This is a genomic window from Pararhizobium polonicum, assembly GCF_001687365.1.
GTDB lineage: Bacteria > Pseudomonadota > Alphaproteobacteria > Rhizobiales > Rhizobiaceae > Pararhizobium > Pararhizobium polonicum.
Genome location: NZ_LGLV01000012.1, coordinates 110560 through 222912, shown reverse-complemented (window position 1 = coordinate 222912; position 112353 = coordinate 110560). Strand labels below are relative to the sequence as shown.

Here is a 112353-nt window from a genome sequence, read left to right as displayed (position 1 = left end):
GCCTTGATCAGGAGGCGCTGGCCGACCTTGTGACGCGCGATTCGATGATCGGCACGGGGCTGGTGAACCCGGCTGGAGATGGGCGATGAACGGCGCGCAGGACCTCGGTGGCCAGCATGGCATGGGGCCGGTTGCGCCGGAAAAGGACGAGCCGTATTTCCATGCGGAATGGGAAAAGCGGGCACTCGGCCTGACGCTCTCCTGCGGTGCCTTTGCCGCCTGGACGATCGACGAGAGCCGGCACGCCCGCGAAAGCTTGCCCCCGGCAACCTATCTCTCGGCCAGCTATTACGAAATCTGGACCCGCGCGCTGGAGGCCCTGCTGAAGCGGCATGGTTTCGTTTCCGCCGCCGAACTGGCCGCCGGTCAGATGCTGGAAAAGGGCCGCGAGCCGGCGCGCATCCTGACGGCGGACATGGTGCCGGCCGTGCTGGCCAAGGGCGGACCGTGTGATCGCCCGGTATCCGCCCGGCCGCTCTTTGCCGTTGGCGAGCGGGTGCGCACGAAAAATTTCAATCCGGAGACGCATACGCGGCTGCCGCGCTATGCCCGCGCCAAGACGGGAATTGTCGAAGCGGTGCAGGGCGCGTTCGTCTTTCCCGACGACAACGCGCATGGGAAGGGCGAGAACCCGCAATGGGTCTACACCGTTGTTTTCGACGCGGGCGAAATCTGGGGCGAGGGCGCCGATCCCACGCTCACCGTTTCGATCGATGCCTGGGAGAGCTATCTTGAACGCACATGAACCGTCGCTCACCGGATCTCCGGGCCTGCCGAAATCGAACGAGGGCGATCCGGTCTTTGCTGAGCCATGGCAGGCGGAAGCCTTTGCCATGACGGTGCGCCTGCATGAGAAGGGCGTGTTTTCCTGGAGCGAATGGGCCGAGGCGCTGTCGCTGGAACTCTACAAGCCCGGCCGCCGGGCTGATGCCAGCGACTATTTCGACTGCTGGGTGGCGGCCCTGTCGCGCCTCGTCACCGAGCTGTCGATTACCTCGCAGGATAACCTCGACCGGCTGACGCACAGCTGGCAGCGGGCCGCGGAAGCGACGCCACACGGCAAGCCCATCCTTCTGGAAAATGACCCGGAACGCTGATTTTGCGTTTAATATCCTATCGACCCAACGATTTGTATGGGATTTCCGGCTCTTCGTCACCTTGACGGCTGGTGCCGGTCGTGGTCAGTTGTGAAATGGCCGGTTGCCGCTTTAGCGTGCATTCTGGCCCTTCGCAGACCCTTTGAAATCACAACAGCAACAGGGGCAGATGATGAGCATGAAACGAATTCAGCAGTTCCTTTTCGCAATGCCTTTCGTCCTTGCAGGCACAACGCCGGTCTTGGCCGATGAAAGCGGCGTCAACCAGAGTATCGATCAATTGCTGGGGGATCACACGAAATACCGGGCTGTGATCGTCGCCCTGCAAAAGGCTGTCGCGGCGCATGATGCCAGCGGTGTTGCGGCACTCGTGGACTATCCGATCGGGGTCGCGGTCAACGGCAAGGAAACCAACATCAAGTCCGCCAAGGTCTTTGCGAAACATTATGACGGCATCATCACCCCCCGTATCGCCAAGGCGATTACCGAACAGAAGTACGGGGACCTGTTTGTCAACTACAAGGGTGTCATGTTTGGCGATGGACAGGTGTGGATCAACGGCGTCTGCCACGACAACGAATGCAAGAACTTCGATGTGAAGATCGAGACCATTCAGGACGTCGGGAAGTAAACGCGCCAAAAGATCCTTTGCAATTGCGGCCTTGTCGCCTGAAAAGAATCTAGGTCAGCTCTCGAACTGCCGGTAACACTCCTCGGCGATCTCCTGCAGTTTTGCGCGGCTGACTTCGCCGGTGACCGCATATCCGATCGCCCCGTCGATCCAGTAGAAGGTTTCCAGGTTTCCGGCGGATTCGAAGCGGAAGCTGGTTTCACCGCTGTCCGGGTTTTTGCCGAGAAGGACGGTCAGCCGTTGTCCGGCCGCATCCTGATACATCAGCATCGCGCCGGCCTTGCCGTTGACGGGCAGAAGCCTGCCGCCGACGAGGGAATATCCCAGGGTTTTCAGATCAGGCGCGGCGAGCTTGTAATCGAGGCGCTTGCCGAGCCATGTGACCAGATGGTCCTGCTGATCGGCGCCGACCTCGACCGGATGACGCTTTTCGCTGGCATAGACGAGGAATGCCGTCTTGGATTGACCCGGCAGGCTTTCGAACGCGGCGATGTTTTCGCCGGGAACGGGCTGGCTCAGCAGCCGTTCGCCGTAGATGCCGGCTACCGCACCCGACAGGAAAAGCGTGAGCGAGGCGGCGATGAGGGCGGTCCTGCGCCAGAGCGGCGAGGGCGTCCCTTTGGGATGCGCGGTGCGCAGCAGCGCACCGTCATCAGCATTTGGCCGGGCATAGTTCGAGAATGCGGCTTTCAGTTCGGCCGCCTGCGTCTGCCATTGCCGGACCTCGGCGGCGTCTTCGGGATGGTCCTTCAGCCAGAGCTCGACCTCCTGCCTGCGCTTGCCGTCGAGAAAACCATCGACGAAAGCGTGCAGATCGGCTTCGGTGACCGTATTGGGATCGTCTGTCATTTCGGTCTCCGGAGCGTAACGATGTTGTTCTGCGCAAGCTGTGCTGCCATCTGCCGGCGGGCGCGCGACAGGCGGGACATGACGGTGCCGATCGGGATGGCCAGCATGTCGGCGACATCCTGATAGCCGTACCCTTCGACGACGATGAGCATCAGCACCGCGCGATGGTCGGGGCTCAGCGCATTCAGCGCCTGCTGCAGCCTTGTTTTTTCCAGCGGGTCACCCGATACGTCCTCCGCCGTCAGGCCCAGCGTATCGTCCAGTTCGACGGAGGGATGCTGGCTGAAGCGGCGGTAGCGGTCACGGTAGAGATTGGTCATGATGGTGAAGGCCCAGGCGCGCAGATTGATGCCGCGCCACTGGTTGCGGCGGACAAGCACCTTCTCGACGCAATCCTGCAACAGGTCTTCGCCGTCGCTGTCGGATTTGGCAAGGCTGCGCGAATAGCGCCGCAGCGACGGCACCAGCGACAGGATCTGATTTTCGAACGTATCCGCGGAAGGGGGCTTTGCCCCCTTCACACGGGAATCCTGATCAGGGGCGTGCGGCATCCCAGACCTTTCCGACTCCATCACCGGTGGCATCGCCCTTTTTGGTATCCTTGACCCAGAAGTAGAGCGGCATGCCCTTCAGAGCCCATTGCTTCTTGCCATCCTTGCGATCGACCAGCGTATAGTCGCCTTCGGCCTTGGCGGATGCCGTGCCGAGATAGGGCGGCCATTTCTTGGCGCAATCATCATAGCAGGTGGACAGGCCCATTTTATCCTTCTTGAAGGTATAGAGCGTCATGCCGTTTTCGGCGGCAATCACCTTGCCCTTGCCGGCTTCGACTGTCTGGACCGGGGAAGCCGCAAAAGCGGAGGCCGCGGCCACGATGGAAAAGGCTGTCACGAGCGGCAGAAATCTCATTGGATGTGTCCTCTCTGAAATCGTTGCAGACGAACCGCCTTTTCAGCCGGCTCGAACATAAGACACTTCAGAGCGCTATCTTATTCCCAGGAGTCCGAAGAAACTTATCGGCGGGGTGTCGCCCGGGATGCGACGAAGCGGGCGAGCGACGGGCCGACGGCCATGACCAACAACAGCCGCGCCGTCTGCAGCGCCATGACGAAGGGCACGTCGACATTGCTGGAGGCGGCGATGATGGCGATCGAATCCATGCCGCCGGGGCTGGTGGCGAGATAGGCCGTCAGCGGATCGATGCCGACCGTCCTGACGAGGATATAGGCGAGCAGGCCGGAAAAGCCCATCAGCACGAGGATCGAGACGACGGTCGGGATCAGCGCCCGGCGGGCATGCGCGAGGATCGGGCGGGTGAAGCCGAGGCCGATGTTCCAGCCGAGCATGGCATAGCTGATCGCCAGCAGCCATTCGGGAATCTCGATCACCAGAACTCCGGTGACGCTCAACAGCGAGCCGAGCAGAAAGGGCAGGAGAAACACACCGGCCGGGATGCGCAGCCATCGGCCGAGACAGCCGCCGGCGATGGCAATGCCGAGCGTTTCGAGGAAGGGAACGAGGTGGACCGGCCCGAACCAGACGATCTCCGGTCCCGGTCCATCGATGCCCGCCCAGTAGCGGGCGACGAGCGAGGCGGCGGCTGCGACGAAGACGACGCGCAGATATTGCATGAAGGCGACCAGGCGAACGTCGGCGCCATAAGCATCAGCCATGACCAGCATGGAAGTGGCCGCCCCCGCCGACGATCCCCAGATGGCTGTGGTGCCGGGCATGATGTTGAGGCGGCTCATGACATAGCCGCTGAGCGTGCTCATGGCGATGACCGACAGGACCATGGACAGAAACAGCGGCCAGTTGCCGAAAAACGTCACCAGGATGCCGGGGCTGATGGTCTCGGCAATCATCGTGCCGATCAGCGCCTGGCCGCAGAGAAGTGCCGGACGGGGCAGGCGAATAGTGCCGCCGTTGATGCCGACCACAGCGCCTGCTGCCATCGGTCCCATCAGAAGGGCAGCCGGAATACCGGTCAGTTCGAGAACGCCGGCAAGGATAACGGAGAGGACGAGGAGGAGGCCCCATTGCCATGCGGCATGCCAGCGGCCGACACCCGAGGCTGCGGGTGCGGGCGGGTCTGCAGAAGGATCGGGCGTCACGGTGATACTCTCGGATGTCAGGAGGGGCAGCGCCTGCGCGAGCGCGCATGGGAACAGTTATCATGGTTGCTGCCCCCTGCGATACGCGTGCTGTGTGGCAGTTTCTTGCGGCCGGCAGGCCGTTCGCGTAAAATTTGCAGGCTGGCAAGCGCGCAGCCGATGCCGGGAAACCCGCCGCGAGACGCGACAGGCCCGCGCGAATCGGGCAATAGAACAAACATGGAATTCGCACCACAACAGGATGAGGCCCTGAAGGCCGTTTCGCGCTGGTTGAAGGAAGGGCGTTCGCCGCTGTTCCGCCTGTTCGGCTATGCCGGAACCGGAAAGACGACGCTCGCCCGCCACTTCGCCGAGAATGTCGATGGCGAAGTGCTGTTTGCCGCCTTTACCGGCAAGGCGGCGCAGGTGCTGCGCTCCAAGGGGGCGACCAATGCCCGCACCATCCATTCGCTGATCTACCGGCCGCGCGGCGAGGAGGAGGTGTCCGACGAGGAAACCGGCAAGACCTCGATCGCGCCGATGTTTTCGATCAATCGCCAGAGCCCTGTTGCCAAGGCGGCGCTGATCATCATCGACGAATGCTCGATGGTCGATGAAGCGCTTGGCAGGGACTTGATGAGCTTCGGCACGCCGATCCTGGTGTTGGGTGATCCCGGCCAGCTTCCGCCTGTTTCGGGCGGCGGTTACTTCACCAATGAGGAGCCGGACTACCTGCTGACGGATATTCACCGGCAGGCGCGTGACAATCCGATCATCCAGCTGGCCATGCATGTGCGTGAAGGCAAGGAGATCATGCACGGCGACTATGGCTCGACGGCGCGGGTGATCTCGAAGAACGAGGTGACGCAGAGCCTTGTGCTCGATGCCGATCAGGTGCTGGTCGGCACCAACAAGACGCGGCGGCGTTACAATATGCGCCTGCGCGAACTCAAGGGGTTTACCACCGAATATCCGCAATCGGGCGACAAGCTCGTCTGCCTGCGCAATGATCCGGCCAAGGGGCTGCTCAACGGTTCGCTCTGGCAGGTGATGACGTCGTCGAAGGAAACGGTGAAACCCGGCATCAATCTGATGATCCGCCCGGAAGACGACGACATGGACCGGGGTGCCTCCAAGATCAAGCTGCTGAAAACCGCCTTCGAGGATGTCGAGGGGGAAATCCCGTGGTCGACGCGCAAGCGCTACGACGAATTCGACTATGGCTACGCGCTGACGGTGCACAAGGCACAGGGCTCGCAGTGGAACGATGTGGTGCTGTTCGACGAGAGCTGGGCGTTTCGCGATACCCGCGAACGCTGGCTCTATACCGCGATTACCCGCGCGGCAGAAACGCTGACCATCGTTCGATAATTCACTCCGCCGAAACGAAGCCCATCAGAACTGCCTTGGCAACCGCCTGGAAGCGGTTATGGCCGTTGAACTTGCGGATGATGTCGGATTCGAGCGTCAGCACCGCGGTCAGGTCCATATCCATCATCGTGGCGATGCGGTTTGCCGGGTAGCCTTCGGCCATGAAGGCGAGGCACTTCGCCTCGATCGGCGACAGGTGAATGGGCGGCAGGGCGGCGCGCTGCGGATTGCCGCCGTCGGCCGCCGATTCCAGCAGTTCGCTGATCCGCTGCATCTGGCGGCGCAGGATCGATTGCTGGGCTGCCAGTTCGCGCTTGCGGCCTTGCAGCGCATCCTCGAAGATCCGTGCCGCCTGTTCCTGGCTGGCCGAGGCGCTCAGCGCAGCCATCAGATCCTGAATGGCGGCGATCGGCATGTCGATCTCGCGGCAGGCATTGATGACGGACATCCGGCGGATATTCTCCAGTCCGTAGACCCGCATCGGCCCCATTCTTTCAGCCGAAAGCAGGCCCTTTTCCTCGTAGAAATGCAGGGTCCGGTGGGTGACGCCAAAGGCATCCGCCATATCGGCTATGGCGACATGATGGTCCGGAATGGTTCCCGGCAGGGGAAGATGCGGCAGAAAGCCGGGCGGCGTTTGGCTGCCCGGTGCGGAAAGGCGTGTGTTCGAGTGTTCTGGCATCTTTGAATACCCCTCGCAGGCCGGCGAGAACAATATCCTGGAGACGGCATCAGCCGGTGACGTATCCGGCGCTTGTCTCCCTGGGGCAGCTCTTCAATGTCATGCACGCCATCCAAACGGGACGGATACTCGCAACCCTTGTGCCTGCCTGATGAGCGACCAGGCTTTTCTCCCACTTGCATCCTCAGAATACACGCGGGGCGTGACGATGAACAGCTAGTAACATTAGGGGGAAATCTAGGGGTTTTGAGCGGATTTGCGCGTTACGAGCGGCAAAACAACCAGTCCGCGGCGATTTCCCACAGTTCGCGTTCTGCCGGTCAAAGCCGTGAGCCGGCTACCGGATGAGCGTCGAGGGCAGGGCGGCGGCGCTGATGACGAATTTCAGCTTGCGCCGGTGATCGGCCGACAGCCTCTCCTGGCAGGATTTGGCATCCTGAAAGGTTTCCCGCGTCTGTAGCAGCCGGTAGTTATCGGTCAGCACCATGCATTTCATCAGCGGGCTGTCGATCTCGGCGGTGCCGGCGTAGCGGAAGATATAGCCGTCCGAAGACAGGATCTTGCCCGCGAGTGCGAGGCTTTCGTAAAGGATGTCGCCTTCGTCGGCCAGCTGCGCGCCGTCGATGAAGCCGTCATAGACTGTTTCAGCCGAAGCGTCGTTGGTGACAAGAACCTGAAGACCTGCCGGTGCTGTCTGCTGCGAGACGGAAATCGTGAACGCCAGCGGATCAGCTGTGGCCGATGACGATTGTTGCCGCTGCACGGCCGGGGGCACGGCGGCGATCGTCCGGTAATGCGAGGCGGCGTTGCGAAGCGCATCGGCAAAGCGCCCGGCATTTCCGTTGCGCGGCCATTGCGCGCGGACCGTTATCCTCGGCAGGTCGTTGGCAAACTTGCGCTCCAGCACCGCACCGTGCAGACGCGATTGCGCCGGGATATTGACGCTCATGGCCGGTGACGACAGGGGAATGAAAATCAAGAGCGGCAGGGCCGATAGCACGGCCAGCGGTGACGACAGGGGGGCAGGCAGCCAGGAGAAGCGCCTGTTCGCAACCCGCCGCGGCTGTGCGGGGGGGCGGGCCGCTTCTACCGGTGGTGCGGACGGCGAAAGACGGTTACGCCGGTATTCGGGCACATAGGTGCCCTTGGGGATGTCGATGCGCCACTCGTCCCGCACGCCTTCGGAGGTGTAATAGGCCGCCAGCAGCTTGCGCAGCTTGCCGGCATGGACGCGCACCAGTGGATCGCTATCGGCATTGAACGCCTGCGGCCGGTCGAACACGTCGATGCCGATCGTGTAGCCCTTCAGCTGATGGCCGACACCCTCGATCTCCCGATCGACGACATATTTCAAAAAGGCGCGCAGGCGCTCGGAGCGCGAGAACAGGGCGCTCGACAGGACGCGATCCAGAGACTGGCGGATCGTCTGGTCGTCGGGTCTCTGATGCGGATCCATCGTCACGATCTCCCCGCAAAATCCGTCGATATCGGCGCCGCGGTATCGGGGGCGATGGTCGATTCGGTCGTGTCGAGGCAAAGATAAAGGTTCATCGGTTCCGGCTTGGATCGTTCCGTGGAGTTCTCGCACACCGCCGCTCACCGGTCGGGAGCGTATGGCCTGTACTTGAGTCTCTATTAAATAGGACTTTCGCCGGTTTGTCAGGTGCTGCATTCATTAAACTTGCGTTTTGTCTGAAATAGAGCGGAGAACGCGGATTGAGGGATTCTTGTCACGGGGACGCTTTCGCCGCCGCGGCTTTATTGCGGGCCGGTGGAGGAACCGCTAGAAAGGACGCCGTGACGATGGCGGTATCCCTTGGAAAGTGCTGAAATGCCTGCGAAACTCTCCGTGAACCTGAATGCGATCGCGATGCTGCGAAACCGGCGCGATCTCCCCTGGCCGTCCGTTACCGGACTTGGACAGATTGCGCTGGAGGCGGGTGCCAGCGGCCTGACCGTGCATCCGCGCCCTGACCAGCGGCATATCCGTTTTTCCGATCTGGCGCCGATCCGCTCCCTGATCGACGATCTCTATCCGCAGACCGAATTCAACATGGAAGGGTTTCCCAACGACGAGTTCCTGGACCTTGTCGAACGTCATCAGCCCGAGCAGGTCACGCTGGTTCCCGACGATCCGGCACAGGCGACCTCGGATCACGGATGGGACTTTCGCCTGAACCACAATCTGCTCGGCAATGTCGTCGGGCGGCTGAAGAAGAACGGGTTCCGGGTGTCGCTGTTTGCCGACGGCGATCCGGACGTCGAAGCCCTGACGATCGCCAAGGAGACCGGCGCCGACCGGATCGAGCTTTATACCGGGCCTTATGGCGGCTGCTACGACGATCCCGAACGCGGCGAGATCCTGCTGGAGGCTTTGGGCCAGACCGCCGATATCGCCCGGACGCTCGGGCTTGAGGTCAATGCCGGCCATGACCTGACGGTTGCCAATCTGCCGGCGCTGGCCGCCCGGATTCCGCATCTGGCCGAGGTTTCGATTGGCCATGGGCTGACGGCGGATGCGCTGGAATACGGCATGGCCGAAACCGTGCGCCGCTTCTGCCGCGCCTGCGGCCAGGATATCTGAGACCGATCGAATGCTTGTAAATCGAATGCTTGTAAAATGGGCTCCGTCTGCACGGAGCCCATTCCTGTTTTAGCCGAGCAATACGGATTTGCTGGCTTCGAGGAAATCTTCAAGCGCCGTCAGCTTTGCGCCGGAAAGCTTTGCCGCATCGCCGGTGACCAGATCGATGTGACCTTCGCGCGTGTTGGTGTCGAAGGAGACGATGACGGGGATGAGGAAGTCCGGAAGGCCTGCTGCCTTGAGGCCGCCCGCAAGCTGTTCGTCGGTCACGTGCACGACCTCAAGCGGCTTGCCGGTGATGGTCGATACGATGGCTGCGATCTGGTCCACGGTGTGCTTTGTTTCACCGGTCAGCGTGTAGGTCACGCTTTCGGTCGAGCCGGACGCGAGCGCCGCTGCGGTTGCCTTGGCGATGTCGGCCCGGGCGATATGGGCGAGCTGTCCCGTGCCGGAGGCGCTGTACCACTTGCCATCGGCGACGGCGTGCGGCAGCCCGAGGAACAGATTTTCCATGTACCAGCCGTTGCGCAGGATGGTGTAGGCGATGCCGGTTGCCTTGATGGCATTCTCTGTGCCGAGATGATCGGGCGCGAAGGGGATGACCGAGGTTTCCGGGTTCGGCATCGACGTGTAGAGGATGTGCTTGGCGCCGGTCTTCTTGGCAGCGGCGACGGCGGTGAGGTGCTGGCGCAGGCGCTTGCCCGGCTCGTCCAGCGCATCGGTGGAGATAATCAGGATGCGGTCGGCGCCGACAAATGCGGCTTCGAGCGATGCGGCATCATCGAAATTGGCAGCGCGGGTCTGCACGCCCTTGGCGGCATAATCGGCAAGCTTTGCGGTGTCGCGACTGGTGGCGATGATGTTGGCCGGCGAGACCTTGCCGGACGCCAGCAGTTCATCAAGCACGAGGCGACCAAGATTGCCGGTGGCACCGGTGATCAGGAGGGGTTCGGACATGCTGGTTCCTTTGTTTTACACATGGTGTCCGGTCGATTGCCGAAACATCCAGTTTGAGATATGGTTCCTAAATGAGACCTTCTCTTATTTCGTCATCTGTTGGCGGATGTAAAGGAGGCAGTTTTTCCTGTGGTGGTTACGTGAAGGATACCAGCCCATGAACAAAATGGCAGGCAAGACAGAGGGCGAGCAGGTGATCGTCATCGCGGGCTTGGTGTTCAAGGGGCAGGATTGCCCGGTGCGCGATGTCGTCGACAATATCGGCGGCAAGTGGAACACGTTGATGATCCTGGCGCTGGCCGATGGACCCATGCGGTTTTCGGCGCTGCGCCGCCTCATTCCCGATATTTCCCAGCGCATGCTGACCCAGACGTTACGCGATCTGCAGCGCGACGGCTATATCGCCCGCGCGGTTTTCCCGACCCAGCCGCCGAGCGTCGAATACAGCCTGACGCCGCTTGGCCAGTCCTTCCTGGTGCTGGTCAAAGGGCTGGTCGACTGGTCGGTGGTCCATCATGAGGCGATCCGCGCGGCCCGTGCCACATATGACGCGGCGGCGTGACGATGTGACCGCGCCTGCCCGGGTGGACGGTTCGCGGCGCAGGCTGTTACAGATGTCTGAAGGGACGATACCGGACAGGCATTCATGAAGCAGCTCGATATTGGCGTGGCGGGGGCTGGACCGGCGGGGCTGGCGGCGGCGCTTTTCCTGTCGCGTGCCGGTCACCGGGTCGAAATCCTCGAGCGCTTCGAGACGCCGGCGCCGGTCGGTTCCGGCCTGCTGATGCAGCCGACGGGGCTGACCGTTCTGGCGGCACTTGGCCTGTTCGACACGATCCATGCGCTTGGCAGCCGCATCGACCGGCTGCACGGCGCCGATGCCGTCAGCGGACGGACGGTTCTCGACGTGCGCTACGATGCGGCGCCCGGCGGACGTTACGGGTTGGCGGTCCAGCGGGCAGCGCTTTTCAACACATTGCACGATGCGGCGGTTGCCGGCGGCATCACCATCCGGACGGGCGTCAATCTCGCTTCCGTGGAGCAGCGCGGAGCGCGTGCGGTGCTGCGGAATACGGAGGGGCAGGAGGCCGGAGGCTACGATCTGGTCATCGACGCGAGCGGTGCGCGCTCGATGCTGGCGGCCGGTTCCGCTTCGGCGCCCGCCATTCGCGATCTCACCTATGGCGCCTTCTGGGCGACTCTTGATGGCGCGGGCGCGATTTATGATCGCAATGCGCTGTCGCAGCGTTACGACAAGGCGAAGGTGATGATCGGGCTTTTGCCGGCGGGCCGCGCGGCCGTGGGCGAGGCGGAGCGGGTGGCGTTCTTCTGGAGCCTGAAGGTTGCCGATGTCGAGGCGGTCAAGGCGGCCGGACTTGAGCGCTGGAAGACGGTCATTCGCGGCTACTGGCCGGATTGCCAACCGTTTCTCGACCAGATCGGCGATTGGGAGCAACTGACGCTGGCGCGCTATGCCCACCGGACCACGCTGCCGCCCTATGCCGGCCGGCTGGCGTTCATCGGCGACAGTGCTCATTCGACCAGCCCGCAACTGGGGCAGGGCGCCAATATGGCGCTGCTTGACGCGGCGGCGCTCTGTCATGCGCTGGCCAATAGCCCGGACATCCCGTCCGCACTCGCGGCTTATGGGCGGGTCCGTCGCAGTCATGTGCGGCTGTTCCAGCTCCTATCGCTTGCCTTCACGCCGTTCTACCAGTCGGATTCTAGCGCGATTGCCTGGGTGCGCGACAGGCTGGTCTCGACCATTGCCAAGGTGCCGCCGATGCCGGGGTTGCTGGCCGCGATCGTCGCCGGCACGCTGATCGATCCGTTCGCATCCGCCGGGCTCAAGGAACATGACTGGCTTGGCGAGCGTCAGGACGGCAGGGGCTTGCCGGATGGCATTGCGGTCAAATCCAGAGCCCAGATCTGACCGGTCAGATCCTTGCCGAAAGAGTGGTGGGCCTCTTCCTTCTCCAGCTTGAAGCCGGCGGCGATATAGATGCGGCGCGCGGAAACGAGGATGTCGTTGGTCCAGAGCTCGAGCCGCCGGTAGCCGGCGCTTCTGGCAAAAGCGATGCATTCGTCGACGAGCCGCGTGCCGAGGCCCTGACCACGCGCGGCGGCCTCCACGTGGAGCAGACGGAGCTTGGCGGTCTCTTTGCCGCCCTTGACGAGAAAGATACTGCCGAGAAATGCGCCGTCGCGTTCCGCGATCCAGCAGCGTTCACGGACGGGATCGAAGTTGCGGATGAAGGCGGCGCAGATTTCGGCGACCAGAGCTTCGTATTCGCCGTTCCAGCCATAGGTTTCCGTATAGGCTTTCGCCTGACCGGCGATGACCGTGCCCATGTCGCCGATGCGGTGCGTGCGGATGGTGATGGGGGCTCTGGTATCTTTTTCGCCGGAAAGCAGCGCCTTGACCGATGCCATGGCGGCGGCGAGTTCGCGGCGCTCCTTTTCCGCGATGGGTTCAAGCAGGGCGACGATGCGCTGGCGTGAGCGCTGCGCCAGGTCGGTGGCAATGCCCCGGCCGCGCAGCGTCAGCTGCAGCAGGCGGCCACGGCCGTCCGCCGGGTCCCGCGTCGTTTCGAGAAGCCCGGCATCGGTGAAGGATTTGAGCATGCGGCTGAGATAGGCCGGATCGAGCGAGAGCTCCTCGGTCAGCCGGGACGCCGACGTGGTGCCCTGTGCCGCGAGCTCATAGATGACGCGCGCCTCGGTGAGCGTATAGGGCGTATCGAGAAAGGCGCGGTCGAGCACGCCGATCCGGTTGGTATAGAACCGGTTGAAGGCGCGGATCGATTCGATCTCGTCGTTACCGATTTCGGCAAAGGCTGAGTGTAACATGGCATTCTCCGTTTGAACGCCATCATCACAATTTATTTGACTCAGTCAAGTATCTCCACCCAAGGATCACGCTGCCTTCTGGTCGCGCTGCGACAGACCTTCGAGGGCGAAATCGACCGCGGCCTGGGCATGGATCGCGGTGGAATCGAAGCCGGGCAGGGGCAGGTTGCGGGGATCGAGGATCAGGCAGATCTCGGTGCAGCCGAGAATGATGGCATCGGCACCCTGGTTTTTGGCGCGTTCGATGACCGCCATCAGGGCCTGGCGCGACGTGTCGAGAATGACGCCGGCGCACAGTTCGTTGAAGATGACGTCGTGGACGAGCGTGCGGTCCTCGGCATTCGGAACCATGACATCGATATCGTGGGCAGCCATGCGGCCAGTATAGAAACTGTGCTCCATTGTGTAGCGGGTGGCCAGCAGCAGCGGGCGCTTGATGCCGGCCGCTTTCATGGAGGTGGCGGTCTGGTCGATGATGTTGATCAGCGGAACGGCAATCGACGCCTGAACCTCGTCGGCGATCAGGTGCATCGTGTTGGTGCAGATCAGCACGCAGGCAGCGCCCGCAGCCTCCAGCCCCTGTGCGACATCGGAAAGGCGCTTGGCGGCGTCATCCCAGCGGCCGGCCTTCTGCAGATCGACGATGGTCTGGAAATCGACCGAATGCAGCATGACTTCGGCGGAGTGCAGGCCGCCGAGATGCGCGCGCACGGCCTCGTTGATCATCCGGTAGTAGACTGCCGAGCTTTCAAAGCTCATTCCGCCGATGAGGCCGATCTTGCGCATGGTGCCGTTCCTGTTCCGCTTTGTTTTTTGATATCAGGATTGTCGCCGGGAGTGAGCGGAAAGTGTTCGCTTTGTTGGGTGACATTGCCGGTATTTGCGCGTATTTTTTGCATGATATGAAATTTTTGCGCAAATATTGATTGCTTGCGCTGTTGCCGCGGGGAGAGCGAAGCGTGCTGGACGAAAGAGACCGGAAGATTCTGTCGCTGCTGCAGGAGGATGCCAGCCTGTCCGTCGGCGATCTCGCCGAAAAAGTCAGCCTGTCGATCTCCGCCTGCTCGCGGCGGATCCAGCGGCTGGAGGAGACCGGCTATGTCGCGCGGCGCATCGCGGTTCTCGATCGCGATAAAATGGGCGTCCCGACCACCGTGTTCGCGCTGATCAAGACCGCCCATCATGCCGACGACTGGATCGAGACCTTCCGCAAGGCAATCGCCGATATTCCCGAGATCGTCGAAGCGCACCGGCTGACCGGCAATTACGACTACATCCTCAAAGTTGTGCTGCCGCGCGTCGAGCATTACGATGTGATCTACAAGCAGATCGTCCGCAAGGTCGAACTGTTCGATGTCTCTGCCTCGATCTCGATGGAGATCCTGAAGAGCGGCATGGCGGTGCCGGTGGATTATGCACGGTGAGCAAGAACGGCACCGTGCACGGTAGCCATGCCGAAAGCGCAATTGTGCATCGGCCTTGAAGGGTAGAGTTTGTCCCGAAACAGGAGAAACGATCATGCCGCTTGAAAACTCTCACCATGTCGTCGTCGTCGGTGGCGGATTCGGTGGCCTGCAGCTGGTCAAGGACCTCAAGGGTGCCCCTGTCAAAATCACCCTGATCGACCGGCGCAACCATCATCTTTTCCAGCCGCTGCTCTACCAGGTGGCGACGACCTTGCTCGCCACCTCGGAAATCGCCTGGCCGATCCGGCGGTTGTTTCGCGACCGGCCGGAGGTCACCACCCTCCTGGCCGAGGTGGGCGGCGTCGATCCGCGCGGCAAAACCGTGACGCTGAAGAGTGGCGAGAGCATCGGCTACGACACCCTGGTGCTGGCGACGGGGGCGACGCATGCCTATTTCGGGCGGGACGAGTGGGAACCCGTCGCGCCGGGGCTGAAGACGCTGGAGGATGCCACCACCATTCGCCGGCGCATGCTGTTGGCCTTCGAGCGAGCCGAGATGGAGACCGATGCAGAGGCGCGGGCCGCCCTGTTGACCTTTACCATCGTCGGTGCCGGGCCGACCGGTGTCGAGCTTGCCGGCGTCATCGCCGAACTGGCGCACGTCACCCTGCCGCAGGAATTCCGCAACATCGATACGCGCAAGACACGGGTTGTCCTGGTCGAGGCGGGCCCACGGGTGCTGCCGAGCTTTGCCGAGGAACTCTCCGCCTATGCGCAGAACGCGCTCGAAAAGCTCGGCGTCGAGGTTCACATCGGTGAGCGGGTGACGGACTGCACGGCCGAAGGCGTGATGATCGGCGATCGCTTCATCGGCAGCCGGACGATCGTCTGGGCGGCGGGCGTTCAGGCATCTCCCGCGGCGGAATGGCTGGGCGTGCCAGCCGACAGGGCCGGGCGCGTCGTCGTCGAAAAAGACCTGAGCGCGCCGGGGCTACCGGATGTCTTCGTCGCCGGCGATACGGCGTCGCTTTTCCGCGAAGACGGCACGCCGGTTCCCGGCATCGCGCCTGCCGCCAAGCAGCAGGGCGCCTATGTGGCCAAGGTCATCCGCGCCCGGCTGACGCAGAAAGCCGCGCCGGCGCCCTTCCGCTATCGTCATCAGGGCAGCCTGGCGACCATCGGCCGGCGTTCGGCGATCATCGATTTCGGCCGGATCAAGCTCACCGGCGCTCTGGCCTGGTGGATATGGGGCCTCGCCCATATCTACTTCCTGATCGGCACGCGGAGCCGGTTTGTCGTGGCCTGGAGCTGGCTGTGGATCTATCTCAGCGGCCAGCATACGGCACGGCTGATCACCCAGAAGGAAACGCTGCGAACCGAACCGCTGGATGACGGGACGGATAGTTAGCCCTTCCGGCATCGCTTCGGGCGGTCATGGAATGATCCGCTGCGCGCGCATCTCACGGAAGACCGACAGGAACATCTCGTCGGTCTGCACATAGTCGTGGAATCCGAGCCGGCGCGCCTTGCTGCCGTCGGCGAAGAAATCGTAGTTCCAGCTGAACACCGCGTCGCCAAAACCCCAGGAGGAGACAGCCTCGTAAGCGTGATCGGCGAGAGCGTATTTCTCCTTCATCGCCTGCCAGAGCGCTGCCTTGTCCGCCATCACGACATTGAGCGACATCGGCAGCGGGGCGGCCGTTTCCATGTCGAAGAAGCGGGCGATCTTCGGCCACATGTCGTTCCAGCGGAACAGGTCGCCATTGGTGATGTTGAAGGCCTGATTGGCGCATTGCGGATCGGTGGCGGCCCAGACTGTCGCCCTTGCCAGCAGGCCGGCGTCGGTCATTTCGAGCAGCGTGTCATAGGCGCCGGGCTTGCCGGGAAAGCGCAAGGGCAGGCCGAGTTCCTTCGACATCGCGGCGTAGAGGCCGATGACCATGGCAAGGTTCATCGGATTGCCGGTGGCAACGCCGATCACGACCGAGGGACGCAGCGCCGACCATGTCCATGACTTGCCTTTCTGCTTCTGCAGGAACGCCTGCTGGTCCATGTTGAATTCGGGCGGCATGTGGTTGTCTTCGTCTTCGCGGGCCGGCGTCTTGAAGGGGCCGAGATGGGCGCCATAGACCTTGTAACCCTGCATCAGGCTGACATGGGCAAGATTGGGTGCCACCTCCTCGACGGCGGTGACGACATTGACCAGCATGGCGAGGTTGGGTTCGACCAGCTCCGCCCAGGTCGGGCGATCCTGATAGGCGGCATAGAAAATGTGAGTCACGTCAGAGAGATCGGTGAGTTTGTTCGAGCAATCTTCCGGGTCGAGCAGATCGACGGAGATATGCCGGATCCTGTCCGTCGATAGGCCGCCGCGCCGGGAGAGGCCGATGATCGACCAGTCTTCCAATGTTTCCAGATGGCGGACGAGATTGCCGCCGATGACGCCCTGGGCGCCGACGATGAGGGCGGTTTTGTGCGGATTGCGCATGACAGTCTCCTGATGTGTCGATGCATCAGATATGGACGCGCGACGATTTGAGAACTAGACAGCGGTAAGGCACAGGATTTGTGAAGTGAGGGCACAATGGCGAGGCTGGATGTCAATCGCTCCGGCGAGATGGAGGTGTTCGTGCGTGTCGTGGATCTCGGCGGATTCTCGGCCGCCGCCCGCGATTTTGCCATGACGCCCTCGGCGGTGAGCAAGCTGGTGACGCGGCTGGAGAGCCGGCTGAATGCGCGGCTGGTCAACCGCTCGACCCGCAAGTTGCAACTCACCCCGGAAGGCTGCCGTTATTACGAACATGGCGTGCGGGTGCTGGCAAACCTCGACGAGGCGGAAAGTGCCGCGGCCTTCGCCGACAGCCCGTGCGGGCGCATCCGTGTCAGCTGCAACGTGCCGTTCGGCCGGCACATCCTGTTGCCGGCACTGCCGGAATTTATGGCGCGGTTTGCCGATGTGTCGCTCGACCTGTCACTGACCGATCATGTCGTCGATCTGCTGGAAGACCGCACAGATGTGGCGGTGCGGGCCGGACCGCTCAAAGACTCTGCGTTGATGGCGCGCAAGCTTGGCACTGTGAAAATGCATATCGCCGCGGCACCCGGCTATCTGGAACGCAAGGGCGTGCCGCACCATCCCGGTGATCTGGCCAGCCACAACCTGCTCGGCCCCAATTATGTCCGCGCCGGCGGCGGCTGGCCTTTCGCCAAGGACGGGGTTGGCCAGACGATCAAGCCGACCGGCAGCATCCAGGCGAGCGACGGGGAGGCTCTGCGGGAGCTGGCGCTGGCGGGCGCGGGGCTGGCGCGGCTGGCAGATTTTCAGGTTCGGAACGATTTTGCGCGCGGCTCACTGGTGCCGGTGCTCGAACCGTTTACGGCGTCGGACAGCGAGGAGGTTCACGCGATTTTCCTCGGGCAGGGCGGTCCCATGCCGGCGCGGGTGCGGGTCTTTCTCGATTTTCTCGCCGAACGCTGCCGCTTGAGTTGAGGCTCTTATTGCGGCGCTGACAGCTTGCCGTCGTTTTCGCATTTGGCGAGCGCCAGCTGCCGGAACGACAGGATTTTGGTGATGCTTTCCTCGTTTTTGTCGGTCTCGACGGAGAGGCAGGCGCAGGCATAGCCGTAATTGCCGTTGGTCTTGACGTAGTCGCGTTCGGAGATGTCGGGGATCAGCTCCATGCCGGCCGGCTCGGTTCCAGCCCCTTGCGTCATGATCGTCCAGGTACCATCGGCATCGTCAAGCCACCAGTTGCCCGGTGTCGGATTTTGCAGCCAGCCGCAGCGGGTTTCGGCGGCAAGGAGCGGTGAGGCGGCGAGCATGCCAATCAGGAACGTTGCGACGGAAAGCTTCATGGATACGTCCTTTGCCGGGCGGGTGCCGGAGGTTCAGGGTTTCAGGCGCTTGCAATCGAACATGTCGCCGCTTTCCATTGAAAGCCATTGCATCGACGTTGGCGTGACGCTCGACAGGCCGATCTGATAATTGTCGTCGAAAGACAGGATATAGTTGCCGTCCTCCTTTTCAACCTTGCGGATCGGTATCGGTCCTTCTCCGGAATCATAGGTATCCCCGGTAAAGCTGAAGGTGGCGATGCCACAATCCCAGCTTCCGGCGTAGGGAGCGTCGTCGGCGGCAAAGCCTGACGTCGCGGTTGCAAGAGTGATGACGGCTGTCGCCGCTATGACGTCAAGGCGCATGGTTTCCTCCCCCTAGTCTTAATTGTTGATGCTGATCACCGCCCAGTGGGATGAGCTGCAATCGCCATTGTCGCAGACATTGCTCATCCAGACCGCTCCATCCGCCAGCATCACGCCGTCGCTGTTGACGAAGAGCTGGCCGTATGTCTGGCCTGCAACGGCATCCCTTGTATCCTGTGTCACCAGCGTGTCGAAATTCTCGATGAAATCGTCGGCGTTCTGAATTTCGTAGCTTTCACCATTAGCCGCGACCCGCAGGGGATATTCGGCAAGCCCCGCGATCGTTGCCGCATCGTCATTGCCCATCGCCTCCACCAGGCTGAGCAGCGGCTCGTTGAGGTCGCCGGCATTGCCATGCAGGGATTCGATCCGGTTGTAGACGTCCTCGTCGGATTGGGCGGATGCCGAAACCGGCAGAAGGGCGAGCGTGGCGAAAAGCAGGGCGACTTGAGACAGTCGAAGCATGAAAACTCCAGGGCATTGAGGATGGTGCCGCACGTTAGCGGAGCATCCTTTTAAGCGAAACAGGGGCGGGGTGTATGGATGCATCCATTTTGGGGTGCGTTTGGTTCTCCGGATGACGTTTGGCGGTGCGGCAATATTCGCATTGGCTCCGCCTGCCTGCGGAAACGCCGCAGTTCAAAATCCTCTCAAATCGGGCTTGACCGTCTCGTGGCTTTGCGGCATAAGCGGCGAACCGTACCGTACGGTACTGTGAATGGAGATGGTTTTTTGCAGCTTGCCGCCCACCCGCACCAGCCGGACTATTCGCCGCGCCAGAACGATGTTCTGGACAGCGCGTTGCGTCTGCTGGTCGATGGCGGCGAGAAGGCGCTGACGACGGCGGGGGTGGCACGGGCTGCCAATTGCTCGAAGGAAAGCCTGTACAAGTGGTTCGGCGATCGCGACGGTCTTTTGTCGGCGATGATTGCGTTTCAGCAGAGCAAGGTAAGAACCTTTGAACGCTCCGGAGAGCGGCTCACCGCAGATCTGTTGCACGTTCATCTTGAACGTTTTGCTTTGGACCTGCTGGATGTTCTCTCCGGCGAGGTTTCGCTGGCGCTCAACAGGCTTGCAATCGGTCAATCCGGACCCGGCGGGTCCAAGCTTGGCAAGCTTCTTGTCGAACATGGCCGTCGCCAAATCGACCGGCGTGCCATTGCGCTTATTGATGCGGGGAAGGCGGCAGGTCTTCTTCGCTTTGAACATGCCGATAGCGCGTATTACGCGCTGTATGGCTTGATCGTCTCCGATCTCCACGTCCGAATGTTGCTCGGCGAGCCCCGCCTTGAGGATAACGGACCTCAAGCCCGAAAGGCGATCGATGCCTTTCTCGCGCTGCACGGTTCGGAAGGTGTTTCCGAATGAGCGGGGAGTGGGAATCCGTTGACGGAGCTGAAGAAGAGTGGGATGCGGACTTTGCGGACGAGCTGTTGGGAAGTTATGTCCTAATCGGCATCACCTATCGCCAGCCTGACGGAACAGTGACCGAATCCATACAGCTTCACGGTTATATCCGCTCCATCGATCCCTTTGAGGGGATATCCGTGGGATGCGAAGGAAGCAGGGCTGGAGAGGACTTCAATCTGCCTCCAATTCTTGACGCCTTCGAGCGTGCGGAAGAGGGGGTGTACACAAGCGATACCGGCGACACAGTGCGTGACCCGGACTTTGTTGCTTACTTAACGGTGAACGCTCCGAAAAGCTGACGGAGCTGCCACACATTCATTCTTTATTGACCAAGACAAGCAAAGGGAAGGAAATTACAATGCGCGTCTATTACGATCGTGATGCCGATCTCAACCTCATCAAGTCCAAGAACGTCGTCATCGTTGGTTACGGCTCGCAGGGCCGCGCCCATGCGCTGAACCTGAAGGACAGCGGCGCCACCAACGTCGTCATCGCTCTGAAGGCCGGCTCCGCCACCATCAAGAAGGCCGAAGCCGATGGCTTCAAGGTCATGACTGTTGCCGAAGCTGCCAAGTGGGGCGACCTGTTGATGATGGCGACGCCTGACGAGCTGCAGGCCGACATCTACAAGGCCGAGATTGCCGGCAACATCCGTGACGGTGCGGCCATCGCATTCGCCCACGGCCTCAACGTTCATTTCGGCCTCATCGAGCCGAAGGACACGCTCGACGTCGTCATGATCGCCCCGAAGGGCCCCGGCCACACGGTTCGCGGCGAATACCAGAAGGGTGGCGGCGTTCCCTGCCTCGTTGCCGTTGAAAAGAATGCTTCCGGCAACGCGCTTGACCTCGCTCTCTCCTACGCCTGCGGCGTCGGCGGCGGCCGTTCGGGTATCATCGAAACCAACTTCAAGGAAGAATGCGAAACCGACCTCTTCGGCGAACAGGTCGTTCTGTGCGGCGGTCTCGTCGAGCTGATCCGCGCCGGCTTCGAAACGCTGGTCGAAGGCGGCTATGCGCCGGAAATGGCCTATTTCGAGTGCCTGCACGAAGTCAAGCTGATCGTCGATCTGATCTATGAAGGCGGCATCGCCAACATGAACTACTCGATCTCGAACACGGCCGAGTGGGGCGAATACGTCTCGGGTCCGCGTATCATCACGGCGGAAACCAAGGCTGAAATGAAGCGCGTTCTGACCGACATCCAGACCGGCAAGTTCACCTCTGACTGGATGCAGGAATACCGTTCCGGTGCTGCCCGCTTCAAGGGTATCCGCCGCCTGAACGACAACCACCAGATCGAAGAAGTCGGCGCCAAGCTGCGTGGCATGATGCCCTGGATCGGCAAGAACAAGCTGGTCGATAAGGCCAAGAACTAAGCTTTGCTGCACGGCAACATTAGAGTGTTGCGATTGCGTGATACTGAAAAGCCGGAGAGAGATCTCCGGCTTTTTCGTGTTCTGTTGTCTATTCATCGATAATATTTGGAATATTTCGGCTTTTGTAGTATTCTATTCGCCAGGAGGATACTGCTATGACAACGTTCTTCTATCACTTCGCCCTGTTTGATGCTTTCATCGTCGGCGCCATCGTGCTGCTGGTGGGCTTGAGCATGTTCGGACACCACGAGGCATGATGCTCCGGACCTGACATGGTTTCGGACGCAGACATCAGAAGGTGATGACGAAGCGACCGGCGGCCGTGCCTTGGTCCAATGCGTTCAGCGCGTGCGACACGCCATCGAGCGTGATCGGTACGATGTCGTTTTCCAGCGCTCTTTTCGCATGCATTTCGACCACCTCGCGCATTTCCGCGCGCGTTCCCACGCTTGTTCCGGTGATGATGACGCCTGTGGTGGTCAGCCATTCCTGGCTGACGGGGACGGGGTCCGGCACCAGCGCCGCTGCGACGATGCGGCCGCGGGGCCGGATGGCGGCGATCATCGATGCCCAGGTGGCCGGCGTCGGGGCAAAGTTGATGCAGACATGGCTCCTGTAGATGTCCGCGCTCACAGTTTCGGCCAGCTTGCCGTCTGCCACCAGCGTTTCGGCGGCACCGTAGCGGCGGGCGAGTTCGAGCTTGGCCGGATCGCGATCGATGGCGATGACGCGCACACCCAGCCGGGCGGCAATCTGGACGGCATAAAGGCCAAGACCGCCGCAGCCGAATATGGCGCAGGTTTCGCCCGCCCGTAGGCCGGAGCGCTTGATGGCGCCGTAGGCGGTCACGCCGGCGCACATGATCGGTGCGAGTGCGACAGGATCGAGACCATCCGGCAGCGGGACGGCAAAGGCGGCGTCGGCCACCACATATTCGGCGAAGGCGCCCGGAACATTCAGTCCATGCGCCCGCTGGGTCTGGCAGAAGGATTCCATGCCGTCCTTGCATTCGTCGCAATGGCAGCAGGTATCGTGGATCCAGGGAACGCCGGCGCCCGCGCCGATATCCCAGCCACTCACATCCGGCCCGACGGCGACGACGGTGCCGACGCCCTCGTGACCGAGGATGAATGGAGTGGGCGCCGAGGGCGCGCGGACATGGCCCTTCCAGATATGGACATCCGAATGGCAGACACCGCAGGCGCTAAGCTTGACGAGGATCTGGCCGGGGCCGGGTTTTGGGGTGGGAACCCGGCGTTGTTGCAGCGGGGCGTCATCGGTCTCGAGGACCGCCGCGTTCATGAAGTCCTGAATGAGGCTCATGGCTTCAGCCCCAGTGCTGCCTGCACCACTGGGAGGGCGGGAGCTCCGTCGAAGGTGGTGACGCCGGCAAGCCAGCTTTCCAGCTTTTCCGGATGGTCCTTCATCATTTGCCGGGCGGCATCTTCGGCCGATGCCCCCTTGTTGGAAATCATGTCCATGCCGATGTTTTCATATGCCAGGTCGAAAACCAGATTGCCGAACAGTTTTGCCGCATTCGGGCATTCGGCGGCATAGCCGCCACGGGCGATGGTGCGCACGGTTGCGCCGCCGAAATTCGGGCCATATTCCTTGTCGCCGCCGGAGAGATAGGTGAGGTCGTACATCAGGTTCATCGGGTGCGGTTCCCAGCCGAGGAACACGACCCAGTCCTTGGCCTTGGTGGCCTTGGCGACCTGCATCAGCATCGCCGCTTCGCTGGATTCCACCACGTCCCAGCCGGCGAGCTGGTGGTTGCCGGCTGCGATCATGTCCAGCAAAGGCTGGTTGGAGCCCGGCTCGATGCCATAGATCTTTTTATCGAACCTGTCGGCATGGGCAGCGAGGTCGTCATAGGATTTGACGCCGGCATCGGCGACGTATTTCGGCACGGCGAGGGTGAACTTGGCGCCTTCGAGATTGGTTGCCAGCGGCTCGACCGACTTGTCATCGAAATAGGCCTTGAACTGTTCGTCCTGGACCGGGCGCCAGTTGCCGAGGAAGATATCGAGCTGTTTGCCCCTGAGCATTTCATAGGTGACATTGAGGCCGAGCAGGGTCTGCGCCGGCTGGTAGCCGAGCGCTGTCAGCATCACGGCGGCGGTGGTGTTGGTGAGCGAAATATCCGTCCAGCCGAGATCCGACATGCGCACCGCACGGCAGGATTCCGCGTCCGTGGCATGGGCCGCGAGAGGCAGCAGGGTGACGCCGAGCGCGGCGAGGGCAAGCTTGCATGCGTTCATCTTCATTCCCCTTTTTTGATATTGAGGAAACGATAGGTCATCGCTATTTTTTGTCAAAATAAATATTTGTTAGAGCGTACAAAAATTTCTTCCGCTATTGAATGGATATGAGCGCGCAACCGAAAAAGCAGAAAAAACGCATCGAGGAGATCCGCCGGATCGAACTGATCGAGGCGGCGTACCGGATTTTCATCCGGGATGGGCTGAAGGGCCTGACGACCACGCGGATATGCCACGAGGCCGGCATGTCGCAGGGGATCCTCACCTATTATTTCAAGGACAAGGAAGAGGTTCTGTTCGAAATGGTTCGCCATGCGAACCGCATCCTGATGGATGAGGTGGTGATGCGGCTGCGGGCTGCGCGCACCCGCTGGGACAGGATTCTTGCGGTTGTCGACGGCAATTTTCCGGAATCGCGGTTCGAGCGCAACACCGCCAATGCCTGGATCTCCTTTTATGCCGAGGCCGCGCATAACGAGCGCTATGCGCGGCTGCAACGGCTGTTCTACCGGCGGCTCCGTTCCAATCTTGCGGCAGAGCTGGCGCCGGTTCTGGAGCGGGAGGAGATTGCGCCCTTCGTTCTGGGCTTTGCCGCGATGCTCGACGGGATCTGGCTGCGCCGGGGGCATTCCGATGCCGATATCTCGCTGCTGCAGGCCAAGCAGTTGCTTGTGCAATATACGCGGAATAGCTTGGGGGAGACGGCCGTCAAACGGCTGCAAATGCTGCCCTCCGGAGAATGACGCAGAAAATGCATCTGCCGGGCAAAATATAGGTCAGCATTGTTGACTTAATCAACGGAGCGTGATGTGCTCCGGAAAAAGCATAATCTGAGGAAACGTCCATGCTGGATTGGGAAAATATCTTCGCGACACGCTCGTCACGGATGCGTGCTTCCGAAATTCGTGAATTGCTGAAACTGCTCGACCGGCCGGACATCATTTCCTTTGCCGGCGGCATTCCGGACCCGGCGCTGTTTCCCGATGCGGAATTCAAGGCCGCCTATGCGGACATCTTCGGCGGCCCGACGGTGAGTGCCGCCCTGCAATATTCCGTCAGCGAGGGCTACCTGCCGCTGCGCCAATGGCTTGCCGGCCGCATGGCGGCTCTCGGTATCCCGTGCGAGGCGGAAAACATCCTGATCACCTCTGGCTCGCAGCAGGCGCTCGATTATCTCGGCAAGCTGTTCCTGTCGCCGAACGACACGGCGCTGGTGACCTGGCCGACCTATCTGGGCGCGCTGCAGGCGTTCAATGCCTATGAGCCGTCCTACGACCAGCTGTCGCCGTCCGGCAACCGCACGCCGCAGGCTTACCGCGATGCCGCAGCCGAAGCGGGCGGCCGGGTGAAGTTCGCCTATATGTCGGCCGAGTTCGCCAACCCGACCGGCGAAACGCTGGACCTTGCCGCGCGCGAGAAGGTGCTGGATCTTGCCGAGGAACTCGATATCGCCCTCATCGAGGATGCCGCCTATCAGTCGCTGCGTTACGACGGCGAAACCGTGCCGCCGATCCTGGCGCTCGAGATCGCCCGCAAGGGCTCGATCAACGAGACCCGGACGATCTATTGCGGCAGCTTCTCCAAGACGCTGGCGCCCGGCCTTCGCGTCGGTTTCGTGGTTGCGGCCATGCCGATCATCCGCAAACTGGTGCTGATGAAGCAGGCGGCCGATCTGCATTCCTCGACCATCAACCAGATGGCCATCTGCCATGTCGCCGAGCGCGGTTTCGACGCACAGGTCGCCAAGATCAAGGCCGTTTACAGCAAGCGGCGCGATGCCATGCTGGCAGCGCTTTCGAAATACATGCCGGATGGCGTCAGCTGGACGACGCCGGAGGGCGGCATGTTCGTCTGGCTGACCCTGCCGGCCGGCATGGACGGAGCGGACCTTCTGGCCAAGTCGCTGGTATCGGCAAAGGTCGCCTTCGTGCCGGGCAAGGCGTTCTTCGCCGACGGGTCCGGCGCCAATACCTGCCGTGTCAGCTTCTCCTGCGCCGACGAGGCGATGATCGATGAGGGCATTTCCCGCCTCGGCAGACTGATCCGCGAGCAGGCAGCGATGGCTGCCTGACGCCGTTATAGAGCTGGATCGTACTCGGGATGTTGCGCGAGCCCATAGCGGGTGGCCCGCTTCGGGCGGGCTGCTTCCCCTATGTGCCGCGTTCGATGCCCCACAGGCTGTCACGCACCGCATGATCGGAAAGAATGGCATCATTCAGCCGGTCGAGCCCCACTCGACCGGCCAGTGTTGCGTGACCTGACAGAAGCGAAACACCAAGGCCCGCCTTTCCGTCGGGGAGCTTGTAACCGAGCGCCTCCAGCAGCGTCGGATAGGCATCGACCATGGTCGCTGCGGTCGCGTTAAGCTGGGGGGAGAGCCCGTCCTTGAGGATGATGAATGTGTTTCTGCGCTCCCTGCTCTTCAATTGCCGGTAGATCTCGTTGCGCATGGCGAGATGATCGCTCTGAACGACGATAATGGTGTTCTTGAGGAAACCCGCCTTGGCCAATTTGTCGATGAAGGCCTCCGTGAGCTTGTTGGTGCAATAGAAAGCTTGCAGTGTCCTGTTGGGAAGCGCCATGACGTCGGCATCGTCAAGGCAACTGCGTGAGATGTAGCCTGCAGGGCTATGTCCGCCGATGGTGGTCATCGTCAGGCCGAAGGGCTTTTTTCCAGCGGAAAGGGCCGTGATTTCCTTGAAGGCGGCATCGAACAGATCCTCGTCGTCGATTCCCCACGGATTGACCCGCGATCCGAATGCGTTGACTTGCGCCGGATAGTTCGCCCCGATCTGTCCGTATCCTATACCCTTTTGGTAGTTGTGCGCCGCCACGAAGCCATCGGTTCCCGCAAACTCCAGCATCGCGCCCTTCATGAACGTCAGGGCGTACCCATCGCGCGCCAGGATATCGCTGAGGCATACTGCCTTCGGAAGCAGGGCATCGACGTCATCAAAATCGTTGCGGTCGATCGCACCCAATCCGAACAATGGCGTACCGCAATTGCTGGCGACATGACCGGCGAGTGTCCAGTTGGTCATTTCCGATTCAGCGATTCCGGTTGCCGAGAAACCGCGGGCTTCCAGACGTTTCAAAGGGGCAGCTACTTTTCCAAAAAGGCTTTCGTCCCAAAGGGTTCGCTCGGTGCTTTCGAGATAGATATGGATTAAGTTCGGTTGCTGGCCTTGCGGCTTCTCAGCCAATGACGGATCGGCGAAATGATGTGCGAGGTTCAGCTGATCGGAGGCATAGGCGCGCATTACGTGGTTGCCAATACCGAGGGTAAAGGGATTGAGCACGAGAAACGGAATCGTCAAAAGGCCGCCAAGCATCTGCATACGCCGGTGACCGCGCGCGGCCTGCCGCCAGCAGACAAACACCAGGAGGAACGGAAGAATCTCTCGCGCCATCTGAAAAGCCACCGAACCGACGATGCCGTTTGATTCCATTTCATATTGAAAATGAAACAGAATGGGCGCGAGGGAAAAATGGCCGAAAATCCGGATGAAAACGTACCAGATCATCAGCAGCGATAGCGGGATTAGCGGAAGCCACCATCCTTTGGTCGGCTGGCCGTTTGCGAATGTGCGGCCAAACCCCAGAGCGAGCAGGCTTAGGAACAGGGGGGGAAATCCGTAGAGGATCCATTTTGGGTCTTCGTCTGCGACCTTCACGGCGATGTTCAAGGCGGTGATCGCAAAAATCCCAGCCCAGATCATCCAATAGGGGCGCGTTGGCTCTGATCGATCCGATTCCCACAGTCTGAGCATACTTCAACTCTCCGCAATCTGGCGTCGTACCAAGGTTGCGGGAATGTATAGGCTGAGTGCTAACGATAGGTTGAAATTGCCGATGCAGACGGATTCGTATCCGGAAGAGTGGTTAAAAATGTATCGCATCCTCGTGGCGATTTCTTGATCGTAGCTGGACGGGGCAGGTAATATCCAGTCCCGATGAAAGGGCTGCGGCCTCTCGTGCCCTTTTCGTCTTGATCCGCCACGACTATGCTTACTCTCCGAGGCAAGCCATGGCAGCCTCGTAGATGAGATCGGGGAGCACGTCGAAGGCATATCCCATGTGGACGCGCTCCCATTTCTGATGATAGTCGCGCCCCCATGGACCGATATTGACCACCGGATAGGACAAGAGCCCGTCCGGTGCGGCGTCGACGAAGGCCGAGCAGGGCGTGTTGGCCGATAAAAGCTGTGTTTGACCAGTGGCCGGGCGATGTCCGAAGAAGCTCATATCCGAGATGCCGGCGAAGAACTGTTTCGCCTTGATGCTTGTCCCGTGCTGCTGCACGCATTTTTCAGCGGCTGACATCATGGCTTTTTCGAATGATCTGCCCTGATCTCCGGCGCTGTCCAGATGCACGCGTGGATAATGCAGCGTCGAGAATCCGACGATGACCAGAGGGCCTTCAAGGCCTGCCTCGGCCAGCGTAGCCGCAACGATCTGGCGGGTGGTCGACAGCGGGTCTTCGCCGGCAGACAGGGACCGGTCGAGCGCCTTCAGCCGATCGGCAGCCGCTTGCCCGCCATGAGAAATGGCCAGATCGTGCAGTTCGGCATAGGAGAGCACCTGTCCTTCGTGCGTCTGAGCATGGCCGGAGCGTTGCCGCGCAAAGAAGGCTTCGGCATTCCGTGTCTGCGCATCGAGTGCCGTTCGCATTGCGGTCGCGGCGATCGCGCGAAACTCGGTGAGAACATCTTCCGGCGTGCGGCGGTGTGTCAGCCAGTTGAACGACAGCCAGACATGGGCCGGTGTCGTCACCTCGTAGCCGTGGCGGACATCCTTGGCCTCGAGGCAGACCGGTGCCGGCGAGAGCTCGCCGTGGGCTTCGTCGCAGAGCGCACTGTTCGTCTCCATGGCGCGCATGATCTCGGCGCCGATCAGATGGGCGCTGACGCCGTTAAAGGCATAGCCCGCATGGGTGGGCCGGCCGGCGACGAAGGCGAAGGGCGAGAACTTGCCGACAGAGCCGAGATAGACGGCACGGCCTTCCTCGCCGTCGCCATCATCGCCGCTGGCATCGAGATTGATGCCGCCGATAATGTCGAGGTCGAACTTTTCGGCGATGGCGGGCAGGGCGTCGCGTAGGGCACGCATGCCGCGCGAGCGGTTTTCCTCATCCGGCGTGGCGACGAACAGGAGGTTGCCGGGCGGCTCGTCGAGTTCTGCAAAACGCTCCAGCGCCACGATACCGGCGGCAAGGCCGCTCTTCATGTCGAGCAGGCCCCGGCCTGCCAGAAAATCGCCGCTGACGAGATCGGCCAGCGCCTTGTCCTCTGACGGATTGCGGATTTTCGCTGACAGCTCCGTTATCAGTGCCTCTGTCAGCGTCTCCGGCTCGCAGGCAAGGGAGACCAGTGAACCGTAGTTGGCGATCGAGACGGTATCGAAATGTCCGGCCAGCACCAGGCATCGCCGGCCCTTGCCGCGCACCAGTGCCAGCACGTTTTGCCGTGCCGGATCGCCGTGGGTGTCCCGCGCCAGCAGGTTTTCGGGGTGCCGGCGGAAATATGGCGTGGCGGCGAGCCATTCCATCAGGCGCCCGGAAAAGGCGGCTTCGCCGTCGCTCTCCGTGACGCTCGGCCAGCGGGTCATTTCGACGGAAAGCGCGCCTGCGCGCGACAGGTTCTTGCGAATGATTGAGCGGTCGGCAGACGGCATGGACGCGATCCTGTGGAGATTCGAGGGGCCCTTTATCGTCAGGCCGGTAAACTCTATCGGGGTGGCCGGTAAAGCGAAATGGCAATATTCTTGTATTTATTCGTTAAGATGACTAGATTGCTGACTAGTCATCTATGGGGTGAAACGATGCGCGAATGGCCGGTTCAAGATGCGAAAGCGCATTTCAGCGAATTTCTGGAGACATGCCTGACAGAAGGGCCGCAGGTTGTGTCGCGGCGTGGCGAGGCCAAAGCGGTGCTCGTTCGGCTGCAGGACTGGAATGATCTCAACAAGCGGGCAAAACCGGGTGTGAAAGACGTCCTTCTGGCCGCCGAGCCACGATTCGAACTGGACATTCCGACGCGCGGCGATTGGGCGTGGCGTCCGGTTTCGGTTGAGGACTAGCTGTGTATCTTCTCGATACCAATGTCGTATCCGAACTTCGAAAGCCAAAACCGCACGGCGGCGTCGTGGCCTGGGTTCGCGCCACGGACGAACGGATGCTTGCGGTATCCGCGATCACCGTCGGCGAAATTCAGCGGGGCATTGAAGCCGCCCGCGAACAGGACAGCCAGCGGGCGGACGTGATCGAAGCATGGCTCGGCCAGATGATGCAGAGCATGAGCGTGTTGCCGATGGACGGGCAATGCATGATCGTATGGGCAAAGCTCATGCATCGGCAATCGCCGCATCTGATTGCCGATGCGATGATCGCGGCCACGGCCATCGTTCACGGCCTGACGGTCGTCACCCGCAATGTCAGGGATTTCGAGCACTTTCCCGTGCGGTTGCTCAATCCTTTCGAGGCGTCATAGGCGTCCGTTTTATGTATGCGGCCCTAGCAGCGACAGATCCGCTTCTCCCAGCCGGTCCTTGGCGGTGCGGACCTGATGCCAGTAGGGATAGAGGATCGGCGGAGCGCTGACGTCGTCGAGGCGCTGGCGTTCCTCGGTGGTCAGGACCAGTTCGGCGCTGGCAAGGTTGTCCTTGAACTGCGCCTTGGTGCGGCCACCGATGATGACGGAGGTGACGGCCTTGCGGCCGATCAGCCAGGCGAGCGCCACCTGCGCGCCAGAGACATTGCGGCTTTCGGCGATATCGACGAGGGTGTCGACGATATCCCACAGGCGGTCCTCGTCGCGGATCGGCGGTTCGTCCCAGCCGGCCAGCTGGCGCGAGCCTTCGGCCGTCTTGTCGCGGCGGTGCTTGCCAGAGAGAAGGCCGCCGGCCAGCGGGCTCCAGACCAGCACGCCAAGCCCCTGGTCGATCGACACGGGCAGCAGCTCATATTCGGCGTCGCGCGATTCGAGCGAGTAGTGAATCTGCTGGCTGACGAAGCGCTGGCGATGCTCGCTCGTGCTGACGCCGAGCGCCTTCATGATGTGCCAACCGGAGAAGTTGGAGCAGCCGATATAGCGCACCTTGCCCTGACGCACGAGCATGTCCAGCGCTTCCATCGTTTCTTCCAGCGGTGTGAGGCCATCCCATTCGTGCAGCTGGTAGAGATCGATGACGTCGGTCTTCAGCCGCTTCAGGCTTGCCTCGCAGGCGCGGATCAGGTGATGGCGCGAGGAGCCGGCATCGTTCGGGCCGTCGCCCATCGGAAAGCGGGCCTTGGTGGCGAGCAGCACGTCGTTCCTGCGCTTGCCGCCGATGATCTCACCGATAATTTCCTCGGAGACGCCGTTGGAATAGACATCCGCCGTGTCGATCAGGTTGACGCCGGCATCGAGAGACATATCGACAAGTTTCTTGGCCTCTGCCACGCCGAGATCGCCGACGGTCTTTGCCCAGCCCTTGCCGCCAAAGGTCATGGTGCCCACGGTCAGTGTCGAAACCTTGAGGCCGGAGCGGCCGAGAAGACGATATTCCATGATGATTTTCCGATGAGGTTGGAATTGCGGAGCTTGGGTTAAGCTAGTCCCATGCGGCAAAAAAGAAAGAGGGAGGGACGGAAACCCCGCCCTCATTTTTCCGTCCCAGATCAGTCCTTGGCAAGCACGATGATGCGGTCCGCTGCGCTGTAGAGCAGTTTTTCAGACTTCGGTGGATTGACGGTGACGCCGCCGAGCCGGCGCGGATCCGGATCGTCGGCCCTTTGGCGGCGGTAGCCGATGGCGACCTCGCCGCGGCGCAGGGCGGCAAGACAGATCGTGTAGAAGGTCACCGGTTCGCCGATGGCGACATAGTCGCTGACAGGCCGCATGTAGATTTCCGAGCCGTCCTCGTCGAGAAGTTCGTCGAAGATCGCCGCCATGCGTTCGTTTTCGGAGGCCTGCGCCAGCATCAGGCTGACCAGCTTGTTGCTGACGACGAAATCGTCGGCGCGGGTGACTTCCGCCAGCTCCCGGTTGCGCACATCGGTCATCTCGCTGACGACGCTGATGTGGCGGCCCGCCTGTTCGGCGATCTTGCGCAGTTGCAGCAGCGTCACCAGCGTGCGGGTGTCGGCCGGCTGCGGCGCCATGTGGTCGCTGTAGCCGAGAACGAGCACGTGGTCGTAGCCGGGGATGTCGAGCGCATCGAGTTCGGCACGGTTGCTGGTGTCGATGATGCGGTAGTCGACGGCCATATTGCCGTTGGCCACCTTGAGCGCATTGATTTCGTCCTCGAGCTGCGGCGTGTTGGCGGCGATCGTCAGCAGCGAACCGGGGGCGACATAGCGCGACAGTTCGAAGGTGATGATCGGGCCGCGGCGGTTCCAGCCGAGAAGCAGCGTCCGTTCCGGCCCCTGTTCGCGCACGCCGACGGGAAGGATGGCATCCTTCTCGATATGGATTTCGTGGCTTCCGGATTGGATGGCGGTATCGTCCTCGGCAATGATGACGGCGCGCTCGCCCGGCTTGAAGATGCGGCTTGGCGCCGGGTTGAGGTGCACCTTGCCCTCTTGGTCGCAAAGCCCGATCAGCGATGAGGTCTCATAGGCCATGACGGCAGCGGCAAAGCTCTTGCCGGTGATGTCGGGCTGCTCCAGCGTATAGATCTCGCAGCCGTCGAAATCGAGAAGTTCGGAATAGACGGCGCTGAGGCCCGACTGGCGGCTGGAATGCACGACGATGCGGGAAATCAGGTCGTCGGCGAGAATGAGCTGCAGCTCGCTGCCACCGACGATACGGGCGACATCGGCGTTCCGGCTGTCGCGGATTTCGGCGGCGATCTGATAGGGCTTGGCGCGGCGGTTGGGGGCATTCACCAGCGCCAGCACGCTTTTGATCACCTGGGAGTCCGGATCGTCGCCTTCCGGCGACAGCACGATAACGGAGCGCGACGTCTGCGGATTGACGATATTGAGATCGTAGAGGTCGGTCGGGTCGCCGCTGCGGCAGACGATCCTTGTGTTCTTGAGGTCGGCCACCTTGGTGGCGATCTCGTCTTCCATCTCCACCTTGTCCTTGTTGGCCATGATGACGATGCGCGGCTTCCTGCGGCTGGTATTGGCGATGACCAGCTCGGAAATGACGTCGAAGATCGAGGGAGACCAGTTGAGGATGATCGTATGGTCGTTTTCCAGTACCTGGGAACGGCCCTTGCGCAGCTCGCCGAGTTTGTTTTCAAGGCCGGAGCTGAGCACGCCGATCAGGGCCGAGAAGACGAAGATGCCGGCGATGGTGACGAACAGCGACACGCCGCGAAAGCTCCAGCCGACGTCTCCGCCCATGGTGCCGGCGTCCATGGTCCGCATCAGCGATTCCCAGGCCCCTTCGATGAAGCTGACCGGCTGACCGCCGTCCGGGGCAATTTGTGTGAGCGCGAGAAAGGCGCCGGCAACGATGATGACGATCAGTGAAATGACCGCCAGCCAGCCGATCAGCGCGATCGAGCCTGCGGCCATGCTCTTGTCGAACGCATAGCGCAGCCGTGCGCCCCATGCCGTACCCTTGCTCATCGATCTTCCCCCGGGGGGCCGCGTATTGCGCCCCGCTTTTCGAATCGCAGATATTCCTAATATAATCAACAAGTTTAGGTGCATGGACGCCAATCCACCCAGATATGTTCCATCCGGAAGCCGGCTATCGATCCGGTGGGCGTTGCGGGCGGTCTGCCGTTGCCGCCCTGCCATGCGGGTGTGCTGTTTGGCCCGTGTCACATGCCTGTCAAATGCCGCCACTATCCATCGGTCCAGCCGTTCAAGAAGGATCACCTCCGATGAAAATATTGCTTGGCGCGTTTGCCGCGCTTGTTGCCGCCAGCCTGATCGCCGTTCCGGCGCAGGCCGAAAATCTGGTGCTCTACACCAGCCAGCCGAACGAGGACGCGCAGGCGACCGTCGATGCCTTCAAGGCCGCCAATCCGGGTATTGACGTCGAATGGGTGCGCGACGGCACCACCAAGATCATGGCCAAGCTGATGGCGGAGATCGAGGCCGGCAACCCGGTGGCCGACGTGCTTCTGATCGCCGATACGGTGACGCTGCAGCGCATGAAGGAAGCCGGCCAGCTTCTAAACTACAAATCGCCGGAAGCCGCCAATTATGACGCCGCGCTTTATGATGCCGATGGCGCCTATTATTCGACCAAGATGATTACCACGGGGATCATCTACAACACCGCCGCTTCGATGAAGCCGGCCGGCTGGAAGGATCTGGGCAAGCCGGAAGCCAAGGGTCTGACGACGATGCCGAGCCCGATGACATCCGGTGCCGCGCTGATCCATGCGCAGACGCTGGCCGGCATCGACGGCTTCGGCTGGGACTATTACAAGTCGCTTGCCGAAAACGGCGCGACGGCTGCCGGCGGCAATGGCGGTGTTCTGAAGGCTGTCGCCACCGGCGAGAAGGCCTATGGCATGGTCGTCGATTTCATGGCGATCCGCGAGAAGGCCAAGGGCGCACCGGTCGAGTTCGTCTTCCCGGCCGAAGGCGTCAGCGCGGTGACTGAGCCTGTTGCCATCCTGAAGACCGCGAAGAACGTCGATGCGGCGAAGAAATTCGTGGATTTCCTGCTGTCCGAGCAGGGCCAGCAGGTTTCCGTCAAGCTGGGCTATATCCCGGCGCGCAACGGCGTTGCCCTTCCGGAGGGTTTTCCGGCGCGCGACAGCATCAAGGTTCTGCCGATCGATGCGGCTGCGGCCGTCAAGACCTCCGACGCTGACCTGAAGACCTTCTCCGGCATCTTCGGCAGCAACTGATCGGTTCTGATGCCCAGATTTTCCGCCCGGGGAAACAGCCAGCCCGTCTGGCTGCTTCCTCTCGTCATCGCCACCGTCTGCCTTCTGAGCGGGCTGCCGCTTGCACGGTTGCTCTTCGCAGGCTTGCGTTTTTCGCTGGAGGGCAGGGCGACCGGCCTGTTTGCCGAGCCCGCGACCTGGGCTGCCATCCGCAACACGCTGACGACATCCGTTGGCGGCATGGTGATTTCGGTCCTGCTGGGCGCCACCTTCGCCTTTATCGTGACGCTGACGGACCTTCGTGCAAAGGGCTTATTCAGCTTCGCCTTCGTCCTGCCGATGATGATCCCGCCGCAGGTGACCGCCCTTGCCTGGGTGCAGATGTCGGGGCCTGCCAGCCCATTGCTGAAGACACTGGGGATCGCGCCACCGCTCGGCAGCCCGCAGCCGCTCTATTCGCTGGGCGGGATCGCGCTGCTGCTTGGCGTCCAGCATGCGCCGCTGGTATTTTTGGCGTTGAAGGCGGGACTTGCTCCCCTGCCGCGCGATGGGGTGGAGGCGGCGCGGCTGGCCGGAGCGTCTCCCTTGCGCGTGTTTGGCGATATCATCCTGCCGCTTGCGGTGCCTGGATTGATCGCAGGCGCTGCGATCGCCTTCGTCTCCGGCGTCGGCAATTTCGGCATTCCGGCTATCCTTGGCATCCCCGCGTCGATCTACGTCCTGCCGACGCTGATCTACAGCCGTCTTTCGAGTTTTGGTGCCGGTACCTTCGCCGAGATGTCGCAGCTTTCCATGGTGATCGCCGTGATCGCCGGCTTGGGTCTTGCCGTCCAGCAACGGGCGCTGAGAGGCCGGGATTACCGCATCATCGGCCTGTCGGGCCAAAACGCGGCTTTCTCGCTCGGACCGTTCCGCCTGATCGCCGAGGCCGGATTCTGCCTCGTGCTTTTCTTCGTGTTGGTGGCGCCGCTGGCAGCGCTGGTTGCCAGTTCGCTGGTGCCCGCCTATGGCGTGCCGCTCAACCTCACAACCATGTCGCTCGATGCCTACCGCGAAATCCTGTTGCGCCAGTCCGTCACGCTGACGGCGTTTGCCAATTCGCTTTTCCTGGCCGGGACGACGGCGTGCGGGCTGCTGCTGTTCACCGTTTTGACCGCCTATCTGCTCGCCCGCCGTCCGGGAAAGCTGGCCACCATCCTCACCGGTCTGATCGAAATTCCCTATGCGCTACCGGGTATCGTGCTGGCCGTCGCCTTCATCCTCCTGTTCGCAGCGCCGTTGCCGATTGTGAACGTCTCGATCTACGGAACGATCTGGATCATCCTGATCGCTTATTTCTCCAGCTTCTTTGCCGTCAGCCTGAAGCCGGTCGCCAGCGCCCTCCTGCAGCTCGATCCATCGCTGGAAGAGGCCGCCCGGCTTTCCGGCGCCGGCTTTGGCCGCCGCATGCGCGATATCCTTGTGCCGCTCATCGCACCGGCTGCGGGCGCGTCCGTCATCCTGGTTTTCCTGATCGCCTGCAGCGAATTGACCGTTTCGGCGCTGCTCTGGTCGGCAGGCACGCAGACGCTCGGGGTGGCGATCTTCAATCTCGACGACAGCGGCAGTTCCGATCTTGCTTCGGCGCTGTCCGTCCTCGTCGTCGTCATGGTGGTCCTGTTGATGCTGATGCTGGAAATGCTGGCGAAACACCTTCCGAAAGGCGTGCTGCCATGGCGCAACTGATCCTCAATCATCTGAGCAAGGATTTCGGAACCGGCCGGGCCGCCGTCTCGGATGTGTCGCTGACGGTGCGCGAGGGTGGGTTTCTGGCGCTGTTGGGGCCATCCGGCTGCGGCAAGACGACGGTGCTGCGCATGGTCGCCGGCTTCGAGCAACCGACCGACGGTTCGATTATCCTTGGCGAGCGGACGCTTGCGGATGGCAGTGGCGCGCTGCCGCCGGAAAAGCGCAACATGGCGATGGTGTTCCAGTCCTATGCGCTCTGGCCGCACATGACCGTTGCGCAGAACGTCGGCTATCCGCTGAAAGTGCGCGGTGTCACCGGTGCGGCATGGGAGACCCGTGTTCGGGATGCGCTCTCGGTGGTCCGTCTGGAGGAGTTTGCCGCCCGCCGCCCGGCCGATCTCTCCGGCGGTCAGAGGCAGCGCGTGGCGCTTGCCCGCTGCCTGGTGACATCGCCCGACGTGGTGCTTCTGGACGAGCCGCTCGCCAATCTCGACCGCCACCTGAAGGCGGCGATGGAGGAGACCTTTCGCGAATTCCATGCCCGCTCCGGCGCGACGATGATCTATGTGACGCATGATCAGGGTGAGGCGATGGCGCTGGCAACCGATATTGCCGTGATGTCCGAGGGCCGCCTGATCCAGGTCGCATCGCCGCAGGAGATTTACGCACGGCCGGAAGGCAGGATCGTCGGCGGGCTGGTCGGGCAGGGGGGCATTCTCGATCTGGCACTGCCGGATCAAGGTCCTCGCCTGGTGCCCTGGCCTGCGATCGAGGCGGCTTTCCGGCAGACCGCAGGGCCCAGCCGTCCCGTGCTGGTCCGTCCGGAGCATGTCGTCGCCGATCCGCAAGGGATCATGCTTGAGGTGCGTTCCTGCGTCTTCGAGGGCGAGCGGTTTGCCCTGTCGTTGCGCACGGCGGGCGGGCAGAGCCTCAAAGCCTACTCCGCCACGGCGACGGCCACCGGCAGTTTGCAACCGTTCGTGATCCGTCAGGGATGGCTGGTCTGAGACATCGGACGCCATCTTCAATATCCGCCGCAACATGGTCCATGGAGAAAGACGTTCGACATTTGCCGGTGATTGGCTAAAGTCGGCGCGATCGCATTCGGAATTCGCTGATGTCCCTACGTCTCGCCACCTTCAATATCGAAAATCTGATGAGCCGGTTCGATTTTTCCGGTTTTCGCAACCACCTCAAGCAGGACCGCGTGCTCAGGCTGTTCGACGTGCGCAGCGAGGCGGAATATCAGCGGCTGGAGGAAGCCCGCACCATCGCCAATACCGATGACACGCGCCAGATGTCGGCGCTGGCGATCGCCGATTGCGATGCCGATATCCTCTGCCTGCAGGAGGCCGACAATATGGCGGGGCTGCAGGCCTTCGAATACGGCTATCTCTTTCGCATGGTCGGCAATGGTTACCGGCAGAAATACCTGATCGAGGGCAATGACAGCCGCGGCATCGATGTCGCGGTTCTGGTGCGCGAGCAAACCCGCGACGGGCAGGCGATCGAATGCGTCGATGTCAAATCCCATGCGGGTGTCACCTATGCCGATTTCGGCCTGTTCAACGACGCACTGGCTGCGACCAACGTACCGACGGACCGCATCTTCAAGCGCGACTGCCTGGAGCTCGATTTTCGCATCGGCGGGCGGCCCTTCACGCTGTTCGTCGTGCATTTCAAATCGATGGGACCGGCGCGCGAGGGGCTGGATGGGCGCATGGCGACGATGCCGGTCAGGAGCGCGGAAGTGGCTGCCGTGCGGCGCATCGTCGAGAACCGGTTCGGCGCCGGCAATACGAACGGCAAGATGTTCGCCATTTGCGGCGACATGAACGACTATCAGGAGCGGGTCGATGTGCTCGGCGACCGGCGCAACGGCTACAGCTTCGTGCCGCGCCAGGAGGCGGCAAGCGCGCTGGATCTGTTCAGTCACGACGGCTTTGCCGAAAACGTCATGCGCCGCCGGCCGGAACTCGACCGTTGGACGCTGTTTCACAGCCGCGGCCCGGAAGAGCGGCATCTCTGCCAGCTCGATTATATCTGGTTGTCGCCGGAGCTTGCGCAGCGCAATCCGGCCAGCGTTCCGGAAATCATCCGCAACGGCCAGCCTTACCGCACGATCTTCCCGAAGGGGCAGGAGGTCGAGCGCTATCCGAGGACCGGCTGGGACCGGCCGAAGGCCTCCGATCATTGCCCCGTCGTCATGTCCCTCAACGTGTGATCCGATGCTGACCAGCAATATCTCCGAATGGCCCGCCGAGCGGGCGATCTTTCCCGTCCTGCACGTCGATCTGCGCGTGGTGGATGCACTCCACCCTTACGCTCTCGCGGAGCGGGCACGAATCGCGGCAAACTGGGACGAGGAGTTTGCCGCCAACCCCGCATTGTACGACAACCCGATGTTGTTGCCGCGCGCTGTGACGATAAGCGATGGGGTGATTTCGGGGGAGACGCATGTCGTCCCGTATTCGGCATTTCTCCTGTGGCGCAAGACGAGGCCGGTCACATCCGCCATCCATCTGTTCAGCCTGCCGGTCATCGTTTCATCGGACGGTGCCGTGGTCGCCATCAGGATGGGCGGGCATACCTCCAATCCGGGCCGCGTCTATTGCGCTGCCGGTTCGCTGGATCCGGGCGATATCCGCGACGGGGTCTGCGATCTCGACGGCAACATGGCGCGCGAGGTGATGGAGGAGACCGGACTGGCGCTGGCGGATGCAAGGAGCGTATCGGGGTTTCACGCGCTGCACGACAGGGGCGTCATCACGGTTTTTCGTGTCTACCATTTTGCCGAAACGGCAGAACAGCTGATCGAACGCATCGCGGCGCATATCGCCGTCGATCCCGAGCCGGAAATCGATGAGGCGCTGGCCATTCGCAATGCCGATCCGGGGCAGCATCCCTATCTACCGTTCATGCCGCTGATTCTGGAATGGGTTTTTGCGCACATGCGGTGACGCTTTTGCGCTTGCCGCCGATTATCTGCCGTGCAACGTCTGGCGGCAGGACACAGCAAAAGGGAGACCATCTTGGCGCGGCGCTATGCAATCTACGACGTTTTCACCGCCAACAGGCTGGAAGGAAACCCGCTTGCCGTTGTTTTCGACGGCGATGGCCTGAGCGATGCGGCGATGCAGGCGATTGCCGGCGAGTTCAACCTGTCGGAGACCGTTTTCGTGCAATCGCCGGGAAATCCGGCGCATGCGGCACGGTTGCGGATCTTCACGCCGGGGTATGAGTTGCCCTTTGCCGGGCATCCGACGGTGGGGGCCGCGGTTGCATTGGCCGAGGCCGCGCGGGGCACAGACGGCGAAGACTACGATCTTGTCCAGATGCTGGAGGAAAATGTCGGCCCGGTGCGCTGCGCCGTGCGCAAGAGGGCGGGATCGGCAACCTTCGCCGAATTCGACGTGCCGCGAAAATCGGTCCAGCTCGAGGCACGGTTCGACCGGCAGGCGCTTGCCGATGCGCTCAGCCTGAAGGCATCGCAGATCGGTTTCGAAAACCATGTGCCGTCCTTCTGGAGTGCCGGCGTCCCCTTCGTGATGATCCCCGTGCACGACGTCGGCGCGGCAGGCGCCGTGGAGTTTGATGTGGCGCAATGGGAGCAGATCACCCCGATCGCCGAGGGGCGGCTTGCCAGCGCCTATCTCTACTGCCGTGGCGGCGTCAATCACGTCGCCCGCTTTCATGCCCGCATGTTTGCACCGGCCATGGGCATCGGCGAAGACCCGGCGACGGGGTCCGCGGTTGCCGCCCTTTCCGGTGCCATCCACCATTTCGATCAGCTGATCGACGGGCATCATCCGTTCCTGATCGAGCAGGGCGTTGAGATGGGGCGTCCGTCGCTGCTGCACCTGCATATCGACGTTTCCGGCAGCGAAATCGCCACGGCCCGGATCGGCGGGCAGGCGGTGAAGATCGCGGCCGGTGAACTTTATCTTTGAAAAACAGCCTCTAAACGGCCCACACACATTTTTTCGAGAAATCTGAAAGAAAATCGCACAGAGAACTAGACAAGCCCGGCGAACGTCATTATACGCCGCATCACACCACAGCAATGTGGTTCTGGAGACCGCAAACGAAGCGGTTCTGGCGGGTGATTAGCTCAGTTGGTAGAGCAGCTGACTCTTAATCAGCGGGTCGTAGGTTCGAACCCTACATCACCCACCATTCTTTCCTAAAGTCATGAAATTGCGATTTGATTGACCTGCAATGCAGGTCATTTCTCTTTGCGCTGCCGAGCGGTCAACACGCACCACGCCACCTTCTTTTCTCCTTGATGGCTTGCTGTTCCAACGGGACTGATTAAAAGAAGCGGCAATCGGCCAGGGATGGTTTTCGCGCAGGCGGGAGCCACGGATCCTGGCCGGATGTCCGGCCAGTACGTTCCCGGTTAAGTGCCGACAAGGAGCCCGAAAGACCATGCGCGATCTCGTCGCCCGTTTCTTTGCCTATTACCGGCCGCACCGGCGCCTGTTTCTGCTGGATTTTTCGTGCGCGGTGGCATCCGGCCTGCTGGAGCTTGGTTTTCCGATCGCGGTGAAGCTGTTCATCGACGTGCTTTTGCCGACCGGGCAGTGGGGCTATGTCGCGGCGGCGTCCGCCGGGCTGATGGTGATCTATGTCATCAATGGCGGGCTGATGGCGATCGTTACCTATTGGGGCCATATGCTCGGTATCAATATCGAGACCGAGATGCGGCGCAAAGCCTTCGATCACCTGCAGAAACTCTCCTTCGGCTATTTTGACAACCAGAAGACCGGCCATCTCGTCGCCCGGCTGACAAAGGACCTGGAGGAAATCGGCGAGGTTGCCCATCATGGCCCGGAAGATGTGTTCATCGCCATCATGACGCTGATCGGCGCCTTCCTGTTGATGGCCTCGGTCAATCCGAAGCTGGCATTGATCACGGCCCTTGTGCTGCCGCTCACCGCCTGGCTGACGACCCGCTACGGTGGCCGGATGACGCGCAACTGGCAGGCGCTCTACAATCGAATCGGCGATTTCAACGCCCGGATCGAGGAGAATGTCGGCGGGATCCGCGTCGTGCAGGCCTTTGCCAATGAGGACCACGAGCGCGGGCTGTTCGAAAAGGACAACCAGCGCTACCGCCGAACCAAGCTCGACGCCTACAAGATCATGGCGGTGTCGACGACACTCAGCTACCTCTCCATGCGGTTCGTCCAGATGGTGGTGCTCGTCGCCGGCAGCTACTTCGTGCTGCAGGGGGAACTCACGGCCGGCGGTTTCGTCGGTTTCCTGCTCCTGGTGGGCGTGTTCTTCCGTCCGGTCGACAAGATCAACTCGGTGATCGAGAGCTATCCCAAGGGCATTGCCGGCTTCCGCCGCTATATCGATTTTCTCGACACCCGTTCGGATATTGCCGACAGGCCGGGTGCGCGCGACGTGGCCACGCTGAAGGGCGATATCCGCTACCGCAACGCGCGCTTCGGATACAAGCAGTCGAAGGCGATCCTGAACGACCTGAGCATCGATATCCGGGCCGGCGAGACGGTTGCTTTTGTCGGGCCGTCGGGGGCCGGCAAAACGACGATCTGCGCCCTGCTGCCGCGGTTCTACGAGGTGACGGGCGGTTCCATCACCATCGACGATATCGATATTCGCGACATGAGCCTGCGGTCGCTGCGAAACCATATCGGCATCGTCAGCCAGGATGTCTTCCTGTTTGCCGGCTCCTTGCGGGAAAACATCGCTTACGGCCGGCTCGACGCCAGCGAAGACGAAATTATCGAGGCGGCCCGCAAGGCGCGTCTCGAAGGCGTCATCGCCGATTTGCCGCAGGGGCTCGACACGGTTGTCGGCGAGCGTGGCGTGAAGCTTTCAGGCGGGCAGAAGCAGCGGCTGGCGATTGCCCGCATCTTTCTGAAGAACCCGCCGATCCTGATCCTCGACGAGGCGACATCGGCGCTCGATACCGAAACCGAGCGGGCGATCCAGCAATCCCTGACAGAATTGTCGAAAGGCCGCACGACGCTGGTGATTGCCCACCGGCTGGCGACGATTACCCAGGCCGACCGTATTCTCGTGGTCAACGAGGGAAGGATCGTCGAGGATGGCAACCATTTTGAACTGCTGAAACAGAATGGCCTCTACAGCCGCCTCAGCCAGCTGCAGGCGGGGTAGGGGACTGCTCCAAGGAACATTGGCTGCCACCGGGCGTTTGGCATTCACTGTTCAAGAAGGAGAAAGAACATGCGGTGGATTTCAAAACCCCTACTGGTGAGTGCGATGCTCCTGACGGGAGCCGGGTTCGCGCATGCCGGCATGATGGCGACAACGGCGACGGACCTGACAATTTATTCCGGCCCGGGGGCGGACTATCCATCTATCGGGGTTGCCACCCGTGGCAGCGCCGCAGCGCTTGACGGCTGCCTTGATGGAGACAGCTGGTGCCGTATCGACGTCAACGGCCTGCGCGGCTGGGTCTACGCCCGGGAACTGACGGTCGACTATAACGGTGCGCCCGTCGTCGTTCAGGAGCGCCGCATGGATCTTGGCGTACCGGTGGTCAGCTACGAGCGGACCGGCAGCGTGGCTGGTCCTGCCGATCCGGCACCCGGCGATGAGCTGCTCGGCACGGTCGATGGTAGCGGCGCGATCGAGCCGCCGCCGGAAGTCTTGACCTATATCGACCGCACGCCGATGGATGCGGTTCCGTATGACGGCGAGGTGGTGGTCGGCGCGACATTGCCGGACGACGTGGTGATTTCCGAGGTGCCGGATTACCAGTACAGCTATGTGCGCATCAACGACCGGCCGATGCTGGTCGACCCGCAGAGCCGCCGGATCGTCTACGTCTACAAGTAGATTGAATAATGCACGGGGCCGCGCAAATGTGCGGCCCCGGCTGCGATGGATATATTTTCAGCGGTGGTTTTCGAAGGCGGGCCCCAGCGCAGGGCGTCTCGCAGGTTCGGGGCGGGTATTCTTGGCCCCATCGCCGGCGCACAGGGTTTGGTACCCGAAGGGCTCATGCGCCGATTGCAAAGTCCTGATGCAATGCGGCCTCGCATGCTCTGGTCAAAACAACAGGATCCCTTTCCCCACCTTGATAGAGCCTGACGATGGCGGCCGCACAAATCTGCATGTCCGCGTCCGATCGCGTCGTCTGATGCGCTTCGCAAAACCGGTCGAAAATGAGCCGCAGCGCATCGATATCCTCGGCGCAAAGGGCATCTACCCGGGGGTTGAAATAAGCCATTATGCTTCCTCCTCTCGAGGATAGGACTGGATGTCCTTATGCCGTCCGTGTCCTCGGCAGGAGAGTGCCCGAGGCGTGATCGACGATGGCTGCAGTTTAGCGCGATTTGGAAACGGCGCTATTCACTAAGACATGATGCGCTCACTAAGATGCACCGTCCGGCGCCCGGAAAAGTTTTTCCGTCAGGCAACCTTTTGCGCTTTCATGCCTTCTTCCCAGACAAGGAAAATTATCATGACTGCGTTCTATTTCAAGGTAATCGACAATGACGGCACAATTCCGGCCGATGATGCCTTTGAGTTTCCGGATTTGATCGCAGCCATCCGTCAGGCCAAGATCGTGCTGGCCGAGATGGCGCTTGACGGATTGCCGCAAGCCCCTGTCGAAGCGCTGGAAATCGAGGTGCAGAACGCCGACCACAGGCCGGTTGTCAGAATGAAACTGGAGCTGAAGATCCAATGGTCTACGGCTTGACCGGCGCCAGTCCCGTGCTTCGTGCCGCGATCGCCTCGACCGCTTCCAGAAGGGCGGGAACGACCAGCCGGGCCCCTGTATCGGACAGGTGATTGTCGTCGAAATAAAACACCCTTTCGGCATTCAGGCTGTTGACGCAGCGATCCTTGACGAAGCTGTTGCAGAAGAAATCGGCCGGCCGGACACGGAAGAGATTGGGATGGCTGATCGTGTCGAAGGCAGCGATCACCGCCTGGTTTCGTTGCTGGTAGCGTTGATAGCTGGTGCTGAATTCGAGGTTCGTGATGCCGGACATGGCGTTTTTGGCCACATATTCCGGCACGTTCCATCCGGCTTCCGGGATGGGATAGACGAGCACCACGTTGTGGCCGCTATCGAGATATTTTTGAATATCGGCGACATATTGCTTCAGCACGCGGGCCTTGCGTGCCGGATCGTTCTGGCTTGCCTCTTCGTCGATGCGGTCGAACAGATCGATATAGGTGGGTTTCAGGTGCTCGACGCCGCCCTCGCCATTGTCGAAGGGTGAACCATCGACGTAGAGGCTCCAGCGGTTGGCCATGATCAGCGTCTGCGTGCCGCTCGTGCGGATGTAATCCTCTATCCCGGTGAAGAAGGGATTGCAGCGCAGCTTGTATTTGGGATTGGAGACATAGAACCCGGAAAAGCCGACGCAGGCCGAATGCGCCATGACGTAGAGATCGATATTGTTGGCATCGAAGCTGCGCAGCGCCTCGCCGGCAAGGGCTGCGGCGTGCGAATCGCCGATCAGGATCGTCTTGCTGCCGGTCGAATGTTTGGTCAGGCAGTCGCGAACGGGATGCGGCAGGGATGTTTCGCCCTTGTCGAACAGGCAGGTGTCCATGACGGGGTCGCGATTTTCCTGTTCGGCAAGAGCAGCCCGGGCGTCTGGCGGCAGACGGAACTGCAGGCCGTTGTCCGAAGCACCATAGAAGCCGATGCTGATGAACAGCGCTGCCACGACGGCGCTGCTGCCCAGGATCCGGGCGGGAGTGGGCAGAAGGTGGGCGGTGCTGCCCTTGCGAAACGGCGTCTCGATGAACCGCCAGGACAGATAGGCAAGGCCAAGGCAGGCGACGGCCAGAAGGCTCATGAGGATCATCGAGGGGTCGGTGAGGCTGCGGATGCGCGCGAAGGCAAAGACCGGCTGGTGCCAGAGATAGAGGCTGTAGCTGACGAGGCCGATGCCGACCATCGGCCGCGTCGACAAAAGCTGCGCCGTCACCGTTCCTTCGGATGCGAACAGGATGATCAGCACGGCGCCAAGCACCGGAACGAGGGCATACAGGGATGGAAAGGGCGTGGCATCGTCATAGGCGAAGATGGAGAAGACGATGACGGCGAGCCCGGCCAGAGACAGGATATTGCTTTTATACCGGCGCTCGCCGGTAAGCAGGAAAGCGCAGAGCGAGCCTGCCAGCAGTTCCCAGGCGCGCGTGTTCGGCAGGTAGAAATTGGCCGTGGCGAAATTGACCGAGCCGTATTGCGCCAGCAGCAGGCTTGCCAGAGCGACGGCGGCGACGGCTGCGATCAGTATCCGCCGTCCGAACCGCCACAGCAGCATCATGAAGAGCGGAAACAGCATGTAGTACTGTTCCTCGACCGCCAGGCTCCAGGTGTGCAGCAGCGGCTGCTGTTCGGAGGCCGCGGCAAAGTAGCCGCCGCTCTCATGCCAGAACAGGAAATTGGAGCCGAACAGGCAGACGGCAATGATGCTGCGGGCGAAACTGGCCATCTGCCCAGGCAGCATCCAGGCCCAGGCAAAGGGCAGGCAGCACAGGAGGACGAAGAACAGCACGGGAAGGATGCGGCGGGCACGGCGCTCGTAGAATTTGAGCAGCGAGAAATTGTCCTTGTCGCGCTCGGCGATGATGATCGAGGTGATCAGGTATCCGCTGATGACGAAGAAGATATCGACGCCGATAAAGCCGCCGCTGAACAGCTGGAAGCCGGCGTGGAACAGCACCACCGGAATCACGGCCACGGATCGGAGCCCGTCGATTTCGCGTCTATACTTCATGGCGGGTCCTGCTGATGTCCAAGGAGGCTGGCGGCACCGGCAGGATGCGACGGCTTATCGCTGCGGATCAAGCCTGTATCTGGGAAAAGAATGAAGAACCAAGAGCATATGCTTCCGGTGAGGCGGTTAAACCTCGTCCGTCACCGAATCGGTGACGGCATCCAGTGTAAACCACCGAAATCGGCGTGTAGCCAGTGCTAACGTGCCAACCGGGGAGAGCGCTCCCCAGTTGTCTTGTCTCTTTCGGATTGCGGTTTTCTAGTCCCGGAACAATTTCCACCGAGTCGGCCTGAAGGCGATGCGGGAATGGTCGGAGGTGACTTTTTCCGGCGGAAGTTCGATCTCGACCTTGGCGTGGGTTGCACCGATGTCGAGTTCGACATGACGCGTGCCCGCGACGCGGCGGGTCACGGTGACGACGCCGGCAATGCATCCGCCGCAACCGTCGAGCAGCTCGACATCGTGCGGGCGGAAATAGAGCTGCGCGTGGCCGTCCGGTTCACCCTGCGCGCTGATCCCGATCAGGCGATCCTCAAGCCAGAGCTGGCCGTTTTCCACGCGCACCGGGAGGATGTTCGACTGGCCGATGAAGCCGAAGACGAAGGGCGAATTCGGCGTGTCGTAGATTTCGTCCGGCGTGCCGATCTGTTCGATCTTGCCTTTGCTCATGACGACGACGCGGTCGGCGAGTTCCAGCGCCTCGTCCTGGTCGTGGGTCACGAAGACGGTGGTGTGGCCGGTGCGGTCGTGGATTTCGCGCAGCCAGCGCCGCAGTTCCTTGCGCACCTGCGCATCGAGCGCGCCGAAGGGCTCGTCGAGAAGCAGGACGTTGGGTTCCACCGCCATGGCGCGCGCCAGTGCCACACGCTGGCGCTGGCCGCCGGAAAGCTGGGCCGGATAGCGTTTCTCAAGGCCGCTCAGCTGGACGAGATCGAGCAGTTCGAGCGCGCGCTTGCGGATATCGGCCTTGGACGGGCGGCGGCCGGCGGGCCGGATCGTCAGGCCGAAGGAGACGTTGTCGAGCACGGTCATGTGACGGAACAGGGCGTAGTGCTGAAACACGAAACCGATATTGCGCTGCTGCACTGTCTTGCGCGACGCGTCTTCGTTGCCGAAGTAGACGGTGCCGTCGGTCGGGCTTTCGAGGCCGGCGATCAGGCGCAGCAGTGTCGTCTTGCCGGAGCCGGAAGGACCGAGAAGGGCAATCAGCTCACCCGAACGGATATCGAGCGTCACGTCGTTGAGTGCCGGGAAACGGCTGAATTCCTTGCGTATGTTTTGAACGCGAACTTCCATGTAAACTTGACCTTTCAGTGCCTGCGGCTGGCGGCGATCTGTTCGCTGTACTTCATTTCAAGCAGCGACTTCAGAACGAGGGTGACGAGCGCCAGCAGGGCGAGAAGCGTTGCGACCGCGAAGGCGGCAACGAAATTATATTCGTTGTAAAGGATTTCCACCTGCAGCGGCATGGTGTTGGTCAGGCCGCGAATATGGCCCGAAACCACCGAGACCGCGCCGAACTCGCCCATGGCGCGGGCGTTGCAGAGCAGCACACCGTAGAGCAGGCCCCATTTGATATTGGGCAGCGTCACATGCCAGAAGGTCTGCCAGCCGCTGGCACCCAGCGACAGGGCTGCCTCCTCGTCGCTGGTGCCCTGTTCCTGCATCAGCGGGATCAGTTCGCGGGCGACGAAGGGGAAGGTGACGAAGACCGTTGCCAGAACGATACCCGGCACGGCAAACAGGATCTGGATGCCATGGCTCTGCAGCCAGGGACCGGCCAGGCTGTGAGAGCCGAACAAAAGGATGAAAACCAGGCCGGAAATGACCGGCGAAACCGAGAAGGGCAGATCGATCAGCGTGGTCAGAAACGCCTTGCCCTTGAACTCGAACTTGGCAATCGCCCAGGCGGCCGCAACACCGAAGACCAGGTTGAGCGGAACGGCAATCGCCGCGACGATCAGCGTCAGCCGGATGGCGGAAAAGGTTTCCGGATCGGACAGGACGGTGAAAAACTCGCCGGGACCGTTGCGCATGGCTTCGGTGAACACCGCAGCCAGGGGCAGAACCAGGAAAAGAGCGACGAAACAGAGCGCAAGCCCGATCAGGCAGTAGCGTGCCAGCCGGCTCTCGGATGTGGCGACCCGGACCAGTTCGGTGTTTCCAGTGCCGGCATGTGAAGCTGTGCCATCATGCGCCATAGCCGTACCTCTTTCTGCTCCATGCCTGAATCATGTTGATGATCAACAGCATGGCAAAGGAAATGACAAGCATGATCGCGGCTATGGCGGTTGCTGCCGGATAATTGAATTCCTCGAGCCGGATGACGATCAGCAAGGGCGCGATTTCCGACACGTAGGGAAGGTTGCCGGCAATGAAGATGACGGAGCCGTATTCTCCGACGCCGCGGGCAAAGGCCAATGCGAAGCCAGTCAGAACCGCAGGAGCCAAGCCCGGCAGCAGGACTCGGCTGATCGTCTGGAAGCGGTTCGCACCCAGCGTTGCCGCGGCTTCCTCCACTTCCTTGTCGATCTCTTCCATGATCGGCTGTACGGTCCGGACAACGAAAGGCAGGCCGACGAAGACCAGCGCGAAAACGATACCGATCGGCGTGAAGGCGACTTTGATGCCGAGCGGCGTCAGCAGGCTGCCGATCCAGCCGTTCGGTGCGTAGAGCGTCGTCAGCGCGATACCGGCGACTGCGGTCGGCAGCGCGAAGGGCAGGTCGACCATCGCGTCGATGATGCGCTTTCCCGGAAATCGGTAACGCACGAGCACCCAGGCGAGAATGACGCCGAAAACGACGTTCACAAGGGCTGCGACGAAGGCCGTGCCGAAACTGATGCGCAGGGCGTTGACCGTGCGCTGATCGGTGGCGAGCGTCCAGAAGGTAGACCAGCCCAGGGCGCTGGAGCGCCAGGCAAGGCCGGAGAGAGGGATGAGAATGATAAGGACGAGCCATGACAAAGTAACGCCGAGCGCCAGTCCGAATCCCGGAATGACGCTCGGCTGTCTGAATTGCCACAGCGAAGCTGTGCGTTCGGTCATAAAGTCTTATTGCCCCGGCTTGTAGATCTGGTCAAACAGCCCACCATCCCCAAAATATTTTGGCTGAGCTTCCTTCCATCCGCCGAATTCGTCAATAGTGACGAGCTTCACATCGGCAAAACGCTTGATGTCTTCCGGATCGGCGACTTCAGGCTTGAAGGGGCGATAGTAGTGTTTCGCCGCGATCTTCTGGCCGACATCCGAGTACAGATACTGCAGATAGGCTTCGGCCACCTTGCGCGTGCCCTTGGCGTCGACATTGCCATCCACCAGAGCAACCGGCGGTTCCGCCTTGATCGAGATCGACGGGGTGATGATGTCGAAATTGTCCGGGCCGAGTTCTTCAAGCGAGAGATAGGCTTCGTTTTCCCAGGCCAGCAGAACGTCGCCGAGGCCACGCTGCACGAAGGTCGTCGTCGAGCCGCGCGCACCGGTGTCGAGGACCGGAACATGCTTGAAGAGTTGGGTGACGTATTCCTGCGCCTTGGCGTCGTCACCGCCATTGGCGTCTCGGGCCCATGCCCATGCCGCCAGGAAATTCCAGCGCGCACCGCCCGAGGTCTTCGGGTTCGGCGTGATCACCTGGATGTCGTCCTTGACCAGATCGCCCCAGTCCTTGATGCCCTTGGGATTGCCCTTGCGCACCAGGAACACGATGGTCGAGGTGTAAGGAGCGCTGTTGTTGTCGAATTTCGTCTTCCAGTCCGCCGGGATCTTGCCGGTTTCCTTGGCGATCGCGTCGATATCGGCCTCCAGCGCGAGTGTGACGACATCGGCTTCCAGCCCGTCGATAACAGCCCGCGCCTGCTTGCCGGATCCCCCATGCGATGCCTGGATCGTCACCGTCTCGCCCGTATCCGCCTTCCACTTTTCAGCGAAGGCCGCGTTGAAATCCTTGTAGAGTTCACGGGTCGGATCGTAGGAGACATTGAGGATTGTCGTATCGGCAAATGCGAAACCCAGTCCGCCGATCTGGATGCTCGAGGCAAGAAGTGCCACCGTAAAAAGTCTCGTGAGTTGTTTCGCTCGCATGTCTACCTCCGTTGTTAGCAGGCATACTCTATTCACTAGGTGGAATATTATAACGCAGAACTTTCCCTTTCCCGGATCAGCCGGAGAAAGTCCTGCCCTTGGCAGGGGCAATGCTGAAATCATTTGCCACGCTACAGCACCAAGGGGTCGCCCTGCCGCAAACAAAGCCTACCATAGGCTGCCGTTCGGCGGAATGTCAGTTTCCCGGAAAACCGATGAATCCGCGCCGGCGGGCGACAAGCTTGAGCGACCGATCGGGCATGACCATGTAGGTTTCCTCGATTCGCTCCCCGTAAGGCCCGTAAAAATTGTTGTGCAGGGTGCTGCCGATCGGTGCTTTCCTGAGCTTGGTCCGGGGCTGGCCATTGTAGGTGATGCTGCCGGGAATAGGCTCGAGACCGCTATAGGATGGGGTTTCCACGCAGGATGTCAGGAAAAGGGCGGCAAAGGCCGCAACGATCATCGTCTTCATCGTCGAACTCCTTATCGGGCCTTGGGGGGCGGGGCCTTGTGGCTCCTTCTTTCTTCGACATAGCGTTTTGGCGGATATTATCCAGTCGAAACCGCTGCGGCAGGCGTCTTGCGCCGGGCTTGCATCACCGCGGCGGCCGGTCTTGTGAATATCAGCGAATCAGCAAGAATGACCATGGGAGGTTTCACAAGGACTTGAATGTCATGAAACGGAAACGCCTTGCCTCCCTCTTCCTCCTTGCCATGGCGCATACGGGTTTTGCCGCAACCCCGGACGTGCGCGAGGATGTCATGGAAAAGATCGCCGATGTCGTGGCCTTTGCCCGTGTGTGCCCGGCGCTGCAGATGGACACGGTTCTGGTGACCACAATTGCCAAGAGCCAGAAAATCGGAAAATCCAACCGCGACTATGACCTGATCGATGCCATGGCCAATGCGCGGGAAGGCGCCATTCGCCGGGGTAACGCAGAAATTGCGTGCGAGACCGGCCGGCGGCAGTACGGACCGGATGGCGATGCCTTGCCGGGTCTGTTGCGCGAGCGGTAGAAAATCCGGGTGATCGCGGCTAGAGTTGCCTCCGTATCGGTTGGCGGTTCGGACGTGGGCATGGAAACCGCGTTGGCGCTTCCTATGTTGATATCAGGGCAATAGGAGCGATGCCGCGCCGTTCTGGCGTTTGTACGGGCATGGAGGCGACTGACTATGGCGGATACTGCCGGTATATGTACACCGGAGGAGATTCTGTCCTTCTGGTTTGACGAGTTGCACCCGCAGGACTGGTTCACACCGCCGCCGGGGCTCGACAGCCAGTGCGACCGCCGTTTTCGGCTGACGCATCTGGCGGTTGCACGCGAGATTACGCCGGAGTGGCGGGCAACGCCGCAGAACCGTCTTGCCGCCATCATCCTGCTCGACCAGATGCCGCGCAACATGTATCGCGGTACACCGCTCGCCTTTGCCACCGATGGTCTTGCCCTGCGTGAGGCCGGGCTTGCGCTTGACGCCGGCGCCGAGGCCGGGCTTTCGCCGGAGCAGCGCGTCTTCCTTTATCTGCCGTTCGAACATGCGGAAAACCTCGCCGATCAGGAACGCTCGGTAAGGCTTTTTACCGCGCTTGGCGACGCCGGCTACCTCGATTTTGCCACACGTCACTGCGAGATCATCCAGCAGTTCGGCCGGTTTCCGCATCGCAACGCGATTCTGGGCCGGGTTTCCACGGCAGCGGAGATCTCTTTTCTGTCTCAACCCGGCTCGGGATTTTGACGCCGCCGCATGGCTGACGGACCGCAAGAGACCGGAAATCGGATTTTGCATCCGGCGGTGCTCCGGCCTATGGAACGCTCTGCCGTTTGCGCCGTGCGTCGATTCTGTTCGCAGCACCGGCCGCCGGGAAAAGGATATGTGATTGCCGATGATGTCGAAATTCGTTGCCGCCCTTCTGTCTTTGTGGATGTTTGCCGCTTCCGTGCCCGTCATGGCACAGCAGCCGGCTGCCAGTGCCGATCCGCAGAAGGTCGAAGAGGTGGCGAGCCCGCCGGTGCAGGCCGCGACGCCAGCCGTGGCGGTGGCAAGCCCGCAGGCACAGGCTGCCGAACAACTGGAAGCGGCGCGTAAAAACCTTGCGCGTCTGGCGGATCTGGTGACGAAGGCGGCGGATGACGACAATCGTCTTTCCGAACTGAAGGTCGAGGTCGATGCCGCCGCCAAGCAGATCATCGCCATCTCGGTTGCCACCCGGCCGCGCCTGGACGAAATCAAGGCACGTCTGACTGAGCTGGGAGACCCGCCGGCGGAGGGCGCACCGCCGGAAGCCGATGTCGTTACCCAGGAGCGCAAGCGTCTTCTGGCCGAACGGGGAGAGATCAACGCCGTAACGGGAACGGCCGAGGATCTGTCGATTCAGGCAACCAAGCTGTCCAACGGCATCACCGCCACGCGGCGTGCGCTGTTCAGCAACACGCTGCTCAAACACACCGATGTCAACCGGACGATGGTGCTGGATGCGATCGCGGCCCTGAGCCTGGAACAACAGGCGTTCACGCGCACCATCGGCAGCTGGCTGACCTTTGCGTGGAACTTCAAGCGGCTGCAATTGCTGTCGGCGCTGTTTCTCTCTCTTTGCGCCGCGCTCGTCCTGCTTATCGGGACACGCAGGATCTTCTTTCCGCTGATCCACCGTGAAAACCTGAGCGAGGAGCCGGGCTATATCACCCGCCTCTCGGTGGCGTTCTGGTCTACAATGATCCCGACGACGGCGATGGCCGTCTTTGCGACCACCAGCTACTTTTTCCTTCAGACCTTCAACGTCCTGCGGCCCGATATTGCGCCGATCGTCTCGATCACGCTGGCCATCTTCGTTGCGCTGCTGTTTGTTTCGACGCTGTCGAATGCCGTTTTTGCGCCAAAACAAAGCGCCTGGCGGCTGGTGCGCGTTTCCGATCACGGCGCGCGCCTGCTGGTGCTGGCGATCTTCGCCATGACCCTCGTCAACAGCCTCGATTACCTCGCCGGCACGATCAGCGAAGTCATGGGCTCACCGGTCGTCTTCACCGTCGTCAAAAGCCTGATCGCCTCGATCATCATCGGCCTGATCCTGATGGTCATGTCGCTGATCAAGCCGATCGTACCGGCCGGAGATACGCTGGACGGTCAGGGCAAACCCTGGCCACGGGCGGTTTCGCTGCTGTTCGTTCTCACCGGTGCGGCGCTGATCATCGCGACGCTCTCGGGCTATGTCGGCCTGGCCCGCTTCATTGCCACGCAGATCGTCATGACCGGCGCCATTCTGGTGACGATGTATATCGGCATCCTCACCGGCAAGGCGGTCGCCAAGCAGAATGCGCTCGCCGACACCGTTGTCGGCCGTTATCTGGAACGGCGCTTCGGACTGGGGCAGGTGGCGCTGGACCAGGCTGGCCTGGCGGCCGGCCTTGGCATCTATGCGCTGGTGATCCTGTTCTTCATTCCGCTGATCCTGCTGCAATGGGGCTTCCAGATCGCCGATATCGAGGCCTGGGCCTACCGGATCTTCACCGAAATCAAAATCGGCAGCATCACCATCTCCCTTGTCGGGATTTTCGCGGGGGTCCTGCTGTTTGCGGCCGGCTATGTGGTCACGCGCTGGTTCCAGCGCTGGCTGGATGGCAGCGTCATGGCCCGCAGCCGTATCGATACGGGTGTGCGCAACTCGGTGAAGACCGGGGTCGGCTATCTCGGCATGGGCCTTGCCGGTCTGATCGGGATTTCTGCGGCCGGTCTTGATCTTTCGAGCCTGGCGCTCGTTGCCGGTGCGCTTTCCCTCGGCGTCGGTTTCGGCCTGCAGAACATCGTCTCCAATTTCGTCTCCGGGCTCATTCTTCTGGTCGAGCGGCCGTTCAAGGTCGGAGACTGGGTGGTGACGGGGACGACGGAAGGCTTCGTCAAGCGCATCTCCGTTCGCGCAACCGAGATCGAGACATTCCAGCGCCAGACGATTCTGGTGCCGAACTCGCTGTTCATCAACGCTTCGGTCGGCAACTGGACCCATCGCAACAAGCTTGGCCGCTCGGATATCCCGGTGACCGTCAGCTATGACAGTGCGCCGCGCCAGGTGATGGACACACTGCTGCAGATTGCCGCCGCGCATCCGCTGGTTCTGAAAAATCCGGAACCGCAGGCCGTCTTCAGTGCTTTCGGCGAAGCGACCATGACCTTCGAACTGCGGGTTTATCTCGCCGATATCGTCAACGGCAACGGCGTGCGCAACGACCTTCGGCTGGCGATCTACGAGCGCTTCAAGGACGAGGGGCTTGGCGCTCCGTTTCCCATGGAAGCTTTGGAGCCGGAGACGCCGCCGCCCGGACCCGAGACGGATGCCCTCGCGCTGGAGGCCGAAGCGGCTGGGCCTGCGGACGTACCGTCAGCGGAGGAAACGCTCAAGCGCAGCGGCACGCAACGTCGGCCCCGCAGGATCAGCGTCGAGACGGTGGGCGACAAGGAATGACGGTTCGGCAAACCGGCGACTGAAGGTCAGCCGTGTCAATCCGTGGATGGCGCGGCTCTGGTCGTGCAGCATGATGATAATGTCGTAGACAGGCTCTACTCTTGTCGGCGCAATCTCTAAATTCGCCTCCAATATTCAATCAGGGTCGCACGCAATGGCAGAATTTCCTCAACAGGCGAAGGTCGTAATTATCGGGCTGGGCGGTATCGTCGGCGCATCCATCGCTCATCACCTGATCGAGCGCGGATGGGACGATATCGTCGGCATCGACAAGTCCGGAATCCCGACCGACATCGGCTCGACGGCGCACGCCTCCGACTTCTGCTACACCACCAGCCATGACTATCTGTCGGTCTGGACGACGCAGTATTCGATCGATTTCTTCGAGAAGATGGGCCACTACGCCCGCATCGGCGGTCTGGAAGTGGCGCGCACCGGCGACGACACCTGGATGGAAGAGATCAAGCGCAAGCTTTCTTCGGCCAAGGCGTTCGGCACCCGCGCCCATTATGTCTCGCCGGCTGAAATCAAGGAAAAATTCCCGCTGATCGAGGAAGATCAGGTGATGGGCGGCATGTTCGATCCCGACGCCGGGCTCGTCATTCCGCGCTCGCAGACCGTTGCCGGCAAGCTGGTCGATGCGGGCGAAAAGTCCGGCAAGCTGACCGCGTTTGCCAATACACCAGCCAAGTCGCTGATCGTCGAGGGTGGCCGCATCAAGGGCGTCGTCACCCATCGCGGCACGATCATGGCCGATCACGTCATCGTCTGCGCCGGCCTCTGGGGCCGTCTGATTGCCGAAATGGTGGGTGAAGACCTGCCCGTCATGCCGGTCGACCATCCGCTGACCTTCTTCGGTCCGTATAACGAATTCGAAGGCACCGGCAAGGATATCGGCTATCCGCTTTTGCGCGATCAGGGCAACTCGGCTTACATGCGCGACACCGGCGATCCGAAGACCAGCGAGGGCGGCCAGATCGAGTGGGGCTATTACGAAACCACCAATCCGCGCATGTGCCATCCGCGCGAGCTTCTCGAAAAACACGAGGCGCGTCTGTCACCCTCGCAGCGCGACCTCGATATGGAGCAGATTATCGAGCCGCTCGAGCGCGCCATGGAGCTTACCCCGATCCTCGGTGAACTCGGCTATAACGAAAGCCACTCCTTCAACGGCCTGCTGCAGGTCTCCGCGGCCGGCGGCCCGTCCTGTGGCGAGAGCCAGAAGGTGCGTGGCCTCTGGTACTGCGTCGCCATCTGGGTCAAGGACGGTCCGGGCTATGGCAAGCTGATCGCCGACTGGCTGACCGACGGCCGTACCGAGATCGATCATGCCAGCATCGATTATGCGCGCTTCTATCCACACCAGCTGACCGAAGAATTCATCGGAAACCGCTGCTTCGAGGCCGCACAGAAGATCTATTTCCCGGCCGTGCACACGCGCGAGCCCTATGCCTCGAGCCGCAATGTCAAACGCTCGCCCTTCTATGCGCGCGAAGTCGAACTCGGCGGTCATTTCATGGAGCTCGGCGGCTGGGAGCGTGCCCACGGCTACGCTGCCAACGAACACCTCCTGGAAAAATACGCAGCGCAGGTTCCGGTGCGGGAGAACGAATGGGACAACCGCCATTTCTGGCGCGTCTCCAATGCCGAGCACCTGGCGATGAGCGAGGATTGCGGCATCGTCAATCTCTCTCATTTCCACATGGTGGACATCGAGGGACCCGATCATGTCGAACTGCTGGAGTGGCTGTGCGCGGCCAAGATCGGCGGCGACGGCAATATCGGCAAGGGCATCTACACCCACTTCCTCGACGACGAGGGCATGGTGCGTGCCGACTTTACCGTCATCCGCATGGCGGACCGTTGCCGGCTGATCAACGGTGCCGATGCCGGCCCGCGTGACTTCCACTACATGAAGCGTGTCGCGGAGGATCGTGGTCTCGACGTCACCATCACCGACGTGTCGGAGAAGTTCATCACCATCGGCATCTGGGGGCCGAATGCCCGCGATACGCTGAAGACGGTGGTTGCCGATCCGGCCGGACTGGATGCGGAGAACTTTGCCTTCGCCGCGATCAAGCAGATCGAGATCGGCGGCAAGCCGGTCACCGCCTTCCGCATCTCCTATGTCGGTGAGCAGGGCTGGGAACTGCATATGAAATACGAGGACGGCCTTGCCGTCTGGGATGCGCTGCGCTCGACCGGCGTCATGGCCTTCGGCGTCGAAACCTACGCCAATTCGCGCCGCATGGAAAAGAGCCTGCGCCTGCAGAATGCCGATCTCCTAACCCAGTACAACCTGATCGAAGCCGATCTGGCGCGGCCGAAGGTCAAGGAAGCCGACTTCCGCGGCAAGGCCAAGCATCTGGAGTACAAGGCCCGCGAACACCAGCCGGCCATGCTCTGCACGCTCGTCATGACGGATAACATCGATAGTAAGGGTGTTGCCCGTTACCCGGTCGGCACGTTGCCGGTGATGGACCCGGAAACCGGCGAGGTGCTGATCGACAGCCTCGGCCGCCGCTCCTACACCACCTCCATCGCCTTCGGCCCGACCATCGGCAAGAACATCGCGCTTGCCTATCTGCCCTGGTCCCACGCGCAGGAAGGCCGCAAGCTGACGGTCGAATATTTCGGCGAGGCCTACCCCGTCGAAGTTGCTGGCGTCGGTTACAAGCCACTCTACGATCCGCAGAACCTGAAGCCGCGGACCTGATCTTCCAGCTGGCCGGATAGGCCAGCTGTCAACAACCTTGGCGCGCTTGTCCGAAACCCGGGCCGGCGCGCTTTTTCGTGGTGCCGGTCGGTGGAAGGTAACGTCAGGGAAGTCATAAACTTCCGGTGCGTCAGGTCCACAGATCATTCAGCCTCTATTCAGCGGCCCCGTAATATTTATCATGCAATTCTTCCGGCGTGGGTTAGTCTGATGCGGGGTGAAGAGGCGTCTTGTCTTGTCCGGGTATATCGCCCGGAACCGCGAGGGGCCAAAAGGGGCGGCGCAGGTGCGCTGATGGGCAATGAAAACATTCGCAAGTGCATGTGTTCTGGCTGTCGCGGTTGCCCTTCCGGCATGGTCCGCCACCGTGACCAACAGGGACGGCGAAGCCGCCGTGCTTGTCGTCGTCGAAGGTGAGAGCCGCATGGAGGTGGCGATCAGTGCCGGCGGCACGGAATCGATCTGCCCCAGCGGCTGTTTCATCACGACGCCGAGCGGCGACCGTATCGGTCTGCAGGGCGATGAAACCATCGAGATCGTCAAGGGTTCGGCCGTCGTCAAGTAAAGCGCGGCGTTTGTGCGAGACACGGCGGATTCGGTGATGGACATGCCGCAGTTCCGGCGCGCGCTACTTCGTATCCGGTCCGGATTTCAGTCCTCTCTTTCCGGTTGAAGGCGGTTGCGTATTTCAGAAAGCAATTAACGACTGCGAAAACCTTTCTGCGTAGCTTGGCCCCGGGGACAATCTTTTCAGATGGGCGATCAATGTCATTTTTCGGCGTGTCCGGAATGTACTATTCCGGTGAATCCTTGCAGCAGCATCGTATTGTGCTTGCCGAGGATTCCAATCTCTTCTCCGCCATGGTCTCCAAGAGGCTCAAGGAACTTCTCGATATCGACGTGATCGTCTGCCGCGACTATGACGATCTGCAATTCTCGGTCGAGAATGCGTCCTTTCCGGCGACGCTTGCCATCTCCAACATCAATCTTCCCGGTGCCGAGAACGGCGAGGCGCTGTCCTATCTCATCGACATGAGCGTGCCGACGATCGTCTTTACCGGCACCTTCCAGGAAAGCACGCGCGAAACGATCCTGGCCAAGGATATCGTCGATTATGTCATCAAGGACAGCGTTTTCGCCGTCGACATGCTGGCCGAATCCGTCTGCCGCTTTCTCACCAACCACAAGCATCACGTGCTGATCGTCGATGACAGTCCGACGGCACGCGCGCTTTTGACGACACAGCTGAAACGCTACAATTTTCGCACCAGTTCGGCTGAAAGCGGGGCTGCTGCCCTTGAGTTGCTGAAGGCCAATCCTGACATCGGGCTGGTGATCACCGACTACAACATGCCGGATATCGACGGCTTCGAACTGACCCGCCGCATTCGCAGCGCCTATGGCCCGCATCAGTTGCGCATCATCGGCGTCTCGTCGTCAGCCAATCGGCTTTTGTCGGCACGCTTCCTGAAAGCCGGCGGCAACGACTTCATGCTGCGTCCCTTCGTCAATGAAGAGTTTTACTGCCGCGTGAACCAGAATCTCGACACGCTGACCAAAATCCAGACGTTGAGCGCAAAGGTTGCAAAAAAGGCATAGGGTTGTGGTTGTCCGTGCTAATTTAGATATCTATTCGGTTGAAAAATGTGACGATTTTGTGTTTCCGGCACCAATTCTAAATCATTCGACGTGATGATTTAACCAATTCGCAAGCGCAAGCCGGTTGAATGCACTGACGGGAACAACGGGGTCCCGCTCTGTTTCGATCAGGGTGGTTATCCGCATAATGACAGTATCTGAGAGCCAGCGTTCGGTACAGGAAACGCCTGCGGCTTACGACAGGATTGACGGAACGTGAGCTTTCGCAGAGCACCGGGGCGGGGAAATCAAATACAGAAGCATTCGGGCAAACGAATGCTTCTCGTTGAGGATTCCCGCATGTTCGCAACGGTCCTGAAACATGGTCTGGAGGCGGCGCACGGCCTCGATGTCACGCATTGCGCTTCGCTGGCAGCGCTTCGCAGCGTGGTCGAAGCCGGCGGCGACGAATTTGCCGTGGCGGTGCTTGACCTCAACCTGCCGGATGCGCCGAACTGCGAAGCGCTCGACTATGTGATCTCGCAGAACATTGCCGCCATCGTCTTCACCGGATCCTTCAACAACAGAACGCGCGAGGACATCCTGTCGCGCAACGTCGTCGATTGTGTCATCAAGAGCCAGCCGGATTCCATCAGCCATGTGATCTCGGTCGTCGACCGGGCGCTGACCAATGTCAGGACGAATGTGCTTCTGGTCGATTCCGACGAGACGTCGCGCGCGGCACTGCTTGGCCTTCTTCGCCAGCAGCAATTCCATGTCACTGCGGCCGGCGGCGGAGCGGAAGCGCTGCATCTGCTGGACGCCAGCGATTCGTTCGATCTGGTGATTACCGACGTCACTCTTGCCGATATGTCGGCCTACACGTTGCTTGCCGAAATCCGCCAGCGGCATGGGGAGGATGCATTGAGCGTGATTGCGCTCGCTGAAACCGCCGACCGCCAGCATGCGGCGCGGTTCCTGCAGAGCGGCGGCACGGAGTTTATCCAGAAGCCGTTTCTGGTGGAAGAATTCAACAGCCGGGTGTTTCAGGTCGCCAGCATCCAGAAGCGCATCCAGGCGCTGCACGGGATCGCCGCGCGTGACTATCTTACCGATATCTACAACAGGCGCTATTTCTTCCAGTACGGGCCGCGGCTGGTCGAGCAATGCCTGCGCCGGGGCGAAACGACGTCCATCGCCATCCTCGACATCGATCATTTCAAGCGGCTGAACGACACCTATGGCCACGAGGTCGGCGATCTCGTGCTGAAGGCGGTCGCGACACGCCTGCGCGTGCTGGTGGGAGATGAGCATTTGCTCGCCCGCCTGGGTGGCGAGGAGTTCGGCGTGCTCTTCAACGGGCTCGACGTTGCCGCCGCCAATGACTTCTGCGAAACCCTGCGGCTCGATCTCGCTCGGGCAAAGGTGACTGCCGACGACGAGCAGCTGTCGGTCACCGTATCGATCGGGCTTGCCACGATCGAAAGCCTCGAATCCTTCGAGAATTACCTCAACGCCGCCGACCAGTTTCTCTACATGGCGAAATATGACGGCCGCAACCGCATCGTCTCTGAACTGACCCTGCTCAAGTCCATGGCGTCGTAATAGAGGGAGCGGCGACAGGATCGTGTCGCCGCACTGCAATTGACCCGGATACTTTGAACTAGCGTGCAGCCTGCAGCGTCAGCTTGCGCTCGGCGCGTTCCTGCTGTGGCGAGCGGTTGTAGAGTTCGCGATAACACTTGGAGAAGTGCGAGGCGGAGACGAAGCCGCAGGCAACGGCGACCTCAACCACCGGCATGGCCGACTGCACAAGCAGGTGGCGGGCGCGGTCGAGCCGGATTTCCAGATAATAGCGGGCAGGGGAGCGGCCCATCTCCTGGCGGAACAGGCGCTCGATCTGGCGGCGCGACAGGCCGGCGCCATCGGCGATTTCCAGAAGCGACAGCGGTTCGGAGAGATTGCCCTCCATCAGCTCGATGATCGACAGCACCTTGGCGTTCTGCACGCCGAGGCGGGCGCGAAGCGGCAGGCGCTGGCGGTCATGCGGGCCGCGCACGCGGTCCGTCAGGGCCTGTTCGCAGACGCGGTTGACGAGATTCTCGCCGAAATCCTGGTCGATCAGGTTCAGCATCATGTCAAGCGAAGCCGTGCCGCCGGCGCAGGTGTAGATATTGCTGTCGATCTCGTAGAGATCGGCATAGACATCGACCTGCGGAAATGTTTCGGCGAAACCCGGCAGGTTTTCCCAGTGGATCGCACAGCGCTTGCCCGTCAGCAGGCCGGCCGCAGCCAGCACATGGGCGCCCGTACAGAGACTGCCGACCGAGACGCCGCGATTGTAGACTTCGCGCAGCCAGGCGTTGACGGACTTGTTGTTGAAGTCCTCGACATAGACGCCGGAACAGACCAGCACCATCGACGGACGGTTCTCACCACCGAGAAACTTGCGCTCGTCGGCCAGGGAAGTGTTGACCTCCAGTCCGATACCGCTCGACGACAGCACCTGCGTACCGTCCGTCGAGGACAGACGCCAGGTATAGGCCTCGTAGCCCAGCATGCGGTTGGCGATACGAAGCGTTTCGATGGCCGCGGAAAACGGCAGCAGGGAAAAGTTCGGCACGAGAAAGAAAACGAGAGATCGCTTTTTGCTGGTCAGTGGCTTGTTCATTGAAGGGGTCCCATGCGCCGCGGATGTCGCATTTTTCACGTGGAAAAGCGGCATCGAGCTTGCCTGAATGCGACATTGGCATGGACGCCAGCGACTGGAAAGAAATAAATATTAGCGACATCGGACGGTCTGCTGTCAAAAGCGGCAATATCGTCAGAAAGTGCCTATTGTTTTTGCTGCAAGCGACAAAAATGTCGCATTTTCGTCTTGCTTCCGCAGGCTGCGGCGTAGTTTTTTGACGTATATCCGGATGTAGGATTGGTCGTTTGCGACGCGCCGGACTTGCGCGGGAGGTGTCGGAAATAGACTATGCGATGTGGACGTGTTGCCCGCTGGATATTTCTTGGCCCTCAAAAGCAGAAAGGGCACTTCGCCAATCATGGCCGAAATGCCCTTTCTACACGCTCTTGACGGTTTTTCGACACGGCGAACCGTCACCGGCCGTTGCGGGCGCCGGATCGTTCATCGGGCCGATGTGTCATCATTGGCCATGTCGGCGGACGGGAAGCCGATATCCTTCAAGGTGTCGTAGGACAGGCCTTCCAGAGCCCGTTCGGCACGGTGACGCTGCCACGATGCAACAGCACGTGCCCGCAAGCCGACAAAAGCCGATGCAAAGGAGGAATGCCTTGGCTCGGCGGTGGTATGTTCTGAACTGAAGAATGCCATTTTCTGGTTCCTTTTGACTGGGAGGATTCAAAAGGTCGCGACCATGAGAGAGTAATGCCTCAAGGCGACTCATCATTCAAACGAATATAATTGATCTCTTGCATCAAATATCATGATGCTTCCCGGCGTTGAGATGGCCGTGTCACGCTTTGTCTGAAGCGTAGAAAAGCTGCGCTGTTTCAGCGGCTTTCCCTGGAATTTCTTTGCGGATTTTGCTGAATCTCGGTCTCGTCCGGTAGGTGCAATTCACCGGCCGATTGCGCTTCCATCGCTGCCTTGATCAGATCGAGCGTGTATTCGGGCGGAGTTCCCTTGGACATCTCGGTTTGAACTCGACGCATCCAAAGCTTGAGCTGAGCTTCGCTGAAGTTTGGATCGGATGTCATGTGTGGCTCTCTGATTTATAATACAATACAAATGTATTCTTGTTTTAGCACGGTGAATTTCTGTGGCAATACCCTAAAATTTCAAGGGTTTTGTTATCTTTCAACTGGTAACTTTCAATGGTTATTATCCGCAGTTGAAAATAGCAGGCAAAGCAGTCAACCATGAGGTGTCAATAAAGACGAGGGTGGAGGCCCCTATGAAACAACAGTCACATATCGTTGATCTTCTCAATGCCGCTAAACTCCTGGCGGACAAGCAAGGAAACGTTCTGTTGAGCTATATTATCAACATGGCGATGATAGAGGCATCGGCTGGGTCCGCAGATAAGAAAACAGAGAAAGACAATCGCAACACAAAGGCCGCATGATACTCTCGGCTGCCGATGGATATTCGTTACTGATAGTTCAAGGCCTAGTTCATTAGGACATTTTCGGGAGGTGATCGAAAGACGGAAATTTATTCTTCGGGAATAAATTTCTGTTTCTCAAGCTGACGCCATTTTTACGTTACGAAACAAATTTCCCCAACCTTGCCTGACCTCGCGACCATCACCGGTAGATTGCATCTACCGGTGATGGTCGCGAGTATTTCAAGAATCCGGACAGCGAACCGGAGCGCTGCAATCAATCTTCTTCCTGGAATACTGCTTCGCGCTTGGCCTTGACGGTCGGCAGGAAGACGACGACCAGCACGGCAAGGGCGATCAAGAGCAGGATGGCGCTGATCGGCCGTGTCACGAAGGTCATCGCATCGCCGCGCGACAGGATCATGGCCCGGCGCAGGTTTTCCTCCAGGAGCGGCCCGAGAACGAAACCGAGCAGCAGCGGCGCCGGTTCGCAGCGCAACTTGACCAGAAGGTATCCGGCCAGGCCGAAGAAGGCGACCGCGTAGAGGTCGTAGACATTCGAGTTGACGCTGTAGACCCCGATTGCGCAGAAGGCCATGATGATCGGGAAGAGCACGTAATAGGGGATGGTGAGCAGCTTTACCCAGAGCCCGATCAAGGGCAGGTTGAGGATGACCAGCATCAGGTTGCCGATCCACATCGAGGCGATGATGCCCCAGAACAGCGCCGGCTGTTCGACCGCCACGTTCGGGCCGGGGACGATGCCCTGGATGATCATCGCGCCGACCATCAGCGCCATCACCGGATTGGCGGGGATACCAAGCGTCAGCAGCGGGATGAAGGATGTCTGGGCTCCGGCGTTGTTGGCCGATTCCGGACCGGCGACACCGGCGATTGCTCCGTGACCGAATTCTTCCGGGGTCTTGGAGAGGCGTTTTTCGACGGTGTAGGAGGCGAAAGCGGCAAGAATGGCGCCGCCGCCCGGCAGAATGCCAAGGGCCGAACCGATACCCGTGCCACGGATGACTGGCCACATCATCTGCTTGAAATCGTCACGTGTCGGCAAAAGGCCGCTAACCTTGGCCATCAGCACGGTACGGGTTTTCTCGCCTTCGAGATTGCGCAGGATCTCCGCAACGCCGAAGACGCCAACGGCGACGGCGACGAAGTTCAGCCCGTCGGCATATTCACGGATGCCGAGGGTGAAGCGCGGCGTGCCCGTATAGATGTCGGTGCCGACCAGTCCAAGCAGCAGGCCGAACACCACCATGGCCAGCGCCTTGACGATTGAGCCGTGGGCGAGCGCGATGGACGAGACGAGGCCGACGATCATCAGGGAGAAATATTCGGCTGCGCCGAACTTGAGTGCGATCGCGGTGAGCGGCAGGGCAAAGATTGCCACCAGGAAGGTCGAGACGGTTCCGGCGAAGAAAGAGCCGAGGGCGGCGATCGAGAGTGCCGCTCCGGCCCGCCCTTTGCGGGCCATCTGGTAGCCGTCGATGGCGGTGACGGCGGAGGAGGATTCTCCGGGCATGTTGATCAGGATCGCCGTAGTCGAGCCGCCATATTGCGCGCCATAGTAGATGCCGGCGAGCATGATCAGCGAGGAGACGGGTTCGAGCTGAAAGGTGATCGGCAGGAGCATGGCGATGGTCGCCGTGGCGCCGATGCCGGGCAAAACGCCGATAAGGGTGCCGAGCAGCACGCCGATCAGGCAGAACAGAAGGTTTTCCGGCGAGGCGGCGGTGGAAAAGCCGAGTGCGAGATTGCTGATAAGATCCATCGTGATGTCCTAGAATCTGACCCAGGGGCCGAAGCGCTGGAAAGGCAGGCCAAGCGCGTAGCTGAACACGGCGACCGAAAAGATCGTCAGTGCGATCGAGAGCACGATCGCGGTCAGCGGCTTCATCTTCTGTGATGCAAAGCAGGCGATCAGGGCGGTGAAGAACAGCGACGGAACGAAACCGAGGCCGCGCACGGTCAGCCCGAAGAAGATCGGCGCCGGCAGGATGAACAGCATGCCGCGCCAGGCAACCGGCCCGATCGGCTCGCCTTCGACGCGCGTCGACTGAATCAGAATGATAATGCCGAGCAACGACAGGACGAGCGCGAGCATCAGCGGAAAATAGCCGGGGCCCATCCTGAATGCCGTGCCGAGTTCAAGCCCGAGGCATTGATAGACGAAGAAGCCGCCAAGCCCGATGAAAAGCGCGCCGCAGAGCGCGTTGGTGGTATCGAAGGATAGGGATTTCATGATGCCTCCTTGATGCAGAGCGGTCTCCGGTGCCGTCATCCCTCGGAATTGCCCGAAGGGAGATTAGGCAGACGCCTTCCTCTTGACGAAAGAGGAAGGCGAAAGAGACCTTTGCGATGACGGGAACGACGGATCAGTCGGCGTACTGGCCGGCCGCTTCGATCACCGGCTTCCAGCGGGCAATTTCGGTTTCGAGCTTGGCCTTGAGGGCGGCAGGCGTCGCATCGGCTTCCGAGGAGGGGACAGTGCCGAGTTCGGCGAAGCGGGCGACGACGTTCGGATCCTTGAGCGCCACCTGAAGCGCCTTCGACAGGCGTTCAGTGGCTTCTGTCGGCGTGCCCTTCGGCGCATAAACGCCGTGCCAGATACCGACCTGGAAATCGGCCAGGCCACCTTCGGCAGCCGTCGGTACGTCCGGCAGGACCGGAAGACGGGCGGGTGAGGTCACGGCATAGGCCTTGATCGTGCCGCCGAGGATCTGTTTGGTGGTGTTGGTGGTCTGGTCGCACATGATGTCGACCTGGCCGCCGAGCAGGTCGGTCATGGCCGGGCCCGTACCCTTGTAGGGAACGGTGACGAGCGGTGTTTCGATGGCGCTCATGAACATCATGCCGCAAAGATGCGAGGCGGCACCGATGCCGGCATTGGCGACGGTCACCTTGTCCTTGTTGGCCTTGACGTAGTCGATCAGGCCCTTGAGGTCGGTTGGTTCGAAATCCTTGCGGGCGACGATGGTCATCGGCACGTCGGTGACGAGACCGACATATTCGAAGGCGTTCAGCGTGTCATAGGCGAGCTTGCGGTAGAGCGTGGCTGATGTCGCCATGCCGATATGGTGCAGCAGGATTGTGTAGCCGTCCGGATCTGACTGTGCCACGCGGCCCGCGCCCAGCGATCCGCCGGCGCCACCGACGTTCTCGACGACGATCTGCTGGCCAAGGTCCTTCGACATGGATTCGGCAACGAGCCGGGCGACCGTATCGGTCGGGCCGCCGGCCGAGAAGGGAACGACCATGGTGATCGTGCGGTCCGGATAGGTCTGAGCGTTCGCGGCAACGGAAACGAGCGAGATGGCGGCCAGCGCCGTCATGCCAAGCATGGCTTTCAGGATTTTCATCGAAGTCCTCCCGGATGAAATATGTTGCCAGCCGGCGCAGCTCCTCCCGCGCCGATTCTGGATGCTTTATTTGTGGTGTGCGGGAGCCGTCGGGCAACCGTTCTGCCGGAGCGCTCAGCGCTTTTCGCAGAGAGTGCGATGCAGCATGGGTAAGATTGGAAACATCCGCCCGCAATGATGGGTGGATTTCCACCCGTTTGCCGATCAAAGGGCGTAGTCGTCGTCCGTAACCGGCATTCTTTTATCAAGCCCGTATTTCTGCATTTTCTCGTAGAGGGTCTTGCGCGATATTCCGAGCAGCTCATAGACGGGCCGAAGCGCGCCGCCATGGGCGGCAAGCGCGCTGGCGATGATGCCGCGTTCATAGGCGGCAACCTTGTCTGCCAGCCGCGGCCGCTCCGCTGAAGCTTGTCCCTCATCCGGCTTGGTGTCGAGGCCGAGCACGAGCCGGTCGGCGGCGTTACGCAGTTCGCGGACATTGCCCGGCCAGGAGCGCTCGGCAATCTCGGTGATCAGCTCCGGCGGCACATCGATGTCGTTGCGGACGTAGCGGGCCGCCGCCTCCCGCACCAATTGGAGGAACAACAGCGGGATATCGGCCTTTCGCTGTGCCAGGGTGGGGACATGCAGGGTGGCGACATTCAGCCGGTACAGGAGATCTGCCCGGAAGCGTCCGGCCGCGACTTCCGCCTCCAGATCGACCTTGCTGGTGGCCACGAAGCGCACGTCGAGCGGCACGATCTCGTTGGAGCCGAGCCGGGTGATCACCCGTTCCTGCAGCACGCGCAGGAACTTGGCCTGCAGGTCATAGGGCAGGGAACCGATCTCGTCGAGCAGGATAGTGCCGCCGCGGCCATGCTCGAACTTGCCGTAGCGTGGACGAAGCGCGCCGGGAAAGGCGCCGGCCTCATGGCCGAACAGTTCGCTCTCGATCAGGTTTTCCGGCAGGGCGGCGCAGTTGATGGCGATCAGCGGCCGGTCGGCGCGTGCACTGATATCGTGCAGTGCGCGGGCAACGACCTCCTTGCCGACGCCGGTCTCGCCGATGATCAGCGTGTCCGCATCGGTGGCGCCGATGGCACGCAGGCGGTAGCGCAGGTCGACCATGGCCTGCGTCCGTCCCGGCAGTCTTGCCTCGATATCGTCGCGCTTGCCGGCAACGGCGCGCAAGCGCCGGTTTTCCAGCACGAGGCTGCGGCGGTCGAGCGCCCGGCGGGCGATTGCTGCCAGATGCTGGGCGGTAAACGGCTTTTCGAGAAAGTCGTAGACGCCTTCGCGCATCGCCTTGACGGCCAGTTGCACGTCGCCGTGGCCGGTGACGAGAATAACCGGGATTTCGGCATCCACCTCGCGGATCCGCTGCAAAAGGGTCATGCCATCCATGCCGGGCATGCGGATATCGCTGATCACGACGCCGGAAAAACTGTAGCCGATCAGTTCCAGAATGTTCTCGGCGCTCGAAAACGTGTCGACCGCGAGGCCGAACAGTTCCAGCGCCTGCGCGGTGGAGCGGCGCATTTCCTCTTCGTCATCGACCAGCAGGACACGGGCGTCGCTCATTCTGCGGCCTCCCGGGCCGTGGCGTTCGCCGCTTCAAGTTCAATGCGAAACATGGCGCCGCCCTCCGGATGGTTGGTGACGGAGAGACTGCCGCCGAAATCCTTGACGATATTGTAGGAGATGGAGAGACCGAGGCCCAGCCCCTTGCCGACCCCTTTGGTGGTGAAGAAGGGGTCGAAGATGCGGTCCGTGATCGCGGCGGGCACGCCGGGGCCATGGTCCCTGATCGTCAGGATGATTTTTTCGCCGTGATATTCCGTCGAGAGATGGATGCGCCGGTCGGCAAGGCCTTCGATGGCATCCGCTGCATTGGTGATGATGTTGACGAGAACCTGCTGCAACCGGACGGACCCGGCCTTGACCAATCCGGCCCCGACCAATCCAGCCTTGCCGCCGAGATCGATCTCGAGATCGGCATCGGCCGTTTTCAGGCGCGCCGAGACGATCTCCAGCGTATCGGCGATCACGGCGTCGAGCGCCACGGGCCCCAGCTTTTCATTGGGCTTGCGGGCGAAGTTGCGCAGGTGGCGGCTGATGGAGGCCATGCGGTCGATCAGGCCGGAGATGCGCCGGACGTTGTCGCGGGCCTCCGGCACGCGTTCCAGATCGATCAGCATCGCCGCGCTGTCGGCATAGGTCTTGGCGGCTGCCAGGGGCTGGTTGAGTTCGTGGGAAAGGGCGGCCGACATCTGCCCCAGCCCCGCAAGCTTGCCGGCCTGGATCAGGTCGGCCTGGGTCTTGCGCAATTCCTGCTCGGTCAAGCGCCGCTCGGCGATCTCTTCCTCGATGCGCCGGTTAACGAGCGCGAGATCGGCGGTGCGTTCCTCGACCCGGTGCTCCAGTTCGGCGCGGGCCTCGATCTGCATGCGCATGCGCTCCGCAAGCCGGGCGCGGCGCTGCAGGAAAATGGCCAGCGCCAGGCCGGCAAGGCAGAGAAAGAGAACGACGGCGACGATCATGGTGCGGGCCTGGCTGCGCACGGACGCGGTGTCCATCAGCACATTCACGGTCCAGTCGGCCTCCGGCATGTAGTGCGACAGGACCAGATATTCCCTGCTGTCGGCTGTGTTGATGGTCATCAGCTCATGGTCATCGAGCGTATTGCGGACAATCGGCAGCGGTTTCAGCACGGCTTCGGCGTAGCGCCGCGATGCGTGGGTCTTCTGCAGGCGCTCTCTGTTGAGGGGCAGGATGCCGGAATAGAGCCATTCCGGGCTGCCGGTCATGAAGATGATGCCTTCGGGGTCGGAGACGAAGATCTTGTACTCGCCGCCGCGCCATGACGTTTCGATGGAGTCGATATCGACCTTGAAAACGATGACGCCGCGGATGCGGTCTCCCACGGTGATCGGCGAGGCGAAATAATAGCCGCGCTTCAGGGAGGTGGTGCCGAGTGCATAGAAGCGCGACTGGTTGCCCCGGGCGGCTTCCTGGAAATAGGGCCGATAGCTGAAATTCTCCCCGACAAAGCTGGCCGGCTGGTCGTAGTTGCTGGCAGCGATCGTGTTTCCGTCCAGCGTCATGACGTAGATGTCGGAGGATTCCAGCAGGTTGTTGATGTCCTTGAGGTAGATATTTGCCGCGTCGCGCAGGGATTGGTCATCCGGATGGACGATCAGGTCCTCGATGCCGTCATGATCGGAGATCAGCGCCGGCAAGGGTTCGTAGCGGCTGAGATGGCCACTGAGCGCCGAGACAGCCAGCCGTAATGCCGAGCTTGCCTGAAGCGAGGCCTCGTCCATGTAGCTGCGCGTCGCCAGTGCTCCGCCCTGGAAAATCACGGCATAGAGAACGAGAGGGACAATACAGATCGCTGCAACAAGGCGGTATCTCACGGACTGCAAGGCTCCCCCCTCGTTTCCTCCTGGTGGCATTGCTGCCGTCGGGAGGGAGTTTAGAGGCCAATGCCACCGTTTCCAAGGGCCGTTCTATAGTCGATCTTGCGGCAACGGGATCGGTCCCGTTTTTCACGGGCCCGATCGCTGGGATTTTGCTGCAATTGCCGTGCGGTTCAACGGGCGATGATCGTGCCATCGGAAAAGGCCAGATCCTGCTGCAGACTGGCGGGCAGACCGGAAATCTCCCGCTGTGTCGCTCTGCGCGCATCGGCAATCTTGCGGGCGTGGTGCCTCGCGCTTATCTGATGGACGAGCGGTGCAAACATTTGGCGCAGGGCCAATGAAAAGCCGCCGGCATTCGGCCGAATGACGTCCTTGCGGGCTGTCGTCGTGTCATAGTGCAGGGACATGGGAAGCTCCTTTCGTCACGTCTCCGATGTTGGTAACTTGACTATCGCGCCGCTTTGATGTTCAATCAAACGAAATGAAGTAATGGTATAAATCAGAAAATCTGATCCGTGAGGCTCCCATGAATATGATGCTGCGGCATGTCCTTCCCCTTCTCGAACTGGACATCCTGAAGACGTTCGTCGCCATCGCTGAAACTGGAAACTTCACCACGGCGGCCGAGACCGTTTACCGGACGCCGTCGGCGGTCTCCATGCAGATCAAGAAGCTTGAGGAAACGCTTGGTTGCGTCCTGTTCCTGCGCGATGCGCGCTCGGTGTCGCTGACGCCGAAGGGCGAGGTGCTGCTTGGTTTCGCGCGGCGCATGCTGGCGCTCAACAACGAGGCGGTCTCGCGCTTCCTGCTGCCGGATATGAACGGTGTCGTGCGTGTCGGTGCGCCGGAGGATATCGGCGAGCGCATCCTTCCCGAGGTGCTGAAGCGGTTTTCCGAATCCTATCCGAACGTGACGGTGGACGTGACGATCGGCAACAGCATCGTCATGCGCAAGCGCGTGGACGAACATCGCATGGACATTGCCCTGTTCAACAGCATGGCCGGTGAAAACACCGGTGGCGGAGAAATCCTCGTGTCCGAAAAACTCGTTTGGGCGGGCACGAAATGCGGAACGGCCCACACGCGCGCACCGCTGCCGATCTCCATGTGGGAGGACGGCTGCGTCTGGCGGGCGAACGCGGTGGAACAGCTGACGCAATCCGGCCGCGACTTCCGCGTCGCCTTCCTCAGCGCCCACACGACGGGACAGCGCGCCGCCATCCAGGCGGATCTCGCGATTGCGCCGCTGCCGCGCTATCTGGTTCAGGGCGATCTGGTGGCGCTCGGCGAGGCGGAGGGCCTGCCGGAACTCGGCCACTACAATATCGGCCTGCAGGTGGTCGACAACGCCTCGGCCCCGGTTCTGGCCGTTGCCGAACACGTCCGGACGGCCTTCGTCGGATTTCAATAAGGTCGAAGACCGGCCCGGTGGCGCGTAGAGCGCTTGAAGATGAAGCGCTCTATTCGCGGCTGCGCCGCCGGCGCCTGCCGCCGCCATCTCCGCCGTCATCGGCCGGTGCCTTGCGCTCGGGCAGGGTCACCACTTCGGACAGCTTCGGAAAGGTGTCGACCTTGTTCGGTAGCGCCATCGCGTAGACGAAATGCTCCTGAAATTTCGATTCAAGTGCCGTCTCTATCTTCTCGATTTTGCTGACGGTTTGCTCGATCTCGCGGCGATGGCCGCGGTTGAGCAGTGCCATCAGGGCGCCGGTTCCGGCCGCGTTGCCGACGGCCTTGACCTCGGAGAGATCGCAATCGGGAATGAGGCCGAGGACCATCGCATATTTCGGATCGATGAAGGATCCGAAGGCGCCGGCAAAGCGGATCGTGTCGACATGCGTAATGTCGAGCTTTTCCATCAAAAGCTTGATGCCGGCGTAAAGCGCTGCCTTGGCAAGCTGGATGGCGCGCACGTCGTTCTGCGTCACCGTAATTCGCTGGTCGCCATCGTGCAGAAGGTAGGAGAAGGTGCGGCCGTTTTGCAGGATGCGCGGGCTCCTGGCCGCCATGCCGCCATCGACCACGCCATCTTCCGAAATGATGCCGCAGAGGTACATCTCCGCCACCACTTCGATGATCGCCGAACCGCAAATGCCGGTGACGCCGACAGCGGTGGCGGCCTCTGCAAATCCCTCTTCATCCGACCATTTTTCAACGCCGATGACGCGGAATTTCGGCTCCAGCGTTTCCGGATCGATTCGCACGCGCTCGATTGCGCCGGGTGCGGCCCGCTGGCCGGAGGAAATCTCGGCGCCTTCGAAAGCGGGACCGGTGGGCGAGGAGGCGGCGACGACGCGGTCCCTGTTGCCGAGCACGATTTCGGCATTGGTGCCGACATCGACCAGCAGCATCATCCGGTCCTGGCGGTACGGCCCTTCGGCCAATGTCGCCCCCGCCGCATCGGCGCCGACATGGCCGGCGATGCAGGGCAGCATATAGAGGCGCGCGCCGCGATTGACGTCGATGTCGATCTCGTGAGCCCAGTATTGCAGCGCGCCGGAAACGGCGAGCGCAAAGGGCGCCTGGCCGAGTTCGGTCGGGTCGATGCCGAGAAAGAGGTGGTGCATGATCGGATTGCCGACGAAGACCATGTCGAGAATGTCGTGGCGGTCGACTTCGCCCTCCGCGCAAACTTTGCCGATCAGCATGTTGACGGCTTCGCGCACGGCCTTGGTCATGGCTTCGCGGCCATCCGGGTTCATCATCACGTAGGAGACGCGGCTCATCAGGTCTTCGCCGAAGCGGATCTGCGGGTTGGACGTGCCGGAGGAGGCGACGATGCGGCCGGAGAGCAGCGAGACCAGATGCATGGCGATGGTCGTCGAGCCGATGTCGCAGGCAATGCCGTAGGCCTCGTTCTTCAGGCCCGGCCAGAGGCCGACGATGAAGGGGCGCGAACTATCCATATCGCGGTGGATGGCGGCGGTGACGCCCCAGTTGCCCTTGCGGAGAATCCCTTGAATCTGCGGGATCAGATGCGGTGCAATCAGGACATCCTTCCAGCCCCAGTCCTTTTCCAGCATGACCTTGAGGCGGTCGAGATCGCCAAGCGGCTTGTGCATGTCGGGCTCGTCGACCTCGACATAGCAGAGCTGGACGGCGGCATTGCGCTCGATCACCCGGTCGGTGGCGGCCTTGCGCACGACCTGCGCATTGATGACGGTGTCCTGCGGCACGTCGATGACGAGATCGCCGAGAATCTGCGACGAACAGGAGAGGCGGCGCCCGTCCGGCAGGCCGCGGATGCTTTCGTAGCGCTCTTCCTTCGGTCCCTTGACGGAAATATTGTCGAGCGACGAGACGATCTTGTGCTTGGCGAAACTGCCTTCCTGCACCGACACCTGGCAGCGGCCGCAGGTCGCACGGCCACCGCAGACGCTTTCGACGTAGACGCCGAGCGATCGCGCCGCGTCGAGCACGGGCGTGCCGACGGGAAAACGGCCGCGCTTGCCGGATGGCATGAAGAGGACGAGGGGATCGCTTTTGTTCTGCTCAGCCGACACGGTCAGTTCATTCCTATTTGCTCAGGCTTATTCACTTAGCCGCCGCGCGTTGGCGCGAACCCGCTTGCCGTAGGGTTTCAATGCTGCCACTGCCACCCGGTCGGATGCGCCGGCCAAGCCGGCGAAGGTGCCGGTGGCCATTGCCGTCGCGGCAATCGTGCCTTCCTTCACCATTGCCATATTGACGGCCATGACGCTTTCGACTGTCGCCGACAGTTTTTCGGTGATCATCTGGCCGATTTCCGCCGGGCCGCCGGTCGATCCGTTCATGCCCGATGCGGCAAGACCCTGCATGCGGGAGGACATGACCATCGGAGCCTGAAACCAGAGGCTGGTGAATTCGGCAAGCAGATCGGCACTGAAAAACATCACGTCTCTTTTCTGGCGGTCATTCCGCCCTTGCGCCTGCGCGCCCAGCACGGCCACCGCGGCGGCCACTTGAGGCGCCGGGTGCTGCTGCGGAAGGGGCCACATGGCCACCTGCCGGATTGTGATCGCGATAGGTCATGATCCAGGTGCCGCAATTCTGGTCGGTCCCGTTCAAGACATTGGCCGCGCGAACGGCCTCCATTTCCTGCGGACGGCAGGGATTCATGATCGCCGACGTCATGCCCGCACCGATAACCATGGGGATGAAGCCGGCATTGATGCCGTGGCGATGCGGCAGGCCGAACGAGATGTTCGACAGGCCGCAGGTGGTGTTGACCTTCAGTTCGTTGCGCAGGCGGTGCAGAAGCGCGAAAACCTGACGGCCGGCATCGCCCAGAGCGCCGATCGGCATGACGAGCGGATCGACAACGATATCGTGCGGCTTGATACCATAATCCATGGCCCGTTCGACAATTTTCTTCGCAACTGCGAAACGAACGTCCGGATCCATCGAAATACCGGTCTCGTCATTGGAGATGGCGACGACCGGAACGTCGTATTTCTTGCAGAGCGGCAGGATGGCTTCGAGCTTTTCCTCCTCGCCGGTGACGGAATTGACCAGCGGCCGGCCCTTGGCGACCTTCAGCGCCGCTTCGATGGCGGCGGTGACCGAACTGTCGATGGATAGCGGTACGTCAACGAGCCCCTGGACGATTTCGAGCGTGCGGACGAGCAGGCCCGGTTCCGTCTCGTTCGGGTTGACGGAGGTCACGCCGGCGTTGACGTCGAGCATGGTGGCGCCCGCTGCCACCTGTTCCAGCGCGTCCTTGATGACGGTGTCGAAATTGCCTTCGATCATCTCGGCGGCCAGTTTCTTGCGGCCGGTCGGGTTGATGCGCTCACCGATGACACAGAAGGGCTGGTCGAAGCCGATGATGATTTCGCGGGTGGCGGAGGCAACGATGGTGCGCGTCATGTCTGATCCTCTGTGGCGGTGGGGCGTCTGATCTCTGTCAAGCGCCGGAAGGGATTGTCAAAGGCGCGGCCTCCCAGCCATGCCTCACATATTCTCTATGTTTCAATGCGGACGATGGGCCGCGACATCGGCCATTTCTTCCTGATTTTCCTGTTTTCCATCGCGGATCGCATCGAGCCTTTCGGCGACGCGGCTGTCGCCCGGATTGGATTCGCGCGTCCACGGCGTGCGGCCCTTCAAAACGCCGGATTCATGGACGATCTCGGCGACATATTCCTCCTGCCGGTAGGCCATCACATGCACGCCGGAAACGCCCTTGATCTCCTTCACCTCGTTGATGATATCGATGCAGAGCTGCTTGCCTTCCTTCTTCTGATCCTGCGCACCTTCCAGCCGCTTGATGATCGCATCCGGGATATGGATGCCGGGCACATTGTTGCGGATCCAGTTGGCGGTCTTTGCCGAGGCGAGCGGTCCGACGCCGACGAGAATGAAGCATTTCTCGTCGAAGCCGAGGTCGCGCACCTTGTTCATGTAGTCGCGGAACATCGGCACGTCGAAGCAATACTGGCTCTGGACGAACTGCGCGCCGGCCTCGATCTTCTTGCCGAGACGGTAGGGACGGAAATCGTAGGGCGGCGCAAACGGATTGATCGCCGCACCGAGAAAGACCTGCGGCGGCGTCGTCAGCTTGCGGCCGGAGAGGAACTTGCCGTTGTCGCGCATGATCCGCACGGTTTCGAGCAGCGACATGCAGTCGAGATCGAAGACCGGCTTGGCGCCCGGCTGGTCGCCGGCCTGCACGCCGTCGCCGGTCAGGCACATGATGTTGGTGACGCCCATGGCGGCGGCCCCCAGCACATCGCCCTGGATGGCGATGCGGTTCTTGTCGCGGCAGGCGATCTGCATGATCGGCGCGTAGCCCATGCGGGTCAGAAGCGCGCAGATGCCGACCGACGACATGTGGCAGTTGGCGCCGGACGCATCGACAGCGTTGATGCCATCCACCCAGCCCTCGAAGATCGCGGCGCGCTCATAGACGTCTTCCGGATTGGCGCTGTCGGGCGGGTTGAGTTCGGCGGTCACGGCGAATTCGCCGCGCCGCAGCACGCGCTCCAGACGGCCGCGCGAGGAATGGCCGGGCAGGGGATCAAGCGGAAGGTGACGGCCGAGCGGGTTTTCATCGATATGGGCCATGCGTCAGGCGTCCTTTGCGGCGGCAGCCGCTGTTTCGCGGGCTTCGGCGGCCTGCGCGGTGACGCGCAGCCAGGAAGAGGTTTCCCGCAGCGACTGGTTGACGGGTTTCTGCACATTCATGATCGCATCCCCGTTCACCATATTGCGCGAGCCTTCCCAGGCCTTGACCCAGACGCAGGGCATATCCGGCTCGACTTCACAATTGCCGTTGGCGCGCACGCCGCCGCAGGGGCCGTTGCGCAACTGCTTGGGGCAGTTCATCGGGCAGGACATGCCCGTCGACGACAGCGCGCACTGGCCGCACATGCGACAGTCGAACAGAAGGCCCTTGACGTTGCGCTCGATGAAGGTGATTGGCGTTTCCACGCGGCTGTAGCCGATCGCCTTCCACAGCGGATGGAGAAGCAGGAAGACATCGGCGAAGCGGTGATAGAACCATTCGAGAAAGCGCGAGTGGCGCACGGCCCAGAGGCGAATGGTGTAGCTGCGGCGGGCGCGGCGGTTGGGCGAGACGCCTGACGGTGTATAGGCTCCGGTCGCAGCCTTCTTCGCAGGGGCGGCATTGCCGGGTTTCGCGTCAGCCATTGTCTTTGCCGCCGGATTTGACGAGGGCGACCAGGCGCTCCTTGTCATAGGCCGCTTCGAGTTCGGCCGCGGCCTTGTCGGCCTCAAGCTCCAGATCGTCGGAAACCGGTGTCGGATCGGCCTTGCGCCATTCGGCCAGATAATCGCCGCTATCGGCGGCCCCGGTGCGCATGGCGCACATGTCGATCGCTTCGGTAAAGCGCAGGGTCAGCTCGCGCTTGGCGGTTTTGCGGCCCTGCTTGATGATGACCTGCGCAGGAATATCGCGCCAGTAAACGATAATGCGATCTGCCATATGCCCAAAATCTCCTCTTGTCCGACAATGCGCATCTTGCTGCGTCATGGCTCACCTTGCCACGACGCGCGTCATGCTCAAAAGCGACTTGTCTTCCGTGTTGACGACATAACTACCAGATGCCGCGAGAGAAGCCATTCCAGAGCCACATCCAGATCGGCGGATGATACCACTGGCGTGACGTGCCGTTTGCGGGCACGGGCTTGAGGCTGCCTGACAGCGCGTCGTCGATGGCGCGGATGGCGATATCCGTGGAGGCTGCCGTCTGGAGCAGCGGATAGGTGTGCATCGTGTCGCTTTTCGACGGTGTCATGCGCGATTGATAGAGAATATCGCCGGTATCGACACCGGTATCGACCAGATGCACGGTCGCGCCGAAATTGCCCTCGTCGTTTTCAACCCGCGCCCAGTATCCGCCCATCAGGCCACGATATTGCGGATTGATGCCGGCATGGAAATTGATGACCGGGCAGGGCATGGCCTGAAGCGTCGAAGCGGAGAGCATGCGACAGCTGACCAGAAAGACGACGGCGGGATTGATCGCTCGGATATGCTCGATCGCCGATGGCGTGTTGACCGAGTCTAAGGCGATGACCGGGACCGTGGGGTTCTCGCGATCGTCGGCGTCATAGAGGCGCAGGATTTCTGCTGCCCGTTTCTCGGTGAAGCGTTTGCCGAATTTCGAGGCGATCATGGTGGCCAGTTGGCCGAGCGCGGTGACGAGGCCCAGTTTGCGGATACGGCGCTTGAGGAAATGTTTCTTGGATTCCGGTTGTTCCAGCAGGACCGTGACATTGCTTGAGCGGGCATGGATCGCATTGATCAGGATCTGCGGATTGCGTCCGCCGGCGGTGACGATCACGATCGGTTTGTCGGCTGCGGAGGTCATGCGGGCGATCACGGTCCAGCTTAAAAGAGGAAGGCGAGGACTGCGCCTGCCGCGAAAATGACGGTGCCTGCGACGGCGAGCGAGAGAATGCCGATCAGGGCACCCGCTGCAAGACCGAGACCATCCCGTTCGGTGTGGGCAAAGCCGATGACGGCAAGCGCGAAGGCCGGAAGCCAGTTGCCGAAGGGAATGGGCAGGAAGATGACGACCGCCAGGATGAGGGCCAGAAGGCCGACCAGCCGTTCGGCAAAACGGCTGCCGAGAAACCAGGCGCGCGGCTTGATCAGCGTTTCGGCCCGCTGAAGCCAGGGCGAGATGCGGTTGACGAAGACGAAGAAGGTGGTGTTGTCAAAGGCGTAGTCGCCCATGCGTTTCGGCAGCCAGATGCCGGTGCGGCGCGACGCAAACATCTGCCAGGCAATGAAGATCAGCGGCAGGCCCAGGATGAAGGTGGCGCCCGGCGGCAGCGGAATGAGATTGGGAAGGGCAAAGACGACGAGGAAGGCGCCGAACGAGCGGTCTTCCATGGCGGCGGCGAGGTCGCGCAATGTGATTTTCGGTCCGGCATTGAGCGAGAGATTGCGCAGAAGCTGTGAAAGCTGCTGGGGATGGTGGCTGCGCGTTGCAGTCCTCGGTGATACGCCTGTCGCGAAAGTGTCCGTCATCCCCGTCACCTTTTGTTGTGGTTGTTCGGGCGATTTTGGCGGGCAGCCGTTACGATGCACTTAAATCAAATGCGACCGTCGCTGCAAAAATGGGCGCAAGGCTAACAGATGGTTTCCGCAGCGATCAGGCGTGCAGCAAGGCCGGCGTCAGATCGCCATAACCGGTGAAGCGGTATTCGTAGGCAAGGCCTAGCGTCTCAGCCGCAGCTTTCGCCTTTTGCTGCAGCGTCTCGTCCTCGACCTGCGAGAGGTAGACGAGCTTCCTGTAATGCCCGAAATACATGTCGCGCAGTTCCGGATGGCGGTCGAGGCCGAGCGGTTCGACGACGAAGGCCTCGAACTGGCGGGCGAGGAAATCGGTGAGAAAAAACGACGTGAAGTCCTCGTCCCAGCCGGCGTCGAAGGCGGCATTGCCGGCAAAGAAGGAAAAACAGTGCGGTCCGGCAATCCGCTCGACCTTTTCTTCTTCGCAGAGCCTGTCGAGCAGGCCGCCGGTGCCGCAATCGGCATAGGCGACGAAGATGCGGCCGAAACCTTCGGCGCGTGCCTTGTCGATGGCGTTTTTGATGCCGGGCGTGATCTTGTCGGGGGTGTTGTGCCAGATCGCGGGCAAGCAGGCGAGGTCGATATGACTGAGCCTGTTGGCCGCGCAGACGGCGAGGATTTCACGGGCGATCGCACCGCAACCGATGACGTGAACTTTTTCCGCGTTCGTGCGTTCCATAGCCGAAGATCTTTCTTCCACGTCAATGTTACCCGTCACCAGTGTAAGGAAACCCCACCATGACAGCAAAGACAATCGCCACCATTGGCCTCGTCCTGTTCTCGATCACCACGCTCGCGTCATGCGGCAACACCATTCGCGGGATAGGTCAGGACGCCGCCAACACGGTGGATGCGACCAAGGATGCCGGCCGCAAGGTTGACCGCGCTGCCAGATAACGGCTGAACCCGGATATAAGAAAACCGGCCGCGCTTTTCATCAGCGTGGCCGGTTTTTCATGGTCAAAAGAGATTGATCAGGCGCCGGCCAGTTGATTGTGCTTGCGCTTCATGAATTCCTTGGCGGTTTCCACGGCAACGGCGGCATCGCGGCAATAGGCATCCGCGCCCACGGCCTTGCCGAATTCCTCGTTCAGCGGCGCGCCGCCGACCAGGATGACATAGTCGTCGCGCATGCCCTTTTCCTTCATCGTGTCGATCACGACCTTCATATAGGGCATGGTTGTGGTCAGAAGCGCGGACATGCCGAGGATATCGGGCTTTTCGCGCTCGATGGCGTCCAGATAGTTTTCGACCGGATTGTTGATGCCGAGATCGATGACGTCGAAGCCGGCACCTTCCATCATCATGCCGACGAGGTTCTTGCCGATGTCATGGATATCGCCCTTGACGGTGCCGATGACCATCTTGCCCTGCTTGGGGGCGCCGGTGGCGGCGAGCAGGGGCCGCAGGATGAACATGCCGGCCTTCATGGCATTGGCCGACAAAAGCACTTCGGGCACGAACAGGATACCGTCGCGGAAATCGACGCCGACGATGCGCATGCCTTCGACAAGTGCCTGGGTCAGGATGTCGTAGGGCGCCCAGCCGCGTTTGAGGAGGATGTTGGTCGCGTCCTCGATTTCTTCCTTCAGGCCGTCATAGAGGTCGTCATGCATCTGCTGCACGAGTTCGTCGTCGGAAAGATCCTCGAGAATGATTTCGTCGTCTGCCATGATAGGTTTCCTCGGTTCCTGGCGCTGTCAGGCTCAACCTCCCCGACGCAACGCACTATACTTAGTTGGATTATTCGTCAAAACTGCTTTCGAAAGCGACGCGGCATGCGGCAGAAAGCGACGAAGCGCAAATTGTGAAATTCATATCAGCCTCCATATTCATTCATTCGCTGACATTTCGTTTCGGCGTTCGTCAATTTATACGGGTCTAATCTGCGTCAGTGCTTTCTCAAAAAGCTTCACATTCCTCACGTCCATTCCTCTGTCGATTCTTCCTAGCCATTTATCATAGGCAAGTCTCACCAATGTCATTCCTTCATCGGTGAGGTCGTCTGAATTTATTTCGAAATCATCGTTGATAGAGTCCAACGACGAGGCGATTTCGCGCGCAACCAAACCGTTTCGTTGCAGGAAATCCGCGAAAACAAAGAATCGCAGCGTGATTTTCTCACGAGACTCTGAGTTGCCTATTGTTGACGTGTGCCACTCAACTCGGTCAATCGTAAAAGTTGCATTTAACACGGTTTCTCACTCTTGGCTCGTTGGGTACATTTAGCGTGGAAGACGACTCTGTATACGCCTCGCTTTCTCCGCTATACGGCAAACGAAGATAACGTAATGCCGAACGCCTGCAATATGGCTTGGCGGCTACAGAAGGGCTGACCGTGTTCGAGTTGCGCCACCCGTTGGCGCATTGAGAACCGTTCGGATGCTGAGGCTTGGTAGCATAGGCGCGACAGGTGCGCAGACGAGGCGCGGGAGAGGATACAGAAATGACTGAGCTGACGGAACAGACGGAAGAGACTGGTGGACGCCGTTCGCGCGGCGAGGGCCGTGGAGCTGCCGCAAGACGGGCCTCGCGCACCGGCGGTGGTGCCGCCCCCTCGCTTCCCTATATCACCCGCAAGATCCGCGAATACGAGGTCCTTGACGAGGAAGGTTTGAGCCTGATCGAGGCCAATGCCGACCTTATCCTGGAAGAGATCGGCATCGAATTCCGCGAGGATGCCGAAGCACTGGCATTGTGGAGGCAAGCCGGCGCCGATGTCCGGGGCGAGCGGGTGCATTTTCCCAAGGGACTGTGCCGCGAAATCCTGAAGACCGCGCCGTCGAATTTCACCTGGCATGCCCGCAATCCCGAGCGCAACGTGCATATCGGCGGCAAGGCGACCGTCTTTGCGCCGGTCTACGGCCCTCCCTTCGTGCGCGACCTCGAAGGCGTGCGCCGTTACGCGACGATCGAGGATTTCCGCAATTTCGTGAAGCTCGCCTATATGGCGCCGTCGATGCACTCGTCCGGCGGCACCGTCTGCGAGCCGGTCGATATTCCGGTCAACAAGCGCCATCTCGACATGGTCTACAGCCATATCAAATATTCCGACAAACCGTTCATGGGGTCCGTCACGGCGCCGGAACGCGCCGAAGACACGATCGCCATGGCCAAGCTCGTCTTCGGCGACGATTTCGTCGAAAACAATTGCGTGACGCTCAACCTCATCAATGCCAACTCGCCGATGGTCTTCGACGAAACCATGGTGGGCGCGCTGAAAGTCTATGCCCGGCACAATCAGGCCTGCGTCGTCTCGCCGTTCATTCTCTCCGGTGCCATGAGCCCGGTGACGGTGGCAGGGACCCTGACCCAGATTCTGGCCGAAGTGCTGGCCGGTGCCGCATTCACGCAGCTGATCCGGCCCGGCGCACCGGTGCTGTTCGGCACCTTCGCCGCCTCGATCTCGATGCAATCGGGCGCCCCGACCTTCGGCACGCCGGAGCCGTCGCTGGTCTCCTATGGCGCAGCCCAGCTCGCCCGCCGTCTCGGCCTGCCGTTCCGTACCGGTGGCTCGCTCTGCGGCTCCAAGGTTCCGGATGCGCAGGCGGCGCACGAATCGGCCAACACGCTGAACATGACGCTGCTCGCCGGCACCAACTTCGTGCTGCATGCGGCTGGCTGGCTCGAAGGCGGTCTGGTCTCTTCCTACGAGAAGTTCATGATCGATCAGGACCAGCTCGGCATGATGCAGAAGATGGCCGAGGGCGTTGATCTTTCCGAAAACGCCCAGGCGCTGGATGCCATCCGCGAAGTCGGCCCCGGCAGCCACTATCTCGGCTGCGCCCATACGCAGGCCAATTTCCAGACGGCGTTCTACCGTTCGGCGCTGGCCGACAACAATTCCTTCGAGCAGTGGGAAATCGAGGGTGAGAAACGTGTCGAGCAGCGCGCCAATGCGCTTGCCCGCAGCTGGCTGGAACATTATGAGCGGCCGCCGCTGGACCCGGCCATCGATGCGGCTCTTCTCGATTACATCGCCAAGAAGAAGGATTCGATGCCCGACGCCTTCACTTGAAGAGAGCCCGAACAAGCCAGGGAGCAAGGCGGAGCGGCGCAAGTGGCGGATTTCATTCAAAAGGAAGTCTGGCGCCCACATTACGACAGGCAGGGACCGAAACCGAAATGACCGGTCCCGTGGCATCCCATGACGATGTCTTGAGCAAACTCCGTGCAGCGCTTGCGCCGCACGGAGTTTTTTTGCGCGGTGTCGTGACCTTTACGGCGGGCGAAGGGGCACCGGTTTTGAAGGACGGGCAGGTGGCCAGAAGCGTTGTTCTGCTCGGCAATGCCGGCGGCTCGATCTGGCTGGCCTTTGAACGGTGGCGAAAAGACACGTTGGAAGGCGGTGGCGAAAATCCGCTCGATACCTGGTCGAAGACGGTGATCGGGCCCGTGGCGCAGCGCCTTGGCGCGACCGCCTATTTTCCGTCCGATCCGCCCTGGCAGCCGTTTCAGCAATGGGCGATGCGCGCCGAAGGTCTGAAAGCCTCGCCGCTCGGCATTCTCATCCATCCCGAATATGGCCTCTGGCATGGATATCGCGGTGCGCTCGGGTTTGACCACGCGCTCGCTCCAACGATGCCGGACAGTCGCGCGCATCCCTGCGATGAGTGTTCCGCCAAGCCCTGTCTTTCAAGCTGTCCGGCGGATGCCGTGCTGTCCTCCGGGTTTCAGGTTTCGCCGTGCCGCGCCCACCTGAAGACCAGGGAGGGGCAGGCTGGCTGCATGGCCGGCGGATGCCGTGCGCGAAATGCCTGTCCCGTCGGTGTGGAACATCGCTATTCCACCAGGCAGCTGCGTTTTCATATGGCTGCCCTCGGTTTATAGACCATCCGCCTCCATTTTGCTTTTGTCGCACGACAGGATCAGGTGGCGCATAAAAGGGTTGGAAATGTTCCGCATTTTGAGCATCGGGTTGGCCATGATCGCATCCGTTCTTGTCACTGAAGACGCCGCAGCTGCCTGCCGCAAGGTGATGCATCTGGCGCAGGCGTATGCCGTCTGCAGCTTCGATCCTGCCATAAGCGATATCCGCATCTTTCATCGCGGCCGCGACGGCCTGCCCTATGGCGGCTTCGAAAGCCTTTTGCGCGACCTGCGGCAGGAGGGCGATACTCTCGAATTTGCGATGAATGGCGGCATGTACGAATCCGACCTGACCTCGGTCGGCCTGCTGGTGATGGACGGCGTGGAGCGCAAGGCGATCGACCGTGGTTATAGCTGGGGCAATTTCTATCTGAAGCCGAATGGCGTCTTCTTCCTGAAAGACGGTAAGGCCGGCGTGCTGGAAACCGAAGCCTATGTCGATGCGGCGATCAACCCGGATTTCGCCACGCAATCCGGCCCGATGCTGGTGATCGACGGTGCGTTGCATCCAGCCTTCCTGCCGCAGAGCGATAGCCTGCAGATCCGTAACGGCGTCGGTGTCGCCAGGGATGGAAAAGCGATCTTTGCCATTTCACTGGAGCGGGTCCGCTTCCATGATTTCGCAACCCTGTTTCGCGATGAGCTTGATTGCCCCAACGCGCTTTTTCTCGACGGATCGATCTCCAGTCTGTTTTCACCGGCCATGGACCGCTACGACAACGTGCATCCGATGGGGCCGATTATCGCAGTGACGCGAAAAATTCCGGGATCGCCGGATTAATTTCAATCTTGGCCCAAGGATCCGGCGTCGTGGAACGTCTGAATGACAGGTGCAACAAATCCGGGCGGGTATCTTGGACGAAGAGTTGATCGAAAGGGCGCAAGGAGGCGATCGAAATGCCTTTGGCCTGCTCGTGGAACGGCACTATGATTTCGTGCATGCCGTTGCCTGGCGCTGGTCCGGCAATGTCAGCGATGCCGAGGATATCGCCCAGACGGTCTGCCTCAAGCTGGCCAATGCGATCCGGGCTTTTCGCGGCGCCAGCCGTTTTCGCACCTGGCTCTATACGCTGACGCTGAATGCCGCGCGTGATCACCAGCGAAGCCAGTCGCGGGAACGGCGCAACGCCGCGAATTTTCTGGCCGACCCGACCACGGCTGCCGCCAACGACAACCACGGTCAGGCCGAGGCACTGTGGGAGGCCGTGCGGCAATTGCCCGACAAACAGGGCGATGCCGTGCTTCTCGTTTATGGCGAGGGGCTTTCCCATTCCGCAGCAGCCGATGTCATGGGGTGTTCGGAGGCGACAGTGTCCTGGCATGTGCATGAAGCCCGCAAACGTTTGAAGATCCTGCTTGGCAGGGAGACGATGTGATGAACGACGATCTGAACAGACTGGGCCAGATGACCCCGCCCGCTGCCTCACCGGAGGCGCGTGCCCGTGCGCTGTCGCTTGCCATGCAGGCGTTCGATGGCGCTGAAAATAATTCCGAGGCACCCCAAGGAACCGCCGATGACCGGCGTCAAAGCTCCATCCTCAACAGGTTATGGAGCCCCGTCATGAACAGGAAATTTCTCGCAGGATCGGCACTCGCCACGCTCTTGGTCGTTCCCGCCGCCGCCTTTCTCACGCTGGAACTGTCGCGGGGCGGTCTGCCGGTGGATACGGCCAAACCGGCCGTGGTCTCGGCAGAGCAGGAGACAAAGGATGCGGGCACAGATGATAGCCAGAAGCTTCGAGCGGAATCTGGCGGCAACGCCGCCCCGAAGCGCTCATCTGCAGAAGAGATAGCCGGGCGCCCTTCTCCGCAAGGCGAGGTTGCTGGAGCCTTGAAAAAGCAAGAGGGTGGTGACGCTACCCGTATGACAGCGCAAGCTCCGTCGGACATCGTCGCGGAGCCCCTGGCAGAAAGCATGCCGGCCGATACCTCTGCGCAGCCGCAATCCCTGAGCCGGCACACGCAAGGTATGATCCTGCCTGCGCCGGCTGCCGTACAGGACGCCATGATCGGGGGGCAGCCTGCGTCCGGGGATGTGTTTCAACAGCAGGACGAAAGCCGCGACCGCTTCGCCGCTGCTGACACGAACCCGGTCAAGTCCGTCGCCACCGATCCGGTTTCGACCTTCTCGGCCGATGTCGATACGGCATCCTATTCCTTTGTTCGCAAGTCGCTGATGGCCGGGCAGATGCCGGATCGCGACAGCGTGCGGGTCGAGGAGATGATCAACTATTTTCCCTACGACTGGCCGGGTCCGGACAGCAAGGACGAGCCGTTCAAGGCGACCGTCACCGTTCTGCCGACGCCGTGGAATGCCAACACGCGGCTGATGCATGTGGGGATCAAGGGATATGACGTGGCGCCTGCGGCCGCGCCACGCGCCAATCTGGTGTTCCTGATCGATGTTTCCGGCTCCATGGACGAGCCGGACAAGCTGCCGCTCTTGAAAAGCGCCTTCCGTCTTCTGGTCGAGAAACTGAAGCCGGAAGACACCGTTTCGATCGTCACCTATGCCGGCAATGCGGGCACGGTGCTGGAGCCGACCGCGATCCGGGAAAAGACAAAAATCCTGGCGGCGATCGACAATCTGCAACCGGGTGGCTCGACGGCGGGCGCGCAAGGGCTGGAGGCTGCCTACAGTCTGGCCGAGCAGGCCTTCGTCAAGGGCGGCGTCAACCGTATTATGCTGGCGACCGATGGCGATTTCAATGTCGGGCCATCCAGCGATGAAGCCTTGAAGGCGACCATCGAGGCCAAGCGCAAGAGCGGCATCTTCCTATCCGTGCTTGGCTTTGGCCGCGGCAATTACAACGATGCGCTGATGCAGACCCTGGCCCAGAACGGCAACGGCACCGCGACCTATATCGACACGCTGGCCGAGGCGCAGAAGTCTCTGGTCGAAGAGGCGGGGTCGTCGCTGTTTCCGATCGCCAAGGACGTCAAATTCCAGGTCGAGTTCAATCCGCAGCAGGTCGCCGAATACCGGTTGATCGGCTATGAGACCCGCGCTCTCAAACGCGAGGATTTCAACAATGACAAGGTCGATGCCGGTGATATCGGCTCGGGCCACCGGGTCACCGCAATCTACGAGATCACACCGAAGGGGAGCCCTGCCGTTCTCAACGACGATCTGCGCTATGGTGCGGCACCGGCCGATGCGGCGGCGGCCAAACCGTCCGGGGAACTGGCATTCCTGAAAATCCGCTACAAGCAGCCCGATGGCGATACCAGCAGCCTGATCACCATGCCGGTGACGCAGGCCAATGCGGTGCCGTCGCTCGAACAGGCCGGGCAGGATGTCCGCTTTTCGGTTGCCGTTGCCGCCTTCGGCCAGAAACTGCGCGGAACGGATGCGGTGTCGGCCTATCCATACGGATCGATCCTTGACCTCGCCTCCCAGGCCAAGGGCGAGGATGCCTATGGCTACCGGGCGGAATTCCTCAACCTGGTCCGGCTCGCGAAAAGCCTCGGCGGAGAATAGCGGCACGGTCCACAAAGCAGATTAGAACGCCCTCCCGTCAAACGGAGGGCGTTTGCCATGCAGCTTTTGTCGCTGGTATGCGGTTCGTTTCGCTATCAGGCCTTCGGATAGGCCTTTTCCAGCCCGCCCGACCGGACAAGCCCGGTGCGGAAAGCCTGATAGGCCGCATGCTGGCTGGATTTTGCCGCTTCCATCAGGCGGATCTGCAGCCGGGCAGGGGCGTTGAAGCCCAGCCATTCGCCAAGTTTTTCGAGCTTGAGGGAATTCAGCAGCCTGGCCTCGGAGGCGAGATCGAGATGACGGTAGAGGCCCTCGATCAGATTTCCGTCCTGCGCCGCATTTTCCATCAGCAGCAGCAGGGTGGATTGCTCGCTTTCACCGAGCGCAGCGAGTTTTCCGGCAACCGAATCACGGTCGGGGAAGGGGGCGGACGTGCCGTTCATGCCTGGTCTTTCTTTACTTCTGCGTTGGTCTATCCATTCGCAATAGTTAGCGGATCAGACTGGGGCAAAACTGGACTGGCGACGCGTCCGGCAAGGGGACGGATGTCCCGGTCAGCCGCGGCGGCGGCCGCGTTCGCGTGCCGGTGCCGATGGTCCTTCATTGGCGGTCTTGTTTCGCATCGGGCCGATGCGCTCGACGATGGTTTCGACCGTCGGGCGTTCGCCCGGTACGTAGGTGTCGAGTGCGACGCGCATCGCAGCCAGATGTTCGCAGGACGTGCCGCAGCAGCCGCCAATGATTTTGGCACCGGCATCGCGGGCAAGCCGGGCATAGTCGGCCATCAGTGGCGGCGTGCCGGAATAGTGGATCTCCGAACCGCGGAATTCGGGAATGCCGCAATTGCCCTTGACGATGATCGCCGCAGTGGGATTGGCGTCCGTCATGTCCAGCAGCGAGGAGAGGATATCGGAGGCGCCGACGCCGCAATTGGCACCGGTGGCGACCGGGCCATCGCCGATGTCCTGCGCCACGGCATGCATATCCTTGGGGTGCAGACCCATCATCGTCTTGCCGGCGGTGTCGAACGAGCCGGTATAGACATAGGGAAGGCCGACCTTGACCGCCGCTTCCGCCGCAGCGCGGATCTCGTCGGCCGAGGACATAGTCTCGATCCAGGCGACTTCGGCGCCGCCGGCCTTCAGGCCTTCGATCTGCTCGACGAAGGCGGAGACCGCATCCTCGTAGCTCATGGCACCGAGCGGGATCAGCAGCTCGCCGGTCGGGCCGACAGAACCGGCCGTGATCACCTTGCGCGGCGCCTTGTCGGCGACGGCGCGGGCGATCTCTGCGGCACGCTTGTTGAGTTCATGCACGCGGTCCTGCGCGTGATGCAGCTTGAGACGATGGCGCGTGCCGCCGAACGAGTTGGTCAGGATGATGTCGGCGCCGGCATCGACGAAGTCCTGGTGCAGCTTGGTGATGTTTTCAGGCTTGGCTTCGTTCCAGAGTTCCGGCGCTTCACCGGCTTCCAGACCCATGGCGAACAGCGAAGTGCCGGTCGCGCCATCGGCGAGAAGCACACCCTTGGCGTCGAGCAGGTCGGAAAGCGGATTGGCGTGCACGGTCATGGCGGTTTCCTGATCTTGTCGAGTTTCATAATGATATAAAGATATCCTTATATCATTGCAATAGCCCCGGCTTTGATCAGTGCGGCATGCGGACGCCCATTCGCGCCGCCAGCCCGAGACCGAGGACGGCCAGTGCCATCAACAACCACATCGGATCGGCGCGGTTGAGCAGGAAGCTTTCCATCATGCTGTTATAGGTCATGAAGATGATGACCATGATGCAGAAGTCGGCAAAATGGCGGCTTGCCGGCTGGCGCGTCGCGCGCATGTAGTCATAGAACGGTTTGACGAAGAGCAGCAGGATCATCAGCACGCCGCCCGGCAGGCCGAAGGTGAGGACCGCATCCAGATAGCTGTTGTGGCCCGAGACGATGCCGCGCACGTCCCAGCTCGCCTCGAAATTCGCTTCCATGCCGAGGATGACCGGAGAGAGCCAGAAGCTTGCGTAACCATGGCCAAGCCAGAGATGATCGGGAATGCTGGCGCTGGCGAATTTCCAGATGTCATCGCGTCCGGTGAAGGTCGGGTCCTCCAGCAGAGCGGTCGTGATCGACAGGAAGGTGTCGGAGTAGATGGTGCCAAGCGTCAGGCAGAAGATCAGGGCGGCAAAGAGGAAATGGGCCAGCACCATCAGCCCCGGTTTGCCGACGGCACGGCCGCCGAGCACCAGCATGATCGCCAACGGCAGGAAGCCGATCGTCGTTTTCGATCCGGTGTGAAGCACGAAATTGGCAGCAAGCACGGCGATGAGGAGGCCCCGGATGGTGGCGCCTGCCCGCAGGCAGTAGATGCCGAACATGCACACGATCGAGAAGACCGGTGCCGTGACGTTCTTGTGGATCAGGTGGCCTTTCCAGAAGCCGGCATGCCATGGCTCCGACCCTGTGGCGGTGTGGATGGCGATATTGGGTGCGATGATCAGCGCCGCGTAGTCGATGAGGACCAGAAGCAGGATGGCGTTGGCGCCGGCATTGACGAAGTCGGTTTCGCTGCGCGGCAAAACGAGCACGCCTGCGACGAGGATCATCGCCACCAGGCTGAGCATCAGGCCACGGGCGGATGCGGTCGGATCGTAGGATTGCAGGCAGGAGAGAAAGGCGATGGTAAAGACGACGATCCAGGTCGGCGATACCACCCGCTTCAGCACACGCATGTCGACGACCAAAAGCATGGCGAAGAGATAGATGGCGCCGAGGCCGAGATAGCCGAGCTGGTTGATGATGTTGCCATCGTTGGAGGCGTTCGGATCGACCTCATAGTCGCCCTGAAAGGGAATGAGCGTGAAGACGATCAGAAACAGCCCGGCGCCCGAAAGGAAGGCCGCCAGCACCGGCATGATCCGGGCCACCAGAAAGCTGTCCCCGCTCAGCGGAGGGACGGCGATGCGGTGACGATCTCGCGAAGCTGTTAAAGCATGGTCCTGCATCTGACCGGCCGGATTGAGGAAGGCGCCACGGCGCGATCGCCTCGATCGAAGAGGCGCTTGCCGCTACCATGACGGGTCATGGTTAATCCGGCGTGAACGGGGCGGATTTCACGAAAAAAAAGCGCCCGTTTCCAGGCGCTTTGCAGTGTTGCAGTCAAGCCTTTGATCACTCCGCCGCCTGCGGCACCTTTTCATGGCTGATCGGAGTGACCATTGCCGAGATGATCGTGCCGAGATCGATAGAGCCGACCGGTTTGCCGTTGGCATCGACGACATGGGCGATGTTCTGGTTGACCAGTGTCATCATCCGGGCTGCACTTTCAAGCACGGTGCCGACCACAACCGGCACGCCTTCCGGATTGCCGGTCAGCGGCCTCATGATCGTTTCGACATTGATCACGCGGCCGCGGTTCACTTCCTTGACGAAGGCGGTGATATATTCGTCGGCCGGTTTCAGGACGATGTCCTGGCCCGTGCCCTGCTGGATCACCTTGCCGTCGCGCAGGATGGCGATCTTGTCGCCGAGGCGCAGCGCCTCATCGAGATCGTGGGTGATGAACACCACGGTCTTCTTCAGTTCCTTCTGCAGATCCAGAAGAACCGTCTGCATATCGACGCGGATGAGTGGGTCGAGCGCCGAATAGGCTTCGTCCATCAGCAGGATGTCGGCATCGTTAGTCAGCGCCCGTGCCAGGCCGACACGCTGCTGCATGCCGCCCGAAAGCTGGTTCGGATAGTGGTTCTCGAAGCCCTTGAGGCCGACCCGCTCGATCCAGCCCTGTGCCCGCTTGCGGCTTTCCTCCATCGGCACGCCCTGGATCTCCAGGCCGTAGACGGTGTTCTCGATGATCGTGCGGTGTGGCAGAAGCGCGAACTTCTGGAACACCATGGCCGTCTTGTGGCGCCGAAATTCGCGAAGATCATTTTCGTTCATCTTGCAGACATCGACGCCGTCATAGAGCACTTCGCCTGCTGTCGGGTCGATCAGGCGGTTGATGTGGCGGATCAGAGTCGACTTGCCGGAGCCCGACAGGCCCATGACCACCATGACGCCGCCGGCGGGCATGGAGATGTTGATGTCCTGAAGGCCGAGCACATGGCCGTGTTTTTCGTTGAGCTCGGTCTTGCCGAGGCCGGCCTTGACCGGATCGACGAAATCGCGGCCGCGTGGTCCGAAGATCTTGTAGAGATTCTTGACCTCGATTGCATGACTAGCCATGGATCACCTCCGAGTGCTTCTGCAGCCTCTTGCCGTAGGCCTGGCTGGTGCGGTCAAAAATGATGGCGATCGCAACGAGCGCGAAGCCGTTGAGGAAACCGACGGTGAAGAACTGGTTGTTGATCGCCTGAAGCACATTGCGGCCGAGACCGCCGACGCCGATCATCGAGGCGATCACCACCATGGCCAGGGACATCATGATGGTCTGGTTGATACCGGCCATGATGGTCGGCAGCGCCAGCGGTATCTGGACGTTCTTCAACCGCTGCAGTTGCGACGAACCGAAGGCGTCGGCGGCTTCCAGAACCTCCTTGTCGACGAGGCGGATGCCGAGATTCGTCAGGCGGATCATCGGCGGCACGGCATAGATGACGACGGCGATCAGCCCCGGCACCTTGCCGATGCCGAAGATCATCACGACGGGAATGAGATAGACGAAGCTCGGCATGGTCTGCATCACGTCGAGGATCGGATTGACGACGGCCTGGGTCCTGTTGGAGCGCGCCATGGCAATGCCGATGGGAATGCCGACGATGATGGAGATCAGCGTACAGACCGTCACCATGGCAAGCGTTATCATCGTGTCGTTCCACAGGCCCACAGCGCCGATGGCGGCCATGGAGAGAACGGTACCGATGACGATCTTCAAATCGCGGCTGCCGTAATAGACGATGGCGACCATGGCAATCAGGATGATCGGCCAGGGAGAGCCGGTGAAAATACCTTCCAGGGTATTCAGAAACCACTGCAACGGCTGCATCACGGTATCGATGACGTCGCCCCAGGCGCGGACGAAGCTCTTGAAACCGTCATCGATGAATTTGCGCACGACCCGGATAGACCCATCGCTGATCGATGGAAATTTGCAAAGAATGGTCGGCAGATAGCTGCAAACAGTTGCCATTCAGTTCCCCTTTGTTTTTGGGAAATCGTCCTGCCACTTATGTGCCATACGGTGACGCAAGCGCCGCCGGGCAGGCATGTCCGATCACCATTTTCCCACGACATGCCAATCAAAGCGCCGTGGCGGTCGAGAAGGAGCCGGCAGTAAAACTTTCGTTTTACTGCCGGCATTATATCCGCGCTTAGAGAGCGGCCTTGATCTTTTCGGCAACGTCGGCCGGAACCCAGGTGGTCCAGACTTCCGGATAGTTTTCCAGGAACTGCTTGGCAGCGTCGGCGTTGGTGCCCTGGTTTTCGTCCATCCAGGCCAGCACCTTGTTGACCGTGGCATTTTCCCACTTGCGCTTCTGGATGTAATCCATGGCGACACCGGCCTTCTCCGAGAAGCCCTTGGTGACGATCGTGTAGACTTCGGAGGTCGGGTAGCCGTTCACTTTCGGATCCGGGCAATCGGTCACGCTGGTGCAGCGATCCCATTCTGCCTTGTCCGTCTCCATGCCGAAGCCGAGTTTGGTCATCTCGTACTTGCCGAGAATAGCCGTCGGGGCCCAGTAGTAGCCAAGCCAGCCGGCCTTCTTTTCGAAGGCGTTTGCGATCGAGCCGTCCAGACCTGCGGCCGAGCCGGTGTCGACCAGCGTGAAGCCGGCGGCATCGCCATTGATGGCCTTGTAGAGGTTGGTGGTCGAAATCTGGCAGCTCCAGCCGGCCGGGCAGTTGAACACAGCGCCCTTGGACGAATCTTCAGGGGCGGGGAACAATTCCGGATGCTTCAGCGCGTCTTGGACCGTCTTGATGTCGGGATGGGCGTCGGCGAGATATTTGGGAACCCACCAGCCCTGGACGCCGCCATCGCTGAGGATTTCGGCGGCCTGGATCAGGCGGCCTTCCTTGACGGCCTCATCGAGCGGGATGCGCAGGGAATCCATCCACATTTCCGGGGCCACGTCGGGCTGGCCCTTCTCGTTCATGGAGGTAAAGGTCGGCATCGTGTCGCCGACGACGAGCGTCGCCGTGCAGCCATAGCCGTTTTCAAGGATGAACTTGTCGACATGTGCGGCAACGCCCGCCGATGCCCAGTTCATTTCTGCAATGCTGACTTCGCCGCAATCGGCGGCCTGAGCCGAGCCGGCAAGCGCGTAAAGGCCGGCGGCGAGGATGGTGGAAGCGAGGAGCTTCTTCATGTTTAAGACCTCCCAGTCTTATTGCAGCCATCAATCTTGGGGGCGGCCGGGATGCTGCACTCCCGGGAACCCAATTGTTCAGGTTGAAGCAGGCCGGGGGGGGCGGTGAGGCAAGGCCAGTCTTTCGTCCCCGCTGCGACGGCGCAGAGTTTTTATTGTATGGCCGCGGAACTCTGTCGCCAGCCATCTCTCTTTTTACCGTTGGGGGCAGCGTATGTATTCCTCAGGAGAAATCAACCTCTGGAATCGTTTTAAAGAGCAAGGGCCTCATCCGAAGGGCCTGAAAGCGCTCGTGCAAGCTGTTGAATTTTAATGATGCGGGCAAGTTTTTTGTGCAAATGCCTGGCTCTCTGGCACAATTTTAGCGCTGCATCACAAAGCGGCGGCAATGCGTGTTTTGTCGCAGACAAATTGTGTTCCGTATGCGCCGCACGCCGGATTTTTTCCCCGCACGAAAAAAAATGAAAAAAATGCCGAATTCATCTTTGATTAAGCTCTCACTAACCATCCGGTAACACTGTCGCGCTAATTGTTTTCCTGCGGCGGGGGATACCTGCCGACCGGCCGGATCAGGTTTTGCGTCCCGGCCGGAGCGATCTCCGGGTGTATGCCGGAGCGGCCATGCGTGATTTTGGCAGACCGCACAGCTCCGACAAGGAGCGGGTGCGGTTTTCGCGTTTCAGGAGCTGCCCATTGTCTTCGAAATATAAAAACCGCGCCACAATGCGGGACGCGGTTCAGGCGATTGCCCTGGAAAGGGATGTCAGCCGACGCTGCGCGTCCGGATGAAGCCGAGCGGTCCGAAAGGAGCTGGCAGGACAGTGTTGCGAATGCGCGACTGGCTGTCGGGAACCTGTGCGTTCCAGGCGATCTGAACGAAATTGGGCTTGCTGAAGATGAACAACATCGGGGTATGACCTTGGGTGTGGAGCGTTGGTTCGCTCCGTGATTTGATGGCGCTGATATACGCCCGTTTCGGCGGAAAACAATCAGTGTTTTTGCCGCTCCGTGTCGCTTTTGGAATGGTGTGGAGACGGAGCCGAGCAGGCCTCGCAACGGTTTGTACCATCGCGCGGACGGACCGTTACAATGGCGGCAAAGTTGCGGCAAAACATGACTTTTCTTGCTGCGGCCGCAATGTTAAACGAGGCGTCATGACAAAGACGATCATGCTTCAGGGAACCGGCTCCGATGTCGGAAAAACGGTACTCGTGGCGGGTCTCTGCCGGATCGCCTCCAATCGTGGCCTGAAGGTCGCCCCGTTCAAGCCGCAGAACATGTCGAACAACGCGGCGGTATCCGATGACGGCGGCGAGATCGGCCGCGCCCAGTGGCTGCAATCGATGGCAGCGCGCATCCCGTCGTCGGTGCATATGAACCCGGTTCTTCTTAAACCGCAGTCGGAAACCGGCAGCCAGATCATCGTGCAGGGCAAGGTGGCAGGGCAGGCGAAGGGGCGTGACTACCAGGCCTTGAAGCCCAGGCTGATGGGCGCCGTGATGGAGAGCTTCGAAACCATCCGTGCTGGTCTCGATCTGGTTGTCGTCGAAGGGGCGGGATCGCCCGCCGAAATCAACCTTCGCGCCGGCGACATCGCCAATATGGGATTTGCCACCCGCGCCAATGTTCCCGTCGTGCTCGTCGGCGACATCGATCGCGGCGGGGTCATCGCCTCGCTTGTCGGCACCCATACGATCCTGCCGGATGATGACCGCCGCATGATCAGCGGCTACATCATCAACAAGTTCCGGGGCGACATCTCGCTTTTCGACGACGGCATAGCGGCCGTCCGCAGGTTTACCGGCTGGTCCTGTTTCGGCGTCGTTCCCTGGCTGAAAAGTGCAGGGCGTTTGCCGGCGGAGGATTCCGTCGTTCTGGAAAAGCTGGCGCGGGGCAGCGGCAAGGCGCTGAAGGTCGCCGTTCCCGTTCTGTCGCGGATCGCCAATTTCGACGATCTCGATCCGCTGGCCGCCGAACCCGAGGTCGATCTGGTTTTCGTGCGGGCCGGTGAGCGCATTCCCGCCGATGCGGGTCTCGTCGTCATTCCCGGCTCGAAGGCGACGATTGCCGATCTCGCCGATGTCCGTGCTCAAGGATGGGACCGCGATCTTCAGGCACATGTGCGGCGCGGTGGCCGTGTCATCGGCATCTGTGGCGGCTATCAGATGCTGGGGGAGCGGGTCACCGATCCGCATGGCATCGAGGGACATGTCCGGGAGATCGAAGGCCTGGGCCTCCTGTCCGTCGAGACGGAGATGGCACCGGAAAAGACGGTGCGCAACAGCAATGCCCGATCTGCTGTCTACGATGTCGCGCTGGAAGGGTACGAGATCCATCTTGGGCGCACGACAGGACCGGACTGCGCCCGCCCTGCGGTGATCATCGACGGCCGGGCCGATGGGGCGGTCTCGGCCGACGGCATGGTGAGCGGAACCTATCTGCACGGCCTGTTTACCAGCGATGCCTATCGCGCGGCGTTGCTGAAAAGTTTCGGCATCGAAGGCGGTGGTGAAAACTACCGGCAATCCGTTGATCGTGCGCTGGATGATGTTGCCGCCGAGCTGGAATCGGTGCTCGATCCGCGGTGGCTCGACGGTTTGATGGCCTGATTTCGGTTGTTTCAGATCTCGCCCGATGCCTCGCGCCGCCGGCGATCCAGTTCTTCGCTGTAGCGGCGCAGCGTATAGCTTTCCGTCAGCAGTCCGGTGACGCGCCGTTCGATCAGATTGTTGACGACGGCCAGCGCATCGCTTTCCGTGCTGTCGAACAGGGCGGCGGCCTGTTTGGCATTCATGTTCGGCAACAGGAAATCATTGGTCAGGCGGATGAAGCCGCTGAGGCCCTGTGTTTCCTGCGTGGCTTCGACGGGGCTTGCATAAACCTCCGGGACCAGGATGACGCCGGCATATTTGCCGTCGCCATCGATGACGATGACGCGTTGTGTCGATCCCAGCGGGTAATCACGGCGGAAGTCTTCCAATGTTGCTTTGGCATCGATTGTCCGGACGTCGGCGCGCATCAGTCGGCTGACGGTGAGATTGCGGATCCAGCCGACATCGTGGGCGCTGCGGATGCTTTCGCCGCGCAGATGGAAACGCCATGTGGCGAAGGAATAACCGAAGGTGGTGCGCACGACGAGCGACGAGGTGATCACCGCCGCCAGCACGAGGGCCGTGATGGGAAAGTCTCCGGTGATCTCCAGCGCCAGGAAGGTCATCGTCAGCGGCCCGCCGATAACGGCGACGGCCAGCGAACTCATGCCGACGACGGCGTAGATGACCGGCGTCAACGTCGCGTGGGCGAAAATATACGGGGCGGTAAAGGCAAAGAGCTTGCCGAGCAGCGCGCCCATGAACAGCGACGCGAAAAACAGGCCGCCGCGGAAGCCGGAACCGATCGACACGGCCGAGGCGAGCGATTTCAGCAGGAACAGGCCGATCAGCATGGGGATTGCCGGTGAACTGGCAAGATTGAGATGCAGGGCGCCGTGACCCGCCGAAAGGACCTGGGGCGACGCCATCGCCAGCAGGCCGACAACAACGCCACCCAATGCCGGACGAAGGGGGGCTGCAATGGAACTGCGGCGCGCCAGCCCCTCGACCAGCGAGACACCCTTCATCAGCAGGATGCCCATGCCCGCGCAAAAGCCGCCGAGCAGCAGCGCCGGCAGATAGTCGGCTGGGACGACTGCGCCGAACTGGCCGACATCGATGGTGAAGTCGCCCGCCGACAGCAGCCGGGCAACAAGATTGGCTATCAGCGCGGAAACAACGACCGGCGTCAGCGACAGAATGGTGTAGCTGCCGATGATCAGCTCGAAAGCATAGAAGGCGCCGGTGAGGGGAGCATTGAACGCGGCCGCGATGGCGCCAGCGGCACCGCAGCCGACCAGGGTGCGCAGATCCGCGCGGCGAAGCTGGAGAGCGATGCCAAGTTTCGAGGCTATGCCGGAGGCGAGCTGGGTGTAGCCGGCCTCAAGCCCGACAGAGGCGCCGAAGCCGTTGGAAATCAGGTTTTGAACCGCCACGATGATGCTGTCGGTGAGCGATAGGCGGCCGCCATGCAGGGCATTGGCCTCGATCGGGTCGACCATCGGCTTCTTGCGCCACATGGCCAGGAGCATCATCAGCAGGCCGAGAATGATGCCGCCGACGACCGGGGCGAGCAGCACTGAAATATGGCCCTGGAGATCGCTGGCGCTCAGGCGCGCATCGTCGGCTATGCCGAAGATCAGGCTGTGCAGGCGGCTTGATATGATGCTCATCGCCGTAACGGCGAGGCCGGACGTGATGCCGATGACGATACCCGCCAGCACCAGGCCGAGTTCGCTTCTGCGGGCAAAGGCCCGCATCCGCCCGATATCGAAAAACAGGGAGAGATAGCCGAGCCGGCGCAGGTCGAATTTGGGTATCAGCTTCAGTCGCATCGCCTGACCGTCCTTTGTCTGCGCCGTCGTAAAAGGCATGGCGCTGCGGATCAAGAGGCCGCTTCTTGTGTTTGCCCGATGAGATAGCGCCGCAATTGACTTGGTCCAACCGAGCGCCTAATCATCTGCCATTGGATGGTTCCCGATATGCGTTGCGTTTCGGGAGTAAATGGGAATGTGAAGGGATGGACCCACATCGGGCATTCTTATCGCAGCCGACCCCGCGACTGTAGAACGGTCAGGGTTCGCCATCCGGGAAAGCCGGTATTCCGGACTGTCCGCAATCGCGGCGGCGGAGGCATCGGTCCAACCGGAAAAGCCACTGGAGCAGTATTGCGATCAGCCGGGGCCGGACGCCTCTATAATCTACGAATCGTCCACCTCTTCGTGATATCAGCCGATTGCCGTCGTGCAATCCGGCGAAGAAACTCCGGGAAGGCGAGGCGAACCCGTTCGTGCCTTTGCAGGCACGTGACGCCGTGAGCCAGGAGACCTGCCATCCGCAAAGGGCCCCATCTTAGCTGGGGGCTCGCCTGATCCAGGGAGAGACACTCCCGATGCCAGCACGGAGGTTGTCATGGCTTTATCGTCCCGTTCCCTGAACGGTCCTGTTCGCGTTGCCGCAGATGTCGGTTTGCGCGGTGTATGGGCGCTCATATTTCCCGGTGCGCGCTAGGCCGGGATCATTCCATGACATCGATAAAGTCAGGCCCCGTGCTGGTTCTCGGCGGTGCCCGTTCCGGTAAATCCGTCTTCGCCGAAAAGCTCGTCACGGCGTCGGGTCTGCGCATGCATTACGTCGCGACCGGGAGGGCCTGGGACGGTGAGATGCAGGCAAGGATAACCGAGCATCGCGACCGGCGGGGCGCAGACTGGCAGACGCATGAAGCGCCGCTTGAGCTTGCCGGCTGCCTGCAGGCCATCGACGCGCCCGACCGGATCATTCTCATCGATTGCCTGACCCTGTGGGTCACCAATCTGATGATGGAGGAGCGCGACATGGCGGCGGAATTCGAACGGCTGGCGGGATACGTGCCGCAGGCCCAGGCCCGGCTGGTCTTCGTGTCCAACGAAGTCGGGCTCGGCATCGTGCCGGAAAACCGCATGGCGCGCGACTTTCGCGACCATGCCGGCCGGCTGCACCAGATCATTGCGGAGATATCCGCGGACGTCTATTTTATCGCGGCCGGATTGCCGCTGAAAATGAAGGGTTGATCCATGACCACCGAAAAAGCCGCTCACGGCAAGATCCCGGCAACCGTCATCACCGGCTTCCTGGGGGCCGGCAAGACGACGATGATCCGCAACATCCTGCAGAATGCCGGCGGCCGCCGCATCGCGCTGATCATCAACGAGTTCGGCGATCTCGGCGTCGATGGCGACGTGCTGAAGGGCTGCGGCGCTGAAGCCTGCAGCGAGGACGATATCATCGAGCTGACCAATGGCTGCATCTGCTGCACCGTTGCCGACGATTTCATCCCGACCATGACCAAGCTGCTCGAGCGTGAAAACCGTCCGGACCATATCGTCATCGAGACGTCCGGCCTTGCCCTGCCGCAGCCGCTGATCGCCGCCTTCAACTGGCCGGATATCCGCACGCAGGTCACCGTCGATGGTGTCATCACCGTCGTCGACAGCGCCGCCGTTGCCGCCGGACGGTTTGCCGACGATCACGACAAGGTCGATGCGCTGCGGGTCGAGGACGACAATCTCGATCACGAAAGCCCGATTGAGGAACTGTTCGAAGATCAGCTGACCGCCGCCGACCTGATCATTCTCAACAAGACCGACCTGCTCGATTCCACCGGTCTTGCCTTCGTTCGCAGGGAAGTGTCCTCGCGCACCAGCCGCAAGCCGACGATGATCGAGGCGAAGAACGGCGAAGTTTCCGCCGCCGTCCTGCTCGGCCTGGGTGTCGGCACCGAAAGCGATATCGCCAACCGCAAGTCGCATCACGAGATGGAGCATGAAGCGGGCGAAGAGCATAGCCACGACGAATTCGACAGTTTCGTTGTCGAACTGGGCCCGATCGCCGATCCCGCCGGTTTCATCGAGAAGCTGAAGGTCATCATCGCCGCGCACGACGTACTGCGTCTCAAGGGCTTTGCCGATGTGCCCGGCAAGCCGATGCGGCTGCTGATCCAGGGCGTTGGCGCCCGTATCGACCAATATTTCGACCGCGCCTGGGCTGCCGGCGAGGTACGCCGCACCCGTCTGGTGGTCATCGGTCTGCATGACATGGATGAAGCGGCGGTGCGGGCTGCGATCGTGGCGGCGGTTTGAGGGCGCTTTGACCGGGCGCGACACTTTCCCCTCCCCAACCCCTCCCCACAAGGGGGAGGGGCTTGGATTGCGTTTGCCGACGCCTTTCTGCTTGACGGCAGCTTTGGGGGCTTGCACCCCGACGGGTGTTGATCGGCCCGGCAAAAAGGTGCGGCAAACTAGCCCCGCCCCCTTGTGGGGAGGGGTTGGGGAGGGGACTTTTGTCCCATTCGATGGGGGAAGTCCATGCATCTCCTCCTAGCCCAGAAGGGCACGATTACGGATGGCGAGGAGGCGATCGATCTTGGTCAGTCGCCGGCCGATATCCTGTTCCTGTCCGCCGCCGATACCGAGCTTTCGTCGATCGCTGCCGCCCATCGCATGCGCAAGGGCAGGTCCAGCCTGCGGGTGGCGAGCCTGCTGACACTCAAGCACCCGATGTCGGTCGATACCTATGTCGAGCGCACCGCGCGTCATGCCAAGCTGATCATCGTCCGCCCGCTCGGCGGCGCCAGCTATTTCCAGTATGTGCTGGAGGCGCTGCATGCGGCTGCCGTCACCCATAAATTCCAGATTGCGGTTCTGCCGGGTTACGACAAGCCGGATCCGGGACTTGAGCCGTTTTCGACGGTGTCAGTCGAGGATCGCAACCGGATGTGGGCCTATTTCACCGAGGGCGGTGCCGACAACATGGCGCGGCTGCTTGCCTATGCCGATGCCCTGATCGACGGTTCGGAAAAGCCTGAGCCGGCCGCACCTTTGCTGAAGGCCGGGATCTGGTGGCCGGGTGAGGGCGTCATCGGTGTCGAGGCCTGGAAGAGGGCGGTTGGGTTTCGCACCGCCGGAGAGCAGCCCATCGTCGCCCTCTGCTTCTACCGTGCTCTCGTGCAAAGCGGCGAAACCAAACCCGTCGAGGCCCTGATCGAGGCGCTTGCCGCCGAAGGCATGACGGTGCTGCCGGTGTTCGTCTCCAGCCTCAAGGATGCGGTGTCTATCGGCACGCTGGAGGCGATTTTCGGCGAGGCGCCGCCGGCCGTGGTCATGAACGCCACCGGCTTTGCCGTTTCCGCCCCGGGCGCCGACCGCAAGCCGACGGTACTGGAGTTTACCGATGCGCCGGTCCTCCAGGTGATCTTTTCCGGCTCGTCGCGGGCCGCATGGGAAGCCTCGCCGCAAGGCCTGATGGCGCGTGATCTGGGGATGAATGTTGCACTGCCGGAAGTCGACGGACGCATCCTGTCGCGCGCCGTCTCCTTCAAGGCGGCAGCTGTCTACGATACCGATGTCGAAGCCAATATCGTTGGCCACGAACCTCTGGCCGATCGCGTCGCCTTTGCCGCAAAGCTGGCGGCCAACTGGGCCAGGCTGCGTCAGGCTGCGCCGCGCGAGCGCCGCGTGGCGATCATCATGGCGAACTATCCGAACCGCGACGGACGGCTCGGCAATGGTGTCGGGCTCGATACGCCGGCCGGGACCATCGAGGTCATGAACGCGATGGCTGCCGCCGGCTACGCGATCGATGATATCCCCGCTGACGGCGATGCGCTGATCAGTCATCTCATGGCTGGACCGACCAATTCGGCGCGGGCGGATTGCGACATCCGCGAGACGCTTTCCCTGAATCAATACAATGCCTTCTTCGCGTCTCTTCCTATTCAGATTCAAAGTCAGGTTGCCGATCGATGGGGCAAGCCTGAGGCCGATCCGTTCTTCCGCGACGGCCGTTTCGCGCTGCCGCTGACGCGCTTTGGCGAGACGCTGGTGGGTATCCAGCCGGCGCGCGGCTATAATATCGATCCAAAGGAAACTTATCATTCGCCGGACCTCGTGCCGCCGCACGGATATCTGGCCTTCTACGCTTTTCTGCGCCGGGAATACGGCGCCCATGCCATCATCCACATGGGCAAGCACGGCAATCTCGAATGGTTGCCGGGCAAGTCGCTGGCGCTTTCGGAAACCTGCTATCCGGAAGTCGTGTTCGGCCCGATGCCGCATCTCTATCCATTCATCGTCAACGATCCGGGCGAGGGCACGCAGGCCAAGCGCCGCACCAGCGCCGTCATCATCGATCATCTGACGCCGCCGTTGACGCGCGCCGAGTCCTACGGGCCGCTGAAGGATCTGGAAGCGCTGGTCGACGAATATTACGACGCTGCCGGTGGCGACCCGCGGCGTCTTCGCTTGCTGAGCAAGCAGATTCTCGAGCTCGTGCGGGATATCGGCCTCGATCATGACGCCGGTATTGCCGGGACGGACGGCGAGGACAAGGCGCTCGAAAAGCTGGACGCCTATCTCTGCGACCTCAAGGAACTGCAGATTCGCGATGGTCTTCATATCTTCGGCGTTGCGCCGGAGGGACGGCTGCTCACGGATCTGACGGTGGCGCTGGCCCGTGTGCCGCGCGGGCAGGGCGAGGGCGGCGATTGCAGCTTGCAGCGGGTGATTTCGGCGGATGCCTTTGGAAGAGAAAACCCCTTCCCAACCTCTCCCCACAAGGGGGAGGGGCTTAATCCGGACAATGCCCGTTCCGCTCAAAACTTGATTTCGAAAGGTTTGGCTTTTACCGCGGATGTGGAAGGTGGCGATCCAGATGTGAGCCTGCCGCAGCTTAGTCCCACCCCCTTGTGGGGAGAGGTTGGGGAGGGGATTTCCCCCTTCGACCCGCTCGATTGCATCCTGTCCGATCCTTGGCTTGGCTCGAAACCGGTCATTCTTGCGGAAGTATCCGACGCCCCGTGGCGCACGGCCGGCGATACCGTCGAGCGTATCGAGCTGCTGGCCACCAAATTCGTTTCCGGCGAGTTGGCCTGCCCGGATGGCTGGAATGCGACCCGAGCTGTCCTGCACGAGGTCGAAACTCGCCTGAAACCGTCGATCGTCCAATCCGGCCCCGCCGAAATCGCCGCGCTGATGACCGGGCTCGACGGCCGTTTCGTCGCCCCCGGCCCATCCGGAGCGCCGACGCGCGGACGGCCGGATGTGCTGCCGACGGGGCGCAATTTCTATTCGGTCGACAGCCGGGCCGTGCCGACACCGGCAGCCTTCGAGCTCGGCAAGAAATCGGCCGAACTGCTGATCCGCCGCTACCTGCAGGATCACGGCGACTGGCCGACGTCCTTTGGGCTGACGGCCTGGGGTACGTCGAACATGCGCACCGGCGGCGATGATATCGCCCAGGCCATGGCGCTGATCGGCACCCGGCCGGTCTGGGATATGATGTCGCGCCGGGTGACGGGCTACGAGATCGTGCCTTTGGCCATGCTTGGCCGTCCGCGCGTCGATGTCACCCTGCGCATTTCCGGCTTCTTCCGCGATGCCTTCCCGGAGCAGATCGCGTTGTTCGACACGGCGATCCGGGCGGTCGGCGCGCTGGAAGAGGATGACGCCGACAACATGATCGCCGCCCGGATGCGGGCGGAAACCACGCGGCTGGAAGCAGCCGGTGTCGCGCCGAAGGAGGCTGCACGGCGCGCGTCCTACCGCGTCTTCGGCGCCAAGCCGGGGGCCTATGGCGCGGGCTTGCAGGCGCTGATGGATGAGAAGGGCTGGGAAAGCCGTGCCGATCTCGCCGATGCCTATCTCACCTGGGGTAGCTACGCCTATGGCGCCGGCGAAGACGGCAAAGCCGAGCGCGGACTGCTGGAGGCGCGTCTGAAGACGGTCGAGGCTGTCGTCCAGAACCAGGACAATCGCGAGCACGACCTGCTCGACAGCGACGATTATTATCAGTTCGAGGGCGGCATGAGCCTTGCCGTCGAGCAGATGGCCGGCACACGCCCGGCCATCTACCACAACGACCATTCGCGTCCGGAAAAGCCGGTGATCCGCTCGCTGGAAGAAGAGATCGGCCGGGTGGTGCGCGGCCGCGTCGTCAACCCGAAATGGATCGAGGGCGTCATGCGCCACGGCTACAAGGGCGCTTTCGAGATCGCCGCCACTGTCGACTACATGTTCGCCTTCGCGGCAACGACAGGTGCGGTGCGCGATCATCATTTCGAGGCGGTCTACCAGGCTTATGTCATGGACGAGCGTGTGCGCCGGTTCATGGAGGACAAGAACCCGGCGGCGCTGCGTGACATGACCGACAAGCTGATGGAGGCGATCGATCGCGGCCTCTGGTCGCCACGGTCCAATTCGGCGCGCTTCGAGCTTCAAGGCCTTTCGGCCGCGGCGGAATAGGGCCGCGCGTCATTTTTCAAATCCAATTCGGTGAGGACACATCATGAGCGAAGAAGACATCCAGGCAACCGCGACCGGTCCCGTCAATGACGAGGCGCGTCATGCCATGAAGATGGCGAAAAAGAAGAACGCGCGTGAAAAGATCATGGCGACGAAGACAGACCAGAAGGGCCTGATCATCGTCAATACCGGCAAGGGCAAGGGCAAGTCGACGGCAGGCTTCGGTATGATCTTTCGCCACATCGCCCATGGCATGCCGTCGGCTGTCGTCCAATTCATCAAGGGCGCCTGGGAAACCGGAGAGCGCGATCTGATCGAGAAGCATTTCGGCGATGTCTGCCAGTTCTATACGCTCGGCGAAGGGTTCACCTGGGAAACGCAGGACCGGTCACGCGACATCGCCATGGCGCACAAGGCCTGGGAGAAGGCCAAGGAGCTGATCCGCGACGAGCGCAATTCCATGGTGCTGCTTGACGAGATCAACATCGCGCTTCGCTACGACTATATCGATGTCGTCGACGTCGTCCGGTTCCTCAAGGAAGAAAAGCCGCATATGACCCATGTGGTGCTGACGGGGCGCAACGCCAAGGAAGAGCTGATCGAAGCCGCCGATCTCGTCACCGAGATGGAGCTGATCAAGCACCCCTTCCGCTCCGGTATCAAAGCGCAGGTCGGCGTCGAATACTGAGCGGATCGGCGCTCACATGCCAAGCCAGATCCGGACCGGATGCGCCGGGTCTGCCAGCAGCTTGATCGCCAGCGCGATGCAGGTGACGACCAGAAGTGGCTTGATGATCTTTGCGCCGTTCTTCATGGCAAAGCGCGATCCGACCTGCGCGCCGGCAAATTGGCCGGCACCCATCAGAAGGCCGACTTTCCAGAGAACCACGCCATAGAGCGCAAAGACGATAAAGCCGCCGACATTCGAGCCGAAATTCAGGAATTTCGTATGTGCGGTCGCCTTCAGGACGCCATATCCGGCTAGTGTCACGAAGCCCAGCATGAAGAAGGAGCCCGTCCCGGGGCCGAAGACGCCGTCGTAGAAGCCGATCAGCGGAACGAAGATGAGGCCAAAGAGAAAGGGTGTCATCCGGCTTGTCCGGTCGATGTCGCTGATATTGGGCTTGAGGCCGAAATACAGCGCGATGGCGATCAGGAAAAACGGCAGCGCCACCTTGAGGACATCGCCGGGAACGATCGTTGCCAGCGCTGCACCCAGCCCGCCGCCCAGCATCGCAAGCGCCACCATGGGCAATTGTTCGACAAGATTGACATGGCCGCGCCGCGCATAGGCAATGCTGGCGGAGCCCGATCCGAACAGCGACTGCAGCTTGTTGGTGCCCAGCGTTTCGAGCGGCGGAATACCGGCGATCAGCATGGCCGGAATGGTGATCATGCCACCGCCGCCGGCGATGGAATCAATGAAACCGGCGAGAAACGCGGCTGCAAACAGGAATATGAAGAGATGGAGCGTAAGATCGTGCACGGGAGACTCGGACAGCCAGAGCGGATGAGGATTCGGCCACTGTGTGTCAGAGGTTTGCCGGAAATGCAAAGGCTGCGGGAAGGGCTGTGCCAGCCCTTCCTGAAAAATGCACCGGGTTTATGCCCTATTTGAAATGCGCTTCGGTCAGCACGTAGCTGTCGCGACGGTCGCGCCCATAGGCCTTGCGGGCGATATCCTGCACCGAACTGCGCGCCGCATCGAAGGCTGCGAGGCAATCGGCTTCGCTCGGAGCGCGCGAGACGATCTTCGACAATGCGCCGATTTCGACGAAAAATTTCACTTCGAACATGCCGTCATGGCCGAGAAAGCGGACGCGTCTTGCGGTTTCGTCGTAACTGCGGCTGGTGTTGGGAAAAGTCAGTGCCATGAAAAGATATACCTTAGAACCGTTGAAATCGATGCTGCACGCGATGCCGCGCCCTGCGGCGGGGCTTACAGCAGGCGGTTGTCTTCGACGGTGCGAAGCATGCGGCGCAACTGACCGTCGCTATCGGGCTTCCTGATCGTCTTGACCACGATGTCGGCCGCGGTACGGGCAAGCTTGGGGGCGGTAATGCCGATCACCTTGATCAGGGCAGGCTTCTTCTTGAAAAACATCATGGGCAGTCCTCCTGCATCGGATCGGCGGCAAGCCGTGAACGATCGATGCTGTTTCGATAAATGCCCGTGCGCCGAACGCACAAAGTCCTGTGGTTCGTCACGTCACGCATGTTGAATTGGTGTCGCGATGACAAGGAGCGTCTGGCGCTCGCCATCGGCAGAAAATATTCCAAAGCGGAATCTTGGCGCAGGTGCCGGAAGAAAGTGTGTCTTTTAAAAGGCACCTTCGTCAGCAATGGGCTTCAATTGAGGTTTAAGTGAGATCAGGCCGCCGGCCGGCCGAAATGAGACCTGTGGTATGGCGAATTGTCTGTATGACGCTGATCGCTCGGCCAATGCCGCAATCCGGTTTGACCGGCCATGCGCCCTCCGGTAAACAGAAGCAATGTGCGACGGTGCCCATCAAAGTGGGCTGCAAGAGCGTCCGGTGCGGCCGACCCAGTCAGGGGGCTTCATCCGGTGCTGTCCAGACCGCTTCGAAGCTTTCGCTTTCGAAGGCCCCGGCGCATCGTGATCATGCGGCTCGGGAGGCCCGTTTTTGTGATGCATCTGGATACTGGGGCAGGTCCTGCGCCGCTCGTTCTTGGCCTCGGCTGTGAACGCGGAGCGCCTTCGGACGAGGTGATCCGGCTGGCTGAGCAAGCCTTGGCTGCCGCGCGGCTTGATCGCCATTCGCTCTCCTGTATTGCCTCGCTGGACAGCCGCGCGACGGAGCCGGCGCTGATGGCTGCTGCGGCGCATTTCGCCGTTCCCTTCCGGCTCTTTACCGCCGCCACGCTGGAAGCGGTAACGCCCCGGCTGGAAAATCCGTCGGATATCGTCTTTGCCCTGACCGGTTGCCATGGGGTGGCGGAGGCTGCGGCACTGGCCGCGGCCGGCAAGGCTGGCGCCCTGATCGTCCCGAAGATCAAATCCGCCCATGCGACGGCGGCCATTGCCGGCGGTGCGTTTGTCGAATCAACTCAGGATGTTGTCGTCGGACGTGGCCAAAATGAATCCGCATCTTCACATTCTGATTCAGCGCATGTCACGTCGGAGATCGCACCATGACCGAGGCGCTGTTTTCCGGCCTGCCCGAACTTGAACAGGGCTCCGTCTGGCTCGTTGGCGCCGGTCCCGGCGATCCCGGCCTGCTGACGCTGCACGCGGTCAATGCGCTGCGCCAGGCCGACGTCATCGTCCATGACGCGCTGGTCAATGCCGACTGCCTAAGCATGGCCAAACCGGGCGCCGTTCTGGAATTTGCCGGAAAGCGCGGCGGCAAGCCATCGCCGAAACAGCGCGATATTTCCCTGCGGCTGGTCGAACTGGCACGCCAGGGCAAGCGCGTGCTGCGGCTGAAGGGCGGCGACCCTTTCGTCTTCGGGCGCGGCGGCGAGGAGGCTTTGACGCTGGTCGAGCACGGTATTCCGTTCCGCATCGTGCCCGGGATCACCGCCGGGATCGGCGGCCTTGCCTATGCCGGCATTCCGGTGACGCATCGCGAGGTTAATCATGCGGTGACATTCCTCACCGGTCACGATTCCTCCGGTCTTGTGCCGGATCGCATCCACTGGGACGGCATCGCCAAGGGATCGCCCGTCATCGTCATGTATATGGCGATGAAACATATCGGCCAGATTGCCGCCAACCTCATTGCTGCCGGGCGCTCGCCAGACGAGCCGGTTGCCTTCGTCTGTAACGCCGCGACGCCGGAGCAGACCGTGCTGGAAACGACGCTGGTGCGGGCTGAAGCGGATGTCGCCGCCTCGGGGCTCGAGCCGCCGGCCATCGTCGTCGTCGGCGAGGTTGTGCGCCTGCGCCCGGCGCTCGACTGGCTGGGCGCGCTTGACGGCCGCGTTCTCGTGTCCGATCCGCTGTCGAGCCGCGTCTACAAGGACCCGGCATGACCGGCCTGCTGATTGCGGCACCTTCCTCCGGCTCCGGAAAGACGACGGTGACGCTCGGGCTGATGCGGGCCCTGCGCAATCGTGGCATCGCTCTGACGCCGGGAAAAGCCGGGCCGGACTATATCGATCCCGCCTTTCACACGGCTGCGAGCGGCAAGGCCTGCTTCAACTACGATCCCTGGGCCATGCGGCCGGACCTGCTTCGCGCCAATGCCATCGCTGCGACCGCCAGTGGCGATGCATTGATCATCGAGGCGATGATGGGGCTCTTCGATGGCGCGATCGACGGAACCGGCTCGCCCGCCGATCTGGCGGCGCTGCTGGAATTGTCCGTTGTTCTGGTCATCGATTGCGGCCGCATGTCGCAATCGGTCGCGGCGCTGGTGCGCGGCTATGCCATGCATCGGGAGGATGTCCGTGTTTGCGGCGTGATCCTCAACAAGGTCGGCAGCGATCGTCACGAGCAGATGCTGCGCGGCGCGCTGGATGTGACCGGCATGCCGGTCCTCGGCGTTCTCAGGCAGAACGACGCATTGAGGCTACCCGAACGCCATCTTGGTCTCGTGCAGGCGGGAGAGCATGGCGAACTGGACGTCTTTATCGAGCAGGCTGCGAAACAAATCGAGCAGGGATGCGATCTGGATGCCATTCTGTCGCTGATCCAGTCCGGTCCGGCAAGGCATATCAGTGTGGATGCATTGCCACTGAAGCCGCTTGGCGGGAAAATCGCCATTGCCCGCGATATCGCCTTTGCCTTCTGCTACGAGCATCTTTTGTCCGGCTGGCGTCATGCGGGGGCGGAGCTGTCGTTCTTCTCGCCGCTCGCAGACGAGGCGCCTTTGGACGATGCCGATGCGGTTTATCTGCCGGGCGGTTATCCCGAGCTTCATGCGGGGCGCCTGGCGAATGCCGCGGGGTTCAAATCCGGTATGGCGGCGGCACGGGATCGCGGCGCGCGCATTTTCGGCGAATGCGGCGGTTATATGGTGCTCGGGGAGGGGCTTGTCGCGGCGGACGGCAAGCACTACGAAATGCTCGGCTTCCTGCCGCTGGTCACCAGCTTTGCCGAACGCAGGCGGCATCTCGGCTACCGGCGGATCACGCCGATCGATACCAGTTTTTTTGACGGTCCTCTGATGGCGCATGAGTTTCACTATGCCACGATCCTGTCGGAAGGGGCTGCCGACCGGCTGTTCGATACCGCCGATGCCGCCGGTACGCCGCTTGGGCTTGCCGGGTTGCGGCGCGGCCGGGTGGCCGGTTCCTTCATGCATATCATCGACAGGGCTTCGGCCGTATGAGTGCACCGATCGTGCATGGCGGCGGGGTCACCGAAGCGGTGGCTGTTTTCGGTGGTAGCCCTGAAGACTGGCTGGATTTGTCGACAGGAATCAATCCCAATCCGGTGGCACTGCCGGATATCCCGGTCAGTGCCTGGCACCGGCTGCCGGATCGTCATCTGGTCGATACGGCCCGCAGCGCCGCCGCCGGTTACTATCGCAGCGGCCCAATCCAGCCGCTCCCCGTTCCCGGCACCCAATCGGTCATCCAGCTCCTGCCGCGTCTCGCCGCGCAGGGTGGGCGGATCGCCATTTTTGCGCCCACCTATGGCGAATATGCCCGCGTGTTTGCTGCGGCGGGCTTCCGTGTTGACGAGATTTCCACGCCCGATCAACTGACGCCGGATCATGGACTGGCAGTCGTCGTCAACCCGAACAACCCGACGGGGCGAACCTATCCGCCGGCGGATCTGGTTGGCATGGCAAAGCGGATGCAGGCGAATGGCGGGTTGCTTCTGGTCGATGAAGCCTTTGGCGACATGCAGCCCGGTCTCAGCGTCGTGCCGTCGGTGGCCAGTCACGGCAATCTGATCGTCTTTCGCTCCTTCGGCAAATTCTTCGGTCTGGCGGGCCTGCGGCTCGGTTTCGTCATTGCTGCGGAGTCGGTCTTGTCGGCGTTTCAGGAATGGCTCGGACCTTGGGCGGTCTCAGGTCCGGCGCTGGTGACCGCGGCCAGACTGATGGGCGGCGACACGCAGGCGGTAGGGGCAGGCATATCGCAACGCAAAGCCGGTCTCGATGCCGTTTTGCGGCAGGCGGAGCTGACTGTTATCGGCGGCACGCCGCTTTTCGCGCTGGTCGAACACGATCGGGCTTCAGACCTGCACGAGCGGCTTTGTCATGCCCGCATTCTGACGAGAAAATTCAGCTATGCGCCGTTCTGGCTGAGGATTGGGCTTGCGCCGGATGTGGTAGGCGATACACGCTTGGCGGACGCCTTGCGCAACGCGGACCTCGCCTGAACGGATTTTCGCATGTCGACCGAAATTTTTGTCGTGCTGATGGCTGCTCTGGTGCTCGACCGGATCGTTGGCGATCCCGAATGGCTATGGCGGCGGTTGCCGCATCCGGTCGTGCTCTTCGGCACAATGATCGGCTGGTGTGACCGGACGTTCAACCGCAAGCGCCTCGGGGGCGACGCCTTGCGGATCAGCGGTGTTCTCACGATTGCCGGACTGCTGCTGTGGAGCCTCGTCTGCGGCTGGCTGCTGCACCGGCTGTTCGTGCAGATCGGGCTTTTCGGGTGGGTGCTCGAAACAATCGTCGTTGCGGTCTTCCTGGCGCAGAAGAGCCTTGCCGATCATGTGTTGCAGGTCGCGGCCGGGTTGCGCTCCGGCGGACTGGAGGGCGGCCGCAAGGCGGTCGCGATGATCGTCGGGCGCGATCCGGAGACGCTGGACGAACCGGCCGTGTGCCGCGCGGCGATCGAGAGCCTGGCCGAGAATTTTTCCGACGGCGTCGTCGCGCCGGCATTCTGGTATGCGCTGCTCGGCCTGCCTGGATTGCTTGCCTACAAGATGCTCAACACCGCCGATTCGATGATCGGTCACAAGAGCCCGAAATATCTCCATTTCGGCTGGGCTTCGGCCCGCCTCGACGATCTCGCCAATATTCCGGCAGCCCGGCTGTCCATCCTGTTGATTGCCGCTGGCGCAGCGATCATCAGCGGGCGGCGGGCGGCGCGCAATGCGCTCGGCACGGCACTGCGCGACCACGGGCTGCATCGTTCGCCCAATTCCGGATGGCCGGAAGCGGCAATGGCCGGTGCGCTCGACGTGCAGCTGGCGGGGCCGCGGATCTATTCCGGCACGCTGGTGCATGAACCGATGATCCATGGCGCCGGCCGGCCGGTGGCAACCGCCGGCGATGTGCAAAGTGGCGTTTCGATATTTTACGGCGCCTGCATGACGCTCGCAGTCCTGGTCGCACTTGCCGCCGCCATCGCCAGTATAGTTTGAAGCTGTTACTCGGATAGAAAACTGTATCCGTGCCTCGTTAATCCCGAATTTTCCAATTTTCTTAAACGTCTATCATCGCGATGGCTGTAAAGTCTGTGTCGTGTTGGGACACCAGTAAAAAGATGCGTAAATTCGGAGAGGATTTTTCATGCGTAGATTCTTCGTCGGCTTTCTGGTCCTGTTGTTCATGCAGTTCCATTCTCCTTCTGCCTTCGCGACCAATCTTGTTGCCAAAATCAGCCTTTCTTCCCAGACGATGACGGTGTCGCAGAACGGTTCCGTGCGGTATCGCTGGAAAGTCTCCACGGCGCGCAAGGGTTATGTTACGCCGCAGGGAAGCTGGAGCGCCAAGTGGCTGTCGAAAAACCATCGCTCGCGCAAGTATGACGATGCGCCCATGCCCTATGCGGTGTTCTTCAACGGCGGTTACGCCGTCCACGCGACCTTCGACCTCAAACGCCTCGGCCGCCCGGCCTCGCACGGCTGCATCCGCCTGCATCCGGACAATGCCGCGGAGTTCTTCTCGCTTGCCAGCCAGTATGGCCTGAAGAACACCCAGATCGTCGTGACGCGCTGATTGGGCAAGAGGCCGACCATGAGGCTGACGGTGACGCCGGCCTCATGGTTTTGTGCTGTTCAGTTCAGGTCGATGACGATCTTGCCGAACGCCCCGCGATAAAGGTGCTCGAGTGCTGAATGCAGGTCTTCCAGCGGATACCGTTTGTCAATGACCGGTTTCAGTTCCGTCGAATCGATGGCCCGGACAAAATCTTCAAAGGCCCGCCGGTGGCCGACGCTGATGCCCTGAATGATCGGTGACTTCAAAAGCAGCGGAGCTGCCGGTCCGGCGATCTCGAAACCTTCGAAAACACCGATGACCGATATTCGTCCGTGAACGGCCACCGCGTGGATCGACTGCCCGAGATTGGGGCCTCCGGTGATTTCCAGGATATGATGGGCGCCTTCATCACCGGTGATCCTGTAGATGGCTTCGACCCAGTCCTCATTGCTGCTGTTGATGCCATGGTCGGCGCCGAGCGCCTTGGCCCGTTCCAGTTTCTCGTCGCTACGTGACGTCACGATAACGTTGGCGCCATGCGCTTTGGCGATCTGAAGCCCGAACAACGCGACGCCGCCTGTTCCCTGGACGAGCACGGTCGACCCCGCCTTGAGTTTGCCGAGTTCAATCAACGAGAACCATGCAGTTAATCCCGCGACGGGCAGGGTGCTTGCCTCGGCGTCATCAAGGCTGCGAGGCGACGCGACAAACCAGCTCTCCGGGAACACCACGTAGTCGGCAAGCACGCCCTGGTATGCGCCGCCAAGG

Annotated in this window: 111 protein-coding genes, 1 tRNA gene and 1 riboswitch (2 of these 113 cut by a window edge); of the genes, 55 read left to right on the top strand and 57 right to left on the bottom strand. The window is 61.3% G+C overall.

Annotated features, from left to right (window positions below; genetic code table 11):
* From nthA to ADU59_RS19845, 4 genes are all read left to right on the top strand, one after another.
* Nucleotides 1-89, top strand: the end of a protein-coding gene (nthA, locus tag ADU59_RS19860) for a nitrile hydratase subunit alpha (RefSeq protein WP_068955883.1). Its footprint begins 565 nt before the window's first position; 89 of the gene's 654 nt are visible here — the last part of the coding sequence; the start codon falls outside the window, past its left edge; the stop codon is at nucleotides 87-89.
* Nucleotides 86-745, top strand: a complete 660-nt coding sequence (nthB, locus tag ADU59_RS19855; RefSeq protein WP_068955882.1) for a nitrile hydratase subunit beta — start codon at nucleotides 86-88, stop codon at nucleotides 743-745. Before nthA ends, nthB begins: the two co-directional genes overlap by 4 nt.
* Nucleotides 714-1097: a nitrile hydratase accessory protein gene (locus tag ADU59_RS19850; RefSeq protein ID WP_068955881.1), complete on the top strand. Its 384-nt coding sequence runs from the start codon at nucleotides 714-716 to the stop codon at nucleotides 1095-1097. The genes nthB and ADU59_RS19850 overlap by 32 nt, the downstream gene beginning before the upstream one ends.
* A 172-nt stretch (nucleotides 1098-1269) precedes the next feature.
* Nucleotides 1270-1728: a hypothetical protein gene (locus ADU59_RS19845; RefSeq protein ID WP_139093197.1), complete on the top strand. Its 459-nt coding sequence runs from the start codon at nucleotides 1270-1272 to the stop codon at nucleotides 1726-1728.
* Nucleotides 1729-1782: 54 nt separating this feature from the next.
* Here ADU59_RS19845 and ADU59_RS19840 read toward each other — a convergent pair whose 3' ends face one another.
* The 4 genes from ADU59_RS19840 to ADU59_RS19825 all read right to left on the bottom strand — a co-directional run bounded on the left by ADU59_RS19840 (nucleotide 1783) and on the right by ADU59_RS19825 (nucleotide 4691).
* Entirely contained in the window at nucleotides 1783-2577 is a 795-nt protein-coding gene (locus tag ADU59_RS19840) for an anti-sigma factor family protein (protein ID WP_068955879.1), read from the bottom strand.
* Nucleotides 2574-3128, bottom strand: a complete 555-nt coding sequence (locus tag ADU59_RS19835) for an RNA polymerase sigma factor (protein WP_068955878.1) — start codon at nucleotides 3126-3128, stop codon at nucleotides 2574-2576. The genes ADU59_RS19840 and ADU59_RS19835 overlap by 4 nt, the downstream gene beginning before the upstream one ends.
* A complete protein-coding gene (locus ADU59_RS19830) occupies nucleotides 3112-3486 on the bottom strand; it encodes a COG4315 family predicted lipoprotein (protein WP_068955877.1) in 375 nt (124 codons plus the stop codon). The genes ADU59_RS19835 and ADU59_RS19830 overlap by 17 nt, the downstream gene beginning before the upstream one ends.
* A gap of 104 nt (nucleotides 3487-3590) precedes the next feature.
* On the bottom strand, nucleotides 3591-4691 hold the full coding sequence (locus tag ADU59_RS19825) for an AbrB family transcriptional regulator (RefSeq protein WP_068955876.1): 1101 nt from the start codon (nucleotides 4689-4691) through the stop codon (nucleotides 3591-3593).
* Between the two features lie 219 nt (nucleotides 4692-4910).
* Here ADU59_RS19825 and ADU59_RS19820 point away from each other — a divergent pair, with 219 nt between their 5' ends.
* Nucleotides 4911-6041, top strand: a complete 1131-nt coding sequence (locus ADU59_RS19820) for an ATP-dependent DNA helicase (RefSeq protein ID WP_068955875.1) — start codon at nucleotides 4911-4913, stop codon at nucleotides 6039-6041.
* A 1-nt stretch (nucleotide 6042) separates the two neighbouring features.
* Here the strand turns inward: ADU59_RS19820 and ADU59_RS19815 are convergent, their stop codons facing one another.
* Both ADU59_RS19815 and ADU59_RS19810 read right to left on the bottom strand, forming a co-directional pair.
* Nucleotides 6043-6723, bottom strand: coding sequence for a MerR family transcriptional regulator (locus ADU59_RS19815; protein WP_068955874.1), 681 nt, complete (start codon nucleotides 6721-6723; stop codon nucleotides 6043-6045).
* Nucleotides 6724-7060: 337 nt separating this feature from the next.
* The gene (locus tag ADU59_RS19810; RefSeq protein ID WP_068955873.1) at nucleotides 7061-8179 is read right to left on the bottom strand and encodes a hypothetical protein; all 1119 of its coding nucleotides are present in this window, start codon (nucleotides 8177-8179) and stop codon (nucleotides 7061-7063) included.
* A 375-nt stretch (nucleotides 8180-8554) separates the two neighbouring features.
* On the opposite strand from ADU59_RS19810, the gene ADU59_RS19805 reads away from it, so the two are divergent.
* On the top strand, nucleotides 8555-9307 hold the full coding sequence (locus ADU59_RS19805; RefSeq protein ID WP_068955872.1) for a pyridoxine 5'-phosphate synthase: 753 nt from the start codon (nucleotides 8555-8557) through the stop codon (nucleotides 9305-9307).
* A 69-nt stretch (nucleotides 9308-9376) separates the two neighbouring features.
* On the opposite strand, the gene ADU59_RS19800 is transcribed toward ADU59_RS19805, so the two are convergent.
* A complete protein-coding gene (locus tag ADU59_RS19800) occupies nucleotides 9377-10264 on the bottom strand; it encodes an SDR family oxidoreductase (RefSeq protein WP_068955871.1) in 888 nt (295 codons plus the stop codon).
* Nucleotides 10265-10421: 157 nt separating this feature from the next.
* Here ADU59_RS19800 and ADU59_RS19795 point away from each other — a divergent pair, with 157 nt between their 5' ends.
* Both ADU59_RS19795 and ADU59_RS19790 read left to right on the top strand, forming a co-directional pair.
* Nucleotides 10422-10826, top strand: coding sequence for a winged helix-turn-helix transcriptional regulator (locus ADU59_RS19795; RefSeq protein ID WP_068955870.1), 405 nt, complete (start codon nucleotides 10422-10424; stop codon nucleotides 10824-10826).
* An 84-nt stretch (nucleotides 10827-10910) separates the two neighbouring features.
* Nucleotides 10911-12197, top strand: a complete 1287-nt coding sequence (locus ADU59_RS19790; RefSeq protein WP_068955869.1) for an FAD-dependent oxidoreductase — start codon at nucleotides 10911-10913, stop codon at nucleotides 12195-12197.
* Here the strand turns inward: ADU59_RS19790 and ADU59_RS19785 are convergent.
* Both ADU59_RS19785 and ADU59_RS19780 read right to left on the bottom strand, forming a co-directional pair.
* Nucleotides 12140-13114 (bottom strand): bifunctional helix-turn-helix transcriptional regulator/GNAT family N-acetyltransferase, encoded by a 975-nt coding sequence (locus ADU59_RS19785; RefSeq protein WP_068955868.1) that lies wholly within the window; start codon nucleotides 13112-13114, stop codon nucleotides 12140-12142. The genes ADU59_RS19790 and ADU59_RS19785 overlap by 58 nt on opposite strands.
* A gap of 66 nt (nucleotides 13115-13180) precedes the next feature.
* Nucleotides 13181-13900 carry an aspartate/glutamate racemase family protein gene (locus tag ADU59_RS19780; protein ID WP_068955867.1) on the bottom strand — a complete coding sequence of 240 codons (720 nt, stop codon included), beginning with the start codon at nucleotides 13898-13900 and terminating at the stop codon, nucleotides 13181-13183.
* Between the two features lie 173 nt (nucleotides 13901-14073).
* Here ADU59_RS19780 and ADU59_RS19775 point away from each other — a divergent pair, with 173 nt between their 5' ends.
* The gene (locus tag ADU59_RS19775; protein ID WP_068955866.1) at nucleotides 14074-14538 is read left to right on the top strand and encodes an Lrp/AsnC family transcriptional regulator; all 465 of its coding nucleotides are present in this window, start codon (nucleotides 14074-14076) and stop codon (nucleotides 14536-14538) included.
* Between the two features lie 94 nt (nucleotides 14539-14632).
* Entirely contained in the window at nucleotides 14633-15928 is a 1296-nt protein-coding gene (locus ADU59_RS19770; protein ID WP_068955865.1) for an NAD(P)/FAD-dependent oxidoreductase, read from the top strand.
* A gap of 24 nt (nucleotides 15929-15952) precedes the next feature.
* Here the strand turns inward: ADU59_RS19770 and ADU59_RS19765 are convergent, their stop codons facing one another.
* Nucleotides 15953-17008: an SDR family oxidoreductase gene (locus tag ADU59_RS19765; RefSeq protein ID WP_068955864.1), complete on the bottom strand. Its 1056-nt coding sequence runs from the start codon at nucleotides 17006-17008 to the stop codon at nucleotides 15953-15955.
* A gap of 96 nt (nucleotides 17009-17104) precedes the next feature.
* Between ADU59_RS19765 and ADU59_RS19760 the strand changes: the two genes are divergently transcribed.
* Entirely contained in the window at nucleotides 17105-18010 is a 906-nt protein-coding gene (locus ADU59_RS19760) for a LysR family transcriptional regulator (protein WP_068955863.1), read from the top strand.
* A 5-nt stretch (nucleotides 18011-18015) separates the two neighbouring features.
* Here ADU59_RS19760 and ADU59_RS19755 read toward each other — a convergent pair whose 3' ends face one another.
* From ADU59_RS19755 to ADU59_RS19745, 3 genes are read right to left on the bottom strand one after another with little or no spacing between them, the layout of a single operon-like run.
* Nucleotides 18016-18375 carry a DUF4087 domain-containing protein gene (locus ADU59_RS19755; RefSeq protein WP_068955862.1) on the bottom strand — a complete coding sequence of 120 codons (360 nt, stop codon included), beginning with the start codon at nucleotides 18373-18375 and terminating at the stop codon, nucleotides 18016-18018.
* A gap of 33 nt (nucleotides 18376-18408) precedes the next feature.
* Nucleotides 18409-18720, bottom strand: a complete 312-nt coding sequence (locus ADU59_RS19750; RefSeq protein WP_068955861.1) for a Hint domain-containing protein — start codon at nucleotides 18718-18720, stop codon at nucleotides 18409-18411.
* Between the two features lie 18 nt (nucleotides 18721-18738).
* Nucleotides 18739-19185, bottom strand: coding sequence for a hypothetical protein (locus ADU59_RS19745; RefSeq protein WP_068955860.1), 447 nt, complete (start codon nucleotides 19183-19185; stop codon nucleotides 18739-18741).
* A 267-nt stretch (nucleotides 19186-19452) separates the two neighbouring features.
* Here ADU59_RS19745 and ADU59_RS19740 point away from each other — a divergent pair, with 267 nt between their 5' ends.
* Genes ADU59_RS19740 through ilvC form a run of 3 tightly spaced genes read left to right on the top strand, consistent with a single transcriptional unit; the run spans nucleotide 19453 to nucleotide 21508 of the window.
* Nucleotides 19453-20088 (top strand): TetR/AcrR family transcriptional regulator, encoded by a 636-nt coding sequence (locus ADU59_RS19740; protein WP_068955859.1) that lies wholly within the window; start codon nucleotides 19453-19455, stop codon nucleotides 20086-20088.
* Nucleotides 20085-20429 carry a hypothetical protein gene (locus ADU59_RS19735; protein WP_068955858.1) on the top strand — a complete coding sequence of 115 codons (345 nt, stop codon included), beginning with the start codon at nucleotides 20085-20087 and terminating at the stop codon, nucleotides 20427-20429. The genes ADU59_RS19740 and ADU59_RS19735 overlap by 4 nt, the downstream gene beginning before the upstream one ends.
* A 59-nt stretch (nucleotides 20430-20488) precedes the next feature.
* Entirely contained in the window at nucleotides 20489-21508 is a 1020-nt protein-coding gene (ilvC, locus tag ADU59_RS19730) for a ketol-acid reductoisomerase (protein WP_068955857.1), read from the top strand.
* Nucleotides 21509-21799: 291 nt separating this feature from the next.
* Here the strand turns inward: ilvC and ADU59_RS19725 are convergent, their stop codons facing one another.
* Both ADU59_RS19725 and choX read right to left on the bottom strand, forming a co-directional pair.
* Complete coding sequence (locus tag ADU59_RS19725) at nucleotides 21800-22831, bottom strand: alcohol dehydrogenase catalytic domain-containing protein (protein WP_068955856.1); 1032 nt, start codon at nucleotides 22829-22831, stop codon at nucleotides 21800-21802.
* Nucleotides 22828-23769 carry a choline ABC transporter substrate-binding protein gene (choX, locus tag ADU59_RS19720; RefSeq protein WP_068955924.1) on the bottom strand — a complete coding sequence of 314 codons (942 nt, stop codon included), beginning with the start codon at nucleotides 23767-23769 and terminating at the stop codon, nucleotides 22828-22830. The genes ADU59_RS19725 and choX overlap by 4 nt, the downstream gene beginning before the upstream one ends.
* A gap of 107 nt (nucleotides 23770-23876) precedes the next feature.
* Here choX and betI point away from each other — a divergent pair, with 107 nt between their 5' ends.
* Nucleotides 23877-24512, top strand: coding sequence for a transcriptional regulator BetI (gene betI / locus ADU59_RS19715; protein WP_068955855.1), 636 nt, complete (start codon nucleotides 23877-23879; stop codon nucleotides 24510-24512).
* A gap of 101 nt (nucleotides 24513-24613) precedes the next feature.
* The gene (locus ADU59_RS19710; RefSeq protein ID WP_068955854.1) at nucleotides 24614-25840 is read left to right on the top strand and encodes an aminotransferase-like domain-containing protein; all 1227 of its coding nucleotides are present in this window, start codon (nucleotides 24614-24616) and stop codon (nucleotides 25838-25840) included.
* Nucleotides 25841-25919: 79 nt separating this feature from the next.
* Here ADU59_RS19710 and ADU59_RS19705 read toward each other — a convergent pair whose 3' ends face one another.
* Entirely contained in the window at nucleotides 25920-27539 is a 1620-nt protein-coding gene (locus ADU59_RS19705) for a sulfatase-like hydrolase/transferase (protein ID WP_083198344.1), read from the bottom strand.
* Between the two features lie 238 nt (nucleotides 27540-27777).
* The gene (locus ADU59_RS19700; protein ID WP_068955852.1) at nucleotides 27778-29442 is read right to left on the bottom strand and encodes a M20/M25/M40 family metallo-hydrolase; all 1665 of its coding nucleotides are present in this window, start codon (nucleotides 29440-29442) and stop codon (nucleotides 27778-27780) included.
* 147 nt (nucleotides 29443-29589) lie between these two features.
* Between ADU59_RS19700 and ADU59_RS19695 the strand changes: the two genes are divergently transcribed.
* Both ADU59_RS19695 and ADU59_RS19690 read left to right on the top strand, forming a co-directional pair.
* Entirely contained in the window at nucleotides 29590-29847 is a 258-nt protein-coding gene (locus ADU59_RS19695) for a type II toxin-antitoxin system Phd/YefM family antitoxin (protein WP_068955851.1), read from the top strand.
* A 2-nt stretch (nucleotides 29848-29849) separates the two neighbouring features.
* Entirely contained in the window at nucleotides 29850-30257 is a 408-nt protein-coding gene (locus ADU59_RS19690) for a type II toxin-antitoxin system VapC family toxin (protein ID WP_068955850.1), read from the top strand.
* A 9-nt stretch (nucleotides 30258-30266) separates the two neighbouring features.
* Here ADU59_RS19690 and ADU59_RS19685 read toward each other — a convergent pair whose 3' ends face one another.
* On the bottom strand, nucleotides 30267-31316 hold the full coding sequence (locus ADU59_RS19685) for an aldo/keto reductase (protein WP_068955849.1): 1050 nt from the start codon (nucleotides 31314-31316) through the stop codon (nucleotides 30267-30269).
* A 110-nt stretch (nucleotides 31317-31426) separates the two neighbouring features.
* Nucleotides 31427-33328, bottom strand: coding sequence for a CASTOR/POLLUX-related putative ion channel (locus tag ADU59_RS19680; protein ID WP_068955848.1), 1902 nt, complete (start codon nucleotides 33326-33328; stop codon nucleotides 31427-31429).
* Nucleotides 33329-33588: 260 nt separating this feature from the next.
* On the opposite strand from ADU59_RS19680, the gene ADU59_RS19675 reads away from it, so the two are divergent.
* From ADU59_RS19675 to ADU59_RS19635, 9 genes are all read left to right on the top strand, one after another.
* Nucleotides 33589-34569, top strand: coding sequence for an ABC transporter substrate-binding protein (locus tag ADU59_RS19675; protein ID WP_068955847.1), 981 nt, complete (start codon nucleotides 33589-33591; stop codon nucleotides 34567-34569).
* Nucleotides 34570-34578: 9 nt separating this feature from the next.
* Nucleotides 34579-36273, top strand: a complete 1695-nt coding sequence (locus tag ADU59_RS19670) for an ABC transporter permease (protein ID WP_068955846.1) — start codon at nucleotides 34579-34581, stop codon at nucleotides 36271-36273.
* On the top strand, nucleotides 36261-37283 hold the full coding sequence (locus tag ADU59_RS19665; protein WP_068955845.1) for an ABC transporter ATP-binding protein: 1023 nt from the start codon (nucleotides 36261-36263) through the stop codon (nucleotides 37281-37283). The genes ADU59_RS19670 and ADU59_RS19665 overlap by 13 nt, the downstream gene beginning before the upstream one ends.
* Nucleotides 37284-37393: 110 nt before the next feature.
* Nucleotides 37394-38500 carry an endonuclease/exonuclease/phosphatase family protein gene (locus ADU59_RS19660; RefSeq protein WP_068955844.1) on the top strand — a complete coding sequence of 369 codons (1107 nt, stop codon included), beginning with the start codon at nucleotides 37394-37396 and terminating at the stop codon, nucleotides 38498-38500.
* 4 nt (nucleotides 38501-38504) lie between these two features.
* Nucleotides 38505-39236: an NUDIX hydrolase gene (locus ADU59_RS19655; RefSeq protein ID WP_068955843.1), complete on the top strand. Its 732-nt coding sequence runs from the start codon at nucleotides 38505-38507 to the stop codon at nucleotides 39234-39236.
* A 72-nt stretch (nucleotides 39237-39308) separates the two neighbouring features.
* Complete coding sequence (locus tag ADU59_RS19650) at nucleotides 39309-40226, top strand: PhzF family phenazine biosynthesis protein (RefSeq protein ID WP_068955842.1); 918 nt, start codon at nucleotides 39309-39311, stop codon at nucleotides 40224-40226.
* Between the two features lie 150 nt (nucleotides 40227-40376).
* Nucleotides 40377-40452, top strand: a tRNA-Lys gene (locus ADU59_RS19645).
* 252 nt (nucleotides 40453-40704) lie between these two features.
* Nucleotides 40705-42426 carry an ABC transporter ATP-binding protein gene (locus ADU59_RS19640; RefSeq protein WP_068955841.1) on the top strand — a complete coding sequence of 574 codons (1722 nt, stop codon included), beginning with the start codon at nucleotides 40705-40707 and terminating at the stop codon, nucleotides 42424-42426.
* Between the two features lie 69 nt (nucleotides 42427-42495).
* Nucleotides 42496-43110, top strand: coding sequence for a DUF1236 domain-containing protein (locus ADU59_RS19635; protein WP_068955840.1), 615 nt, complete (start codon nucleotides 42496-42498; stop codon nucleotides 43108-43110).
* Between the two features lie 163 nt (nucleotides 43111-43273).
* On the opposite strand, the gene ADU59_RS19630 is transcribed toward ADU59_RS19635, so the two are convergent.
* Nucleotides 43274-43504 (bottom strand): hypothetical protein, encoded by a 231-nt coding sequence (locus tag ADU59_RS19630; protein WP_068955839.1) that lies wholly within the window; start codon nucleotides 43502-43504, stop codon nucleotides 43274-43276.
* Between the two features lie 234 nt (nucleotides 43505-43738).
* Between ADU59_RS19630 and ADU59_RS19625 the strand changes: the two genes are divergently transcribed.
* Entirely contained in the window at nucleotides 43739-43978 is a 240-nt protein-coding gene (locus tag ADU59_RS19625) for a DUF6894 family protein (protein ID WP_068955838.1), read from the top strand.
* On the opposite strand, the gene ADU59_RS19620 is transcribed toward ADU59_RS19625, so the two are convergent.
* The 6 genes from ADU59_RS19620 to ADU59_RS19595 form a co-directional block, all read right to left on the bottom strand.
* Complete coding sequence (locus ADU59_RS19620) at nucleotides 43968-46019, bottom strand: acyltransferase family protein (protein WP_068955837.1); 2052 nt, start codon at nucleotides 46017-46019, stop codon at nucleotides 43968-43970. The genes ADU59_RS19625 and ADU59_RS19620 overlap by 11 nt on opposite strands.
* 258 nt (nucleotides 46020-46277) lie before the next feature.
* On the bottom strand, nucleotides 46278-47315 hold the full coding sequence (locus ADU59_RS19615; protein WP_068955836.1) for a sulfate/molybdate ABC transporter ATP-binding protein: 1038 nt from the start codon (nucleotides 47313-47315) through the stop codon (nucleotides 46278-46280).
* Nucleotides 47316-47329: 14 nt separating this feature from the next.
* Nucleotides 47330-48220, bottom strand: coding sequence for a sulfate ABC transporter permease subunit CysW (cysW, locus tag ADU59_RS19610; RefSeq protein ID WP_068955835.1), 891 nt, complete (start codon nucleotides 48218-48220; stop codon nucleotides 47330-47332).
* The gene (gene cysT / locus ADU59_RS19605; RefSeq protein WP_068955834.1) at nucleotides 48210-49067 is read right to left on the bottom strand and encodes a sulfate ABC transporter permease subunit CysT; all 858 of its coding nucleotides are present in this window, start codon (nucleotides 49065-49067) and stop codon (nucleotides 48210-48212) included. Before cysT ends, cysW begins: the two co-directional genes overlap by 11 nt.
* 6 nt (nucleotides 49068-49073) lie before the next feature.
* A complete protein-coding gene (locus ADU59_RS19600) occupies nucleotides 49074-50099 on the bottom strand; it encodes a sulfate ABC transporter substrate-binding protein (protein ID WP_068955833.1) in 1026 nt (341 codons plus the stop codon).
* Between the two features lie 196 nt (nucleotides 50100-50295).
* The gene (locus ADU59_RS19595; RefSeq protein ID WP_068955832.1) at nucleotides 50296-50571 is read right to left on the bottom strand and encodes a hypothetical protein; all 276 of its coding nucleotides are present in this window, start codon (nucleotides 50569-50571) and stop codon (nucleotides 50296-50298) included.
* Between the two features lie 203 nt (nucleotides 50572-50774).
* On the opposite strand from ADU59_RS19595, the gene ADU59_RS19590 reads away from it, so the two are divergent.
* The 7 genes from ADU59_RS19590 (at nucleotide 50775) to ADU59_RS19560 (ending at nucleotide 60451) form a co-directional block, all read left to right on the top strand.
* On the top strand, nucleotides 50775-51116 hold the full coding sequence (locus ADU59_RS19590; protein WP_139093196.1) for a hypothetical protein: 342 nt from the start codon (nucleotides 50775-50777) through the stop codon (nucleotides 51114-51116).
* Nucleotides 51117-51272: 156 nt separating this feature from the next.
* A complete protein-coding gene (locus tag ADU59_RS19585; protein WP_068955830.1) occupies nucleotides 51273-51833 on the top strand; it encodes a DUF924 family protein in 561 nt (186 codons plus the stop codon).
* 148 nt (nucleotides 51834-51981) lie between these two features.
* Complete coding sequence (locus tag ADU59_RS19580; RefSeq protein ID WP_068955829.1) at nucleotides 51982-54552, top strand: mechanosensitive ion channel family protein; 2571 nt, start codon at nucleotides 51982-51984, stop codon at nucleotides 54550-54552.
* A 154-nt stretch (nucleotides 54553-54706) separates the two neighbouring features.
* The gene (locus tag ADU59_RS19575) at nucleotides 54707-57268 is read left to right on the top strand and encodes a GcvT family protein (protein ID WP_068955828.1); all 2562 of its coding nucleotides are present in this window, start codon (nucleotides 54707-54709) and stop codon (nucleotides 57266-57268) included.
* 301 nt (nucleotides 57269-57569) lie between these two features.
* Nucleotides 57570-57833: a hypothetical protein gene (locus tag ADU59_RS19570; RefSeq protein WP_068955827.1), complete on the top strand. Its 264-nt coding sequence runs from the start codon at nucleotides 57570-57572 to the stop codon at nucleotides 57831-57833.
* A 200-nt stretch (nucleotides 57834-58033) separates the two neighbouring features.
* Nucleotides 58034-58867: a response regulator gene (locus ADU59_RS19565; protein WP_068955826.1), complete on the top strand. Its 834-nt coding sequence runs from the start codon at nucleotides 58034-58036 to the stop codon at nucleotides 58865-58867.
* 339 nt (nucleotides 58868-59206) lie between these two features.
* Entirely contained in the window at nucleotides 59207-60451 is a 1245-nt protein-coding gene (locus tag ADU59_RS19560) for a GGDEF domain-containing response regulator (protein WP_083198350.1), read from the top strand.
* 58 nt (nucleotides 60452-60509) lie between these two features.
* Here the strand turns inward: ADU59_RS19560 and ADU59_RS19555 are convergent, their stop codons facing one another.
* A complete protein-coding gene (locus tag ADU59_RS19555) occupies nucleotides 60510-61517 on the bottom strand; it encodes a GlxA family transcriptional regulator (RefSeq protein ID WP_068955824.1) in 1008 nt (335 codons plus the stop codon).
* A gap of 80 nt (nucleotides 61518-61597) precedes the next feature.
* On the opposite strand from ADU59_RS19555, the gene ADU59_RS30695 reads away from it, so the two are divergent.
* The gene (locus ADU59_RS30695) at nucleotides 61598-61756 is read left to right on the top strand and encodes a hypothetical protein (RefSeq protein WP_158515740.1); all 159 of its coding nucleotides are present in this window, start codon (nucleotides 61598-61600) and stop codon (nucleotides 61754-61756) included.
* A gap of 223 nt (nucleotides 61757-61979) precedes the next feature.
* On the opposite strand, the gene ADU59_RS19550 is transcribed toward ADU59_RS30695, so the two are convergent.
* Together ADU59_RS19550 and ADU59_RS19545 are read right to left on the bottom strand one after the other, a co-directional pair.
* Complete coding sequence (locus ADU59_RS19550; protein ID WP_068955823.1) at nucleotides 61980-62186, bottom strand: hypothetical protein; 207 nt, start codon at nucleotides 62184-62186, stop codon at nucleotides 61980-61982.
* A gap of 179 nt (nucleotides 62187-62365) precedes the next feature.
* Complete coding sequence (locus ADU59_RS19545) at nucleotides 62366-62572, bottom strand: hypothetical protein (RefSeq protein ID WP_068955822.1); 207 nt, start codon at nucleotides 62570-62572, stop codon at nucleotides 62366-62368.
* 197 nt (nucleotides 62573-62769) lie between these two features.
* On the opposite strand from ADU59_RS19545, the gene ADU59_RS30690 reads away from it, so the two are divergent.
* Nucleotides 62770-62940, top strand: coding sequence for a hypothetical protein (locus ADU59_RS30690; protein ID WP_158515739.1), 171 nt, complete (start codon nucleotides 62770-62772; stop codon nucleotides 62938-62940).
* Between the two features lie 256 nt (nucleotides 62941-63196).
* On the opposite strand, the gene ADU59_RS19535 is transcribed toward ADU59_RS30690, so the two are convergent.
* From ADU59_RS19535 to ADU59_RS19510, 6 genes are all read right to left on the bottom strand, one after another.
* On the bottom strand, nucleotides 63197-64702 hold the full coding sequence (locus ADU59_RS19535) for a tripartite tricarboxylate transporter permease (protein ID WP_068955820.1): 1506 nt from the start codon (nucleotides 64700-64702) through the stop codon (nucleotides 63197-63199).
* 9 nt (nucleotides 64703-64711) lie between these two features.
* Nucleotides 64712-65173 (bottom strand): tripartite tricarboxylate transporter TctB family protein, encoded by a 462-nt coding sequence (locus tag ADU59_RS19530; protein WP_068955923.1) that lies wholly within the window; start codon nucleotides 65171-65173, stop codon nucleotides 64712-64714.
* Between the two features lie 133 nt (nucleotides 65174-65306).
* Nucleotides 65307-66290 carry a tripartite tricarboxylate transporter substrate-binding protein gene (locus ADU59_RS19525; RefSeq protein ID WP_068955819.1) on the bottom strand — a complete coding sequence of 328 codons (984 nt, stop codon included), beginning with the start codon at nucleotides 66288-66290 and terminating at the stop codon, nucleotides 65307-65309.
* A gap of 204 nt (nucleotides 66291-66494) precedes the next feature.
* On the bottom strand, nucleotides 66495-67850 hold the full coding sequence (locus ADU59_RS19520) for a sigma-54-dependent transcriptional regulator (protein WP_068955818.1): 1356 nt from the start codon (nucleotides 67848-67850) through the stop codon (nucleotides 66495-66497).
* Entirely contained in the window at nucleotides 67847-69724 is a 1878-nt protein-coding gene (locus ADU59_RS19515) for a sensor histidine kinase (protein ID WP_099050883.1), read from the bottom strand. Before ADU59_RS19515 ends, ADU59_RS19520 begins: the two co-directional genes overlap by 4 nt.
* Before the next feature lie 137 nt (nucleotides 69725-69861).
* Entirely contained in the window at nucleotides 69862-70098 is a 237-nt protein-coding gene (locus ADU59_RS19510) for a hypothetical protein (RefSeq protein WP_068955817.1), read from the bottom strand.
* A 119-nt stretch (nucleotides 70099-70217) separates the two neighbouring features.
* On the opposite strand from ADU59_RS19510, the gene ADU59_RS19505 reads away from it, so the two are divergent.
* On the top strand, nucleotides 70218-71102 hold the full coding sequence (locus ADU59_RS19505) for a LysR family transcriptional regulator (RefSeq protein WP_068955816.1): 885 nt from the start codon (nucleotides 70218-70220) through the stop codon (nucleotides 71100-71102).
* Between the two features lie 49 nt (nucleotides 71103-71151).
* On the opposite strand, the gene ADU59_RS19500 is transcribed toward ADU59_RS19505, so the two are convergent.
* From ADU59_RS19500 to ADU59_RS19460, 9 genes are all read right to left on the bottom strand, one after another.
* The gene (locus tag ADU59_RS19500; protein WP_068955921.1) at nucleotides 71152-73152 is read right to left on the bottom strand and encodes an ASKHA domain-containing protein; all 2001 of its coding nucleotides are present in this window, start codon (nucleotides 73150-73152) and stop codon (nucleotides 71152-71154) included.
* Between the two features lie 69 nt (nucleotides 73153-73221).
* The gene (locus ADU59_RS19495) at nucleotides 73222-73563 is read right to left on the bottom strand and encodes a hypothetical protein (RefSeq protein WP_068955815.1); all 342 of its coding nucleotides are present in this window, start codon (nucleotides 73561-73563) and stop codon (nucleotides 73222-73224) included.
* Nucleotides 73564-73582: 19 nt separating this feature from the next.
* A complete protein-coding gene (locus ADU59_RS19490) occupies nucleotides 73583-74539 on the bottom strand; it encodes a methyltetrahydrofolate cobalamin methyltransferase (RefSeq protein ID WP_068955814.1) in 957 nt (318 codons plus the stop codon).
* 102 nt (nucleotides 74540-74641) lie between these two features.
* A complete protein-coding gene (locus ADU59_RS19485; RefSeq protein ID WP_068955813.1) occupies nucleotides 74642-75736 on the bottom strand; it encodes a methylenetetrahydrofolate reductase in 1095 nt (364 codons plus the stop codon).
* A gap of 3 nt (nucleotides 75737-75739) precedes the next feature.
* Complete coding sequence (locus ADU59_RS19480; protein ID WP_068955812.1) at nucleotides 75740-76321, bottom strand: methylenetetrahydrofolate reductase C-terminal domain-containing protein; 582 nt, start codon at nucleotides 76319-76321, stop codon at nucleotides 75740-75742.
* Nucleotides 76314-76616 carry a virulence factor gene (locus ADU59_RS19475; protein WP_068955811.1) on the bottom strand — a complete coding sequence of 101 codons (303 nt, stop codon included), beginning with the start codon at nucleotides 76614-76616 and terminating at the stop codon, nucleotides 76314-76316. Before ADU59_RS19475 ends, ADU59_RS19480 begins: the two co-directional genes overlap by 8 nt.
* 112 nt (nucleotides 76617-76728) lie before the next feature.
* Complete coding sequence (locus ADU59_RS19470; protein WP_068955810.1) at nucleotides 76729-77505, bottom strand: formyl transferase; 777 nt, start codon at nucleotides 77503-77505, stop codon at nucleotides 76729-76731.
* Between the two features lie 20 nt (nucleotides 77506-77525).
* Complete coding sequence (locus ADU59_RS19465; protein WP_068955809.1) at nucleotides 77526-78170, bottom strand: exopolysaccharide biosynthesis protein; 645 nt, start codon at nucleotides 78168-78170, stop codon at nucleotides 77526-77528.
* 124 nt (nucleotides 78171-78294) lie between these two features.
* Nucleotides 78295-78915 (bottom strand): DUF1638 domain-containing protein, encoded by a 621-nt coding sequence (locus ADU59_RS19460; protein WP_068955808.1) that lies wholly within the window; start codon nucleotides 78913-78915, stop codon nucleotides 78295-78297.
* A 38-nt stretch (nucleotides 78916-78953) separates the two neighbouring features.
* Here ADU59_RS19460 and ADU59_RS19455 point away from each other — a divergent pair, with 38 nt between their 5' ends.
* Complete coding sequence (locus tag ADU59_RS19455; protein WP_068955807.1) at nucleotides 78954-79112, top strand: entericidin domain-containing protein; 159 nt, start codon at nucleotides 78954-78956, stop codon at nucleotides 79110-79112.
* 77 nt (nucleotides 79113-79189) lie between these two features.
* On the opposite strand, the gene ADU59_RS19450 is transcribed toward ADU59_RS19455, so the two are convergent.
* The gene (locus tag ADU59_RS19450; protein WP_068955806.1) at nucleotides 79190-79888 is read right to left on the bottom strand and encodes a corrinoid protein; all 699 of its coding nucleotides are present in this window, start codon (nucleotides 79886-79888) and stop codon (nucleotides 79190-79192) included.
* 773 nt (nucleotides 79889-80661) lie between these two features.
* On the opposite strand from ADU59_RS19450, the gene ADU59_RS19440 reads away from it, so the two are divergent.
* The 5 genes from ADU59_RS19440 to ADU59_RS19420 all read left to right on the top strand — a co-directional run bounded on the left by ADU59_RS19440 (nucleotide 80662) and on the right by ADU59_RS19420 (nucleotide 86565).
* Entirely contained in the window at nucleotides 80662-82233 is a 1572-nt protein-coding gene (locus tag ADU59_RS19440) for a trimethylamine methyltransferase family protein (RefSeq protein ID WP_068955804.1), read from the top strand.
* A gap of 107 nt (nucleotides 82234-82340) precedes the next feature.
* Nucleotides 82341-83045, top strand: coding sequence for a 4Fe-4S dicluster domain-containing protein (locus ADU59_RS19435; RefSeq protein ID WP_068955803.1), 705 nt, complete (start codon nucleotides 82341-82343; stop codon nucleotides 83043-83045).
* 58 nt (nucleotides 83046-83103) lie between these two features.
* Nucleotides 83104-83865: a phosphodiester glycosidase family protein gene (locus ADU59_RS19430; protein ID WP_425332035.1), complete on the top strand. Its 762-nt coding sequence runs from the start codon at nucleotides 83104-83106 to the stop codon at nucleotides 83863-83865.
* 73 nt (nucleotides 83866-83938) lie between these two features.
* Nucleotides 83939-84460, top strand: a complete 522-nt coding sequence (locus ADU59_RS19425; protein ID WP_068955801.1) for an RNA polymerase sigma factor — start codon at nucleotides 83939-83941, stop codon at nucleotides 84458-84460.
* Entirely contained in the window at nucleotides 84460-86565 is a 2106-nt protein-coding gene (locus ADU59_RS19420) for a vWA domain-containing protein (protein ID WP_068955800.1), read from the top strand. Before ADU59_RS19425 ends, ADU59_RS19420 begins: the two co-directional genes overlap by 1 nt.
* A gap of 95 nt (nucleotides 86566-86660) precedes the next feature.
* Here the strand turns inward: ADU59_RS19420 and ADU59_RS19415 are convergent, their stop codons facing one another.
* From ADU59_RS19415 to ADU59_RS30910, 7 genes are all read right to left on the bottom strand, one after another.
* On the bottom strand, nucleotides 86661-87008 hold the full coding sequence (locus ADU59_RS19415) for a hypothetical protein (RefSeq protein WP_068955799.1): 348 nt from the start codon (nucleotides 87006-87008) through the stop codon (nucleotides 86661-86663).
* Nucleotides 87009-87119: 111 nt separating this feature from the next.
* Entirely contained in the window at nucleotides 87120-88136 is a 1017-nt protein-coding gene (gene bmt, locus ADU59_RS19410) for a betaine--homocysteine S-methyltransferase (RefSeq protein ID WP_068955798.1), read from the bottom strand.
* Nucleotides 88137-88212: 76 nt separating this feature from the next.
* Nucleotides 88213-89484 (bottom strand): O-antigen ligase family protein, encoded by a 1272-nt coding sequence (locus ADU59_RS19405; protein ID WP_068955797.1) that lies wholly within the window; start codon nucleotides 89482-89484, stop codon nucleotides 88213-88215.
* Between the two features lie 244 nt (nucleotides 89485-89728).
* A complete protein-coding gene (locus ADU59_RS19400; RefSeq protein WP_068955796.1) occupies nucleotides 89729-90781 on the bottom strand; it encodes a quaternary amine ABC transporter ATP-binding protein in 1053 nt (350 codons plus the stop codon).
* Entirely contained in the window at nucleotides 90774-91685 is a 912-nt protein-coding gene (locus ADU59_RS19395) for an ABC transporter permease (RefSeq protein ID WP_068955795.1), read from the bottom strand. Before ADU59_RS19395 ends, ADU59_RS19400 begins: the two co-directional genes overlap by 8 nt.
* A 181-nt stretch (nucleotides 91686-91866) precedes the next feature.
* Entirely contained in the window at nucleotides 91867-92865 is a 999-nt protein-coding gene (locus tag ADU59_RS19390; protein ID WP_068955794.1) for an ABC transporter substrate-binding protein, read from the bottom strand.
* 763 nt (nucleotides 92866-93628) lie between these two features.
* Nucleotides 93629-93772 (bottom strand): hypothetical protein, encoded by a 144-nt coding sequence (locus tag ADU59_RS30910; protein WP_099050882.1) that lies wholly within the window; start codon nucleotides 93770-93772, stop codon nucleotides 93629-93631.
* Between the two features lie 247 nt (nucleotides 93773-94019).
* Here ADU59_RS30910 and ADU59_RS19385 point away from each other — a divergent pair, with 247 nt between their 5' ends.
* Nucleotides 94020-95474, top strand: coding sequence for a cobyric acid synthase (locus ADU59_RS19385; RefSeq protein WP_068955793.1), 1455 nt, complete (start codon nucleotides 94020-94022; stop codon nucleotides 95472-95474).
* Nucleotides 95475-95485: 11 nt separating this feature from the next.
* Here ADU59_RS19385 and ADU59_RS19380 read toward each other — a convergent pair whose 3' ends face one another.
* Entirely contained in the window at nucleotides 95486-97279 is a 1794-nt protein-coding gene (locus tag ADU59_RS19380; protein WP_068955920.1) for a chloride channel protein, read from the bottom strand.
* A 131-nt stretch (nucleotides 97280-97410) separates the two neighbouring features.
* Nucleotides 97411-97806, top strand: a riboswitch (cobalamin riboswitch).
* 175 nt (nucleotides 97807-97981) lie between these two features.
* Here ADU59_RS19380 and cobU point away from each other — a divergent pair.
* From cobU to cobO, 4 genes are all read left to right on the top strand, one after another.
* Entirely contained in the window at nucleotides 97982-98506 is a 525-nt protein-coding gene (gene cobU, locus ADU59_RS19375; RefSeq protein ID WP_068955792.1) for a bifunctional adenosylcobinamide kinase/adenosylcobinamide-phosphate guanylyltransferase, read from the top strand.
* 3 nt (nucleotides 98507-98509) lie between these two features.
* Nucleotides 98510-99574, top strand: coding sequence for a cobalamin biosynthesis protein CobW (cobW, locus tag ADU59_RS19370; RefSeq protein WP_068955791.1), 1065 nt, complete (start codon nucleotides 98510-98512; stop codon nucleotides 99572-99574).
* Between the two features lie 225 nt (nucleotides 99575-99799).
* Entirely contained in the window at nucleotides 99800-103732 is a 3933-nt protein-coding gene (cobN, locus tag ADU59_RS19365; RefSeq protein WP_068955790.1) for a cobaltochelatase subunit CobN, read from the top strand.
* Nucleotides 103733-103775: 43 nt separating this feature from the next.
* Nucleotides 103776-104420, top strand: a complete 645-nt coding sequence (gene cobO / locus ADU59_RS19360) for a cob(I)yrinic acid a,c-diamide adenosyltransferase (RefSeq protein WP_068955789.1) — start codon at nucleotides 103776-103778, stop codon at nucleotides 104418-104420.
* A 12-nt stretch (nucleotides 104421-104432) separates the two neighbouring features.
* On the opposite strand, the gene ADU59_RS19355 is transcribed toward cobO, so the two are convergent.
* The 3 genes from ADU59_RS19355 to ADU59_RS30685 all read right to left on the bottom strand — a co-directional run bounded on the left by ADU59_RS19355 (nucleotide 104433) and on the right by ADU59_RS30685 (nucleotide 105839).
* On the bottom strand, nucleotides 104433-105218 hold the full coding sequence (locus ADU59_RS19355) for a TSUP family transporter (RefSeq protein WP_068955919.1): 786 nt from the start codon (nucleotides 105216-105218) through the stop codon (nucleotides 104433-104435).
* Between the two features lie 124 nt (nucleotides 105219-105342).
* Nucleotides 105343-105606, bottom strand: coding sequence for a DUF1488 family protein (locus ADU59_RS19350; protein ID WP_068955788.1), 264 nt, complete (start codon nucleotides 105604-105606; stop codon nucleotides 105343-105345).
* Between the two features lie 65 nt (nucleotides 105607-105671).
* On the bottom strand, nucleotides 105672-105839 hold the full coding sequence (locus ADU59_RS30685) for a hypothetical protein (protein WP_158515738.1): 168 nt from the start codon (nucleotides 105837-105839) through the stop codon (nucleotides 105672-105674).
* A gap of 543 nt (nucleotides 105840-106382) precedes the next feature.
* On the opposite strand from ADU59_RS30685, the gene ADU59_RS19345 reads away from it, so the two are divergent.
* From ADU59_RS19345 to ADU59_RS19320, 6 genes are all read left to right on the top strand, one after another.
* Complete coding sequence (locus tag ADU59_RS19345; protein WP_068955787.1) at nucleotides 106383-106889, top strand: cobalamin biosynthesis protein; 507 nt, start codon at nucleotides 106383-106385, stop codon at nucleotides 106887-106889.
* Nucleotides 106886-107728 (top strand): uroporphyrinogen-III C-methyltransferase, encoded by an 843-nt coding sequence (cobA, locus tag ADU59_RS19340; RefSeq protein WP_068955786.1) that lies wholly within the window; start codon nucleotides 106886-106888, stop codon nucleotides 107726-107728. Before ADU59_RS19345 ends, cobA begins: the two co-directional genes overlap by 4 nt.
* The gene (locus ADU59_RS19335) at nucleotides 107725-109029 is read left to right on the top strand and encodes a cobyrinic acid a,c-diamide synthase CobB (protein WP_068955785.1); all 1305 of its coding nucleotides are present in this window, start codon (nucleotides 107725-107727) and stop codon (nucleotides 109027-109029) included. Before cobA ends, ADU59_RS19335 begins: the two co-directional genes overlap by 4 nt.
* The gene (gene cobD / locus ADU59_RS19330) at nucleotides 109026-110030 is read left to right on the top strand and encodes a threonine-phosphate decarboxylase CobD (protein ID WP_068955784.1); all 1005 of its coding nucleotides are present in this window, start codon (nucleotides 109026-109028) and stop codon (nucleotides 110028-110030) included. The genes ADU59_RS19335 and cobD overlap by 4 nt, the downstream gene beginning before the upstream one ends.
* Before the next feature lie 12 nt (nucleotides 110031-110042).
* A complete protein-coding gene (gene cbiB / locus ADU59_RS19325; protein ID WP_068955783.1) occupies nucleotides 110043-111026 on the top strand; it encodes an adenosylcobinamide-phosphate synthase CbiB in 984 nt (327 codons plus the stop codon).
* Between the two features lie 187 nt (nucleotides 111027-111213).
* Nucleotides 111214-111603: a L,D-transpeptidase gene (locus tag ADU59_RS19320; RefSeq protein WP_425332037.1), complete on the top strand. Its 390-nt coding sequence runs from the start codon at nucleotides 111214-111216 to the stop codon at nucleotides 111601-111603.
* 59 nt (nucleotides 111604-111662) lie between these two features.
* Here the strand turns inward: ADU59_RS19320 and ADU59_RS19315 are convergent, their stop codons facing one another.
* Nucleotides 111663-112353, bottom strand: partial view of a zinc-dependent alcohol dehydrogenase family protein gene (locus ADU59_RS19315; protein WP_068955781.1) — the 3' portion only. 335 nt of this gene lie beyond the right edge of the window; only the last 691 of its 1026 coding nucleotides appear in the window; the start codon falls outside the window, past its right edge; it ends in the stop codon at nucleotides 111663-111665.

Excerpts from the sequence above, each read along its gene's own strand:
- ADU59_RS19600 (WP_068955833.1), bottom strand. The coding sequence starts at position 50,099 with ATGCGAGCGAAACAACTCACGAGACTTTTTACGGTGGCACTTCTTGCC.
- ADU59_RS19475 (WP_068955811.1), bottom strand. The coding sequence starts at position 76,616 with ATGGCAGATCGCATTATCGTTTACTGGCGCGATATTCCTGCGCAGGTC.
- ADU59_RS19450 (WP_068955806.1), bottom strand. The coding sequence starts at position 79,888 with ATGGCAGACGACGAAATCATTCTCGAGGATCTTTCCGACGACGAACTC.
- ADU59_RS19525 (WP_068955819.1), bottom strand. The coding sequence starts at position 66,290 with ATGAAAATCCTGAAAGCCATGCTTGGCATGACGGCGCTGGCCGCCATC.
- ADU59_RS19560 (WP_083198350.1), top strand. The coding sequence starts at position 59,207 with ATGTTCGCAACGGTCCTGAAACATGGTCTGGAGGCGGCGCACGGCCTC.
- ADU59_RS30685 (WP_158515738.1), bottom strand. The coding sequence starts at position 105,839 with ATGATGTTTTTCAAGAAGAAGCCTGCCCTGATCAAGGTGATCGGCATT.
- ADU59_RS19545 (WP_068955822.1), bottom strand. The coding sequence starts at position 62,572 with ATGACATCCGATCCAAACTTCAGCGAAGCTCAGCTCAAGCTTTGGATG.
- cobN (WP_068955790.1), top strand. The coding sequence starts at position 99,800 with ATGCATCTCCTCCTAGCCCAGAAGGGCACGATTACGGATGGCGAGGAG.
- ADU59_RS19675 (WP_068955847.1), top strand. The coding sequence starts at position 33,589 with ATGAAAATATTGCTTGGCGCGTTTGCCGCGCTTGTTGCCGCCAGCCTG.
- ADU59_RS19455 (WP_068955807.1), top strand. The coding sequence starts at position 78,954 with ATGACAGCAAAGACAATCGCCACCATTGGCCTCGTCCTGTTCTCGATC.
- ADU59_RS19655 (WP_068955843.1), top strand. The coding sequence starts at position 38,505 with ATGCTGACCAGCAATATCTCCGAATGGCCCGCCGAGCGGGCGATCTTT.
- ADU59_RS19495 (WP_068955815.1), bottom strand. The coding sequence starts at position 73,563 with ATGTTTTTCAGTGCCGATCTGCTTGCCGAATTCACCAGCCTCTGGTTT.
- ADU59_RS19575 (WP_068955828.1), top strand. The coding sequence starts at position 54,707 with ATGGCAGAATTTCCTCAACAGGCGAAGGTCGTAATTATCGGGCTGGGC.
- ADU59_RS19760 (WP_068955863.1), top strand. The coding sequence starts at position 17,105 with ATGGCGAGGCTGGATGTCAATCGCTCCGGCGAGATGGAGGTGTTCGTG.
- ADU59_RS19530 (WP_068955923.1), bottom strand. The coding sequence starts at position 65,173 with ATGAAATCCCTATCCTTCGATACCACCAACGCGCTCTGCGGCGCGCTT.
- ADU59_RS19515 (WP_099050883.1), bottom strand. The coding sequence starts at position 69,724 with ATGCCACCAGGAGGAAACGAGGGGGGAGCCTTGCAGTCCGTGAGATAC.
- cysT (WP_068955834.1), bottom strand. The coding sequence starts at position 49,067 with ATGACCGAACGCACAGCTTCGCTGTGGCAATTCAGACAGCCGAGCGTC.
- ADU59_RS19840 (WP_068955879.1), bottom strand. The coding sequence starts at position 2,577 with ATGACAGACGATCCCAATACGGTCACCGAAGCCGATCTGCACGCTTTC.
- ADU59_RS19820 (WP_068955875.1), top strand. The coding sequence starts at position 4,911 with ATGGAATTCGCACCACAACAGGATGAGGCCCTGAAGGCCGTTTCGCGC.
- ADU59_RS19595 (WP_068955832.1), bottom strand. The coding sequence starts at position 50,571 with ATGAAGACGATGATCGTTGCGGCCTTTGCCGCCCTTTTCCTGACATCC.
- ADU59_RS30910 (WP_099050882.1), bottom strand. The coding sequence starts at position 93,772 with ATGTTGTTCATCTTCAGCAAGCCCAATTTCGTTCAGATCGCCTGGAAC.
- ADU59_RS19440 (WP_068955804.1), top strand. The coding sequence starts at position 80,662 with ATGACTGAGCTGACGGAACAGACGGAAGAGACTGGTGGACGCCGTTCG.
- choX (WP_068955924.1), bottom strand. The coding sequence starts at position 23,769 with ATGAACGCATGCAAGCTTGCCCTCGCCGCGCTCGGCGTCACCCTGCTG.
- ADU59_RS19680 (WP_068955848.1), bottom strand. The coding sequence starts at position 33,328 with ATGAGCAAGGGTACGGCATGGGGCGCACGGCTGCGCTATGCGTTCGAC.
- ADU59_RS19505 (WP_068955816.1), top strand. The coding sequence starts at position 70,218 with ATGAATATGATGCTGCGGCATGTCCTTCCCCTTCTCGAACTGGACATC.
- ADU59_RS19400 (WP_068955796.1), bottom strand. The coding sequence starts at position 90,781 with ATGGCTAGTCATGCAATCGAGGTCAAGAATCTCTACAAGATCTTCGGA.
- ADU59_RS19480 (WP_068955812.1), bottom strand. The coding sequence starts at position 76,321 with ATGGCTGACGCGAAACCCGGCAATGCCGCCCCTGCGAAGAAGGCTGCG.
- ADU59_RS19630 (WP_068955839.1), bottom strand. The coding sequence starts at position 43,504 with ATGGCTTATTTCAACCCCCGGGTAGATGCCCTTTGCGCCGAGGATATC.
- ADU59_RS19710 (WP_068955854.1), top strand. The coding sequence starts at position 24,614 with ATGCTGGATTGGGAAAATATCTTCGCGACACGCTCGTCACGGATGCGT.
- ADU59_RS19640 (WP_068955841.1), top strand. The coding sequence starts at position 40,705 with ATGCGCGATCTCGTCGCCCGTTTCTTTGCCTATTACCGGCCGCACCGG.
- ADU59_RS19590 (WP_139093196.1), top strand. The coding sequence starts at position 50,775 with ATGAAACGGAAACGCCTTGCCTCCCTCTTCCTCCTTGCCATGGCGCAT.
- ADU59_RS19790 (WP_068955869.1), top strand. The coding sequence starts at position 10,911 with ATGAAGCAGCTCGATATTGGCGTGGCGGGGGCTGGACCGGCGGGGCTG.
- ADU59_RS19750 (WP_068955861.1), bottom strand. The coding sequence starts at position 18,720 with ATGCGCCTTGACGTCATAGCGGCGACAGCCGTCATCACTCTTGCAACC.
- ADU59_RS19490 (WP_068955814.1), bottom strand. The coding sequence starts at position 74,539 with ATGACGCGCACCATCGTTGCCTCCGCCACCCGCGAAATCATCATCGGC.
- ADU59_RS19660 (WP_068955844.1), top strand. The coding sequence starts at position 37,394 with ATGTCCCTACGTCTCGCCACCTTCAATATCGAAAATCTGATGAGCCGG.
- ADU59_RS30690 (WP_158515739.1), top strand. The coding sequence starts at position 62,770 with ATGAAACAACAGTCACATATCGTTGATCTTCTCAATGCCGCTAAACTC.
- ADU59_RS19470 (WP_068955810.1), bottom strand. The coding sequence starts at position 77,505 with ATGACCTCCGCAGCCGACAAACCGATCGTGATCGTCACCGCCGGCGGA.
- ADU59_RS19555 (WP_068955824.1), bottom strand. The coding sequence starts at position 61,517 with ATGAACAAGCCACTGACCAGCAAAAAGCGATCTCTCGTTTTCTTTCTC.
- ADU59_RS19795 (WP_068955870.1), top strand. The coding sequence starts at position 10,422 with ATGAACAAAATGGCAGGCAAGACAGAGGGCGAGCAGGTGATCGTCATC.
- ADU59_RS19700 (WP_068955852.1), bottom strand. The coding sequence starts at position 29,442 with ATGCCGTCTGCCGACCGCTCAATCATTCGCAAGAACCTGTCGCGCGCA.
- ADU59_RS19415 (WP_068955799.1), bottom strand. The coding sequence starts at position 87,008 with ATGAACGGCACGTCCGCCCCCTTCCCCGACCGTGATTCGGTTGCCGGA.
- ADU59_RS19485 (WP_068955813.1), bottom strand. The coding sequence starts at position 75,736 with ATGGCCCATATCGATGAAAACCCGCTCGGCCGTCACCTTCCGCTTGAT.
- ADU59_RS19620 (WP_068955837.1), bottom strand. The coding sequence starts at position 46,019 with ATGAAGTATAGACGCGAAATCGACGGGCTCCGATCCGTGGCCGTGATT.
- ADU59_RS19510 (WP_068955817.1), bottom strand. The coding sequence starts at position 70,098 with ATGTCCCTGCACTATGACACGACGACAGCCCGCAAGGACGTCATTCGG.
- cysW (WP_068955835.1), bottom strand. The coding sequence starts at position 48,220 with ATGGCGCATGATGGCACAGCTTCACATGCCGGCACTGGAAACACCGAA.
- ADU59_RS19755 (WP_068955862.1), bottom strand. The coding sequence starts at position 18,375 with ATGAAGCTTTCCGTCGCAACGTTCCTGATTGGCATGCTCGCCGCCTCA.
- ADU59_RS19350 (WP_068955788.1), bottom strand. The coding sequence starts at position 105,606 with ATGGCACTGACTTTTCCCAACACCAGCCGCAGTTACGACGAAACCGCA.
- ADU59_RS19320 (WP_425332037.1), top strand. The coding sequence starts at position 111,214 with ATGCAGTTCCATTCTCCTTCTGCCTTCGCGACCAATCTTGTTGCCAAA.
- ADU59_RS19565 (WP_068955826.1), top strand. The coding sequence starts at position 58,034 with ATGTCATTTTTCGGCGTGTCCGGAATGTACTATTCCGGTGAATCCTTG.
- ADU59_RS19585 (WP_068955830.1), top strand. The coding sequence starts at position 51,273 with ATGGCGGATACTGCCGGTATATGTACACCGGAGGAGATTCTGTCCTTC.
- ADU59_RS19535 (WP_068955820.1), bottom strand. The coding sequence starts at position 64,702 with ATGGATCTTATCAGCAATCTCGCACTCGGCTTTTCCACCGCCGCCTCG.
- ADU59_RS19800 (WP_068955871.1), bottom strand. The coding sequence starts at position 10,264 with ATGTCCGAACCCCTCCTGATCACCGGTGCCACCGGCAATCTTGGTCGC.
- bmt (WP_068955798.1), bottom strand. The coding sequence starts at position 88,136 with ATGACCGTGCACGCCAATCCGCTTTCCGACCTGCTCGACGCCAAGGGT.
- ADU59_RS19520 (WP_068955818.1), bottom strand. The coding sequence starts at position 67,850 with ATGAGCGACGCCCGTGTCCTGCTGGTCGATGACGAAGAGGAAATGCGC.
- cbiB (WP_068955783.1), top strand. The coding sequence starts at position 110,043 with ATGTCGACCGAAATTTTTGTCGTGCTGATGGCTGCTCTGGTGCTCGAC.
- ADU59_RS19335 (WP_068955785.1), top strand. The coding sequence starts at position 107,725 with ATGACCGGCCTGCTGATTGCGGCACCTTCCTCCGGCTCCGGAAAGACG.
- ADU59_RS19500 (WP_068955921.1), bottom strand. The coding sequence starts at position 73,152 with ATGCCATCCGGCAAGCGCGGCCGTTTTCCCGTCGGCACGCCCGTGCTC.
- ADU59_RS19835 (WP_068955878.1), bottom strand. The coding sequence starts at position 3,128 with ATGCCGCACGCCCCTGATCAGGATTCCCGTGTGAAGGGGGCAAAGCCC.
- ADU59_RS19815 (WP_068955874.1), bottom strand. The coding sequence starts at position 6,723 with ATGCCAGAACACTCGAACACACGCCTTTCCGCACCGGGCAGCCAAACG.
- cobW (WP_068955791.1), top strand. The coding sequence starts at position 98,510 with ATGACCACCGAAAAAGCCGCTCACGGCAAGATCCCGGCAACCGTCATC.
- ADU59_RS19810 (WP_068955873.1), bottom strand. The coding sequence starts at position 8,179 with ATGGATCCGCATCAGAGACCCGACGACCAGACGATCCGCCAGTCTCTG.
- ADU59_RS19435 (WP_068955803.1), top strand. The coding sequence starts at position 82,341 with ATGACCGGTCCCGTGGCATCCCATGACGATGTCTTGAGCAAACTCCGT.
- ADU59_RS19420 (WP_068955800.1), top strand. The coding sequence starts at position 84,460 with ATGAACGACGATCTGAACAGACTGGGCCAGATGACCCCGCCCGCTGCC.
- betI (WP_068955855.1), top strand. The coding sequence starts at position 23,877 with ATGAGCGCGCAACCGAAAAAGCAGAAAAAACGCATCGAGGAGATCCGC.
- ADU59_RS19765 (WP_068955864.1), bottom strand. The coding sequence starts at position 17,008 with ATGCGCAATCCGCACAAAACCGCCCTCATCGTCGGCGCCCAGGGCGTC.
- ADU59_RS19580 (WP_068955829.1), top strand. The coding sequence starts at position 51,982 with ATGATGTCGAAATTCGTTGCCGCCCTTCTGTCTTTGTGGATGTTTGCC.
- ADU59_RS19615 (WP_068955836.1), bottom strand. The coding sequence starts at position 47,315 with ATGGAAGTTCGCGTTCAAAACATACGCAAGGAATTCAGCCGTTTCCCG.
- ADU59_RS19785 (WP_068955868.1), bottom strand. The coding sequence starts at position 13,114 with ATGTTACACTCAGCCTTTGCCGAAATCGGTAACGACGAGATCGAATCG.
- ADU59_RS19465 (WP_068955809.1), bottom strand. The coding sequence starts at position 78,170 with ATGACGGACACTTTCGCGACAGGCGTATCACCGAGGACTGCAACGCGC.
- ADU59_RS30695 (WP_158515740.1), top strand. The coding sequence starts at position 61,598 with ATGGACGCCAGCGACTGGAAAGAAATAAATATTAGCGACATCGGACGG.
- ADU59_RS19850 (WP_068955881.1), top strand. The coding sequence starts at position 714 with ATGCCTGGGAGAGCTATCTTGAACGCACATGAACCGTCGCTCACCGGA.
- ADU59_RS19635 (WP_068955840.1), top strand. The coding sequence starts at position 42,496 with ATGCGGTGGATTTCAAAACCCCTACTGGTGAGTGCGATGCTCCTGACG.
- ADU59_RS19735 (WP_068955858.1), top strand. The coding sequence starts at position 20,085 with ATGAGCGGGGAGTGGGAATCCGTTGACGGAGCTGAAGAAGAGTGGGAT.
- ADU59_RS19745 (WP_068955860.1), bottom strand. The coding sequence starts at position 19,185 with ATGCTTCGACTGTCTCAAGTCGCCCTGCTTTTCGCCACGCTCGCCCTT.
- ADU59_RS19665 (WP_068955845.1), top strand. The coding sequence starts at position 36,261 with ATGGCGCAACTGATCCTCAATCATCTGAGCAAGGATTTCGGAACCGGC.
- ADU59_RS19695 (WP_068955851.1), top strand. The coding sequence starts at position 29,590 with ATGCGCGAATGGCCGGTTCAAGATGCGAAAGCGCATTTCAGCGAATTT.
- ADU59_RS19550 (WP_068955823.1), bottom strand. The coding sequence starts at position 62,186 with ATGGCATTCTTCAGTTCAGAACATACCACCGCCGAGCCAAGGCATTCC.
- ADU59_RS19780 (WP_068955867.1), bottom strand. The coding sequence starts at position 13,900 with ATGCGCAAGATCGGCCTCATCGGCGGAATGAGCTTTGAAAGCTCGGCA.
- ilvC (WP_068955857.1), top strand. The coding sequence starts at position 20,489 with ATGCGCGTCTATTACGATCGTGATGCCGATCTCAACCTCATCAAGTCC.
- cobD (WP_068955784.1), top strand. The coding sequence starts at position 109,026 with ATGAGTGCACCGATCGTGCATGGCGGCGGGGTCACCGAAGCGGTGGCT.
- ADU59_RS19570 (WP_068955827.1), top strand. The coding sequence starts at position 57,570 with ATGAAAACATTCGCAAGTGCATGTGTTCTGGCTGTCGCGGTTGCCCTT.
- cobU (WP_068955792.1), top strand. The coding sequence starts at position 97,982 with ATGACATCGATAAAGTCAGGCCCCGTGCTGGTTCTCGGCGGTGCCCGT.
- ADU59_RS19805 (WP_068955872.1), top strand. The coding sequence starts at position 8,555 with ATGCCTGCGAAACTCTCCGTGAACCTGAATGCGATCGCGATGCTGCGA.
- ADU59_RS19770 (WP_068955865.1), top strand. The coding sequence starts at position 14,633 with ATGCCGCTTGAAAACTCTCACCATGTCGTCGTCGTCGGTGGCGGATTC.
- ADU59_RS19395 (WP_068955795.1), bottom strand. The coding sequence starts at position 91,685 with ATGGCAACTGTTTGCAGCTATCTGCCGACCATTCTTTGCAAATTTCCA.
- ADU59_RS19670 (WP_068955846.1), top strand. The coding sequence starts at position 34,579 with ATGCCCAGATTTTCCGCCCGGGGAAACAGCCAGCCCGTCTGGCTGCTT.
- ADU59_RS19705 (WP_083198344.1), bottom strand. The coding sequence starts at position 27,539 with ATGCTCAGACTGTGGGAATCGGATCGATCAGAGCCAACGCGCCCCTAT.
- ADU59_RS19830 (WP_068955877.1), bottom strand. The coding sequence starts at position 3,486 with ATGAGATTTCTGCCGCTCGTGACAGCCTTTTCCATCGTGGCCGCGGCC.
- ADU59_RS19725 (WP_068955856.1), bottom strand. The coding sequence starts at position 22,831 with ATGAGCCTCATTCAGGACTTCATGAACGCGGCGGTCCTCGAGACCGAT.
- ADU59_RS19625 (WP_068955838.1), top strand. The coding sequence starts at position 43,739 with ATGACTGCGTTCTATTTCAAGGTAATCGACAATGACGGCACAATTCCG.
- nthB (WP_068955882.1), top strand. The coding sequence starts at position 86 with ATGAACGGCGCGCAGGACCTCGGTGGCCAGCATGGCATGGGGCCGGTT.
- ADU59_RS19345 (WP_068955787.1), top strand. The coding sequence starts at position 106,383 with ATGCATCTGGATACTGGGGCAGGTCCTGCGCCGCTCGTTCTTGGCCTC.
- ADU59_RS19390 (WP_068955794.1), bottom strand. The coding sequence starts at position 92,865 with ATGAAGAAGCTCCTCGCTTCCACCATCCTCGCCGCCGGCCTTTACGCG.
- ADU59_RS19845 (WP_139093197.1), top strand. The coding sequence starts at position 1,270 with ATGAGCATGAAACGAATTCAGCAGTTCCTTTTCGCAATGCCTTTCGTC.
- ADU59_RS19685 (WP_068955849.1), bottom strand. The coding sequence starts at position 31,316 with ATGGAATATCGTCTTCTCGGCCGCTCCGGCCTCAAGGTTTCGACACTG.
- cobO (WP_068955789.1), top strand. The coding sequence starts at position 103,776 with ATGAGCGAAGAAGACATCCAGGCAACCGCGACCGGTCCCGTCAATGAC.
- ADU59_RS19385 (WP_068955793.1), top strand. The coding sequence starts at position 94,020 with ATGACAAAGACGATCATGCTTCAGGGAACCGGCTCCGATGTCGGAAAA.
- cobA (WP_068955786.1), top strand. The coding sequence starts at position 106,886 with ATGACCGAGGCGCTGTTTTCCGGCCTGCCCGAACTTGAACAGGGCTCC.